The organism is Streptomyces malaysiense (assembly GCF_000980885.2).
Lineage (GTDB): Bacteria > Actinomycetota > Actinomycetes > Streptomycetales > Streptomycetaceae > Streptomyces > Streptomyces malaysiense.
Genome location: NZ_LBDA02000071.1, coordinates 1 through 113,287, shown reverse-complemented (window position 1 = coordinate 113,287; position 113,287 = coordinate 1). Strand labels below are relative to the sequence as shown.

Sequence of the window (113,287 nt, the reverse complement as noted above, 5' to 3'; positions counted from 1 at the left end):
CGGCTGCTGGGCGCCTACTGGGCGGACGTGGAGGCCCGGCTGGCCGGGCAGCGGACCCTCGCCGAGTACCTCCGTGGACGGCTGTCCGGGAGGAGTGAAGAGATGTACGGGAAGTTCGCGGTCGAGACGGTGGACGTGCCGGCGCGGGTGGTGATCACCGAGTCGCGGCACACGCTGGCGGACGAGCTGCCGGCCTGGATCGGCGCCTCGCTGGGCCGGCTCGAGGCCGCCGCCCGGGAGTGCGGGGGCGTGGCGGCGGCGCCGTTCGTCGTCTACCACGCCGAGGTGTCGACGGAGAGCGACGGGCCCGCGGAGGCCTGCGTGCCGGTGGCCGACGAGGCGGCGGCACGGGCCTGGGCCGCACGGCAGGGCCGGGGCCGGGAGACCGGGGTGCGGGTGGAGCCGGCGGCCCGGCTGGCGTACGTCCGGATCACCAAGGCGCAGGTGGCGCATCCGCAGATCCTCGCCGCGTTCGAGGCGGTGGAGGAGTGGCTGGGCCGGGAGGGGCTGGAGCCTGCCGGGCCCTGCCGGGAGATCTACTTCGCCGACTGGACGGCGGCGGGACCCGAGGACCCGGTGTGCGACGTGGCGTTCCCGGTGCGCGCCCGCTGAGTCCGGGCACGACCGAGCCCTCTCGGCAAGGACGGCGTCTGGTCGAGAGGGCTCTTGGGTGGTGCGTGTGCTGTTGTGTTCGTCGGAACGAGGGTCAGGGACGAGCTCTTTAGGCCTTGACCGAGTCCACGAAGGCGTTCCACGCGGCGGCGGGGAAGGCCAGGACCGGCCCCTCGACGACCTTGGAGTCACGGACGGCCAGTTCGGCGGTGACGGGCGACTTGACCTCCACGCAGGCGCCGTTGCCCGCGGAGTAGGAGGACTTCAGCCACGTCTCCGAAGCGCCCTGAATCAGTGCCATGTCCACTCCTGTGTGCGAGTTGCGGTAGTGCGGTTCACGCCAACGCGATGTCCGATTGGCGTGATCGACGCTACCGGGCAACTGCCGCAGCCGGAGGCGGCGTTCACTCGACCGGATGGCATATTCCAACGTGCCTTCCAGGGAAGCGCGTTCACCCTGTACGATGACGCGCCCTCCGCGGCCGGGACCTAGTCGGTGTACCTCCGGGCCGTCTCGTCGATCAACTGCCGGGACGCCTCCACGCTGAGGGACTGGGCCCGCAGATGCTCGTACATCACGGCGTACTTCTGCACGTCCTGGGCCTTCTCCAGGTACAGGTCGCTGGTGACGCCCTCCAGGTAGACCACGCTGGAGTCGGCCGCGTCCGCGAACTCCAGGATCGCGTACTGGCCGTTGAGCCCCGGATGCGCGCCCACCTCGAACGGCATGACCTGCACGGTGACATGGGGCAGCTCGGACAGCTTGAGGAGGTGCTCCAGCTGCTCGCGCATCACATGCTTGCCGCCGACGACCCGGTGCAGCGCGGCCTCGTCCAGGACGATCCAGAGCCGCAGCGGTTCGTTCTCGGTGGTGATCCGCTCCTGGCGGCGCATGCGCACGCCCACCCGCTTCTCGATCTCCGCGGCCGATGTCTCGGGCAGCGCACCGCGCACCAGCGCCTCGGCGTACGCCGGGGTCTGGAGCAGGCCGGTGACGATCTGGGGTTCGTAGACCCGCAGCGACTCGGCGTCGGTCTCCAGACCGATGTACACGCTGTAGGGGATGTCCCCGAAGGTGTGCCACCAACCCTGCTGTCTGGAGTCCCGGGCCATCTCCATCAGCGAGTCCACGACCCGCTGGTCCTCGACCTCGTAGACCCCGCACAGGTCGCGGACGTCGCGCTGGCTGATGCTGCGGCGGCCGTTCTCCAGACGGCTGATCTTCGACTGGGACACGAGCAGGCGCTCGGCGACCTCTTCGGCCGTCATGTTCTTCTGCTCGCGGAGTTTTCGAAGCTCCTGGCCCAGCCGGCGCCGCCTTACGGTGGGATTGACATTGGACGCCACGGGACGCGCACCTCCGGCTGCTGCCTGTACTGACACTTTCCGTATCTGCTGCTGAGCAGACTGCCACCAAGGCGCTCGCCAGCGCTGGGAAATGCTCGATATGCGGCACGCACAGGCGTCTGTTCGGACGCCGGTTCACCCGGGCCGCCCGGGATGCCCGGGACACGCGGGGCCACGGATACGGCCGAGCGGGGTGGCGGGACCCGGAGGTCCCGCCACCCCGCTCTGCCTGCGGCTCCCGAACCGGGCCTGTGGGGACGTTCGTCGCGGCGCGGTGCGGATCAGTGCGCCACGGCACGGGCCATGACCCCGTGGCGCGACTGCATCGGCACCCCGTGCGCGGGTTCGGCCGCGCTCCGGGCTCCCGGCGCGGTCGGCCGGCCCGTGGCGGCCGGACCGCGGCGCGGCTGTGCGGCCGCGCCGTTCTGCACGTCCATCACGGCGTGCGCGACGAGCCCGCCCATCGGATCGTGCCGGATCAGATCCCGCAGCCGGGAACGGGACGATCGGCCCTCGTTGCCCGGATACAGATGCTTGCCGAGCCCGACGGCGTGCGCCAGGGCGGCGAGCGCCGCGGTCCGCGGGTCCGGCGGTACGCCGGTGCGGATCGCGGAGTCCAGCCGGCCTCGGATCTCCCGGCTGATGGCCGTGTCCGTCGCCTGGTAGCGCGTCGTCGGCAGCACCCCGCACATCTGGCCGGGCACCGCGGCGACCATGCCGCACCGCTCCAGGTGCGAGAGGTACGTCTGGCGCAACCCCAGCCGGGGCCCGCCGATCCAGTGGACGGCTCGCACCGGAGCGCCGCGCCTTCGCAGCAACTCCAACGCGCAGTCCAGAGTTGGATCTCCTGTCGGCCGTGGCACCACCACGGCGATACGATCCCCGTCTGGGGCTATCCGTCCGGCCAGCGCCAGCTCCACTAGCTGTGCACCGGCCAGACCGAGGTCGAGCGACTGCGGCTGCGCAGTGGTACCCGTGGTCGGGTCCAGTGCCAGCAGCAGAAGCTCCTCCGGAAGTGTTCTGCGGCTCCTGCCCATCCATGCCTCCCCGCGTGGATGAATGACAGGGTGACCCCTCTCACATTGGTCTGTCGAGGGTGCGTGACCGGTTCGTGAGGGAACCAGTAGGTATGTCGTTCTCGTCTACCACAGGGGCCAAGCCCTCACACAGGACACTGGTACATGGTTCGGACAGGGCGCGCGCGTGGGCGTGCGGCGCATGAGGAGGCATCGGTGGCGGGCGAGTCCCCCGACAGGTCGAAGCAGCGTGAGTCGTCGGCAGGAGCGACGTCGGGGAACGCGGGTTCGGTTCCCGAGGCCCGCGATCCCCGCCTCGCGGTGGCCCGAGGCGGGTCCGGCGGGAGTACCGGCGCCGGGCAAAAGGATTCCTCGAACGGCGGCACGGACACCGCGACGAAGGTGTTCCGCACTCCCGCGGTCGAGGAGGACACCGCCCTGCGCCACGCGGTCTCGGCATGGGTCCGGGACGCGGACGGGCCAAAGACGTCAACGGACGCCTCCGCGAAGGACGCTGAGGGTTCCGCCGCCGGGGTGGCGGAGGACGCGCCCGACGCGGGCGACGAGGGCGACGCGAACACGAAGGCGGCGACGGGCGCGATAAGCACCGGAGCGGCTTCCGGGAGCGACGCGGAGGAGGCGGACGCGACCGACACCGGTTCCGGTGCGGACGCGAAGGCGGCCGCCGAGGGCAACGGCGCGGAGCCGGACGCCGGTTCCGGTGCTGAGGACGCGCCGGGAGCGCAGGACGACGGCGCGGACGGGGACGGGACTCCGGCCGGTGACGCGGACGCCGGTGCGGCGACCGACGCGGCCGGGGACCCGGAGCCGGGCGCCTCCGTGACGGACGGGTCCGACACGGAGGCCGGTGCCGAGGCGGAGGCGGAGGACCCGGCGGACGGCGCGGCCGGGAAGGCCGACGCCGGCGCGAAGGCCGGCGCCCGGCCGAAGACCCCGGCGGACGCCGGGACGAAGGACGGCGCCGAGGCGAAGGCCGGCACCGCCGCCGAGGCTGACGCCGGCGCGGCCGGGAAGGCCCCCGGCGAGCCCGCGGACACCGACGGCGGCGCGAAGGACCCGCAGGACCCGTCCGCGGCCGACGGCGAGAGCCGCACGGACGGTGCGGACGAGAAGACCGACGGCGAGTCCGAGGCCGGGGCCGGGACCGCCGGGGCCGGGACCGTCGACCGGCCGACCGCCGTCTTCAAGGCCGTACGCCCCAAGGACCAGGTCGACCAGCCCACGACCATGCTCAAGGTCGGCAAGGGGGCGAAGCAGGACGAGCCCGACGCCGAGCGCACCAGCACGTTCGTCGCGCTCAAGGACGACGTCCGGCACAAGCCCAAGTCCGCGCCCGCCGAGGAGACCACCGCCGTTCCCCAGGTCGGCCCCGAGCGCACCACCCAGCAGCCGCTGCCCCCCAGGCCCCCGCTCGACCTCCTGGCGGAGCTGACCAACACCCCGCCGCCCCCGGAGACCCCGACCCGCACGCTCCTGCGGCGGGTCAAGATCTGGACCCCGCTGGTCATCCTGCTGGTGATCGTCTTCGCGGTCGTACAGACGCTGCGCCCCCTCCCGTCCCCCACCCTCGCGCTCACCGCGAAGGACAGCTACACCTTCGACGGCGGCCAGGTGAACCTGCCGTGGCCGAGCGAGGGCCAGGGCTGGATGGACGGCGACGGCATCGGCACGATGGGGAACTTCGGCAAGCAGACCCCGGTCGCCATCGGCTCGGTCGCCAAGACGATGACCGCGTACATCATCCTGCGCGACCACCCGCTGAAGCCGGGTCAGGAGGGCCCGAAGATCAAGGTGGACGCCTTGGCGGAGAAGGAGGGCGGCTACAGCAAGAGCGGTGAGTCCACCCTCAACACCATCCACGCCGGTGACTCCCTCACGGAGAAGCAGGCCCTGTCGGCCGTCATGATCCCCTCCGCCAACAACATCGCCCGGCTGCTGGCCCGCTGGGACGCGGGTTCGGAGGCGGCGTTCGTGAAGAAGATGAACGCCACCGCCAAGGAACTGGGGATGACCGGTACGACGTACACCGACCCCTCGGGCCTGAAGGAGACCACCGTCTCCACCGCCGAGGACCAGGTGAAGATCGGCCGCGCGGTGGTGAAGATCCCCGCCCTGGTCGCCATCACCAGCGCGGCGAGCTGGACCGACCCGACCGGCCACAACTGGCCGAACTACAACTCGCTGCCCTACTGGATCGGCGCGATCGGCCTGAAGACCGGCACCACCACCGCGGCCGGCGGCAACCTGCTCTTCGCCGCCCGCAAGAAGGTCGGTGGCCAGACCGTCACCGTCGTCGGCGCGATCCTCGGCCAGCACAAGGGCCCGTCGATCCTCGACACGGCCAACAACGTCAGCAAGACCGCGCTGCTGGGCGCCGAGCAGGCGCTGACCTCGGCGAAGATCCTGAAGAAGGGCGACGTGGTCGGCTACGTGGACGACCAGCTCGGCGGGCGGACCCCGATCGTGGTCACCCAGGACGTCACCGCTGTCGGCTGGTCGGGCCTGAAGGTCAAGCTGTCCTTCACCTCCGACACCGTCCCGCACACCGCGAAGGCCGGCACCCGGGTCGGCACCCTCACGGTGGGCGACGGCACCACGGCCGCCATCAAGGTCCCGGTGGCACTCCAGCAGGATCTGGCCAAGCCCGGCTTCGGCGCGAAGCTCACCCGCGTCGGCTGAGCGCACGCCCCGCACACCCCCGCGCACCCCGTCACGGCGCCCCACCCGGGAGCCCCGTGGCGGGGTGCGTGCTAGCGTCACGAAACGGGCAGGTCGCCGGTTCCCGGGACACGGCCGCGAATTGCACGGGAAGCGGCCGGGAACACCGGAGAAAACGGCCGGGAACAGAAGACGGGACACGGGGAGTGCCTTCAGGTGGCCACTACGGAGCCGACACGCGCCGACGACGCCGGACCGGGCCCGGAAAACGGCCCACGAATACGCCTGTCCACGCCTGACGCGGACACCGGCGCGAAGGGTCGTACGCGTCACCCGAGCGGCCGTACGGACGCGCCGGGCGGGACGGACTCGCCGGGCGCCGGCAGACGCGCCCCCGCGGCCCCCGAGACGCCCGGCGGCCGCCTCGCGCGCCTCCTCGCCCCCCTCGAACCCCTCCGCGCCCGCATGCTGCGCCACCCCGTCCTGTGGGTCACCGCGCTCGCGGGCGTGCTGCACATCATCTGGTTCTTCACGTTCGCGAACAGTGGCGGCGACCTCGCGGCGCAGGACGCCTGGGCGGAGTTCGTCGGCCGGCACCCGGACTCGGCGTACAACCTCGCCTGGTACGGCGGCATGCACCCGGTGTCGTACAGCGTGGTGTCGCCGTATCTGATGGCCATCCTCGGCGTCCGTACGACGATGATGGCCGCCGGTACCGTCTCGGCGGGCCTGCTCACGCTGATCCTCATCCGCAGCCGGGCCGTACGGAACCCCCTGTGGGCCTCGATGGCCGGGGTGTTCGCGCTGCTGTGCAACGCGCTGTCGGGCCGGGTGACCTTCGGGCTCGGCACGATGATCGCGCTCGGCGCGGTGGCGGCGGTGTTCTGCTGGCCGTACCGCTGGCGGCACAAACGCTGGGCGAAGGCCGCGGTGGCGGCCCCGCTGGCCGGGCTCTCCACCATGGCCTCGCCGGTCTCCGGGCTCTTCGTCGGACTGGTCGCGGTCGCGCTGTTCCTGCAGAAGCGGCGGCCGGGCGCGTGGGCGCTCGGGCTGGCGCCCGCGGCGGTGGTGGCCGCGTCGTACTTCCTCTTCCCCTTCTCCGGTACCCAGCCGATGACGATCGGCTCAGTGGTCATGCCGCTGCTGTACGGCCTGCTCTGCCTGTTCCTGGTGCCGAAGGAGTGGATCACGGTCCGGCTGACGGCGGCCGTCTACAGCGTCATGGTCGTGGGGGTGTGGCTGGTCAGCTCGCAGATCGGTTCGAACATCTCGCGGCTGCCGATGCTGTTCGCGGGCGCGACGCTGATCGCGGCGCTGCCGTTCACCGTGCCGAGATCGCGGAAGTGGTACGCGACGGTGGTGGCGTTCCTGGGGTTCGTCGGGTGGATCGGCTACAAGTCGGTCGACGACATCGTGCACACGACCCCGACCGCGTCCTGGGCGCGCGAGCTGGCGCCGCTGATCAACCAGTTGCAGAAGGTCGGCGCCGAGCGGGAGCGCGTCGAGGTCGTGCCGGCGCGTTCGCACCGGGAGGCGTCGGCGCTCGCGCCGTACGTCAACCTGGCGCGCGGCTGGAACCGGCAGGCCGACATGGAGCGCAACCCGCTCTTCTACGACGACACGCTCAACTCGGCGAACTACCACGAGTGGCTCCAGCGGTGGGCCGTGCACTTCGTGGTGCTGCCCAAGGACAACCCGGACGGGGACGGCGGCCAGCGCGAGCGGCAGCTGCTGCGGCGCGGGATGCCGTACCTGACGCAGATCTGGGGCGACGCCAACTGGCAGTTGTTCCGGGTGACCGACCCGACGCCGCTTGCCGAGCCGCACGCGCGGGTGGACCGGGCCGAGCAGGGCGAGATGACCCTGGACGTGCGGCAGGCCGGCCGGATCCTGATCCGGATCCCCTACTCCCCCTGGCTCAGCGTGGTCGACGCCGACGGCAAGAGCCTGAAGGGACCGCAGCCGATCCCCTCGCCGCCGGGCACGGAGAAGAAGTACCGCAACCTCAACGGGTGCCTCATGGAGACCCCGGAAGACGCGAACGGCGACAAGTGGACGATGCTGATCGCGCCGCGGGCGGGCACGTACCGCCTGGCGGCCCCGTACCAGCTGCCGCGGGGCACGCCGTGTCCCGACGCCCTGAAGCAGCCCTGACGCAGGGGCCTACCTCGGGTACCGGGCCAGCCACCCCGGTGCCGACCCCGCCGGGCCGTGCAGGGCGGGTCCCTGGGTCATCTCCATGGCGAAGTCGTCGGCCAGTTCGAGGATGGTGGGGCGGCCCTCCAGTTCGGCGATCCAGGCCGGGGGGAGGGCGGTCTCGCCGTGGAGGGCGCCCAGGAGCGCGCCGGTGAGGGCGCCGGCGGCGGCGGAGGGGCCGCTCTGGTTGACGGCGAGACACAGGCCGTGCCGTACGTCCTCGCCGACCAGGGCGCAGTAGACGGCGGCCGCGAGCAGCCCGTCGGCCGTGCCGTCGCCGGTCAGTTCCGCCACCCGCGCGGGACTCGGCATGCCCTGCCGTACCGCGCCGAGCGCGCACTGGAGGGCGGCGGAGACCGGCTGGTGGCCGGGGCGGACGGCGAGCAGCGCGAGGGCCTGCTGCACGGCGCCGTCCAGGCTCTCCCCGCGGGCGAGTCCGTGCACGATCACGGCGTACGCGCCCGCCGACAGATAGCCGACCGGGTGGCCGTGGGTCTGCGCCGCGCACTCCACCGCGAGCTGGACGACGAGCTGGGGCTCCCAGCCGACCAGCAGTCCGAAGGGCGCGGAGCGGGCGACCGCCTCCGGCCCCCGTTCGGCCGGGTTCTTGGGCTTGTCCAGCGTGCCCATGTGCTCGTCGCCGAACCCGATGAGCAGCGGCCGGGTCGGCTCGCGGCGCGTGTACAGCCACTCCTCGCGGGCCAGCCAGCCGTCCTCCGCGCGCCGCTCGTCCGGCCCCCAGTCCCGCTGGGTGGCGGCCCAGCGCAGATACGCCCGGTGCAGATCGGTCGGCGGATGCCACGCACCGGTGTCGCGGCGCACCTGCGCGCGGATCAGCCCGTCCACGCTGAACAGGGTGAGCTGGGTGTGGTGGGTGATGGTGCCGCGCCGCCCGTGCCCGGTGGTGAGGTCGAGCAGTCCCTCGGGCCCGTGGGCCTCGCGGATCTCCTCCAGGGTGAGCGCGTCGGCGGGCCCGCCGAGCGCGTCGCCCACGGCGGCCCCCAGCAGGGTGCCGCGCACCCTGCTGCGAAAGTCCTGCTGCTCGGCACGGCCCCAGACGGCACCGGTCGTCGTAGCCACCCAGACCCTCCTCAGGCACCGTCCGCCCGCTCGACGGTCCGCACTCTAATCGACCGCGAAGACGGCCCCCGGTGCGCCGGGGCGACCCTCACGGGTCATTCACGTCCGCCTATGACCGCTTCGACACCATCCAGAATGCGATCCAGCCCGAATTCGAGCGGATCGACACCGTCCGCCCGGAACGCACCGTCCGCCATGGCCTTGGTGAGTGCGGGGAAGCGTTCGGCGTGCCGTGCGAGGAGGTCGGCGGCGAGCCGGTCCCACTCGGCCGACTGCTCCTCCTCGTGGTCGGCCTGCTGCTGGGCGACGTTGCGCACGAGCCCGATCAGCAGCAGGAAGACGCGGTGCCGCTGGGCGCCGTCGAGGCCGGTGGGTTCGAGGGCGGCGAGCGCCGCGTCCAGCCAGCGCAGCTGCCGGGGGCCGAGGACGCGGCGGCGCAGGGCGGTGGCGGTGAGCAGCCAGGGGTGGGCGGCGTACACGTCCGCGCACTGCCGGGTCCACGCGCGTACGGCCGCCCGCCAGTGCCCGTCCTCGCCGCTCTCCGGCATCTCGGGCCCCTCTCCCATCACCTCCTCCACCATCAGCTCGACCAGCTCGGTCTTGCCGGGGACGTACCGGTACAGGGCCATCGCCGACACCCCGAATCCGCCGGCGACCTTGCTCATGGAAACGGCGTCGAGCCCTTCCCGGTCGGCCAGTTCGGCGGCGGCCGCGGCGATGCGCCGGGGGGTCAGCTTCGGCTTGGGCCCCCGGGTGGGCTGCTCCTGCTCGCCCCAGAGCAGGGCGAGGAGGGTACGGGGATCGCGCGTCTCGTCCTGCTGCCCCTTGCTCCGTACGCTGTCCCGTTCGACCACGATCCGCTCCCGACTCCCCTAGGGCGCCCGCCCCTTGACTGGCGCCCCACCAACTGTATATACCGTAAACCGCCGCCTATTGCTGGCGGCATAAACAGTTTAGGGGGAACACCATGTTGCTGACCTACCGCGCCCTGAAACGCCGCGCCCTCGCCAAGTCCCTCCGGATCACCGCCCCGAACGGCATCGACGAATCGTCGTACGTACGTATCGGCGGCCTCGACCAGTGGATCTCCGTCCGGGGCGAGGACCGGTCGAACCCCGTGCTCCTGGAGCTCCACGGCGGCCCCGGCGCCTCGAACTCGATCTTCACGCCGCGCACCCGCGCCTGGGAGCGGCACTTCACGATCGTCCGCTGGGACATGCGTGGCGCGGGCCGGACCTTCGCGGCGCACGGCCCGGCCGGCCAGGGCGAGCTGACCCTCGACCGCCTCTACGCCGACGCGCTGGAGCTCACCGACCATGTCCGCGCCCGCCTCGGCGTGCCGAAGGTCGTCCTGCTCGCCAACAGCTTCGGCACCGTCACCGGCCTGCGCCTGGCCCGCGACCACCCCGAGCGCTACTCGGCGTACGTCGGCACGGACCAGAACATCATCGCGGGCGGCACGGACACCTCCGCCTACGACGACCTGCTCGACCGTCTGCGCGGTGCCGGAAAGCGGCGGCAGCTGTCCCGCCTGACCGCGATGGGCCCGGACCACGCGGCCTGGTCCCCCGAGGAGTGGTCCTGCTACGCCAAGACGGTGACCACGACCGACCCCCTGACCTACGACACCATGAAGACGGTCGTCATCCGCTCCCTCTGGTTCTCTCCCCTCCACACCCTGCGCGACCTGCGCGCCTACCTGAAGGGCATGACCTTCTCCGAACAACTGGGCCCGCAGGCCATGTCCTTGGACGAATACGCGGAGGGCACCACCTTCCACCTCCCCGTCTTCCTCTTCCAGGGCGCCGAGGACGTCCTGACCCCACCGGAACCGGCCCGCCGCTTCCACGACCAACTGACGGCTCCGCTCAAGGACTTCGCCCTCATCCCCGACGCCTCCCACTTCGCCGCCTTCCGGCGTCCGGATGTGTTCCTGGAACTGCTGGTGGGGAGGGTGAGGCCGGTGGTGGCGGGGGTGGGGGTGGATGGTTGAGCCCGGCGGAGTGGGACCGGATCAGCCGTACCAGGTGATGTTGCAGATGTAGACGCACTCGTGACGGGGCACGGCGAGAAAACTGATGAAGCCTCGTCCGCCGAGGATGTCGAACTCACGCAGCCCTCCCTCGCGGTCAATCGGCCGCCCTACCTTGACGGCATCGTGGCCGAGAGCCGCCAGCTCGACCGCGAGGCGCTCCACCTCCGCCACTACCCCGGGGGTAGTCCGCCGGTGATGTACTCCGCGCTCGGGTTGTAGTCCCAAGCCCAGTCCGTCACAGTCCGGCCTCCGCCTCAGCCGCCTCGCGGATCGCCCGGATCTCGGTGATGGCGCAGGCCGGGTCCTGCTCGCCCGCGTCCACGACGGCTTCCAACTCCCGTAGATGGGCAGCACGGTGAGGATGCCGCTCAATGGCGACGAACACGGCCCAGGAATGCACGAAGGCACGCAGCGGAGCCAGGCTCTGCGTCTGTTGAGCGTTGGTCGTGGCCTCGAAGAGGTGCTGGGTGAGCGCGGGGATCCGGCTCGGGGCGATACGTGCCACCGCCGCCCGCAGCGCGTCCGGGGTCAGTTCAGGCATGGGGATCAGCGGTCCGTACGGGCCGTCGGTCTGGGCGCTCACGGTGACCTCCGGTGCGGGTGGGTCGGTCCTCGTACGGTACCGGTGGAGCCGACGGTACGACGGTGGCGCGACGCTCGTCGCCGGTCCCGCCCCCGTCCTCATGCCACCGCCGCGGACGTACGGCAGTCGCGGCAGCGGCCGGGTTCGGGTGCGCGGAATGCCCGATCGCAGCCGTCGCAGGTTTGGAGGGGAGCCGGGCGATGGGCCGTGGCGGCGTGAGCGGGCGGGACTGGGATGTGTGGGGGGAGTTGGGTGGCAAGGCGGTGGGAGAGGAGGGCTGCCGGGTGTTTGATCGGGTCCTGGGGTAGGCCCGACGTCAGTGAGTGGGTGATCACCGTCGGCGGCACGCCTCGCTCCAGCCACTCGGTGACGGCCGGAGTCAGCCGGTGCACGTCTCGTTCCGCCAGCAGAAGCCGTGGGTCGTGGGCGCGCAGGCCCGCGAGGAGATCGGCCGCCGGTGTAGGCCGGTCCGGTGCCGGAGGCGGCTCAGGAGCGGACGCGGGCACCGCCACGGGCGCGGGCGGGGGCACGGGATCGGGCTCGGGCGTGGCAGCCAGCCCGTGCTCAGGCTCGGCAAGTGGCGCCGCTGCCGCTCGCACCGCGCTGCGGGGCTTGTTGTACGAGATCGCCCGGGTCCTCACTTGTCCCGATTGAAGACGCTCCCTGGGGCGCGCGAGGTATCCGTGTTCTTCCAGCTCCCGCAGCGCCGCCGCGATTCGGATCTCGCCCTCGCGGAACTTCGCCGCCAGCGCCTTGATGCCGATCGGGGTGCCCTCGGGCAACGACTGGATGTGCGTGGCCAAGCCGATCGCCGTCAGCGACAGTTCCGGATGCTGGGCCAGGTGATTGCCGACCACGGTGAAGTTGTCGTAGTGCGGCTCATTCACATGGGTGACGCCCGACGAATGGCGGGACTTGGGACGCGAGGGCGCGTTACGCTGCTTGTCAGTCACGGGGAAGGGTCGATTCCTTGGTGATCAGGCCCTCGCATCGGGATGCCAGTCCCGGCGAGGGCCGACGCATGTCGGCGGGTTGTCATCGCTGACGCTGCACCACAAATGCCCCGCCACGCCAGTTTCGTCTGGCATATTCACTCCGCCGAGTGAGTGACGGGGGCGGTGGGGGTGGGTTCGGTTCTTTCCCCGGTTCTTTGGGTTTTGGGGTCGCGCACCACCGGGTCATGGACCACCGCGTCCCGGTACGAGCCGTACCCCCAGGCGGCCCCGACCGCCGCCTCCCGGTCCACCGGGTCGCGGAGCCCGAGGCCCCGGTCAAGCGACCGGGGGACGACAGGCGATGAAGGTGCAGGCGGTCGGCTCCTCACACGGGTGGACCCCCGAAGGTGATTTCTTCCGATCCAGCCATCCGACGTGCGGACTCTCCCTAGCCTGGGCGTGACATGGAACGCGCGGAGGGTGAGCGTGGAGGACGAAGAGGCCGCGGCCGTGCTCAAGGCGGTCGGGCGGCAGATCAAGCTGTGGCGCGAGGCGGCCGGGCTGCGGCAAGGGGAGTTGGGCGCGCGCATCGGGTACAGCGAGGAGATGGTCTCGTCCGTGGAACGCGGACGGCGAGCTCCCAAGCCCGAGTTCCTGGACGCGGCCGACGAAGCGGTCGGTGCGGGCGGGAAGTTGTCCGCGATGAGGGAGGACGTGGAGAAGGCCCGGTACCCGAAGAGTGTCCGGGACTTGAAGAAGCTGGAGGACGGGTCGGTCGAGCTGAGCGCCTACGCCGACCGCTACGTTCATGGCCTGTTGCAGACCCCAGAGTATGCGAGGGCTCTGTACAACATCCGGCGCCCGTCGTACACAGAGGAGGAGATCGACAACCTCGTCGGTGCTCGCCTGGCACGACAGGTGGTCTTCGAGCGGGTGCCGAGGCCGTCGATCACCTTCGTACAGGAAGAGGTGACCCTGCGGCGTCCCATCGGCGGCCGGGCGGTGCTGCGGAGGCAACTGGAACACCTTCTGGAGATGTCCGAGTTGAGGCACGTCGAGATCCAGGTGATGCCGACCGCCCGAGAGGACCATGCGGGTATCGGCGGGTCCTTCCGCCTGCTGATGCTCCAGGACGGCACAACGGTGGCCCACGAGGAAGGACAGACCTACAGTCGGCTGATCAGCGATCCCCAAGGAAGTCCGGCTTCTTGAGATCCGCTATGGGATCATCCGAGCGCAAGCTCTCCCGCCCCGGGAGTCGTTGGCGTTCATCGAGAAGGTACTGGGAGAAGAGACGTGAGCACCCACACTCTGACGTGGTTCAAGAGCAGCTACAGCAGCAACGAGGGCCCCGACTGCGTCGAGGTGGCCGTCGCCCCAGCCGCCGTCCACGTCCGCGACTCCAAGGACAAGGACCGCGCCCGGCTCACCGTCGGCGAGGCCACGTGGACGGAGTTCGTGGCGTTCGCAGTTCACTCCGCGTAACGCGCCTGGACCGCGTCCCGGGCCGAACTCCACTGCCGCCGGGCGGGGTGCCGGGCGGAGGCGGTCGGCTCCGGGGGCGGTGCGGAGTCCGTTGCCGTGGATGCGATGGCGTTCATCCTCGGGCGGTAGGTCCAAGGTTCTCGCGGAACGCGGCCGGTTCGCCGCTGCGGACGAAGCTCCCTCCACTGCGGCGCCCTTCCCCCCTCCCCCGAGCCCCCTCTCCATGATGGCGCAATGGCCACGCGCCAACCCGCCTTCCGCCGGGGGAGAATCCAGCCATGACCACCACCGACCCCACGCGGCGATCCAGACTCTCCAGTCACGCACTGGCCGCCGGTGTACTCACCGGGATACTCGCGCTGTACATCGCCCTCGTCGCGTTCGGCAACATCACGGACTTCGGGACGAACCAGCAGTTCGTGCGGCATGTGCTGGCGATGGACAGCACCTTCAAGGACCACGACCTGATGTGGCGGGCGATCACCAGCACCGCGCTCCAGGACACCGCCTACGTCCTGATCATCGCGTGGGAGACGGTGGCCGCGCTGGTCCTGATCTGGGGCACGTACCTGTGGGCGGCGCGCCGCGACGACGCGTTCGCGCGGCGCGTTTCCACCTATGGGCTGTTGATGCTCCTGCTGCTGTTCGGCGCCGGGTTCATCGCGATCGGCGGTGAGTGGTTCGCGATGTGGCAGGCGAAGGCGTGGAACGGCGAGGATTCCGCCACCCGTGTCTTCCTGCTCAGCGGGGTGGCGTTGATCGTGAATCACCTGCCGGGCAACGGCGGGGAATCCCCCACTACTTGACCACGACCACGTTCGTGCCCTGATCGCCGAAGGCCCACAGGGCGGCGCCGTCCTGCTTGCGCATGCGGATGCCGCCCAGCTTCTTGCCCTCCGCCGGGGGCGGCGAGGCGCCGTCCAGGGCGTTGGAGAAGGCTATGTTCACGCCCTGCGTCTTCGTGAAGTACATGACGTGTTCGATCTCCACGCCGTCCGAGCCCTTGAGGGACTGGGTGCGCAGCGTGATCGAGTAGCGGCCGGGCGCGGGGGGCACCGTCCCCGGCCACACCTCGAACGTCCTGGTCTCCTTGCCGGTCGCGTCGACCAGCCACAGCCGCTTCGCCCCGAGCGAGTACACGATCCTCCGGCCGTCCCCCGAGTCCGCCGGCAGCGCGGGCGGACCCGCCGGCGGCTTCGGCTTCGCCGACCCATGGGTGCTCGCCGACGCCGATGTGCTCGGCTTCACGCTCGCGGCCGTGGGATGCGGCCCGTGGTCCGCCTGCACGGCGAGGGCGACGACGGCCACGGTCGCCCCCACCGTCAGACCGGAGACCCAGGCCCAGGAGGGCAGTCGGGCAGCCACGGGTACGCATCTCCTCCGCTATGGGTCCCCCACAGGGTCCGGGGGTCGGATCATCGTACTCAGTCGTCCCCGCACCCCGTACCCGGTGCTCAGTCGAGCACCGGCAGCAGATCGGGCAGGTGGCCGTCGGAGGCCGCTGCCGCGTGCTGCCGCTCCCGCGGCACCTCGCCGTACAGGGTGGTACGGGGCTTCGCCGGGCGGCCGGCCGCCTCCGCGACGGCCACCAGGTCGCGGACGGACTTGTACGAGCCGTACGACGAGCCCGCCATCCGGGAGATCGTCTCCTCCATCAAGGTGCCGCCCAGGTCGTTCGCGCCGGAGCGGAGCATCTCCGCCGCGCCCTCGGTGCCGAGTTTGACCCAGCTCGTCTGGATGTTGGGGATCCAGGGGTGCAGGAGGAGCCGGGCCATGGCCGTCACCGCTCGGTTGTCGCGGGTGGTCGGGCCGGGGCGGGCGATGCCGGCGAGGTAGACCGGTGCGTTGGTGTGGATGAAGGGGAGGGTGACGAACTCGGTGAAGCCGCCGGTCTCCCGCTGGATGCCGGCCAGGGTCCGCAGGTGGCCCAGCCAGTGGCGGGGCTGGTCGACATGGCCGTACATCATCGTGGAGGAGGAGCGGATGCCCAGTTCGTGGGCCGTCCTCACGACCTCGATCCAGGTGGCCGCGGGCAGCTTGCCCTTGGTGAGGACCCAGCGGACCTCGTCGTCCAGGATCTCCGCCGCCGTGCCGGGGATGGTGTCGAGGCCCGCCTCCTTCGCGGCCGTCAGCCATTCGCGGACGGACATGCCGGTGCGGGTGGCGCCGTTCACGACCTCCATCGGGGAGAAGGCGTGCACATGCATGCCGGGGACGCGCTCCTTGACCGCCTTCGCGATGTCGAAGTACGCGGTGCCCGGCAGGTCGGGGTGGATGCCGCCCTGCATGCACACCTCGACCGCGCCGACGTCCCACGCCTGCTGGGCGCGGTCGGCGACCTGGGAGAGGGAGAGGGTGTAGGCGTCGGCGTCGGTACGGCGCTGGGCGAAGGCGCAGAAGCGGCAGCCGGTGTAGCAGACATTGGTGAAGTTGATGTTGCGGGTGACGATGTACGTCACGTCGTCGCCCACCACCGACCTGCGCACGTCGTCGGCGATCCGGCACAGCGCGTCCAGCGCCGGGCCGTCCGTGTGGAAGAGGGCGAGGGCCTCGGCGTCGGTCAGCCGGGTGGGATCGTCGGCGGCCGTGCGCAGGGCCTCGCGTACGTCGGTGTCGATGCGCTGCGGCGCCATCCCGGGGGCGGCCGCCTCGCGCAGGGCGTCCCAGTCGCCGTACACCTCGTCGTAGTCGTCACGGCGGTCGGCCGTACGGCCCTCGGTGTCGATGGTGCGGTGCAGATCGGTGCGGCCGGTGGGCGTGAAGGTGTCCTCGGGCTCCTGCCAGGGCAGGCCGGCCGGGAGCGCGTCGGGGCGGGCGAGGCCGGTCTCCGGGTCGGCGAGGGCGGTGACGTGCGGGCGCAGGCGGGGGTCCAGCCAGGGCTCGCCGCGGCGGACGAACTCCGGGTAGACGCAGAGGCGTTCGCGCAGTTCGAAGCCGGCCGCGCGGGAGCGTCCCGCCAGTTCCTCGATCTGGGGCCAGGGGCGTTCGGGGTTCACGTGGTCGATGGTCAGGGGCGACACACCGCCCCAGTCGTCGATGCCGGCGCCGATCAGCCGCTCGTACTCGCCCTCGACCAGGTTCGGCGGGGCCTGGAGGCAGGCGGTCGGCCCCATGATGTGCCGGGCGACGGCGACGGTGGCGACCAGCTCGTCCAGTTCGGCGTCCGGCATGCCGCGCATCGCGGTGTCCGGCTTGGCCCGGAAGTTCTGGATGATCAGTTCCTGGATGCCGTGGTAGGCGCGGGAGACCTTGCGCAGCGCGAAGAGGGACTCGGCGCGCTCCTCGTACGTCTCGCCGATGCCGATCAGCAGCCCCGAGGTGAACGGCACCGAGGAGCGGCCCGCGTCCTCGAGGACCCGCAGCCGTACGGCCGGTTCCTTGTCCGGGGAGCCGTGGTGCGGGCCGCCGGGCTCGGACCACAGGCGGGTGGCCGTGGTCTCCAGCATCATGCCCATGCTCGGCGCGACCGGCTTCAGGCGCTGGAAGTCGGTCCAGCTCATGACGCCCGGGTTGAGGTGGGGCAGCAGGCCGGTCTCCTCCAGGATGCGGACGGAGATGGCGCGGACGTAGGCGATGGTGTCGTCGTAACCGTGCGCGTCGAGCCATTCGCGGGCCTCGGGCCAGCGGTCCTCGGGCTTGTCGCCCAGGGTGATCAGGGCTTCCTTGCAGCCGAGCGCGGCGCCCTTGCGGGCGATGTCGAGGACCTCGTCCGGGGACATGAACATGCCGTGGCCGGCCCGGCGGAGCTTGCCGGGCACGGTGACGAAGGTGCAGTAGTGGCACTTGTCCCGGCACAGCCGGGTCAGCGGGACGAAGACGCTCTTCGAGTAGGTGATGACGCCGGGACGGCCCGCCTGTTCGAGGCCCGCGTCACGCACCCGGGCGGCGGAGGCGGCGAGGCCGGTCAGGTCCTCGCCGCGGGCCTGGAGCAGCACCGCGGCCTCGGAGACGTCGAGGGCGACGCCGTCACGGGCACGCTTGAGGGCGCGACGCATGGAGTTCTCGGTGGGGCGGCCGGGTCCGGGGGTCGCGGGAGTCGTCATGCCTCCACGATACGTAGGGGTTGATCAGTACGGACGGGGGACGAGGGACGGCCGCGCGACGGCGGTGGCCCGGTCTCCTTTTCTTCTGGGGGAGTTCACGTCCGGCCCGCACAATGAGGCCCATGTGTGACGACACGCACGATCACGCCCGGGGAATCGCCAGGCGCGCGCTGTTCGTGACCGGCGCCGCCGCTGCCCTGACATCGGGAACCGTGAACCTCGCCGCGGCGGACGGCCGGAGCCAGGAGACCCGGAAGGTGCGCGGCACCCTGCCGCCCGGCGCCCCCGACTTCGTGTACGTGCCGGTCGACGTCCCCTCGGGGGTGCGGGAGTTCAGGGTCTCCTACACCTACGACAGGCCCTCGGTCCCGGCCGGCACCCAGGGCGACGCGCTCGACATCGGCCTCTTCGACCAGCACGGCACCGAGCTGGGCGGCAAGGGCTTCCGCGGCTGGTCGGGCGGCGCCCGCACGGAGTTCTTCGTACGGGCCGACGACGCGACCCCGGGCTACGTGCCGGGGCCGGTGCGCGCGGGCACCTGGCACATCGCGCTGGGCCCCTACACGGTGGCGCCGCGAGGACTGGCGTACGAGCTGACGATCACTCTGACCTACGGCGAACCCGGCGAGACCCCCCGCCCGGTGTATCCGCCGCCCCGGGCCAGGGGCCGGGGCCGGGCCTGGTACCGGGGCGACTGCCATCTGCACTCCTGGTACTCCGACGGCCGCCGCACTCCCGCCGAGATCGCGGCCCTGGCACGGGCGGCGGGCCTGGACTTCATCAACTCCTCCGACCACGACACCCATGCGTCCCGCCCCCATTGGGCGGACGAGGCCGGCGACGACCTGCTGATCATGCTCGGTGTGGAGATCACCACCCGCAACGGGCACGTGGTGGCGCTCGGCACCGATCCCGGCACCTTCGTGGACTGGCGCTACCGTGCCCGCGACAACCGCTGGGCCCGCTTCGCCCACGACATCCGCCGCGCCGGGGGCCTGGTCGTCCCGGCCCACCCGCACGCCACCTGCGTCGGCTGCGGCTGGAAGTTCGGCTTCGCCGAGGCGGACGCCGTGGAGGTGTGGAACGGCCCCTACACCCCCGACGACGAGGTGACGCTCGCCGAGTGGGACAACCTCCTGGTGGCATCGGTGCGGCAGGGCCGCCCCTGGCTCCCGGCGATGGGCAACAGCGACGCCCACCGCGACCCGGACGCGGTCGGCCTCCCGCAGACCGTCGTCCTCGCCGACGAGCTGAGCCGGGAGGCGGTCCAGGAGGGCATCCGCGCGGGCCGCTGCTACGTGGCCGAGTCCAAGGACGTCACGGTCTCCCTCACCGCCACGGGCGGGCGGGGTCAGCGGGCGGGCATCGGGGAGCGGCTCGCCCTGCCCGCCGACGCCCCGGTGACCATCCGCCTGCGGAACGCCTCGCTCATCCTCGTCACGGCGCGGCCCGTGGCGGCCACCGCGCTGGAGGCCAGCACGCTGGTGTCGCCGACCGGCGCGCAGGCGAGCAGGGCGCTGTCGATCTGGTCCAGCAGTTCGTTCCTGCTCCCGGCCTTGGGGATGCCCGTGGCCAGGCCGGCCAGCCAGGAGCGGCGGCCGCCGGGTGTGTCGAGCGCCCCGAAGGGGTCCGGGAGGATTCCCGGGAATCCGGTCATCGGCCCGCCCTCAGTAGGCCGTCAGGGCCGACGGGCCACCGATGGTCACGCTCGCGACGCGTGTCGCCGCCGTATGGTCACCGCCGTGGTACGCCTGCTCGGCCAGCCGTACCTTGTCGGCCAGCTCGTGCAGTCCCGACTCCAGCGTGGCGGCCTCGTCCAGCCAGGCCGCGGCGAAGGCGTTGAACGCCGCGCTCGACTCGGGCCCGCCGAGGGCGTCCTGCGTGTAGCACAGGGCCGGCTGGACGGCCCGGTGTATGTGCCCGGCGTGCTCGCCCGCGTCGTCCAGCGCGCCCGCCTGCCCGGACATGCCGGACCTGACCGTGTAGCCGTCCGAAGACGTGCCCATCCCGCTCCCCCTTGCACGGACCCTGATCGCGGGGGAGGCTAAAACGTGGTGGAAGGGGGCCGGTCCGGGCACCACAGGCCCCGCACGCAGCCGACACACCATCACCGCCGCAGCCCAGCGGGGAGACAGGGGACCGAGGAAGATGCCGAGCCGCGCGGACCGCAAGCATCGCATCGTGACCGGTTTTCAGCGCCGGCTGAACCCGGTGCTGCGGCGGCTGCCGCTGCAGACCGTACTGGAGACCACCGGCCGGGTCTCCGGGGTGCCGCGGCGGACGCCGGTGGGCGGGCGGCGGGTCGGCAGGGCGTTCTGGCTGGTGTCCGAGTTCGGTCACAGGTCGCAGTACGTGCGCAACATCGAGGCCGACCCCAGGGTGCGGGTGCGGATCGCCGGGCGGTGGCACCACGGCACCGCCCACCTGCTGCCGGACGACGATCCGCGGGCCCGGCTGCGGGAGCTGCCCCGGCTCAACAGCACGGCGGTGCGGGCCCTCGGGACGGATCTGCTGACCATCCGGGTGGACCTGGCGGACTGACCGCCGGCCGGCCGGGTGGACCCGGCGGACCGGCGGCGGGAAGACTGCCCCGGTGAAGCTCACCACCGCGCCGTCCGCCGTCGAACCCGCCCGTGACTTCCCGGAGTTGCTGCCGCACGGCCGCCCCACCGTCCGGCTGCACCCGCGCCGCGGCACCCCGGGGCCGCACGACAGCCACATCGGCGGGCCCCTGCTGTGGCCGGCCGCCGAGGCGTGGCCGGAGTGCGCCGAGCACCGGGACATCAACGGCCGGGCGTACACACTGCCCCTGGTCGCGGTGGCCCAGTTGACGGCCGCGGACTTCCCCGAACTCCGCTTCCCCGAGGGCACGGACCTCGTCCAGCTGCTGTGGTGCCCGGAGTGGCACGAGCAGCCGCACCCGGCGGGCTGGGGCCAGGCCTGCCGCCTCCACTGGCGCCGGGCCGGCACGGTCGCCGACCCGCTCACCGAGCAGCCGGACCCCGAGGAGCACTGGGACCACGGGCCGGACATGATCCCGCGCGCCTGCGTCCTGCACCCGGAGCGGATCACCGACTACCCCAGCGACGAGGAGCTGCCGCCCGCTCTCGCCGGGCGCTTCCGTGCCTGGCTGGCGGAACGGGACCTGCCGGACGACCTCACCACCGTCCCCGGTCACAAGCTCGGCGGCTTCATGAACTGGTGCACCACGGACCGGCCGGACGCCCTGGAGTGCGGCACGTGCCGGGCGCCGCTGGAGCTGTTCCTCCAGTTCGACACCGCCGAGTGGTGGCCGGGCTCGTGGGGACCCGACGGCGAGCCGCACCGGTTCCGCCCGCTGGAGGACCGCGAGCGGGAGCCGGCGGACGGGACCGACGACCCGTCCCGCGAGCCGGTCGGCATGACCGTAGGCCGGGGCGGCCACGGGGGCCTCTTCGTCTGCGCCGCGGACCCCCGGCACCCGGCGTCCTTCTTCACCCAGTGAACGCACCGGAGCCGCTCACCCCGGCCAGACGATCGCCTGCACCTCGCTGTAGGCGTGCAGGGCGTACACGCCCACGTCGCGGCCCACTCCGCTCTGTCCGAAGCCGCCGAAGGGGGCCTCCATGTTGCGGGCGACGGTGTTGATGCCGACCCCGCCGGCGCGCAGGCGGCGGGCGACGCGGAAGGCGCGGGGGACGTCGGCGGACCAGACGTAGTCGACGAGCCCGTAGTCGCAGTCGCCGGCCAGGGCGACGCCCTCGTCCTCGTCGTCGAAGGGGATCACACAGACCACCGGGCCGAAGATCTCCTCCCGGGCCACCCGCATGTCGCTCGTGCAGTCCGCGAGGAGGGTCGGAGAGACGTAGAACCCCTTCTCCAGGGCGGGTCGCGCGCCCCCGGCCGCGACCACCGCGCCCTCCTTCCGGCCCAGTTCGACGTACGACTCCACGCGGGCCCGGTGCTCGGCGGAGATGAGCGGGCCGACGACCGTGGCCGGGTCGCGGGGATCGCCGATCGTCAAGCGGTCGGCGTAGGCGGCCAGTTGTTCCACCAGACGGTCGTAGACCGGGCGCTGCGCCAGGACCCGGGTGGGGGCGGTGCAGATCTGGCCGCTGTAGAAGGAGAAGGTGGTGCCGATGCCCGCGACGGCGGAGGAGAGGTCGGCGTCGGCGAACACCAGCGCGGCGCCCTTGCCGCCCAGTTCCATCAGCTGCCGCTTCATGTGCCGGCCGCACACCTCGGCGATGCGCCGGCCTACGGCGGTGGAGCCGGTGAAGCTGACCATGTCGACGTCGGGCGAGGCCACCGCCGCCTCGCCGACCGCGGTGGCACGGCCGGAGACGACGTTCAGCACACCGCGCGGCACCCCGGCCTCCTCCAGCGCCTCGGCCATCCGGTAGACGCAGAGGGGGTCCTGCGGGGCGGGTTTGACCACGACCGTGTTGCCCATGGCGAGGGCGGGGGCGATCTTGCCCGCGGAGTTGGCCCAGGGGTTGTTGTAGGAGGTGACGCAGGTGACGACGCCCACCGGCTGCCGTACCGCCAGCGCGCTCACGACGGCCGCCCCGCCCATCGGCCCGGCCTCGTTGACCTGCGGCGGGACGGGCCACTCGGCGGGCTCCTCCCGGGCGTAGCGGCGGAAGCGGGCGGCGGCCACGCCGACCTGGAGGGCGCGGGCGGTGGCCGTGGTGGCCCCCGTCTCGGCGCGGGCCAGGTCGGCGTAGGGCACCAGGCGCGCCCGGATGATCTCCGCCGCGCGGCCGAGCAGCGCCGCCCGTTCCCCGGGGCGGGTCCGCGACCAGGACCCGAACGCCTCGCGGGCCGCCGCGCAGGCCGCCCGGACCTGCTCGGGCGAGGCCTCGGGGGCGAGGCCGACGGTCTCCTCGGTGGCGGGGTCGGTGACCGGGTAGTGGCCCAGGTCCGGCTCGGCCCACTCCCCTCCTATGAAGAGCCTCTCGTTCACCGGGTGCCCACCGTCCGCGTGTCCCGCCCCGAACGCAGCACCCTGCCCGGCACGGCCCCGCTCACCACGTCGTCCCGGATCGCCTCCACCCCGCCGACCCATACGGCCCGCACCCCGATCGCCCGCGAGTCCAGCCGGGGGCTGTCCCCCGGCAGGTCGTGCACCAGACGGGCCGGCCCCGCGTCGATCCGCTCCGGGTCCAGGAGGACGAGGTCGGCGTGCCAGCCCCGCTGGATCTGCCCGCGTTCGCGGAGCCCGAACAGCCGCGCCGGGTCGTCGGTCAGCATCTTCACGGCCTGCTCCAGCCCCACCAGCTTGCGCCCGCGCAGGCAGTCCCCGAGGAAGCGGGTGGTGTACGGCGCCCCGCACATCCGGTCCAGGTGGGCGCCCGCGTCGGAGCCGCCGAGCAGTACGTCCTCGTGCCGCCAGGTCTCGGCGCGCAGGGCCCAGGACGCGGGGTCGTTGTCGGTGGGCATCGGCCATAGAACCGTGCGCAGCCGGTCGTCGGCGCAGATCTCCACCAGGCACTGGAAGGGATCCTGCCCGCGCTCCCGCGCGATGTCCCGTACGACCCGGCCGCCGAGGCCCCGGTTGGCCTCGCTGTAGGTGTCGCCGATGACGTAGCGCCCGAAGTCCGCCAGCCGGCGGAAGACGCCCGCCTCCTCGGAGCGGGCCCGGCGCAGCAGTTCGGCCCGGACGCCGGGGTCCCGCAGCCGCTCGATGCGGGCGGGGACGGGCAGGCCGAGGACCTCGCCCCAGCCGGGGATGAGGTTGAGGGCGCAGAAGGTGCCGAGGGACATGTTCATCGGGGTGAGGATCGGCATGGTGAGGGCGACGATCCGGCCGCCCGCCTTCCGGGCCCGTTCGCTCGCGCCGAGCTGCCGGGGCACGCGTTCCGGCACGGCCGCGTCGATGGTGAGGACGTTCCAGTTCAGGGGGCGTCCGGCGGCCGCGCTCATCTCGGTCAGCAGGTCGATCTCGGCGTCGCTGAACCGGTCCAGGCAGCCGGCGACGATCGCCTCGATCTGTGTGCCCTCGTGCTCCCCGACGGCCCGGGACAGCGCGAGCAGCTCCGCGGGCCGCGCGTGCCGGGAGGCGACGGGCCGGCCGTCCCCGTCGGAGTGCGTACGGGACTGCGTGGTCGACAGCCCCCAGGCGCCGGCGTCCATGGCCTCGCGCAGCAGCCGCACCATCGCCGCCAGTTGCTCCTCGTCCGGCTGCCCGCCGACGGCCCCGGGTCCCATGACGTACCGGCGCAGCGCGCAATGCCCGACCATGAAGCCGACGTTGACCGCCGTCCGCCCCTCCAGGGCATCGAGGTACTCCCCGAAGGAGTGCCAGCTCCAGGGCGCCCCCCGCTCCAGCGCGACCAGGGACATGCCCTCCACCCTGGACATCATCCGCCGGGTGTAGTCGGCGTCCTCGGGGCGGCCGGGGTGCAGCGGCGCGAGCGTGAACCCGCAGTTCCCGGCGGCCACGGTCGTCACCCCGTGGTTGAGGGAGGGCGTGGCGTACGGGTCCCAGAACAGCTGGGCGTCGTAATGGGTGTGCGGATCGACGAAGCCGGGCGCGAGGACGAGCCCTCGGGCGTCCTCGGCGGTGCGGGCCTCGGCGTCGATCCGGCCGATGGCGGCGACACGGCCGTCGCGGACGCCGACATCGGCGACGTAGGCGGGGTGGCCGGTGCCGTCGACGACGGTGGCGCCCTTGATGACGTGGTCGAGCATGCCCCGCCCCCTCAGACCGCCTGCCGGAACCGCGAGGTCCGGTGCACCGGATCCGTGTCGATCTCCGGGATCACGTGCTCCCCGATCAGCCTGATCGTCTGGAGCGTCTCCTCCTTCGGCACCCCCACCGGCAGCCCGAAGCTGAGCTGGTCCGCGCCCGCCCGCTCCCACCGCTCGCACTGCCGCAGCACCTCCGCGGGGTCGCCGCAGATCAGCAGCTCCTCCTCGATCAGCAGCTCCACGAACTCCGGGGTGTACGGGGGCAGGGTCTGCGGCCACACGGGGAAGCCCTCGGGCCGCGGGAAGGTGTCGTGGTAGCGGAAGACCAGCGAGGGCAGGTAGTGCAGCCCCCCGTTCACCGCGATCTCGATCGCCTCCGCGTGGGTCGGCGCGCAGATCGCCGTCGTCGTCACCATCACGTTGTCGTTGACGAACTCCCCCACCGGCTCGGCGTCCACGACCGCCGTCTTGTACTGCTCCAGCACCCATTCCATGTCGGCGACCTTCTGGATGCTGAAGCCGAGCACGCCGAGCCCCTTCCTGGCGGCCATGGCGTACGAGGGCGGCGAACCGGCCGCGTACCACATCGCCGGGTGCGACTTCCCGTACGGCTTCGGCAGGACCTTGCGCGGCGGGAGCTGCCAGTGCTTGCCCTGGAAGCCCTCGTACTCGTCCTGGAGCCACATCTTCGGGAACTCGGCGATGGTCTCCTCCCAGATCTCCTTGGTGTGGTTCATGTCGGTGATGCCGGGCAGGAAGCCGAGGATCTCGTGACTGCCGGCGCCCCGCCCGCTGCCGAACTCGAAGCGGCCTTCGCTGAGGTGGTCGAGCATGGCGACCTTCTCGGCGACCTTCACCGGGTGGTTGACCGGTGCGAGCGGGTTGAAGATCCCGGAGCCGAGGTGGATGCGGTCGGTGGCGTGCGCCAGGTAGCCCAGGAACACGTCGTTGGCGGACAGGTGGGAGTACTCCTCCAGGAAGTGGTGCTCGGAGGCCCACGCGTACTTGAAGCCGGACCGGTCCGCCTGGATGACGTACTCGGTCTCCTCCATCAGCGCCTTGTGCTCGGCGAGCGGGTCGGTCTCGGCGCGCTTGCCCACGTATCCCTGTACAAAGAGCCCGAATTCCAAGGCGGTTCACCGTCCCAGAGAGGAAGGGAGTCTGAGCTGACACATCGTCAGATCGAGGCCGACTGTCGCACCGGGCGTCGTGACCGTCAATACCTGACGAGTCATCAGGCTCTCCTCATGCGATACCCACGCCCGAGAGCCAGCCCCCGTCGATCACGAAGGGCTGCCCGGTGATGTAGGAGGAGTCCGCACAGCTGAGGAAGAGCGCGAGGCGGGCCACCTCCTCGGGCCGGCCCACCCGGCCGAGCGGCACCAGCTTGCGGTACAGCTCGTCCAGCGCCCGGTTCAGCTCCTCCGGGTCGGCGCCCGGGTCCAGGCGGGCCGGGTTGGACATGGGGGTGTCGATGGCGCCCGGACAGATGGCGTTGACCCGTATCCGGCGGGGGGCCAGCTCCAGCGCGGCCACCCGGGTCAGGCCGAGGATGGCGTGCTTGGTCGCCGCGTACGTGCCCACGGCCGCCATGCCGGTCAGCGCCGTGTAGGAGGCGGTGTTGACGATCGTGCCGCCCTCCGTCAGCTCCGGCGCCACCGTCTTGACGCCCAGGAAGCAGCCGACCTGATTGACCCGCACGACCTGCATGAACTCTTCCAGCGGGGTGTCCACGAGGGCGTTGAAGCGCAGGATGCCCGCGTTGTTGACCAGAGCGTCGATCCGCCCGTACGCCTCCTTGGCCGCCGCGACGGCCGCCCGCCAGCCCTCCTCGGAGCCCACGTCCAGGTGGACGTAGCGCGCCCCGATCTCCTCGGCCAGCGCCTCCCCCTGGTCGTCCAGCACATCCGTGACGACCACCCGCGCGCCCTCCGCCCGGAAGAGCCGCGCCTCCTGCTCGCCCTGCCCGCGCGCCGCGCCGGTGACGACGACGACCCGCCCGTCCAGTTTGCCCATGACACTCCCTGTCAGTCGGTGAGCAGCGGCGCGACGCTCTCCCCGAACGCGCCGATCTGGTCGATCAGTTCGGCCCGGCTCCGGCTGCGGAACCGCACCTGTATCTGGTCCACGCCCATCGCCGGGTAGGCCCGCAGCGACCCGGCGATCTCCTCGGGCGCCCCGGTGAGGGTGCGCGGCCCGACGTCCCAGTCCGGCTCCCCCACGTACAGTGCCTCGGTGATCGCGCCGACGGTGAAGTCCCCGTCCAGGGCGGCCTCCTCGCGCAGTCGGCGGATGCGGGCGATCCGTCCGGGCAGTCGCCCGCGCGGGTCCCCCTGCGGCAGCCAGCCGTCCGCCTTCAGCGCGGCCCGGCGCACGGCGGCGGGGGACGAGCCGCCGACCCAGAGCGGGACGTGCCGCCGCGCCGGACGGGGACGCTGGCCGAGTCCGGCGAAGTCGTAGCGCTCACCGTGGTGTTCGGGGTACTCCTCGGGCCCGAGCGCGGCCCGCAGCGCGTCGATCGTCTCGTCCAGGAGCGCGCCGCGCCGCTCGAACTCGGCACCCACGGCCTCGAACTCCTCCCGGACGTGTCCGGCGCCCACCCCGAGGACCAGCCGGCCGCCGGAGAGGTGGTCGAGGGTGGCGTACTGCTTGGCGGTGACAAGGGGGTGGCGCAGACCCACCACGGCGACATGGCTGAGCAGTCGGACGCGTTCGGTGACGGCGGCGAGGTGGGCGAGGGTGGCGACCGGGTCGTACCAGACCGTGCCCATGGCCGGGGCCAGCCGGCGCGGGATCGCCACATGGTCGCAGCAGGCCAGATAGCCGAAGCCGGCGCGGTCGGCGGCGCGGGCGACCGCCACCAGGTCGGCGGGCCCGGCCCCGGCCTCCCACGCCTCGGCGAAGAGGCCGCTCTGCGACTGCACCGGCAGCTGGATGCCGTGGGTGAGGCTCACGCGGGCCCCGGCCACAGGCCGTCCGGGGTCAGCCCCAGCAGTTCGATCGCGTTGCCCCGCACGATCCGTTCCACCACGTCCGCCGGGAGGTGCCCCATCTGCGCCTCGCCGACCTCGCGGGACTTGGGCCAGGTGGAGTCGGAGTGCGGGTAGTCGGTCTCGTACAGGACGTTGCCGAGGCCGATGGAGCCGAGGTTGCGCAGGCCGAAGGCGTCGTCGAAGAAGCAGCCGTGGACGTGCTCGGCGAACAGCTCCGACGGCGGGCGGGTGACCTTGTCGGCGACCCCGCCCCAGCCGCGGTTCTCCTCCCACACCACGTCGGCGCGTTCCAGGATGTACGGGATCCAGCCGATCTGGCCCTCGGCGTACATGACCCGGAGGTTCGGGAAGCGTTCGAACTTGCCGCTCAGCAGCCAGTCGACCATGGAGAAGCAGCAGTTGGCGAAGGTGATGACGGAGCCGACGGCGGGCGGGGCGTCGGCGGAGGTGGACGGCATCCGGCTGCTGGAGCCGATGTGCATGGCCACGACCGTGCCGGTCTCGTCGCAGGCGGCGAGGAAGGGGTCCCAGGCGTCGGTGTGCACGGAGGGCAGGCCGAGGTGCGGGGGGATCTCGGAGAAGGCGACGGCCCGCACCCCGCGCGCCGCGTTGCGCCGTACCTCGGCGGCGGCCAGCTCCGGGTCCCACAAGGGGATGAGGGCCAGCGGTATCAGCCGGCCGCGCGCGTCGGGCCCGCACCACTCCTCCACCGTCCAGTCGTTGTAGGCGCGCACGCAGAGCAGGGCCAGCTCGCGGTCGCGGGCCTCGGTGAAGGTCTGGCCGCAGAAGCGGGGGAAGGTCGGGAAACACAGCGCGGACTGCACGTGGTTGAGGTCCATGTCGGCGAGCCGGGCGGGTACGTCGTACGAACCCGGACGCATCTGCTCGTAGGTGATGACCTCCAGCCTGACCTCGTCGCGGTCGACGCCCACGGCGGTGTCGAGGCGGGTGAGGGGCCGGCGCAGGTCCTCGTAGACCCACCAGTCGCCGAGCGGGCCCTCGTCGCCCGGCTCACCCATGACCGGCCGGAAGCGGCCACCGAGGAACGTCATCTCCTTGAGCGGGGCGCGCACGATACGGGGGGCCGTGTCCCGGTAGCGGGCCGGCAGCCGGTCCTGCCAGACGCCGGCCGGTTCCACGGTGTGGTCGTCCACGGAGATGATCAGCGGAAACGTGCTCGCGTGGGTGTCCATGGCGCCCACGGTAGCGCTGATCTGACGGAGCGTCAGCTACGTGGGGGCGCCCGATGTGTGCGCAGAGCGTGTGAGGGGTTTGTGGACTGCCGTCCGGCGGTCTGTGATCGGCGTCTCGCACGGCTGACGCAACCACCCGGAACAAGGCAAACTGACGGGGTTGTCTGTGATGCCTAGGGGGCGAACGCATGGACGGTCGGCCGCGAGTGCCTGAGCAGCGGCGTCCCGGCTCCGCGAGAAGCGCGGAACCGGGGGCGCTGCGGTTCGGCGTGCTCGGTCCGGTGCGGGCCTGGCGCGGCGAGGAGGCCCTGAACACGGGCTCCCCCCAGCAGCGGGCCCTGCTGGCCGCCCTGCTGCTGCGCGAGGGCCGTACGGCCACGGCGGCGGAGCTGATCGACGCGCTGTGGGGACCCGAGCCGCCGTCGCAGGCGCTCGCGGCCGTGCGCACGTACGCGTCCCGGCTGCGCAAGGTCCTGGACTCCGGTGTGCTGGTGAGCGAGTCCGGCGGGTACGCGGTGCGCGGGCTCGGCGAGGGCGCGCTGGACCTCGTACGGGCGCAGGACCTGGGCGCGGAGGCGGAGAAGGCGCGCGGCACCGGGGATCTGACCCGGGCCCGCGCGCTGCTCGGCGAGGCGCTGGACCTGTGGGACGGCGAACCGCTCGCCGGGGTACCCGGGCCCTACGCGGAGACGCAGCGGGTGCGCCTGGAGGAGTGGCGGCTCGGCCTGCTGGAGTCCCGGCTCGACATGGACCTGGAGCAGGGCTGCCACGCGGAGGCGGTGTCGGAGCTGACGGCGCTCACCGCGGCGCACCCCCTGCGGGAGCGGCTGCGCGAGCTTTTGATGCTGGCCCTCTACCGCAGCGGGCGGCAGGCGGAGGCGCTGGCCGTGTACGCCGACACGCGCCGCCTGCTCGCCGAGGAACTGGGCGTCGACCCGCGCCCCGGGCTGCGCGAGCTCCAGCAGCGCATCCTCCGGGCCGACCCGGCCCTCGCGGAGCCCTCCGCGCCGGTCGCGGAGCCGCCCGCGGCGCCGGTGCGGCCGGCCCAGCTGCCCGCGTCCGTACCGGACTTCACGGGTCGTTCCGCCTTCGTGGACGAGCTCAGCGCGGTGCTGGCGTCGGCCACGGAGACGGAGGGCAGCGTGATGGCGGTCTCCGCGATGGCGGGCATCGGGGGCGTCGGCAAGACGACGCTCGCGGTGCATGTCGCGCACCGGGCCCGGACCTCCTTCCCGGACGGCCAGCTCTACGTCGACCTGCAGGGCGCCGGCTCCCGCCCCGCCGAACCGGAGACGGTCCTCGGCTCCTTCCTGCGCGCCCTCGGCACGGCGGACTCGGCGATCCCGGACTCCCTGGAGGAACGTGCGGCGCTGTACCGCTCCGTCCTCGACGGCCGCCGGGTCCTCGTCCTGCTGGACAACGCGAAGGACGCGGCGCAGGTACGGCCGCTGCTGCCCGGCACGGAGGGGTGCGCGGCGCTGGTCACGTCCCGGATGCGGATGGTGGGGCTCGCCGGGGCACATCTGGTGGACCTGGACGTGATGTCCCCCGACGAGGCGCTGGCGCTGTTCACCCGGATCGTCGGGGCGGAGCGGGTGACCCCCGAGCGGGACGCCGCGCTCGACGTCGTCGCCGCGTGTGGCTTCCTGCCCCTCGCCATCCGCATCGCCGCCTCCCGCCTCGCGGCACGCCGCACCTGGACGGTCTCGGTGCTCGCCGCGAAGCTCGCGGACGAGCGGCGCCGGCTGGACGAGCTGCAGGCCGGCGACCTCGCGGTGAAGGCGACCTTCGAACTCGGCTACGGCCAGCTCGACCGCGACCAGGCCCGCGCCTTCCGCCTCCTCGGCCTCGCCGACGGCCCCGACATCTCCCTGGCCGCCGCGGCCGCGGTCCTCGACCTCCCCCCGGAGTCCACGGAGGACCTCCTCGAGTCCCTGGTCGACGCCTCCCTGCTGGAGTCCGCCGCCCCCGGCCGCTACCGCTTCCACGACCTGGTGCGCCTCTACGCCCGCGCCTGCGCGGAACGGGACGAACAGCCGCCGAGCGAGAGGGGGGCGGCGCTGTCGAGACTGCTGGACTTCTATCTGGCGACGGCGGCGGGGGTGTACGCGATCGAGCGGCCCGGGGACCGGTTGGTGGATCACCTGGAGCCGACCCGCGTCCCCGGGCTGGTCTTCCCCGACCGGCGCACCGCACAGGACTGGCTGTACTCCGAGGCGGTACCGCTCCTGGCCTGCGTGAGACAGTCGTCGAACGGCACCACGCTGCGCCGCGCGGTCGACCTGCTCTGGGCGGCGGTCGATCTCGCGGAGTCGGGCGCGAACTTCAAGGAGTACGAGGCCGCCGGTGCCGCCCTGCGCGACGCCGCCCATGCCGCCCGCGACGGCCGGGCCGAGGGCCGGGCCGTCCTCGTCCTGGCCAACGCACGCCACTGGTCGGGACAGTTCACCCTGGCCGACGAGGAGGCCAGGCAGGCGCTCGCCCTCTCGGAGGCGGCCGACGACCCGCTCCCCTGCTGCTGGGCGGCGAACATCCTCGGCGCGTTCTGCTTCTACCAGAGTCGTTACGCCGAGGGCGAGGAGTACCTGGAGCGGGCCATCAGGGAGTTCCGCGCCTGCGGTGACCTCTCCGGCGCCGCCGCGGCGCTGTGCAACCTCTCCCGGCTGCACCTGCAGACCGAACGGGCCGACAGCGCGGTGCATCTCGCCCGGCAGGGCACCGACACGTACGAGGAGCTCGGACATTCCCTCAAGGCCGCCAACGGCCACTACGCCCTCGGGCTGGCCCTGGGCAGGAGCGGCCGGCTGGAGGACGCCGCCGCGCATCTCGGTCAGGCCCTGCCGGTCTTCCGGGTCAGCCGGCAGCGGCTGTGGGAGGGGATGACCCTCTTCCGGCTCGCCGAGGTGGACCTGCTCGCCCAGCGCCCCGCCCAGGCCGCCGCCCACGCCGAGCTGGCCCTCAGCCAGCTCAGGGACATCGGTGGCGAATGGCGCCGCGGCAATGTGCTGACCGTGCTCGGCAAGGCCCTGACCGGGATCGGCCACACCGGCAGGGCCCAGGTCTGCTGGCGCGACGCACTGGAGATCTACGAGCGGCTGGACTCGCCGGAGGCGGCGGAAGTACACCTCCTGCTGGCGCCGGCCGCGGCGGCCTGACGCGCGGTCCGTTTCCGCGTTCATCGTTCGTTTATCGCCCTCGGGCATTCTCCTGGGTATCGGGCCGTCGCGTCGGGGGGCGGACGGACCGTCGGTGAGGCCGCCAGGCTCGCGATCTAGAGTGGCGGCTCCAGCGGCCCATCCGGTCGGACTCGGGGGAGTGACCGGATGGGCCCGCCCAGCTGCAACACGATTTCCAAGGGGAGCACCTGATGAGCGACACCACCAAGGGCGAGGCGACCGTCAAGCCGTTCAACACCCACATCACGGACGCCGAGGCGGGCACGGCGGTGCAGCCCCTCAACACCCACATCACGGACGCCGAGGCGGGCACGGCGGTGCAGCCCCTCAACACCCACATCACGGACGCCGAGGCCGGTGCGACGGTGGAGCCGCTCAACACCCACATCACGTCCGACCCCAGCTAGACCATCTCCCGAACGGGGATCGGCCGCGGCGGCGCGGAGGGGGAGCCGTCGCGGCCGAGGTGTGTCCGGGGGCGCCGGGGTGCGGCGCGCGGCGCCGGCCGCCGGATCACCGCCCGGACGGGTCGTCCGGGGCGCGCCCCCGCAGATCCTCCTTCAGCACCTTCCCGCCCGCGTTCCTCGGCAGCTCCGCGACGAACTCGACCTCCCTGGGCACCTTGTAGTTCGCCATCTCGTGGCGGGACCAGGTGATCAGGGCGGTGGCGGTGAGGCGGGAGCCGGGGCGGCGGACGACGTAGGCCTTGGGGACCTCGCCGAGGCGGGGGTGGGGGACGCCCACCACGGCGGCGTCGGCCACCTCCGGGTGGGTGGAGAGCAGCCGCTCTATCTCGGCGGGGTAGGCGTTGAAGCCGCCGACGGTGAACATGTCCTTCAGGCGGTCCGTCACCCGCAGGTTGCCCGCCGTGTCCAGCACCCCGATGTCGCCCGTGCGCAGCCAGCCCTCCGGTGTGATCGCCTCCGCCGTGGCCGGCCCGTCCGCGTCGTAGCCGCGCATGACGTTGAAGCCGCGCACCCATATCTCGCCCGGTGATCCGGCGGGGACCGGCGTGCCGGCCGCGGACACCACCCGCACCTCCACCCCGGGGATCGCCCGTCCCGACGTCGCCGCGACCACCGCCGGGTCGTCGCCGCGCCTGCACATCGTGACCATCCCGGTCGCCTCCGAGAGGCCGTAGGCGGTGAGGACCGTACCGACGCCCAGTTCCGTGCGCAGGCGTTCCACCAGGCGGGGCGGGATCACCGCCGCGCCGGTCACCACCAGCCGCAGGGCGGAGAGGTCGTGGGCGGCGCGGGCGGGGTGGTCCAGGAGGGACTGGTGGAGGGTCGGGGGTCCGGGGAGGACGGAGACGCGTTCCGCCGTCATGCGGGCCAGCGTCGTGTCCACGTCGGACACCGGCTGCGGGATCATCGTCGCCCCGCGCATCAGACACGCGAGCACCCCGGCCTTGTAACCGAAGGTGTGGGAGAAGGGGTTGATGATCAGGTAGCGGTCCGCGGCCCGCAGCCCCGCCAGATCCGCCCAGGTCTCGTACGCCCGCAGCGTCTGGCCGTGAGTGACCACCACGCCCTTGGGCCGGCCCGTCGTCCCCGAGGTGAAGACGACGTCCGACACCGAGTCGCCGCGCAGAGCGGATGAGCGGCGGGCGACTCCGGCCGCTCCGACCTCCCGTCCCGACGCCGAGAACTCCCGCCACGTGCGAAACTCCGGCGGCGCCTCCCCGGACAGCACCACCACCTCCCGCAACGACGGGACAGCCGGCAGCGGACCCGGTCCGGCGGGGGAAGCCGCCGCGCCGCGCAGCGCCGCCACGTACGACGTGCCGAGGAACGGCCCCGTCACGAACAGCAGCCGCGCCCCGCTCGCGCGCAGCACGTCCACCGCCTCGCCGCCCTTGAGACGGGTGTTCAGCGGCACCAGGACCCCGCCCGCCGACACCGCGCCCAGCGCCGCGACGATCCAGTCGAGGGAGTTGGGGGCCCACACGGCCACCCGGTCACCGGTCACCACCCCGCTCGCCAGGCAGGCGGCCGCCGCGCGTTCGACGCGCGCGCCCAACTCGGCGTAGGTGATCCGGGTACGGCCCTCCACCACGGCCTCGTGGTCCGCGTACCGTACGGCCGACCATCGCACCAGGGCAGGGATGGTGTGCCACTCGCCCATGACCGGCCTCCCCGACCGCGCGGATCCATAGCTGACTATCCGTCAGATTAGCGGTAACCTGACGGGCTGTCAGCCACGGGAAGGGGGCCGCAGCCATGGCAGGGACGGGGTTCAAGGACGCCACGGCCATCGTCGGGATCGGGCAGACCGCGTTCGCCAGGCGCCTTCCGGAGGACGAGAGGACGCTGGCCTGCCGGGCCGTGCTCGCCGCGCTGGACGACGCCGGCATCGCGCCCGGCGAGGTCGACGCCGTGGCCTCCTACACGATGGAGGAGACGGACGAGGTGGAGCTGGCGAAGGCGGTGGGGTTCGGAGATCTCACCTGCTTCGCGAAGGTGGGTTACGGGGGCGGCGGTTCGTGCGCCACCGTCGCGCTCCTCGCCGCCGCCATCGCCGCCGGGCAGGCCACCGTGGGCGTCGCCTGGCGCTCCCGAAAGCGCGGCAGCGGGCCCCGGCCGTGGTCCGGCGGCACCGGCCAACTGCCCACCCCCGCACAGTGGACCCGGCCCTTCGGGCTGCTGCGGCCCGTGGACGAGACGGCCATGCTGGCGCGGCGGTACATGCACGAGTACGGCGCCACCCGCGACCACCTCTTCAACGTCGCCCTCGCCTGCCGCAACCGGGCCAACCAGAACCCGGCCGCCGTGATGTACGACCGCCCGCTCACCCGCGAGATGTACATGACGTCCCGCTGGATCAGCGAACCCCTCTGCCTCTTCGACAACTGCCTGGAGACGGACGGGGCGCTGGCGTGTGTCGTCGTCGGGCGGGAGCGGGCCCGGGACTGCCGCCGCAAGCCCGTGTACGTCCACGCCGCGGCCCAGGGCCTCCCCGCCCAGCACCACGGCATGGTCAACTACTGGAGCGACGATCCGCTCACCGGCCCGGCCTGGACCGCCGCCCGGCATCTGTGGAAGCACGCCGACCTCACCCCGGACGACGTGGACGTGGCGCAGATCTACGACGGGTTCACCGTCCTCGTCCCGCTCTCCCTGGAGGGTTACGGCTTCTGCGGGCGAGGAGAGGGCGGCGCCTTCACCGAGCAGGGAGCCCTGGAGACCGGTGGACGGCTGCCCCTCAACACCGGGGGCGGCGGGCTCTCCGAGGGATATGTGCACGGCTTCAACCTCATCACCGAAGGGGTGAAGCAACTGCGCGGCACCAGCACCGCGCAGGTTCCCGGCGCCGCCACCTGCCTGGTCACCGCGGGGGAGAGCGTCCCCACCTCCGCGCTGCTGCTGAGGAGTTGATCCCCGATGCTGAAGCCGGTCACCGACGCCGACGGCGCGCCCTTCTGGGAGTACGCGGCCCGCGGGGAACTGCGCGTACAGACCTGCGGGGAGTGCGGCGAGCCCCGCTTCCCGCCCCGGCCCTGCTGCCCGCACTGCCGGTCCTTCGCGAGCGAGTGGCGGCCGCTGTCGGGGCGCGGACGGGTGTGGTCGTACGTCGTCGCGCACCCGCCGCTGCTGCCCGCCTACGCGGAACAGGCGCCGTACAACGTGGTCGTGGTGGAGCCGGCCGACGCCCCGCGCATCCGGCTGGTCGGCAATCTGGTCACCGGGGCGGGCGCGCCGCTCGGCTCCCTCGATCCCGCGCGCATCCGGATCGGCGCCCGGGTGCGGGCGGTCTTCCACGAGGGGCTGCCGCAGTGGGTGCTCGCGTGAGCACCGTGCGCCTGGCGGCCGACGAGGACACCGGGGTCGCCGTCGTCACCCTGGACCGCCCCGAGCGGCTCAACGCCGTCGACGCGGAGATGGTCCGGGAACTGCGCCGGACCTGGCGGCGGCTGAGGTTCGACGACTCCGTACGGGCCGTCGTGCTCACCGGGGCCGGGGAGCGGGCGTTCTGCACCGGGATCGACCGGGACACCGTGGTGCCGCAGCCGTCGTCGCCGTACGCGCAGGACGATCCGCTGCTGGGCGTCGGGCCGAAGGCGAACGGGCTGTGGAAGCCGGTCGTCGCGGCGGTGCGCGGGATGGCGTGCGGCGGGGCCTTCTATCTGCTGGGCGAGTGCGAGTTCGTGGTCGCGGACCGCACAGCGGAGTTCTTCGATCCGCACACGACGTACGGCATGGTCAGCGCCTACGAGTCGGTGCTCATGGCCGAGCGGATGCCCTACGGGGAGGCGGCCCGGATGATGCTCATGGGGACGGCCGAGCGGATCTCCGCCGAGCGGGCCCATGCGATCGGGCTGGTGTCCGAACTCACGGCGGACGGCGACCCGCTGGCGGCCGCCGTGCGCCGGGCCGAGGTGGTCGCCGGGTATCCGCCGGCGGGGGTGCAGGGGACCGTGCGGGCCCTGTGGGCGGCGCGCGAGGCCACCCGCGCGCAGGCGTTCGCCCAGGCCCCGCACCTCATCGCCCTCGGCAATCTCCCGCCCGCCCGGCAGGCGGAGCTGTTCGCGGCGCGGCGGCGGGAGTTCCGGGTGCGGTGAGCGGGGCCGTCAGTCCTCGGCGGCGGCCCGCGGCTCGGCCGCGCAGTGGTCCGGCAGGTCCGTGGAGTACCCGGCGTCGTACGCGACCCGGGCCCGCACCGTGCCGTTCGCCGGCACGGTGACGTCCCCCCGGCCGAGGTCGAGCTGCGTGCCGTCCCGGTCCTGGAAGGAGACCTCGACGCCGAAGGTGGTCCGGCGGTCGTTCGGGTTCGTCAACTCGACGGTCGCGTAGGGCTTTCCCGCGCTCGCGCAGCCGATCAGCCTCACCCGGCCGTCCTCGGGCGCGCTGCCGCCGCCGGAGGAGGACGCGGAGGGAGTGGCGCCGTGCGTGGGGCGGTGGCGGTACGTGCCGCGGGTGCCGCCCGTGGTGCCCGCCCCGCTCGTGCCGTCGCCGGTGCCGTCGTACGAACCGCCCCCCGAGGTGGAGGACGAGGAGGACGAGGCGTCGTGGTCCTGACGGGAACTGCTGCACCCGCCACCCCCGCCGCCGTGGCCGTGACCGTGGCCGTGACCGCCGTGTCCCCCTCGGGAGAAGCCCGTGAGACCGAGGACCACGAAGGCCAGTACGGCCGTGAACCTGAGCGCGCGCGTCCGTGTAGGCATGGGCATGACGACCACCCTATCCAGCACCGTTCACCACATGGCGGGGCACGGGCACGCCGGGTAGCGTCGGCCCTGGGACGGCCGCCGTCCGGAGCCCTTTCCGTGAACCGGTGCGACGGCCGTCACGCCTCGCGCGTCAGGCCGTACGAGCCGTGCCCGTGCCCTTCTCCGCGTCCAGCGCGTACACACAGCGGTCCTTGCTGCACGCGTACACCACTCCGTCCCTGACCACCGGGGAGCCGGTGATCTCACCGCCGGTGGCCAGCTTCCAGCGGAGCCGGCCGTCGTCGGCCTTGAGGGTGTAGAGCAGGTGGTCGGTGGAGCCGAAGTGGATCCGTCCCTCCGCGACCGCCGGTGCGCCCACCACGTCCCCGCCCGCCTGGAAGCGCCACTTGGGGGTGCCGGTGACCGCGTCCAGGGTGTACAGGCCCTTGCCGCTGCCGACATGGACGTGCCCGGCGGCCACCAGGACCGGCTCGACGGAGGAACGGGCCTCGGTGGCGATGCGCCAGCGGTCGCGGCCGTCGGCGGCGTCGAGGGCGTAGACCGTGCCGAGGTAGTCGACGAGGTAGACACCGCCGCCGGTGACGGCGGGGCCGGGGGCGAAGGCGGGCGGGCTGAGGAAGACCGCCGGGGCCTCGAAGTGCCAGCGCACCATGCCGCTGGCCGCCTCGACGGTGAGGACGCGGCTGCCTGCGGAGACGTACACGTAGCCGTCGGGGGCCGGGGTGAGCCGCACCGGGACGCCGCCGCAGGAGGCCGCGTCGCCGATCGGGTACGCCCAGCGCTCGTCCCCGGTGCGGGCGTCCAGCGCGCGCAGCCGGGCGTCCTGCCAGACGTACACCGTGCCCTCGTGGAGGAGCGGGCCCGCCTCTGGGGTCTCGAAGTCGGTCTGGCAGCCGCCGATCTCCCACAGGCGCTGTCCGTTCGCCGCCTCCCACGCCTGGACGCCGCCGCCCCGGGTGCCGGTGACGACGGTGCCGCGGTCGGCCTTGAGGGAGTACACCCAGGCGTCCGTGGACAGCCGCCACAGATCGTTGCCCTCGCGGGCGTCCAGGGCGAACAGGGTGGGACCGTCGGAGGCGTGCACCCGTCCGTCCGCGACGGCCATGGACCAGGCCACGTCCCGGGTCTTGAAACGGCGCCGGCCGGTGCCCACGTCGAGGGCGTGCACCTCGAAGGAGGTCACGTAGACGAGGTCGCCGTCGACCGAGGGGGTGCCCCAGACGTCGTTCGACATGCGGAAGCGCCAGGGACGCCAGCCGCTCGCCTGCTCCGGGGGGCCGGGCGGGGCGGCGGGTACGGCGGGGTCGGCGCCGGCCACTCCGGGGCGCGGGCGGGACCAGTTGGTGACGAGTCCGGCCTCCGGCGGGGGCGCCTTGACGGCGGCGGCGCGGGCGTCGGCGACGCGCGGGCCGGGGCCGATCGGGACCGGGGCGCCGGCGAGCCGGACGGGGCCGGTGTCGGGGGCGGCGGCCGGGGCCGCGAAGGAGGCCGACGGGCCCGGCGGGTCGTACGCCGGGGGCGGCGGGACCGCCGGACCGGCGGTGGGGCGCGGGTCGGGGCCGGTCGCCACCGGGACGGGCCTGGGGGCCGGCCGGCCGCCGCGGCGGGACTCGATCAGGGCGACGGCCTTCTCGGGCAGCCAGGCGGAGGCGGTGCCGCTGTCGTCGGACCCGGAACCGAAGAGATGCGGCGCGAGCTGGGCCTGGAGATCGGCGGGCGACGGACGGCCGGGGGCCTCCATCTGCATGCAGACCTCGATGAGGGGGCGCAGCTCGTCCGGCAGACCGCTGAGGTCGGGGCCCTCGCGCAGCAGCATGAACACGGTCTCGACCGGGTTGGCGCCGTGGAAGGGCGGGTGTCCGGTGGCCGCGAAGACGAGCATGGAGCCGAGCGAGAAGACATCACTGGCGCCGGTGACGCTGCGGGAGTCCTTGGCCTGCTCGGGGGACATGTAGGCGGGGGTGCCGACGGCGACGTTCGTCATGGTCAGACGGGTGTTCGAGACACCGGACGCGATACCGAAGTCGATCACCCGGGGACCGTCCTCGACCACGAGCACGTTGGACGGCTTGAGGTCGCGGTGGACCAGGCCCGCGCCGTGGATGGACTGCAGGGCCTCGGCGACACCCGCGGCGAGCCAGCGCACGGCCTGCGCCGGCAGCGGCCCGCACTCGTTCACTATCTCCTCGAGGGAGGGCGCGGGGACGTAGGCGGTGGCCAGCCACGGCACGGCGGCGCGCGGGTCGGCGTCGACCACGGCGGCCGTGTAGAAGCCGGAGACCGCGCGGGCCGCCTCCACCTCACGGGTGAAGCGGACGCGGAAGAGCTGGTCCTCGGCCAGTTCCGTGCGCACCGTCTTGATCGCCACACGCCGGCCGGACGCCGAGCGCGCGAGATAGACCAGCCCCATGCCGCCGGCACCCAGCCGGCCCAGCACCTCGAACGGCCCGATCCGCCGCGGATCGTGCTGCGTCAGCTGATCCACTTGCCTGCCACCTCCCCGTACTGGCCGCGCCAGCCCTTTTTACGCGACCAAAGTGCAGCGTCTCACCACCGCACCGCCATGGCGGCACGGACCCCGATTCTTCCTGGCCGGGCGGCCGGTTGCGAACCCGGGGACAAATCGGGATGTCCTACCGCTCCAGAAGTGCGAACGACGCCCCTTGATTGTCGGTGACGACGGCCACCCGTCCGTACGACGCCTCGAACGGGGGCGCCTGCACACGTCCGCCGAGCCGCTGGACGGCGTCGAGCGCCTCGTCGAGGCCGGCGACACGGAAGTGGGCGAGGATGTGCGGGGGCATCTCGGCGGGGAAGACGTCGGTGACCTCGGCCCGGCCGAAGTCGGGGTCGGCACCGGGGGCGAACAGGGCGTGGTGGAACAGGCCGCCGTAGAAGGTGTTCGCGCCGGTGGTGTCGCGGGCGTACAGCTCGGCCCAGACGAAGGTGCCGGGCTCGTGGCGGATCCCGAACCCCGGGTGCCGGCGTGCCTGCCACAGCCCGAACACCGCCCCCTCGGGGTCGGCGGCGAGTCCGGACCGGCCGAGTTCGGCGACCGGGTGCGGTGCCACGACCAGCTGACCGCCGGCCGCCGTGATCCGCCGGCCGAGCGCCTGGATGTCCGGCGTCGCGAAGTACACCGTCCAGACGGTGGGCAGCCGCCCGTCCGCCTTCCGCCCCAGCTGCGCCACCGGCCGCCCGTCCAGAACGGCCCACACGGACCCCGCCTCCCCCTCCTGGAAGCTCCACCCGAAGAGCTCCCCGTAGAACCGCTTGCCGCCTTCGAGGTCGGGCAGCTGCGCGTCGAGCCAGCAGGGGGTGCCTTCGGGGTAGGGGGGCGGGACGGCGCCGGGGGCGGGGGCCTCGGGGGACGGCTCCCCGGCGGAGGCTGGATGCGGGGCCGGGGCCGGTTTACCACCCCCGTGTGGCTCTTCGTTCGCGGATGCCCTGTTTTCGGCCATGTCGTCAAAGTAACCGGGTGTGGCGCAGCGCGCAGACCAGGCACACCAGGCTCGACAGGCCCGCGCACCCCATTTGCAGTCGGCCGAATCGCGCTCCCATCACCCCTCGGTAAGCTGACGGCATGACAGGACAAGTGCGTACCGTCGACGGCCGCGTGGCCGGTAGGCGTGGGCAGGCGACCCGGCAGAAGCTGCTCGACTGCCTCAGCGAGATGCTCAGCTCCTCCCCGTACCGGGACGTCAAGGTCATCGATGTCGCCCGGAAGGCGGGCACTTCGCCCGCGACCTTCTACCAGTACTTCCCGGACGTCGAGGGCGCCGTCCTGGAGATCGCCGACCAAATGGCGGCCGAGGGCGCCGGATTGACCGAGCTGCTCGAAGGGCGCTCCTGGGCCGGCAAGTCCGGCTGGCAGACCGCGCAGGAACTCGTGGACGGCTTCCTGGACTTCTGGAAGAAGCACGACGCGATCCTGCGCGTGGTCGACCTCGGCGCCGCCGAAGGGGACAAACGGTTCTACAAGATCCGCATGAAGATCCTCAACTCGGTGAACAACTCGCTCGCCGACTCGATCGCGGAACTCCAGTCCAAGGGCCGCGTCGACAAGGACGTGAACCCCTCCGCGGTGGCCGGCTCCCTCGTCGCGATGCTCGCCGCGGTCGCCGCCCACCAGAGGGGCTTCTCCTCCTGGGGCGTCAAGCAGGCCGAACTCAAGCCCAACCTGGCCCTGTTGATCCATCTGGGCGTCACGGGGCGCAAGCCGTCGAAATAGCACCTGCGGGAATCAGCGCGTCCCCTTAACAGCCAAGTCCTGTCTTCCAGGCGGTGGTTCACCGACGTGAGCCGCCGCCTGCCGTGCTGTGGCGGGCGGCACGGGGCTCACGCCGGGAGCGGCCGGTCCTGCACCACGTGCTTCATCACCAGGGTCGACGTCAGCCGCTGCACCCCCGGCAGCGTCGCGAGCCGCTCGTCGTACAGCCGCTGGAACGCCGCGAGGTCGGCCGTGGCCACCCGCAGGAGATAGTCCGGCTCCCCGAACAGCCGCTGCGCGTCCAGCACGTGGTCCAGCTCGCCGACCGCCCGCTCGAACTCGGCCACCGTGTCCCGGTCCTCCTGCCGCATGGACACGAAGACCAGCGCCTCGAAGTTCAGCCCGAGCGCCGTGGCGTCCACCACCGCCCGGTAGCCCTGGATCGCGCCGGAACGCTCCAGCTCACGCAGCCGACGGTGGCACGGCGAGACGCTGAGCCGCACCCGCGCGGCCAGCTCGGTCACGGTCAGCCGCCCGTCCTGCTGGAGCTCGGCAAGGATCTTCCGGTCCACGTCGTCCATGGAGTAGATATTTGCGCACAAGCGCGGATCATGGGCAAACTTCGGGAACACTTTCGGGAGGATCGCGCCTAATGTCCCCTCCATGGACTCGGGACTGCTCTTCTCCTTCCTCGTCGTGGACCTGCTGCTGGTGTGCGTGCCGGGCGCCGACTGGGCGTACGTCATCGCGACCGCCCTGCGCGGCGCCCGGGTCCCGCGCGCGGTGGCGGGCCTGGTCTGCGGATACGCCCTGCACACGGCCCTGGCGACGGCCGGCCTCGCGGTCCTGGTCGCGGGCTCGCCCCGGCTGCTGACGGCGCTGACCGTGGTGGGTGCCGGCTATCTGCTGTGGCTGGGCTGGGGCGTGCTGCGCCGTCCGGCCACCCCGCGGGCGGGCACGCCGGAGACCGCGGCGGGGCGTCCCTTCCTGCGCGGGGCCACGATCAGCGGACTGAACCCCAAGGGCCTGCTGCTCTACCTCTCCGTGCTCCCCCAGTTCCTGACCCTGCGCGGCGCCCATCTGCCCGTCCCCGCGCAGACCGCGGCCCTCGGCCTGCTCCACATGGCGTGCTGCGCGGCCGTCTACCTCACGGTCGGCGGCCTCGCCCGCGCCCTGCTCCACGCCCGCCCCGCCGCGGCTCGCGCGGTGACCCGCACCTCGGGCGCGGCCATGCTCGGCATCGGGGCGTTCCTGCTGGTGGAACGACTGGCGACGCTCTAGGTGTATTCGGTCAGCCGGAAGAGTCTGATCTCCCGGCTCGTCCGCTTCTGGTACGCGGCGTACGGCGGCCAGAACGCCAGGACCGCCGCCCACACCGCCGTCCGCTCCTCCCCCGCCAGCAGTACGGCGGTGACGGGCACGTCCGCGCCCCGCCAGCTGATCGACGCCCGCGGGTTCGCGAGCAGGTTGTGGGTCCAGGCGGGATGTCCGGGCCGCCCGAAGTTGGAACCGACGAGTATCCAGCTCCGCCCTCCGGCCTCGCCGCCCTCCGGCCGCGCCGCCGGTCCCGCGCCCCGCGTCCGCCCGCCGGCCGCCGCGCCCTCCGGCATGCAGGCCAGCGGCGTCCTGCGCGGCAGCCCGCTCCGGGCGCCCGTGGACGTGAGGATCACCCCGGGCAGCATCGTCGTGCTGAGCAGCCTGCGCCCCCGGGTGAGCCGGTGCACTCCCCGGTCGAGCGCCGGGATCACGTGCGGTGCGACCCGGGCGAACCCCCGGCCGGCGGACATCTTCCGCACCAGGCGCACCCCGACCCCGGCCCGCGCCCCGGCCTCCGCCGAACGCCCCGCCCGCCTCACGCCCCCGCCCTCCCCGCCGCCGCGAACAGTCCCGCCCGCTCGGCCGCCCGGCCCCGCAGCCGATGTCCCGGCCCGAACAGCAGCTCGTCCCCGGCCGCCCGCTTGAAGTACAGATGCGCGTCGTGCTCCCAGGTGAACCCGATCCCCCCGTGCAGCTGGATCCCCTCGGCCGCCGCCGACCGCAGCGCCTCCAGCGCCTGCGCCAGCGCCGGCCCCCCGAACCCCTCGCCGGCTCCCCCCGCCGCCACCCAGGCGGCGTAGTACGCGGCCGACCGTGCGGCCTGCACCCCCACGTACACCTCCGCCAGCCGGTGCTTGACCGCCTGGAAGGACCCCACCGGCCGCCCGAACTGCTCGCGCTGCCCGACGTACGCCACCGTCCGCTCCAGCACCCGGTCCGCCGCCCCCACGGCCTCGGCGGCGAGGACGGCGGCGACCGGGTCCCCGAGCGCCGCGAACGCCGCCCGCACGTCCGCGCCCTCCGTGAGCCGGCCGCCCTCCGGCCCCTCCGATCCCTCCGATCCCTCCGATCCCTCCGATCCCTCCGGCCCCAGTGGCTCTCCGCACACGTCGCGCAGTTGCACCAGCCCCTGCGGCCGTGTCGCGTCCAGTGCCGTCCGCCGGGTCCGCACGACCCCCGCGGCGTCCCCCTCGACCAGGAACAGCCGGGTCCGCGCACGGGCGTAGCCCCCGGTGTGCGCGGCGACCAGCAGCAGTCCGGCGCTGTGCCCGTCGAGGACCTGGTCCACCTGCCCGTACAGCCGCCACCCTCCTGGGCCGTGCCTGGCCTGGACCCCGCCCGCCCGGCCGCCGCCGGCGACGTACCCGCCGTTCCCGCCGGTCAGGGCCAGCGCGGTGGCGAGGTCGGGGCCCGGCACGGCGAGCGCCGCGGTGAGGGTGCCACCGGCGATCCGGGGCAGCAGCCGCGCGCGCTGGGCCTCGGTGCCGAGGGCGAGGACCAGCGGGGCGGTGAGGACGCAGGTGGCGAGCAGCGGGGAGGGGGCGAGGACACGCCCCGTCTCCTCGCAGGCGAGGGCCAGTTCGGTGACCGAGCAGCCGACCCCGCCGTACCGTTCGGGCAGCGCAAGCCCCGGCAGCCCGAGCCGCTCGGCGAGCGCGGCCCACAGCAGGGGGTCGTACCCGGCCGGGGTCCCGACGGCGGCCCTCGACTCGGCCGGCCCGCAGCGGGCGTGCAGCAGCTCGCGCAGGGACCGGCGGATCTCGCCCTGCTCGGCGGTGAGACGGGTGTCCATGGGCAACCCTTCCGGTTCCGGCTCTTCCCACGAGATCTGACGGACCGTCATATTAGGAGGGCCGACGCGATATGCCCAGGGGCAGGAGGTCTCCCATGACGCGCGTGAGCCGGAACGTCGCCGTGGCCGGCGTGGCGCTCTCCGAGTGCGGGCGGGTCGCCGACGCGACGCCGTACGCCCTGGGCGCCCAGGCGGCCCGCCGCGCGCTCGCGGACGCCGGTCTCGACCGGTCCGAGGTGGACGGCTTCGCCTCAGCGGGCCTCGGCACGCTGGCCCCGGTGGAGGTCGCCGAGTACCTGGGCCTGCGCCCCACCTGGGTGGACTCCACCTCCGTGGGCGGCTCCACCTGGGAGGTGATGGCGGCCCACGCGGCGGACGCGATCGCCGCGGGACACGCCGACGCGGTCCTGCTGGTCTACGGTTCGACCGCGCGGGCGGACGTCAAGGCGGGCCGCCGTACGGGCGAGTTGTCCTTCGGGACGCGCGGTCCGCTCCAGTTCGAGGCGCCGTACGGGCACACGCTCGTCGCCAAGTACGCGATGGCGGCGCGCCGGCACATGATCGAGCACGGCACGACGATCGAGCAGCTGGCCGAGGTCGCGGTGCAGGCGCGGGCGAACGCGGCCCTGAACCCGGAGGCGATGTTCCGGACGCCGATCACCGTGGACGAGGTGCTGGCGGGCCCGCTGATCGCCGATCCCTTCACCAAGCTGCACTGCTGCCTGCGTTCGGACGGCGGCGCCGCGGTACTGCTGACCGCCGAGGAGGTCGCGCGGGACTGCCGCACGGCCCCCGTCTGGGTGCTCGGCACCGGCGAGCACGTCTCGCACGCGGCGATGTCCGAGTGGCCCGACTTCACCGTGTCCCCGGCGGCGGTCAGCGGCCGGCTCGCCTTCGGACGGGCCGGGGTGCGCCCCGCCGAGATCGACCTCGCCGAGATCTACGACGCCTTCACCTACATGACCCTGGTGACGCTGGAGGACCTGGGCTTCTGTGCCAAGGGCGAGGGCGGGGCGTTCGTCGGGAAGAACCGGCTGCTGGTGCGCGGCGGCGATCTCCCGGTGAACACGGACGGCGGCGGCCTGTCCGCCCAGCACCCGGGGATGCGCGGCCTGTTCCTGCTGGTGGAGGCGGTACGACAGCTGCGCGGCGAGGCCGGTGAGCGCCAGGTGCGCCGCGCCGGCGGCCGGTTGCCCGCCCTCGCGGTCGCGTCCGGCACCGGGGGGTGGTTCTGCTCGTCCGGCACGGTGGTGCTCGGCCGTTGAGCCCGCCGGTCCCGCTCAGTCCTCGTCCCGCAGCCGCCGCCAGATACGGGTGCGGTGCAGGACGTAGAACGCGCCGCCGAGCACGCACACCTGAAGCCCGATCGCGAGCAGCCAGAAGACCGCGCGGCTCTCCAGCTCGTCCGTCAGGAAGGCGAAGTTCATGCCGAAGAAGCCGGTCAGGAAGGACAGCGGCAGGAAGATCACGGACACGATGGCCAGCCGGTTGATCACGTTGTTCTGTTCGCCCGCGACGAGGGAGGAGTAGCTGCCGTACGCCCGGCGGGTGGCCTCCTGGAGGCTCTCGATGTCGGTGAGGACCATGCGGGCCACGTGCTGGAACTCGCGGGAGAGCCGCTGCCGTTCCAGCGGGAAGTCGGGGCTCATCATCCGGCGGGTGATGACCTCGTCCACCACCTGGAGGTAGGGCAGCAGCGTGTGGTGCAGCAGGGCGGAGCGGCGGCGCAGCCGGGACAGCCGGAAGACCTGCTCGGGGCGCCGCTGCTGGAACATGGCGTCCTCCAGCTCCTCCACCTCCAGCAGCGCGGCCACCGCGGCCCGGCGGAAGGTGGCCAGGGCGGACTGGAGCAGCAGGAAGAGCAGGGCCACGGCGTCGCGGGGCCGCTCCCGCCGCACGTGCGCGGTGATCTCCGCGGCCAGGAACGCGGGGCCCCGGTGCGCGGTGACCAGGTAGCGGTCCCCGGCCAGGGCGTGGGCGTAGACGACCCGCTCGTCCTGGACCACGGGGACCACCAGGCCGACGGTGTCGCCGAGGAAGTCGGCGCGGGCGGGCTCGCCGGGGCGCCCGAACCAGTCCAGGTCCGCGTCGCCCAGACCGAGCCGCCGGGCCAGCCGCTCGTCCTCCTCCACCGGCCCCGCCTCCGGCAGCTCCACGTCCACCAGGAGATAGCGGGTGGCGGCGAGCCGGCGCCGGGCCTCCGCGAGGTCGACGCGCTCGACGGTGCCCTGCGGCATCGCCACCACCGTTACGATCATCGCCCTCACTCTCGGTCCCGTCGCTCCCGCTCCCAGCCTGGGCGGACCCCGGCGTCCGCGCACCCGGGTGCCCTCCTGCGCGCCGCCGGGCGGCCCGAACGGGTGAGCGCGAACGGCGGCCGGGAGCGGGCCCGCTCCGGCGTGCTTGGATACTCGGCCCCATGGCACAGAACGATCTCCACGCCCTGCTCCTGACCCAGCGTGTCTGGTCGCCCGAGGTGACGCGGCTGCCGCCGTTCGATCCGGGGACGGCCCCGCCGACCCCGCTGCCGCTGTTCACGAGCTGGTTCGCCGAGGCGGTGGACGCCGGGCAGACCGAGCCGCACACCATGACGCTCGCCACGGTGGACGAGGAGGGGCGGCCGGACGCCCGGATCGTGATGCTGCACGGCGCCGACCCCGACGGCTGGTCGTTCGCCACCCACGCCACGAGCCGCAAGGGCCGTGCCCTCGAAGCCCGCCCGTACGCCGCCCTGACCTTCTACTGGCCGGTGCTGGGCCGCCAGGTGCGGGTGCGCGGGCCGGTGGCGGCGGCGGCGCCCGAGGAGAGCCAGGCCGATCTGCGCGCCCGCTCCACGGGCGCCCTCGCGGCGGCGCTGACCGGGCACCAGAGCGAGGAGCTCGGCTCCGCGGACGAGCTGCGCCGGGCCTCGGCGGCCGCCTGGACCGAGGCCCGCGAGAACCCCGCCCTGCCCGCCCCCACCTGGACCCTCTACCGGCTGCGCCCGGACACGGTCGAGTTCTTCCAGGGCGCCGCCGACCGGGCCCATGTCCGGCTGGAGTACCGCAGCACGGGGTTCGGGTGGAGCAGGGGGCTGCTGTGGCCGTGAGCGGGCGCCGCGGTCAGGCCCCGAAGCCCCACACCGTGAAGTCCGCGACCCCCGCGTAGCCGAGCCGCTGGTACAGCCCGTTGCTCGTGGGGTTGGCCAGATCGGTGAAGAGGAGGACCTCGGCCGCTCCGGCGGCGCGCGCGGCCCGGCTCACCTCGGCGGTGACCGCGCCCGCGTATCCGCGGCCCCGCAGCGGGGCCGGGGTGTACACAGGGGCGACGCGCACCTGTCCCGCGATCTCCTTGGTCGCCCCGGCCATGGCGAGGGGTGTGCCGTCGGCGGCCTCCCACAGGGTGACGCCGCCGTAGGAGATACGGGCGTCCGCCCACGGCCCCGCGTCCCGCCCGGGGGCCTCGCCCACGGCTTCCCCGAACTCTCCGAACCAGCGCGTCAGCAATGCCCGGTCGGCCGGCCCCGCCACCCTCGGGCGGCCCTCAGGCGCGGGCTCCTGCGGCGTCAACTCGCCGAGTCGATACAGGCGTTGACGGCTGCGCACCGTAGCCTCCACGCCGGTCCGGCGCTGCCAGGCCGCCGCGAAGGCCGCCGCCGAGTCCCGCTCGGCGCTCACCTCCGAGAACCGGCGGCCGAGGCCGGCCAGCCGCTCGGCCAGCGCCTCGGCCGCCTCCGGGGTGACGGGCGTGAGGCAGAGGCCGTGGGGAGGCGTGTGGGTCAGCGCCGCGAGCACCGCGCCGTCCGCCGCCGCGAGGGTGCCGAAGAGGGGCGCGTCGGGGCCGTAGTAGTGGAGGCCGCGCCTGCGGAGCGTGTCGGTCACCGTCAGCGGCACGGTGTGCGGCGCGGGACGGGAACGCAGGAAGTCGCCCGCTCGCACGAGGAAGTCGTCGAGGTCGTCGGTCAGGTGCCAGGACTCGGGATGCATGGGTTCATGATCGGTTCAACCGCCGGGGCGGAAAACCGGTTTACCGTCCGTGAACGCCACCCGCAGCGGCATCCCCGCCGACAGCTCCGCCTCCTCGGCCGCCACGATCTCCGTCATCAGCCGCGGCCCCTCCGCGAGGTCGACCACGGCGGCGATGTACGGGGTGCGGGCGGAGAAGGGGGGCAGGTCGTTGCGGTGGACCGTGGACCAGGTGTAGAGGGTGGCGCGGCCGGTGGCCCGCTCCCAGGAGACGTCCTCGCTCCAGCAGTGGGGGCAGAACTCGCGCGGGTAGTGGTGCGCCCGGCCGCAGGCGGCGCAACGGCGGATCAGGAGGCGGCCGTCGGCGGCGGCCGCCCAGTAGGGACGGGTGAAGGCGTCGGCCTCGGGGAGGTCGCGGCGCGGACCATCGCTCATCGGATCCATATATCTGACGCTACGTCAGAAACTCGGTCCTGCCGACCCTTCCGCCCGCCATTCGCGCACACACCCCGCACATCCGTGATCAATCCGGAACCAATTCCCGTCTTGACCGAGACCCATCAAGCAGGGGGATGATTACGCTCCCGCTCATGGCCGTCTCACGCCCCACCCCCACGCACCTCCCGTCGACCCCCGCGGAGCACCCGGTGTACGTCATCGGCGCGGGTCCCGGCGGCCTCGCCGCCGCGTACGCGCTGCGGGCGCGCGGCATACGGGCGGTGGTGCTGGAGAAGTCCGACGCGGTCGGCGCGTCCTGGCGGCGCCACTACGACCGGCTCCATCTGCACACCACCCGCCGGCTGTCCGCGCTGCCCGGCCTGAAGATCCCGCGCCGGTTCGGCCGCTGGGTGTCCCGCGACGACATGGTGCGCTACCTGGAGAAGTACGCCGAGCACCACGAACTGGAGATCGTCACCGGTGTGCGGGTGCACCGCGTCGAACGGACCGAGGACGGCACCGGCTGGCTGCTGCACGCGTCCGGCGGCCGCGAGCTGACCGGCAGTGCGGTGGTCGTCGCCACCGGCTACAACCACACCCCGCGCATCCCCGACTGGCCGGGCCGGGAGGCGTACGCCGGCGAGCTGCTGCACGCCGGCACCTACCGCGACGCGGGACCGTACGCCGGGCGGGACGTGCTGGTGGTCGGGGCCGGCAACACCGGCGCCGAGATAGCCGTGGACCTGGTGGAGGGCGGGGCCGCGCGAGTCCGGCTCGCGGTGCGCACCGTCCCGCACATCGTGCGCCGCTCCACCCTCGGCTGGCCCGCCCAGTACACGGGCGTGCTGGTACGGCGGCTGCCGGTGCGCCTGGTGGACGGGCTGTCCCGGCAGCAGGCCAGGCTGTCCATGCCCGACCTGTCCGCGCGGGGGCTGCCCCGCCCGGACACCGGCCTGTACAGCAGGGTGAGGCAGGGCGCGATCCCGGTGCAGGACGTGGGCCTGCTGGACGCCGTGCGGAGCGGCCAGGTGGAGGTCGTCGCGGCCGTGGAGTCCTTCGAGGCCGGGAAGGTGGTCCTGGCGGACGGCTCCCGGATCGAGCCGGAGGCGGTGATCGCGGCGACGGGGTACGCGCGCGGCCTCGAAGGGCTGGTCGGGCACCTGGAGGTCCTCGACCCGCGCGGAAGGCCGGTGGTGCGGGGCGGCCGGACACCGAAGTCCGCCCCCGGCCTGTACTTCACCGGGTACACCAACCCGATCAGCGGGATGCTGCGGGAACTGGCGCGGGACGCGGGGCGGATCGCCAAGGGGGTGGCGGCCCACCTGGGCGGCCGCGGCAGGTGACCCGAGCCGGAGGCCCGTCGCGGCCGCGACACCGGACGCCGGACGCCGGACGCCGGACACCCACCGGTAACTTTCCCTCCCCGCCCCATTCCTGACAACCCGTCGGTTCGTTAATCTGACAGAGCGTCAGTTCACACGTGCTGTCTCATGCTGTCTCACAGGAGCGGGGCGGACCGATGCTTGGATCAACCCACGGGACACTCACCACCGACTCCCGCCGCGCCCGGATCATCGCCTGCGGTGAGCGGCGGTCCGGGCCCGCCGTGCACGGCCGGGTGGACGACCTCGACGTCGGCGGGCGCCCGCTGCACGCGGACGTACCGGACCTGAGCCGCTTCTTCCGCCCGGAGTCCGTCGCCGTGATCGGCGCCTCCGACACGGAGGGCCGCCCCAACACCGGCATGACCCGGCAGCTGCTGGCATGGGCCGGGCGCGTCGGCGCCCGGGTGCACCCCGTGCACCCGACCCGTCCGGCCGTCTTCGGCGTCCCCTGCGCCCCCTCCGTCGCCGAGCTGCCCGAACAGGTCGACCTGGCCGTCCTGCTGATCGCCGATCCGCTCCCCGTGATCGGCGAACTGGCCGAGGCCAAGGTGAGGTTCGCCGTCGCCTTCGCGTCCGGCTTCGCGGAGACCGGTGAGGCGGGCGCGGCGGCCCAGCGCCGGCTCACGGAGGCCGTACGCCGCTCCGGGCTGCGCCTGCTCGGCCCGAACACCAACCTGAACGCCTTCGAGCGCTTCCGGGACGACCTCGACGGACCGGCGATCGCGCTGATCACCCAGTCCGGCCACCAGGGCCGCCCCGTCTTCGCTCTCCAGGAGCTGGGCATCCGCCTCTCCCACTGGGCCCCGACCGGCAACGAGGCCGACCTGGAGAGCGCCGACTTCATCTCCTGGTTCGCCGAACAGCCCGAGGTGGGCGCGATCGCCGCGTACGTGGAGGGCCTCAAGGACGGCCGCGCCTTCCTGCTGGCCGCCGACCGCGCCGCCAGCCGGGGCGTGCCGGTGGTCGCGGTGAAGGTGGGCCGCACCGAGGCCGGCGCCCGTACGGCCGCCTCGCACACCGGCAAGCTCACCGGAGCCGACGACGTGGTGGACGCCGCGATGCGCCAGTACGGCGTGATCCGCGTCGACGGCCTGGACGAACTCCAGGACACCGCCGCCCTGTTGGCGCGGGCCAGGCCCCCGCTCGCCGAGGGCGTCGCCGTCTACTCCATCTCCGGCGGCACCGGGGCCCACGTGGCCGACCTCGCCGCGGCGGCCGGACTGTCGCTGCCGGCCCTCTCGGCGGCGAAGCAGGCCGAACTGCACCAGTGGATACCGGAGTACCTCGGCGTCGCCAACCCCGTGGACAACGGCGGCCACCCGGTCGGCGACGCACGCGGCCGGAAGATCATCGACGCGCTGCTCGCCGACCCCTCGGTCGGCGCCCTGATCTGCCCGGTCACCGGCCCCTTCCCGCCGCTCAGCGACAGGCTGGTGCGCGATCTGGTGGACGCGGCCGAGGAGACGGACAAGCTGGTCTGCGTGGTCTGGGGATCGCCGGTCGGCACCGAGCCGGCGTACCGGGACGTCCTCCTCGGCTCCTCCCGCGTCGCCACCTTCCGTACCGTCGGCAACTGCCTGCGGGCGGTGCGCGCCTGGCTCGACCACCACCGCTTCACCGCCCGCTACCGCTCGCCCTTCGACGAGGCCCCGCGCACCCCCTCCCCCTCCTTCCGCAAGGCGGCCGCCCTGATGAGCCCCGGGCGGCAGCTCAGCGAGCACGCGGCCAAGCAGCTGCTGCGCGCCTACGGCATCCGGGTGCCGCGCGAACAGCTGGTGACCAGCGCCGCGGCGGCGGTGCGCGCGGCGGCCCAGATCGGCTACCCGGTGGTGATGAAGGCCTCCGGCGACCGGCTCGCCCACAAGAGCGAACTCGGCCTGGTGCGCGTCGGCCTCACCTCGGCCAGCCAAGTACGCGACGCGTACCGCGACATGAACGACATCGCGCGCTACGAGGGCGTCCCGCTGGACGGCATCCTGGTGTGCCAGATGGTGGAGCCGGGTGTGGAGATGGTCGTCGGGGTCACCCACGACGAGCTGTTCGGGCCGACCGTGACCGCGGGGCTCGGCGGCGTCCTGGTCGAGGTGCTGCGCGACACCGCCGTACGCGTGCCCCCGTTCGGCGAGGACGAGGCCCGCGCCCTGCTCGGGGACCTGCGCGGCCGGGCCCTCCTGGACGGCGTGCGGGGGCGGCCGCCCGCCGATACGGACGCCCTGGTGGAGGTGATCCTGCGCGTCCAGCGCATGGCCCTCGAACTGGGCGATCACATCGCCGAGCTGGACATCAACCCGCTGCTGGTGCTGCCCCGGGGCCAGGGCGCGGTGGCGCTGGACGCGCTGGTGGTGTGCCGGTGACCGGAGTGGCCCACAAGGTGCGCGACCACGTCTGCCACCTCACCCTGAACCGTCCGGAGACCCTGAACGCCCTCACCCCCGCGCTGCGCGACCGCCTCGTCGACCTGCTGGCCGAGGCGTCCGCCGACCCGTCCGTGCGGGCGGTGGTGCTCACCGGCACCGGCCGGGGCTTCTGCGCGGGCGCCGACCTGCGCTCCGGGACGGGCTCCCCCGCCACCCGGATCCCCGGCGACGTCGCCCGCACCCTGCGCACCGGGGCCCAGCGCCTCGTCGCCGCCGTCCTCGACTGCGAGAAGCCGGTGATCGCGGCGGTGAACGGCACCGCGGCGGGCCTCGGCGCGCACCTCGCCCTCGCCTGCGATCTGGTCCTGGCCGCCGAGTCGGCCCGCTTCATCGAGGTCTTCGTGCGACGCGGACTCGTACCGGACGCGGGCGGGGCCTACCTCCTCCCCCGGCTGACCGGTCTCCAGCGGGCGAAGGAGCTGATGTTCTTCGGCGACGCCCTGTCCGCGCCGGAGGCGGAGCGGCTCGGCCTCGTCAACCGGGTGCTCCCGGACGGGGAGCTGACGGAGACGGCCCGCGAGTGGGCCACCCGGCTCGCCACCGGCCCGACCCGTGCCCTCGCCCTCACCAAGCACCTGCTCAACTCCTCCCTCGACAGCGACCGTCCGGCCGCCTTCGCGGCGGAGGCGTGGGCACAGGAGATCAACCTGACGACGGAGGACGCCGGGGAGGGGCTGCGGGCGTTCACGGAGCGAAGAGGCCCGGAGTTCCGGGGTCGCTGAGACCGTCCGCCCGGCCCGCGGACCGGCCCTTCGCACCCCTTCCGGTCTGACGCTCCGTCAGTTTCAATGGAGGGGTGATGGGACATGCAGGAGCCGCAGCCGCAGCCGTCCGCTACCTGGGCCTGAACCCGGTGGATCCGCTGCCGCGCCCGGAGTTGCGCTGCGTGCGGGAGGACGAGCGGGCACCGGTCGACCAGCGCGAGTTCCGCCGCGTCCTCGGCACCTTCGCGAGCGGGGTCACGGTGATCACGGCACCGGCCGGCGAGGGCGGGAGCGGCCCGGCCGGTTTCGCCTGCCAGTCCTTCGCCTCGCTCTCCCTGGATCCGCCCCTGGTCTGCTTCATGGTGGCCCGTACGTCCACCACCTGGCCCCGCATCGCCCGCGCCGGCGTCTTCTGCGTCAACGTCCTCGCCGCCGGCCAGGCCGGCCTGTGCCGGGCCTTCGCGGTGAGCGGCGCCGACAAGTTCGCGGGCGTCCCGCACACCCCCGCCCCGCGCACGGGCTCCCCCCGCCTGCTGGGCGCCGCCGCCTGGATCGACTGCACCCTCCAGGCGGTCCACCCCGGCGGCGACCACCTGATCGTGACCGGGCGCGTCGACGCCCTCGGCAGCGCCGACGACCCCCCGGCCCCGCTGCTCTTCCACCGGGGCCGGTTCGGCGGGCTCGCCGAATAGGTCAGCCCGCGGCGAGGACCGGCTCGGGCGGCCGGACCCCGCGGATCACCAGGGACATCAGCGCCGCCGCCGGTCTTCGAGGAGGGCCGGCTGACCGAGGAACTGGCCGCCACGCTCGCGCTGGTCCGGCCCGGCACCCGGCTCGCCTCCATCTGCACCGGTGTGTACGTGCTCGCCGCCGCCGGCTGCCTCGACGGCCGCCGGGCGACCACGCGCTGGGCCGAGGCGGACCACTTCCAGCGGCTGTTCCCGAGGATCGAGGTGGACGCGGACGTGCTGTTCATCGACGACGGGGACGTGCTGACCTCGGCCGGGGTCGCCGCCGGGATCGACCTGTGCCTGCACATGGTCCGCCGCGACTTCGGCACGGGCGTCGCCGACGACGTGGCCCGGCGGATGGTCGTCCCCCCGCACCGCGACGGCGGCCAGGCCCAGTACATCGAGCGTCCGGTGCCCGACCCCCAGCTCGCCGCCACCACCGGCGCCCGGCCTTGGGCGCCGGCCCGGCTGCACGAGCCGATCCAGCTGCGCGACCTGGCCGAGCGGGAGGCCATGCCGGTACGCACCTTCACCCGCCGCTTCCGCGAGGAGGTCGGCGCCAGCCCCGGGCAATAGCTCAGCCGGCAACGGGTCGAGCGCGCCCGGCACTTGCTGGAGACCACCGACCTCCCCATGGACCAGGTGGCCCGGACGTCGGGCTTCGGCACCGCGCAGTCGATGCGGCAGCACGTGCGGCAGGCGCTGGGAGTGACACCGACGGCCTACCGGCGGACCTTCAGAGCGCTCGCCGCGGACGCCTGACGACACGCGCCCGCACCGCCGGCGCCCCGCCGCACGACACCGGAAGCCGACCGGCCCCTCCGCACGCACGGCCCGCGCCCGTGAAGGGGGCCGGCGGGCGGCTGCCGGCTCAGAACGTGAGCACGGCCCGCGCCACCCGTCCCGCCTCCGCGTCCGCCCGCGCCTTCTCGAAGTCCTCCACCGGATACACCGCCGACACCAACTCGTCGAGCATCAGGCGGCCTTGGCGGTACAGGTCGGCGTACAGGGCGATGTCGCGCTGGGGGCGGGCGGAGCCGTAGCGGCAGCCCAGGATCGACTTGTCCAGATAGAGGGTGGAGACGCGGAAGGACGCCTCGGCGGCGGCCGGGGGCACGCCGAGGAGGATCGCCTGGCCGTGCCGGTCGAGCAGGTCGACGGCCTGCCGGATCAGCTCCACCCGGCCGACGCACTCGAAGACGTGCCCGGCCCCCGTCGGCAGCAGCTCCCGCACCGCGTCCGCCGAGGTCAGGAAGTCGGTCGCGCCGAACTCGCGGGCCATCGCCTCCTTCGCCGGGTTGGCGTCCACGGCCACGATCCGCAGGGCGCCCGCGAGCCGCGCGCCCTGGAGCACGTTCAGGCCGACGCCGCCGGTGCCGATGACGACGACGCTGTCCCCGCACCGCACCCGGGCCCGGTTCAGCACGGCGCCCACGCCGGTGAGCACCCCGCAGCCGATCAGCGCGGCGGACTCCAGGGGCATGTCGTCGGGGACGCGGACCGCCTGGACCGCCTGGACGACGGTGCGTTCCGCGAAGGCGGAGTTGGCGGCGAACTGGTGGACGGGCTCCGCCCCCGCCCTGGTGAACGGCCGTCCCGGCCGCCCGATCGCGTGCCGGCACATCGTCGGTCGGCCCCGGCCGCACTCCGGGCAGGTGCCGCAGCCGGCGAGCGTGGACAGCGCCACGTGGTCGCCGGGCGCGACATGGGTGACCCCCGCGCCGACGGCCTCCACCACACCGGCGCCCTCGTGCCCGAGCACCACGGGCACCGGGAACGGGATGGTGCCGTCCACCACCGACAGATCGCTGTGGCACAGTCCGGCCGCGGCGATCGCGACCAGCACCTCGCCCGGCCCCGGCTCCCGTACCGACAGATCGTCGACCACCCGTACCCGTCGGCCGTCGAACACCACGCCCCGCATCACCCGTCCCCCTTCGGCTCCCTGGGCAGGCCGAGCACGCGCTCGGCGATGATCGTGCGCTGGATCTGGTCCGAGCCGCCGTAGATGGTGTCGGCCCGGGAGAAGAGGAACAGGTGCTGGTCAGGATCGAGCCGGTACGGCTCCTCGGCCGACCACCGGGCCGGCCCCACGGCCGCCTCCGCGCCCCGCACCTGTACGGCCAACTCGCCCAGCCGCTGGTGCCAGTCGGCCCACAGCAGCTTGGCGACGCTGGGCGCCCCGGGCCCGCTCGCGCCCCCCAGGGTGCGCAGGGCGTGCCAGCGCATGGTGCGCAGACCGGCCCACTGACGGACGAGACGCTCCCGCAGGACCGGGTCGCGCACGGCACCGTTGCGTACCGCTGTCTCCACGACCCTCTTCAACTCCTCCTCGAAGCCGATCTGCTGGGCCAGTGTGGAGACCCCGCGCTCGAAGCCGAGCAGGCTCATCGCCACGTTCCATCCGTCGCCCTGCGCGCCAACGACGTGCTCCGCCCTGGCGCCGTCGAAGAAGACCTCGTTGAAGTCGCTGGTCCCGGTCAGCTGCCGGATCGGGCGTACCTCGACGCGGCCCGGCTGGTCCATCGGCACGAGCAGGAAACTCAGCCCGCGATGCCGCCGAGACCCCTCCTCGGTCCGCGCCAGCACGAAGCACCAGTCGGCCTCGTGGGCGAGGGAGGTCCAGATCTTCTGCCCGGTGACGCGGTGGTGGTTCCCCTCGCGTACGGCCCTCGTCCGCACCGCCGCGAGATCGGACCCGGCGCCGGGTTCGCTGTACCCCTGGCACCAGAGTTCCGCACCGGCGGCGACGGGCGGCAGGAAGCGCCGTTTCTGCTCCTCGGTGCCGTGCTGGATCAGGGTGGGCGCGAACAGGTTCTCGCCGATGTGCCCCGACCTCGGCGGCGCGCCGGAACGGGCGTATTCCTCCGCCCAGACGACCTGCTGGGTGAGCGACCCGGTCCGGTTCCCGAACCCGCCCTCCCGCCAGCCCAGTCCGACCCAGCCGTCCTTGCCGAGGGTCCGCTCCCAGTCCCGGCGGCCGACCGCCGCACCGACGTTGGCGGCAAGCCACTGCCGCGCCTCACCTCGAAAGGCTTCGTCCTCTTCACCGAATCCGAAATCCATGAGTCCCGCCTCCGCTGAGAACTCCATCAGGCGTTCGGCCGAGCCCCCGACCTCGCCGCCTCCTCCATCGCCGAAAGCCGGGACAGCATCGGCATCGGATCCACCCCCACCGCCCCCGGCAGGAACTCCGCTATCCGCTCCGGCGTCCAGGACCCGCCCTCGGCACAGGCGGAGCGCAGCTCGCGCGGCTGGGCCCACACCGCGATCCTCGCCCCCGCCACCGAGTACACCTGCCCGGTGATCCCCTCCTCCGCCGCCCGGTCCGAGAGCAGGTACACCACCAGCGGAGCGACGTCCCCCGCCGACCCCATCCCGGTCAGCTCCATGGGAACGTTCGCCGACATCCGCGTCCGCGCCACCGGCGCCACCGCGTTCGCCGTCACCCCGTACTTGTGCAGCCCCAGCGCCGCGCTGCGCACCAGCGAGATGATCCCGCCCTTCGCCGCGCTGTAGTTCGCCTGGGAAACGGAGCCCTGGTGGTTCCCGCTGGTGAAGCCGATCAGCGTCCCGGACCGCTGCCGCCGCATCACCGCGGCGGCCGCCCGGAAAACGGTGAACGTGCCCTTGAGGTGGGTGGCGACGACCGGGTCCCAGTCCTCCTCGGTCATGTTGAACAGCATCCGCTCGCGCAGGATGCCGGCGACGCACACCACTCCGTCGAGCCGCCCGTACGCCTCCAGCGCGGTGTCCACGACCCGCTGTCCGCCCGCCATCGTGGAGATGTCGTCGGCGACCGCCACCGCGTCCCCGCCCGCCGCCCCGATCTCCTTCGCGACCGCCGCGGCGACCTCGCCGGTCGGCGCCGTGCCGTCCGTCGCGACGCCGTAGTCGTTGACGACGACCCGCGCCCCCTCCCCCGCCGCCGCCAGCGCGACCGCCCGGCCGATCCCACGCCCCGCGCCCGTGACGGCGATGACCTTGCCTGCCAAGAAGTTCCCCACGCCCGGCCCCTTCCCGCGGTTTCTGACGGTCCGTTAGATTTTATGGCCCGGCTCACGCGCGGACACAAGCCCCGGGGAGGCACCGGATGACACTGCCGCAGGAGTTCCACGAGATCGCCGAGCGCGTGAACAACTGGGGGCGGTGGGGCGCCGAGGACGAGACCGGCACGCTCAACCTGGTCACCGACGAGGTCGTGCGCGGCGCCGTCGCCGAGGTGCGCACGGGCCGCCGGGTGCCGCTCGCGCTGCCCCTCACCCACGACGGCGTGCAGACGGGCGTGATCCCGGGCCGGGTCGATCCGCTGCACGCGATGACGCAGATCAACCAGGAGCTGTTCGGGCCCGGCACGGTGGCGTGCAGCGACGACATGGTGACCCTGGGCCTCCAGGCCGGCACGCACTGGGACGCGCTGCCCCATGTCTCGCACGGCGGACGGCTCTACAACGGCCGCCCCGCGTCCACCGTGACCGCGCACGGCGGCGCCGAGTTCTCCGGGATCCACAGGGTGCCGCCGGTCGTCTCGCGCGGGGTGCTGCTGGACGTGGCGGGGGCGCTGGGCGCGGAGCGGCTGCCCGGGGGCCACGCGGTCACACCGGAGGACCTGGAGCGTGCGGAGGAGTTCGGCGGGGTGCGGGTGCGCGCCGGCGACATCGTGCTGGTGCGCACCGGCCAGATGCGGGTGTACCTCGGCGGCGACCGGCACGGGTACGGCCATCCTTCCCCCGGACTGTCGATCCGCACACCGGAGTGGTTCCACGCCCGCGATGTGGCCGCCGTCGCCGGCGACACGCTCACGTTCGAGATATTCCCGCCCGAGATCGACGGTCTGTGGCTGCCGGTGCACGCGCTGCACCTGGTGGAGATGGGGATGCTCCAGGGCCAGAACTGGAACCTGGAAGAGTTGTCCACAGCCTGTGGAGAGTCCGGGCGCCACGCGTTCCTGCTGTCGGCGACGCCCGAGCCGTTCGCCGGCGCGACGGGATCGCCGGTGGCACCGGTGGCGGTCCTCTGACCGCCGCGCTTCACCGGCCGGCGGCGCGGTCGCCCCCCTGCGCCGCACGCCCGCGCCGCCGTCCGGTGCGACCCGCTCTCGGCGAGGACCCCTGGCCACCGCCCGGCCCTCGCCGTCCCCTCGCGGCGGATCGACGCACACCAGCGTGTTCAGTCGGGCATGGATCGTCAATGCCGGGGCGGCAGTTCAGGACACGCGGCCGGTTCACGACGCCCGCGCACGGAGGCATCCCCCCGGCGCACCGCGACGCCCCGGGCTACACCGCTTCGAAGGCGAAGTCCTCGTACGCGGACGGACCGCCCCCGTACGCCACCGCGGCGCTCCCCTCCCGGCGCGCGCCGCCGTCCACCTCGCACCAGATGCTCTTGCCGGCGCCCTCACGGCTCCAGCCCCAGCGGTCGGCGAGGCAGTCCACGAGGGCGAGGCCCCGGCCGCCGGTGGCGTCACTGCCGGCGCAGCGCGGCACAGGGGCGCGGGAGCAGGTGTCCGTGACCTCCACACGCACCGTGGGCGAGGGGGCGGCGGGGGCCTGGGCGGCCGGCAGGGAGAGTCTGAGGACCGCCGGGCGGCCGGTGTGCACCACGGCATTGGTCACCAGCTCGGAGACGAGCAGGACCAGCGTCTCGGCCACCGGCTCGTCGGCCGCTATGCCCAGCCCGTCGAGCCGCGAGCGGGCCCACTTCCTGGCGCGCCCCACTTCCGCGGGGTCGGGCCGGATCTCCAGCTGCACTTGAAGCACCTGCACCGCTCACACCATCCGAACCGGCGGGACCGCGCTCCCACGCCATCGAACCGCCCCGGCGCGAGCCGTGACGACGATCACGAGGGCCACGATCGTAGCCATTTCCTGCATGGCCTGGACAACAGCCAGAGCAAGGGTCACGGAACGTGATCTCCTTGCCTCACAGCATGGTTGACGTACAGTCACCCCAACAAGCGCTTCGGGCATATTCCCTCGCGAAGGAGTACGCGTGGGGGATACTGTGCGACGCTTGCGCCGGGGAGTCGAACAGACGGGGACCTCACTCCGGTCCGCCCGGCGAGCAGCGGCGCGCACCGCGTGTCCCGGCGCCGCCCCGGGGGCACCGCCGGCATCGCCCGCGTTCGCAGCCACTCGCATCCCACACAAGGTACCGGAGCGCCCGCCGACTCCGGGCCGTGACGAGCCCTCGTGAAGGACACAACCCGGTATCGACGCTGTGTGATTCCGAGACGCCACGATCCGCGACATCTTGGGCCATGGCTTTGCTCCCGGTGCAGAGCAGCGGCGCTCAGCGCACCAGCGCGGCGGCGAGCAGTTCCTCACTCTCCGTGACTCCGCCGGAGCGCCCCGCGCGCACCCACGCCCGTTTCAGATGCAGATGGACGTCCGCCTCCCAGGTGAAGCCCATGCCGCCGTGCACCTGGAGGCAGTCGCGGGCGCCGCGCACGGCGGCCTCGTCGGCGAGCAGCCGGGCGGCCGCGATGTCGCCCGGGTCCCCGGTGACGGCGGCCGCGTAGACGGCGGCCCGCGCGGTCTCGGCCCGCACCAGGAGGTCCGCGCACAGGTGCTGGACGGCCTGGAACGCCCCGATCGGCCGCCCGAACTGTTGCCGTGTCCGGGCGTGTTGCACCGCCAGTTCGCGCAGCCGTACGGCACTGCCCAGTTGTTCGGCGGCGGTCAGGAGGACCGCGAGGGGGTCGGCGGCGGCCGGGTGCGGGACCCGGTGCAGGGGGGTCAGCGGATCGACCGACCGCAGCGGCACGGCTCCGCGGACGTCCCCCCGGACGACGTCCGCCGCCTCCAGCCATTCCACCAGCTCCCCGTCGACGGCGGCCACGGCCACCTCCCCGCCCGCCGCGCCCGGTACGGCCCCCGCCGCGAGGTGCGTGGCCACCAGCGGCCCCGGCAGCAGCGCCCGCCCGGCCTCCTCGAAGGCGAGCACGGCCTCGGGGCGCCCGAGTCCCACCCCGCCCTCCGCCTCCGGCAGCCGCAGCGCGAAGAATCCCGCCTCCCCGAGCGCCCGCCACAGCTCCCGGTCGAGCCGGCCGGGGGCGTCCACCGCCGCGCGCAGGGCCTCCCGGGGAAACCGCCGCTCCAGCAGCCGCCGCACACCCGTCCGCAACGCCTTCTGATCATCGGTGAGTCCGAAGCGCACGCTCATCTCCCCTTCGGCAGCCCCAGCATCCGCTCGGCCACGATGTTGCGCTGGATCTGCGAGGTGCCGGCCGCGATCGTGTACGACAGCGACGACAGCCGGTCGAGCACCCACGGCCGGTCCAGGTCGAGGGCACCGGCGCCGAGGACGTCGGCGGCGGTGTCGTACAGGTCCTGGCGGGCCGTCGAATAGCGGAGCTTGAAGACGGAGCCGGCGACCCCCGGCACACCCCCGTTCGCCGTCGCCTCGCTGACGTTCCACTGGGTCAGCCGCCACAGCGCGCGGAACTCGGCGTCCAGGCGGCCGAGCGCACGGCGCAGCACGGGGTCGTCCCAGCGGCCGTTCTCCCGTGCCGCGCCCGCGAGTCGGCGCAGCACACGACGACAGGCGACGACCTCGCCGACGAAGGCGGTACCGCGTTCGAAGGAGAGGGTGACCATGGTGACGCGCCAGCCGTCGTTCTCCGCGCCGACCCGGTTGGCGGCAGGCACCCGCACCTCGTCCAGGAACACCTCGGCGAACTCGGTGGACCCGGCGAGCGTGCGCAGCGGCCGTACGGTGACCCCCGCGGCGTCCATCGGCAGCGCGAGCCAGGTGATCCCCCGGTGACGGGGCGCGTCCGGGTCGGTGCGGACGAGGAGCTCGCACCAGTCGGCGACCTCCGCGTGCGAGGTCCAGATCTTGCCGCCGGTGACCACGTAGTCGTCGCCGTCCCGGCGGGCCCGGGTGCGCAGCGCCGCGAGGTCGGAGCCGGCGTCCGGCTCGCTGAACCCCTGGCACCACACCTGCTCGCCGCGCAGGATCGGCGGCAGCCAGCGCGCCCGCTGGGCGTCGGTGCCCTCGGCCGCGATGGTCGGCCCCGCGTGCAGCAGTCCGACGAAGTTCGCCCCGACGTAGGGCGCGCCCGCCTTCTCGGACTCCTCCAGGAAGATCATCCGCAGCGCCGGGGAGGCGTCCCAGTGGACGTCGGCGTACCCGGCGTCGTACAGCGTCCGCTGCCAGCCGAGGTCATGGGCGCGGCGCCCCGGCCAGTCGGCCGGATCGGGCTCCGGCCCGGCGGCGGGCACCGCCTCGGCGAGCCATTCCCGCAGACGCGCCCGGAACGCGGCCTCCTCGGGGGTGTCGGAGAGGTCCATCACCGGTCCAGGTCGAGGCCGAGCATGCGGATGGCGTTGCCCCGCATCAGCTTGTACACGGTCTCCTCGTCCAGGCCCCGCACATGGTCGAGGGCGATCTCCTCGGTGTGCGGGAAGGTGGAGTCGACGTGCGGGTAGTCGGTCTCGAAGGTGGCGTTGTCACGGCCGACGACGTCGAGCGAGGCGACGCCGTGCCTGTCGCGGAAGAAGCAGCAGTAGATCTGGCGGTAGTAGTACGTCGACGGGGGCTCGGGCACCAGATCCCGCACCCCGCCCCAGGCCCGGTGCTCGGCCCACACGTCGTCGGCGCGCTCCAGGGCGTACGGCACCCACCCCATCTGCCCCTCGGAGTAGGCGAGTCTGAGGCCCGGGAACCGCACCAGGACCCCGCTGAAGAGGTAGTCCATCATCGAGGCCATCGCGTTGTTGAAGCTGAGGGAGGCCTGGACGGCGGGCGGGGCGTCCGGGGAGGCGGCGGGCATCTGGGAGCTGCTGCCGATGTGCATGTTGACGACCGTGCCGGTGTCCTGGCAGACCGCGAAGAACGGGTCCCAGTAGCCGGTGTGGACGGACGGCAGCCCGAGGTGCGCCGGGATCTCGGAGAAGGTGACGGCCCGCACCCCGCGCGCCGCGTTCCGCCGTATCTCCTCGACGGCCAGCTCCACGTCCCACAACGGGATCAGGCACAGCGGGATGAGCCGCCCCCCGCTGTCCCCGCACCACTCCTCCACCATCCAGTCGTTGTAGGCGCGCACACAGGCGAGGGCGACCTCCTTGTCGTGCGCCTCGGCGAAGGTCTGCCCGCAGAAGCGGGGGAAGGTGGGGAAGCACAGACTGCCCTCCACATGGTTGAGATCCATGTCCGCCAGCCGCGCCTTGGGGTCCCAGCACCCCCGCCGCATCTGCTCCCGGGTGATCCCCTCCAGGGTCATCTCGTCGCGGTCGAAGCCGACGGCGGCGATGTTGCGCTTGTACGGGAACTTCAGGTCCTCGTAGATCCACCAGTCCGTCGCCGGACCCTCGGGGTCCATGGTGATCTGGTACTTCCCGCCCACATAGGCGAGTTCACCGATCCCCGCGGTGAGCGGCCGCGGCCCCCGCTCCCGGTACTTCGCCGGCAGCCAGGTCTCGAAGAGGTGGGCGGGCTCGATCACGTGGTCGTCGACGCTGATGATGCGGGGCAGTTCGGTCGCCATGGTTCCCCTCCGCCGGACCGGTCTCATCTGATGGAGCGTCAGTTAGCATGACATCTGACGATCCGTCAGCCAAGGCAGGTGGCAAACATGGACCCGACCCCATGGCGATCATGAATGAGACCGCGCGCTCCCTCGGTTCCGCCCGCACCCTGTGGGAACTGGCCGCCCGCCGCGCCGCCCGCACCCCCGACCGCCCGGTCTTCCTCCAGTCGTCCCGCTCGCTTACCTTCGGCGAACTGTGCGTGCGGGCGGAGCGGGTGGCGGCGGGCCTGTACGGCATGGGGGTGCGCGCCGGCACGGTGGTGGCCTGGCAGCTGCCGACCCGCGTCGAAACCGCCGTACTGTCCCTGGCGCTGGCCCGCCTCGGCGCCGTCCAGTCCCCCCTGATCCCCTTCTACCGGGACCGGGAGGTGGGCTTCGCGCTACGGGAGTCGGGGGCGGAGTTCTTCGCGGTACCGGGGGTGTGGCGCGGCCACGACCACACTGCGATGGCCCACCGCCTGGGCGCCCCCGGCGTCTTCCATGCCTACGACACCCTCCCCACCGGCGACCCCGCCACGCTCCCCTCCCCACCCCCCTCCGGCACCCCGGTCCGCTGGATCTACTGGACCTCGGGCACCACCTCCGCCCCCAAGGGCGTCCTGCACTCCGACCGCTCCCTGATCGCGGCGGGCTCCTGCCTGGCCCACGCGCTGCGGCTGCGCCCGGACGACGTGGGCTCGATCGCCTTCCCCTACGCGCACGTGGGCGGCGCGGACTACCTGGTGATGCTGCTGCTGTACGGCGTCCCGGCCCTCCTCCTGGAACATTTCGCCCTCCCGGACTCCCTGCCGGAATACCGCCGCCACGGCGTGACGGTGGCCGGCGGCTCCACCGCCTTCTACTCCCTCTTCCTCACGGAACAGCGCAAGCGGCCCGCCACCAGGCTGATCCCCACCCTCCGCCTCCTCGCGGGCGGCGGCGCCCCCAAGCCGCCCGAGCTGTACCACCAGGTGGTCCGCGAACTGGGCGTGCAGCTCACCCACGGCTACGGCATGACCGAGGCCCCGATGATCACCATGGGCGATCCCACGGACACCCCCGCCGCCCTGGCCACGACGGAGGGCCGCCCACCCGCGGGCATGGACATCCGCATCGTGGACGGCGAGATCCACCTCCGCGGCGAGGCCGTCTGCCACGGCTACCTCGGCTCCTCCCCGTCGCCCTTCACCCCCGACGGCTTCCTCCCCACCGGCGACCTGGGCCACCTCACCCCCACCGGCCACCTCGTCCTCACCGGCCGCCGCAAGGACGTGATCATCCGCAAGGGCGAGAACATCTCCGCGAAGGAGATCGAGGACCTGCTGCACGGGCATCCGGCGGTGGGGGACGTCGCGGTGATAGGTCTGCCGGACGAGGCGCGGGGGGAGTTGGTGTGCGCGGTGGTGGAGCGAGGGCCCGGCGCGGTGGAGTTGACCTTGCCGGAGGCCGTCTCGTATCTCCGCACCCGGGGGCTGGCGACGCACAAACTCCCGGAACGGCTGGAGGTGGTGGCGGAGCTGCCGCGGAACGGGGCGTTGCGGAAGGTGCTGAAGTACAGGTTGCGGGAGCGGTTCTCGCCGTCGTGAATCCGGGCACCCAAGGGTGGCCTCACCTACGGGGCCGACGTGATCGACCTCGTAGAAGGTACGCCGCTCCAGGCCGCCTGCACGATTTTCAGGGGGCTGCGGGAAGCGTCTTCCGCGCTGCCGAGGTTGGCTTGGCTCCAGCCAGAGGAAGTAGTTGGTGTAGCCGCCTCGACAACGAGCACTCCCAGAAGCCGTCGGACGCCCCCCCTGTTCGATGTGGTCGTAGACCTGACCACCTACTGAAGCCCGCCCAGCGGCAATACTCCGCCGGTCACCACGGCGTTCAGAAGCAGCGATCTTCACCCTCAGCTCGGCCGGACGACGGGCGCTTCCTTGGCCTGGAGTACTCCACACGCGGCACGCGGCCTCGGTACCGTCAAAGGGAGAAGCCCCGACGGATGGAGCACCATGCCTCGCCGCCCACTGGACCGTCGGCGCCCCACCGATAGGGGGGGCGCGCTGATGTTGGAAGAAGCTGAAGAGATCGGCCGTCGTGCCCGCCGCGCCAGGCTCCGCCTCGGCATGACGCAAGCTGACCTCGCTGCCGCTCTGGGCAAGACGCAGGGCTGGGTGTCCAAGATGGAACGCGGGCTCATCGAGTTGGACCGTGTCGGCCTGCTCAACCGGCTGGCGTCGGAGCTGCACGTTCACCCGAACGACCTGATCGAGCGGCCGTACAACAGTTCCCCGACCGAGAACCAGTGGCAGGTAGCGGCCGCTGCGATCACGCGTGAACTGCGTCGCTACGATCTTGCTCCGGTCTTTGACGGAACCCCCCGGCCCGCCCACCGACTCTGGCAGGAGACCGCTCGTCTGCATCGCCTGCGTGACGCTGCCGCCAACGTGTCCATCATGGAAGTACTCCCCGACCTGTTCCGCGAGGCACGCGCCCTCGCCGAGGTCTCCACGGGGCACGAGCGGGAAGAGGCGTTCGCAATCTACGCCGTGTGCTGCAAGTTCGCCCACACCGCCGCGCACGCTCTCGGACACCCCGAGCTGGTCGCCATGGCAAGTGAGCGAGCCGCTTGGTCCGCCCGGCAGTCGGCCGACCCCGTCATGCCCGCCGTCGCCGACTGGATGCGCGTCTGGGACATGTGGGCCACAGCGGACTGGGACGATGCCATCGCGCTGTCGGACAAGGCCATTCACTCTGTGCAACAGGCGTACGACCAGGGCGAGCCTCTCGCCCTCCGCGCGTGGGGTTCCCTCCAGCTTCGCGCGGCTGTCTCCGCCGCACGAGCGGGCCACAGCGCGGAAGCCGAAGACCGCATCACTCACGCACGGACCGCAGCCGACCGGATGGCGGGGTACGAGGGACCTCCCGTGTACGACCGTCACAGCCTGACGTTCTCCCCCGGCAATGTGCAGATTCACGCGATCAGCGTGGCTCTGGAGATGCACGAGCAACACAAGGCCCTGACGATAAACCGCCGTACGAGCCCGACTCTGATCGGTTCGCTCCCCAACTCCCGCCGCGGTCACCATCACATGGACCTGGCGCGCGCCTGGCTGTGGGACGGGAATCGAAGCAAGGCACTGAGCGAACTGGAGACGGCCGAGCGCATCGCGCCCCAGCTCATCCGCAACCATCCCATCGCCCGGTCAACCCTGCGCAGCATCGTGTACGCCGAGCGAGCGACCACCCGGGAGAAGCTGCGCCGCATGTCGGACCGGTTCCACCTCGACGGATAGGGGTCGTATTCCTTCGATTCATATTGTCTCCTGGAGACCTTCCTAGCTTCGAGGCATGAGTGAACAGACCTCGAAGCAACGTCCTGTCCCGAGGGTCGAGTTAGCGGCCCGCGCATCGTTCCATCCCCGCCTCGGCGATCTCGCTCTCGACCTCGCGAAGGCGGGCAGGATCGGCGTGGTCGTCGCTCTGCCGAGCGACATTTCTGCGTCGTACCAGTTGCGCCCGCCCGGCGGCGGCGAAGACTGGCGAGCCCGGTCCGACGGACGCACCCTGCGCCCGGTGCCGGTCTCGGTCACGCATGTCACGCCCCTGAAGCAGGCTGCCGCCTACGACCATCGCGCACGACAGGCCGCCGTTCCGGTGACTGTGCACTACGAGGACGGTGACACCTGCGAGACGATGCTCGTACTCACTTCGACACAAGTCGAGCTGTACTACATGCAGTTCGACCAGCTGATCGAGGCGGAGGAAGCGGCTCGGGAGCATGAGCTGCGATCTGGGCCGTGCTGACGCTCACGCCGGTGGCTTCCGTGCGTACCTCGGTGCGGTCGCCCATCGCCTTCCGCTGCGAGGCGACCGCCCGCGACCTCGGCGGCTCCCGCGAGGTCCTGCTCGCCACCTATCGGGGTCGGTCTCCTCGTCTAGCGGCACGCTGGCTACGCACCGAAGCGCTCCACCTCTCCCGGCTGCTGTCTCCGGATCCCGGAGCCATGTTCCTCGGGGACGCGCCACTGACTGTGGCGGGACCGGAGGCGCCGCGTCCTGACGCCGAGCTGCGCGCCTGGGCCGGCGGTGACCAGGCGTACGAGTACGCACTACGTGCCCTCGCCGCCGGCCACGCCTTCATGTTCGCCGTGACCGACCACGACGCCCGCTACTCCCTCCAGGTGTATCCGCTCCTCGCGCGGCACCCGGCACCCCCGGGAGCCTGCGTCCCCGGCCGACATCCATCCCACTCACCGGCACCAGCGCAGGTCCACCACCTGCCATGGGTCTTACCGTCCGACCAAGGGAACTGAGCCAATGGAGCAGTTCGAGCGTGCCCGGCTCGACTCGTACTTCGCACGTATCGCCCACGCCTTCGCCCCTGCGGAGAAGCCGTCGGCCTTCCTGATCACGCACCTGCTGCCCGAGCGCCCCTCGTTCGTGCGGGCCGTGGGCATCGGCACCGGCCTGCGCGCCGTGCTGCCCAAGCCGAAGTCCGTCGACCTCGCCGCTCGCCGCGAGATCGAGAGGACGACGCAGTGCGACGTCCTCTCGCGGGAACTGTTCGAGAGTCCTGAGAGCGCGGTCGACTACATGGAGTCCCGGGCGAGTGGTGAGGCTGTCGTGCTGCTCGATGTCGGCGGGTACTTCGCGTCGACCCTCGGCGCGATGTGTGAAAGGTTCTCAGGCCGGATTCTGGGTGTGGTCGAGGACACGGAGAACGGGCACAAGCGGTACGCGGGCGTCGGAAAACTGCCTTGCCCGGTCGTCTCTGTCGCCCGCTCCCCGTTGAAGGATCCCGAGGACTTCCTCGTGGGTCAGTCGGTCGTGTTCTCGACCGAGGCACTGATGAGGGGCCGCGGTGACATCCTGCACGGCCGCCCGGCTCTGGTGATCGGCTTCGGCAAGCTCGGTTCGAGCATCGCCCGGCTGCTGCACGCCAAAGGCGTACAGGTCACTGTCCACGACGTCGACCCTGTCCGACGCACACAGGCACTCTCGCAGGGCTTCACCGTCGCCAGGGACCGTGACGCCGCATTGCACGGAGCCGGTCTCGTCCTGTGCGCGACCGGTGCCGTGTCACTGCGGGGCGAAGACTTCTCTGCCCTGCGGAACGGCGCCTACGTCGCCACGGTCACAAGCAGCGAGGACGAACTCGACCTGGCCGGTCTCCCTGCCGTGTACCAGCGAACCCCGAACGGGGAACACGTCACCCGGTACCAGACGATCGGCCACTACTTCTACCTTCTCAACAGCGGCAACGCCGTCAATTTCCTGCACGGCGCCAGCGTGGGCCCGTTCATCCGCCTCGTGCAGGCGGAAATTCTCGCGGGCATCCGAAATCTCACGCGCGGAGATCTCGGACCCGGTATGCACGAGGTCGACGCCACGGATCGCGCGACCATCGCCGGAACGTGGCTGAACTACTTCAACCGCTAGGAGGAACAGCCTCATGTCGATCACCGCACAGCACGTGCGCGACGCCCTCGGCGCCTACCTCACCGACCACCCGGACGAGAAGGACGCCCTTGCCACCCTGCGTGAGGGCATCGAGGAAGCCGGCGACTCGATCGCCTCGCGCAAAGAGTTTCGCGGACATGTCACCGCCGGTGCCGCCCTGGTCCGCCCGGACGGCCGCGTTCTCATCATCGAACACCGCGCCCTGCGCGAGTGGCTGCTGCCCGGCGGACATGTCGAGAGCAGCGACACGAGCCTGCGGGACGCCGCCCTACGCGAGTTGGCGGAGGAGACCGGCATCAGCCGCGATCAGGTGGAGCCGGACGGGGAGGCGCCCCTGCACATCGACGTTCACACAATCCCGGCGAACGAAGCGAAAGGCGAACCGGAACACCTGCACTTCGACTTCCGCTTCCTGTTCCGCACCACCGCGGACGCGGTCGAGCTGCAGGAGGAAGAGGTCACGAACTACTCCTGGCAGTTCACCGACATGCTGACGACCGAGCCTCTGCGGTCCCGTGTGATGGCCGCCGCGAGCGCGTAAGGCCGCCGCTCACGTCCGGGCTGCTCCTCCTTCTGAACGGCATCAGGGGCAGTCCGGCTGTCAGCACACAACCGGGCACGTAAGAAGTGGCGCAGGAACAGATGCGCCTGCATTGGCCATCGCTATGCGCCAATCTCTTCCGTCGAGAGACACGTCTACTCACTACTGCTGATATCTACCTGGAAGTTGATGCGGATACCGGCCCGCCTGCGTCGAGGTCGCCGACACGGCCCCCGTCGGCCGGGCCGTCCGCGACAGCAAGCAGGACGACGGTCCCCTCCTCACCGTCTCCCGCGAGACCTGGCAGGCCTTCCTCCGTCAGTTCTCGTAGGCGCCGCGCGGAACAGCGAAGGGCGCCCGGCGGCACGTACTACGCCGGGCGCCCTTTCATGTGTCACAGCCTGCTCAACGACGCCGTCGCGTACAGCACGTCCCTGATCGCCTCCCGGTCTCCGAGTTGGCCCGCCGCCGCTTCCTCCGGGAGGAGGTGGCCCGCGGCCAGGTGGCAGAACTCGACGGAGTCCAGGGCCACGTGGGCGACCTCCAGGTCGGTGGAGGGGGTGGCGGAGGGGGAGTCGAGGGGGATCAGCCAGTCGCCGCCGGCGGGGCCCTCGATCTCCAGGCGGAGGGTGCGGCCGGGGTGGCCGGCGGGGGTCAGGTGGCGGGTGGTGCGGGGCGGGGTGGACAGGCCGGAGCGGCGGCGGGCGGCCAGGGCGTCCGGCAGGAGGCGGACGGCGAGGTCGATCATCTTGTTCAGGTGGCGCGGGGCCGGCGGGCGGTAGGGGTAGTCGACCGCGTCCGCGATGTCCTCCGCGTGCACCCAGCAGCCGAACGCGCGGTCCAGCATCGCGTCGTGCAGCGGGAGGTCGAAACCGCCGTAGGGGACGGTGAGTCCGCCCGTGTCGCCGCCGGTGAAGGACACCGTCCGTACCAGGGCGTGGGTCTGCTCGCGCCAGGGCACGCGGACCGCGCGGGTCTGCGGGAAGGGGGTGGACCGCCAGAGGGCCTCGGTGCGGGCCGTCGGGCCCGGCGCCGGGTCGGTGTCCCCGAGCGGGTCGTCCAGGCCGAGCGCCGCCGCGATCACGCCGTCCACGGCCAGCAGATGCGCGATCACACCCGCGACGGTCGTACGACGGCTCGTCCGGACGTCGTCCTCGAACCACCGCAGCCGCACCGGCGCATGCCACTCCGCGTCCCCGAAGTCCTGGAGCAGCGCGTCCAGGCGGGCGGCCTCCGCGTCGTACGGCGCGGCCCACTCGGGCACCGGGATGCGCGGCGGCCGGCGGTCGAGGCATGTCTCCAGGACGCGGGTGCGCAGCGCCGGATCCAGGTCGAGGGTCTCGTGCTGGTGCAGCAGGCCGACCGCCTCGCGCAGCCGGCGGGCCTCGTCGGCGCAGCCGCCGCAGTCGCCCAGGTGGTGCTCCACCGCCTCCGTCTCCGCTGCCGAGCACGCGGCCAGCGCCCACGCGCCGAGCAGCGACTTCAGCACGTCGTGGGGCAGGTCGAGCGGCACGGACCCGCCCTCGTCCCGGTCGACGGGGCCGGGCAGCGGGCGGCCGCCGTCCTCCACGCAGGCGCGGGGCGTCGGCATGCGCCGCTCGCGGGGCTCCCCGAACTCCGCCCGGAACTCAGCCGCCCCGCTCATGCCGCACCGCCGCAGCCCGGGGGAGCCCCCACGTCGTGCGCGGTGGACAGCAGTTGCAGGCCGAGACGGAGCCGGCGGCGGGCCTCGTCCTCGGTGACTCCCAGGTCGGCGGCCGTCTGGCGGTAGTCGCGGCGCTGGAAGTACGCCAGTTCGAGGGCGTGGCGCAGCGGGACCGGCATGGAGTGCACGATGTAGTCGGCGCGGGCGGCCACGGAGGCGCGGCGCACCTTGCTCTCCAGGTCCTCGCCGCCGACCGGTTCCTCGGCCTCGTCCAGGTCCTCGCCCGGCCGTCCGCCGAGGCCCCGTTCTTCCCGGTCCCGCAGGCGCTGGACGGCGAGGCGGTGGGTGACGGCCGCGATCCAGGTGCGCAGCGGGCCCCGCTTCGGGTCGTACGTCTCGGGGTGTTCCCAGATGTGCGCGAAGACCTCGCGGGTCACGGCGTCGGCGGCCTTCTCGTCGCCGAGGACGCGGTGGGCCAGGCTGTGCACCAGGGAGGCGAACCGGTCGTACGCCTCGCCCAGGGCGGCCGCCTCACCACGGGCGAGCCGCTGCTGCATCTTGCGGTCCCAGCGCGGTGGCGCGTCCTTCTTGGCCATGGGGTCCCCTCCCCTCGCCCGTCGTCCGGCCCGCCGGTGTCCGTTGTCCGTGCGACCGTTGTCCCGAATGTAGTCGGCACCCCGGCGGAGCACGTCTCTTCGTGTCAAAGCGCGGCGCGGGAGCGCCGCAGGTGATAGTGCCCCCTTCACAGTTCCTCCACGCACGGGCCGCGCATATCCGATCGAATTGGATCGGTAGTGACTGAAATAAGACCTTGAACGATCGTGTGCTGTTTGCCGCATCGAGTTTCAGGGAAACGCGGCTGGGCAGCCGCGCGGAATGAAACGTAGGAACGGCTTCCGGTTCCGGGCGGTTCCGGGAGAACCCGCGAGCGGAGGAGCTGGGCCGTGGCATTCAATGTGACCGGCGTCGAAAGAGGCGACTGGGCCGTGCTCCAAGTGCGTGGCGAACTGGACCTCATGACCTCTCCGGTGCTGCGCCAACACGTGCACGACGTCGTGGCCGAGGGCCACCACAGCCTGGTCGTGGACCTCTCCGACGTCTTCTTCTGCGACTCCAGCGGCGTCGGCGTGCTCATCGCCGCCCGCCGGCTGATCCGGTCCTGCCAGGGGCGGCTGCGGCTGATCCTGCCGGACCGGGGCGCCGACGACGGCTCGCACGTCAACCGGGTGCTCGGGGCGCTCGGCGTGCGCCGCCTCTTCGACTGCCACCCGGACCTCGACACCGCCACGAGCGATGAGGCGGGACCCCTGTCGGCCTGAGCCGCCGTGCCCGCCGCACCCGGTCACCCCCTTGTCGTCCGTGTCGCGGAATTCCCCCGGTCTTGGCACAACCCCCTGTTTTCCGTCACTTTGCCGTCACCCACGCCGTACGCTCCGTGCGAGGAACGCGAGATCACCCCCCACGCACACGTAAGGCGGTCCGAACAGACATGGTCAGCACCGAGTACGAGCGCCGGATCGCCGCCCGGTTCGCCACCTTCGACCAGGACGGCAACGGATTCATCGCCCGCGAGGACTTCAACTCGGTGGCCAAGGCGCTGCTCGCCGAGTTCACCGTGACCGCCCGCTCCGACCGCGGGCAGGCGCTGTACGCCGGCGCCGAGGCGTTCTGGCAGGGCATGGCCGGGATCGCGGACCGCGACGGCGATCAGCGCATCACCCGCCAGGAGTTCGTCGGCGGCGCGGTCAAGCGGCTGCGCGACAACCCCGACCGGTTCGCCGAGATCGCCCGCCCCTTCCTGCACGCGGCGCTGGCCGTCGCGGACGCCGACGCGGACGGCCGGGTCACCGTCGAGGACGCCACGCGGCTGCTGCGGGTGTGCCAGGTGCCCCGGGAGATCGCGGGGTCCATCGCCGCGGCCCTGGACGCCGACGGCGACGGCGAGATCGACGAGCGGGACGTCGTACCGGCGTTCGCGCGCTACTTCACCATCGCCGAGCAGTGAGCCGACGGGCGGCGACCCGGTAAGGGGTCAGGCGAAGACCACCGTACGGCGCCCGTTCAGCAGGATCCGGCGCTCCGCGTGCCACTTCACCGCGCGCGCGAGCGCCTGGCACTCCACGTCCCGGCCGATCGCCACCAGCTGGTCCGGGGTCACGCCGTGCCCGACCCGCTCGACCTCCTGCTCGATGATCGGCCCCTCGTCGAGGTCGGCCGTCACATAGTGCGCCGTGGCGCCGATCAGCTTCACGCCGCGGGCGTGCGCCTGGTGGTACGGCTTGGCGCCCTTGAAGCTCGGCAGGAAGGAGTGGTGGATGTTGATGATCCGGCCGCTGAGCTGCTTGCACAGGTCGTCCGAGAGCACCTGCATGTAGCGCGCGAGCACGACCAGCTCGACCCGCTCCTCGCGGACGAGGTCGAGCAGCTTGCCCTCGCTCGCCGCCTTGGTGTCCTTGGTGACCGGAATGTGGTGGAACGGAATGTTGTAGGAGCCGACCAGCTCCTCGAACTCGGTGTGGTTGGAGACCACGCCGACGATCTCCACCGGCAGCGCGCCGGTCCGGGCCCGGAACAGCAGGTCGTTCAGGCAGTGGCCGAACTTGCTGACCATCAGCAGGATGCGCATCTTCTCGTCGGCCCGGTTGATCTGCCAGTCCATGCGGAAGGAGTCACCGATCGCGGCGAAGCTCGCGCGCAGTTTGTCCACGGTGACCGGCTCCTCGGCCGTGAAGTGGACGCGCATGAAGAACAGGCCCGTGTCGTGGTCGCCGAACTGCTGGCTGTCCTCGATGTTGCAGCCGGTCATGAACAGGTAGCTGGACACGGCGTGCACGATCCCCTTCTTGTCCGGGCAGGACAGGGTGAGGACGTACTGGTCGGCCGGGGCGGCGGCGGGCGCGGACTGCTCGTTCATGCACTACAGGTTCCCACACGCGACCCCGGCGACGAGCCGGCGTCCGCTAAGCGGACCGGGTCACGATCCGCAGCACTTCCAGGCTCTTCGGCGGCGTGTCCGGCTCCTCGCCGTCGCTCGCCGCCATCCGCACATGCGCGTCCCGCGCCGCGTGCACGGCCTCCGGCCAGCCCGGGTGGTCGACGTAGGCGGAGACCGGCGCGTCCGGGCCGACCTGGTGCATGATCCGCAGCACCCGCAGCACGGCGGTGTCGACGAGCGCCGCCTCCTGCGAGTCGCGGAAGATGGTGCCGACGTATTTCTCCGCCGACCAGTTGTCCAGCCAGGTGTCCTCCACCAGCCGGTACACGGCGTCGGTGACGTCGCCGTAGCCGTCGACGCCGGCCAGCCAGACGTCCCGCTGGAAGACGGGGTCGGAGAGCATGTGCAGAGCCGACCGCACATGTGTGCGCCAGCGCCACCACGGCATGTCGTTCAGGGGCATGCCGCCCATGGTGGAGGAGCGACGGCCGCGACGGGAAGAGTTCTCCGAACCTTGCACGGTCACCGATCGTACGTTCATCGGTCCGCGCGCCGCAGCGACCCCCGCAATTCACCCGGGAGTCACCTTCCGTCGACCGTGGATCACTCGCGGGTTAGCGGTGTGAGGGAATCGTGCGGGTTCATGACCGGCAGGCCCCGCACCACCAGCACGCCCCCGCTTCCCTCCGCCTCCCCGAGGGCTTCCTCCACGGCCCCTCCCACGGCTTCGCCCGGCCGCCCCGGCAGGGCGACCGCCCTGTCCCTGGGCGCGCTGGCCGTGTGCGCCGCGCTCACCGCCGGATGCGGGGTCCTCCCGTCCGTCACGGGCTCCGCGGACACCGTCAAGGTCATGACCTGGGCACCGCAGGGCACCGATGCCACCAACAAGCCGGGCATGCCGGCGATGGCCCTCGCCTACGCCAAGTGGATCAACTCCCAGGGCGGCATCGGCGGCCGCAAGCTCCAGGTCCTGACCTGCAACGACCACAACAACAGCGTGGACGCCGCCAAGTGCGCCCGGCGCGCGGCCGACGAGGACGTGGTCGCCGTCGTCGGCTCCTACAGCCAGTTCGGCGACTCCTTCCTCGCCCCGCTGGAGAGCGCCGGCATCCCCTACATCGGGGGCTACGGCGTCACCACCGACGAATTCACCGGGATGATGTCCTACCCGGTCAACGGCGGCCAGCCCGCGCTGCTCGCCGGTCTCGGCAGGGCGCTCTCGGGGAGCTGCGGCCCGGTCTCGCTGGTCCGCCCCGACAGCATCGCGGGCGACGAGCTGCCCGCCCTGCTCGACTCCGGCCTGAAGGCGGGCGGGCACCCCGAGGCGCGGGACCAGCTCGCCGCCGAGGATCTCACCGAGTACGGCGCCCCGTCCGGCAGGGCGCTTCGGTACGCGTCCGGTGACGCGCTGAAGGAGGGGTGCGTGGTGCCCGCGCTCGGCGACCGCACGGACACCTTCATGGACTCCCTCCGGCGCGAGCGCGCGGACTACCCGGCGGTGCGGCTCGGCACGGTGCTTGGCAGCGTCGACCAGACGATGATCAACGCGACCGGCGGCTCCTCGGGGCCGTACGAGGGGGCCTACGTCACCGGCTGGTACCCGCCCGCGAGCGACGCCCGCTGGAAGCCGATGAGGCAGGTGATCGACAAGGAGGCGTTCGGCGACAACCGCATCGACCCCGCGGACGCCGGGGTGCAGACCACCTGGATCGCCTACACCGTGCTGAAGGCCGTCCTGGAGAAGATCGGCGACGGCGAGGTCAGCGCCGACTCCGTGCGCAAGACGCTGGACGGCGGCCTGGCGGTCTCCACCGGGGGCCTCACCCCCACCCTGCGCTGGCCCTACGAGGGCAAGCTGGCCTCGGTCGGCTTCCCGCGGATGGTGAACGCCGACGTCACCCTCCAGGTGGTGCGGGACGGCGAGCTGGTCGCGGCCCGCGAGGGCCTCGGCGGGGCCGGCACCGGCACCGGCAGCGACATGACCGGCACGCTGGAGAACGCGGACGTGCGGTAGATCCACGCCCGCGTGCCCGAGCGGCCGCCGGCGGGCCGGGTCAGAGCTGGGTGGGCTGGCGCTGGGTCAGGCCGTACTTCCGGGCGATGACGTTCCACAGCGCCGCCGCCTTGACCTTCTGCTGGCTCGCGGTGCCGCTCTCGCGGTTGCCGGCCTGCGTCTCCCCGGTGGACTTGGCGTGACCCTTGTGGCAGGTCTTCTTGCCGCCGCCCTTGACCTGCTCGGCCCAGGCCGCGTAGTGGTTGTCGGCCGCGGCCGAGGCCTGCCACGCCTTGGTCAGGGCGGTCGTCAGGGCGGCGTTGTCCGGCAGTTTGTCCACGCCGAGCTTGCCGAGCCGGGTGACCAGCTGGCGGCGCTGGCCGGACGCGCCGCGCAGATCCGTGGCGGCCCCGTCGAGGTTCGCGCACTGCTTGACGTCGGCCACCGCCTTGATCACCGCGGCGCGGCTGCTGCCGCTGTCGGCGAGCAGCTTGTCCAGCTCGACCGCCTGGGCGCGCGCCGGGTCGGCGGCGGGCACGGAGCTCTGCGGGGCGGCGGAGGTGGCAGCCACCGTCTTGCTGCCGTCCGTGCCGCCCGAGGAGCCGCCGCCCATGCTGAGCAGCGCGCCCGCGCCCACACCGACCACGACGATGCCGACGCCGACGGCCGCGATCATGGGCGCCTTCGAGGGGCGGCGACGGGGGCGCTCGTCCTGCCCGTCGTCGTAGCGCGTGTACGTCGAGCGGGGCGGGTCGTACGGCGGCTGGTGGGCCTCCGGCTGCTCGACGCGCGGGAGCTGCTGGGTGGAGCCGGCCGGGGCGTCACCGGCCGGGCCCCGGAAGAGGTTGTCGAACTCGGCGGGCGGCCGGCGGTCCCCGCCCTGGCCCTGCCCGGGGTCCTGGCCCTGGGCCTGGTAGGGCGGGATGTACTGGGTGGCCTCGGCGTCGGGCGACGGCGGCGCCTGGTTGCCGGCCCCCAGGTAGCGGGTCTCCTCGCCGGCCGACTCGGGCGGCAGCGCCCCGGCGGTCACCGGGGGTATGTACTGCGTGGCGCCCTCGTCGCCGTGGCCGGCGGACACCGGCGGCAGGTAGTGGGTGGCGTTGTCCGCGGCCGGGGGCAGCGGGGCCGCCTGGCCCGGGGCCGGGTACTGGGTCTGGTGCTGCTGAGGCTGCTGGTCCTGCTGGTGCTGCTGGTGGTACGGGTCCTGAGCTCCGTAGCCCGGCTGCGCCCCGCCGTACGAAGGGGCCGGCGCGCCCTCCGGGGGCAGTGGGCCCGCACCGGACGGGGGCTGGGGCTGGGTCCCCCGGCCGCCGTGGTCGCCCCACTGCTGGGCGGCCGCCGGGGGCCAGCCCTGGCCCTGCGCCCCGGTCTGCGGCGCCTGCTGTCCGGGCCCCCAGGAGCCGTCCCACGCCTGTCCGCCGGCCGGCGTGGCGTTCATGCCCGGCAGCAGGGGCGCTCCTCCGTCGGAGGGCAGCACGATGCCTTCGTGCGCGGGCTGCGCCGAGAGCTCCTCGCCCTGTCCACTCTGCGTCACCGGGACTCCTACCAATGGGGGACCTTGTGAATCGTCGGGCCACGCTACCGGGTCCCCGGAGCCCCTTGCCACGCACCACTGCCCGCGGCCCGCCCGCCCGCGACGGCAGTAACGGAACGGCCCCGCGCGACGCTGTATATGGCACCCGGCGGGTGCCGGGGTGGTGTTCGCCACATGTTCACGTCTGCGCGGGGCCGGTGTTCACGCGGCCTGCTGCAGATCCAGCCGGGCCCCGAACTCCCTCACGACCGCCTCCTCCCGGAAGGGTTCGAGCCGCTGCTGGAGGTCGTCCAGATACTCCGCGCCCCGGTTGGAGCGCAGCGTCTCCAGCAGTTCCACCGCCTTCATGCCGGTGGCGCAGGCCTGTTCGACCTCGCGCTGCTGCACCTGGGCGGTGGCGAGCAGCACATAGCCGATCGCGCGCCGGCGGGCCCGGGAGGCGGGGTGTCCGGCGAGGGACTGCTCGGCGTAGCGCGCGGACTGCTCGGGCTGGCCGAGGTCGCGGTGGCAGTGCGCCAACTCGTCGGCCAGATAGGCCCCGTCGAAGTGCCGGATCCACACCGGGTCGTCCCCGGAGCCGTCGTCGCACCGCTCCATCGCGGAGACCGCCCGCGCGGTCGCGGCGCCCGCCGCGCGCGCGTCGCCGAGCAGCGCGTGCCCCCGCGCCTCGGCCGCGTGGAACATCGCCTCCGCGCGGGGGGTCGCATGCCCGCGTGCGCCCTCCTGCGCGGCGCGCGCCAACTGGGCGATCTCGCGCGGGTTTCCGAGCTGTGCGGCGAGATGGCTCATGGACGCGGCCAGGACGTACCCGCCGTAGCCGCGGTCCCCGGCGGCCTGGGCGAGGCGCAGCGACTGGATGTAGTACCGCTGGGCCAGGCCGGGCTGGCCGGTGTCCACGGCCATGTATCCGGCGAGTTCGGTCAAGCGGGCCACGGCGGCGAAGAGTTCGCGCCCGGTCGACTCGCGGTAGGAGCCCGCGAGCAGTCCGGAGACGACGCTGTTCAGATAGTGCACCAGGACCGGGCGCACATGCCCGCTGCCGAACTGGTGGTCCAGGTCGGTGAGCGCCTGGGTCATCGAGCGTACGGCGGCCACGTCGGACTGGCCCACGCGCGGGCCCGCCTGCCGGGCCACCTGGGCGTCGGGCGCGGAGATCAGCCAGTCGCGGCTGGGCTCGACCAGCGCGGACGCGGCGACCGAGGAGCCGGAGAGGAAGTCCCGGCGCCCCACGTCGCTGCGCCACAGCTCGCAGACCTGCTCGATGGCGCCCAGCACCGTCGGCGAGAACTGGAGACCGACGCCGGAGGCGAGGTTCTTGCCGTTGGCCATGCCGATCTCGTCGATCGTGACCGTGCGCCCCAGCTTGCGGCCGAGTGCCTCCGCGATGATCGCCGGGGCCCGGCCCCGGGGCTGCTGGCCGCGCAGCCAGCGGGCCACGGACGTCTTGTCGTAGCGCAGATCGAGGCCGTGCTCGGCGCCGCACATGTTGACCCGCCGGGCAAGTCCGGCGTTGGAGCACCCCGCTTCCTGGATGAGTGCCTGCAGCCTTTCGTTCGGCTGCCTCGCGACGAGAGGCCTTGCGGCCATGTGCTACCCCCTGCGAACCCCTGGAGCGTGATCTTTCGGAAAGATCACTGCCCAGCTGACATACCGTCAATGCGTGACATGTGCGGTTTGCCGGGTACCGGCTGATGCCAACCCCACTCCTGGCTACCCAACTCACGCCCCGCCTCCTCCCGCGCGCCCCCGCAGGTGCACCCGTGCGCCCCGGACGGGCAGGCGGTGCTCCTCCCCCCGCAGGGCAGGGGCCGTAACTCCGGGTGGGTGCGGGAGTTGAGTGGGGCGTGGAAGAGACGATCGCGGCCGCCGAAGACAGTCAGATTGCCGGGCAGATTCCGCAGCAGCGCGGGGATTCGCCGCAGGAGACAGCCGTGCGCTACGCCGAGGAGCGGCACTGGGACGTGTTCCCGGGAACCTGGCTGGAAGCCGTCGGCGGCATCCCGCGCTGCTCGTGCGGCGAGGCGTCCTGCCCCGCGCCGGGTGCGCACCCCACGCGCCCCGACTGGGCGAACCAGGCGACGGGGAGCGCGACGGTGGTACGGCGGCTGTGGCAGAAGCAGCCGATGGCGTCGGTGCTGCTGCCGACGGGGCGCACGTTCGACGCGCTGTGCGTCCCCGAGACCGCGGGGTTCCTGGCGCTGGCCCGGCTGGAGCGGATGTCGCTGACGCTCGGCCCGGTCGCGCTCTCCCCCGACCGGCGGATGCAGTTCTTCGTGCTGCCGGGCGGCGCGGTGAAGGTGCCGGAGCTGGTGCGGAAGTCGGGCTGGGTGCCGGCGTCGCTCGATCTGGTGGCGCTGGGCGCGGGGGCGTACGTGGCGGCGCCGCCCACGCGGTTCGGGGCGAGGGGGGCGGTGCAGTGGGCCCGGCGGCCGACGCCGGCGAACCGGTGGCTGCCGGACGTGGAGGAGCTGGTCTCGGCGTTGGCGTACGCCTGCGGCCGGGACCGCTGAGGTTCCCGGTTCCCCGTGCCCCCGCCCGGGACGCCCGCCGTAACCTTCATGGCATGACCAACACCGCAGTGTGCATACGGGGGCTCTGGAAGCGGTTCGGGCAGCAGGTGGCTGTCGGGGGGATCGATCTGGAGCTGCCCTCGGGGAAGTTCATCGGGCTGGTGGGGCCGAACGGGGCCGGGAAGACGACCACGTTGTCCATGGTGACCGGGCTGCTGCGGCCGGACGAGGGCACCGTGGAGGTCGTCGGGCACGACGTCTGGCGGGACCCGGTGGCCGTGAAGGCGCGGATCGGGGTGCTGCCCGAGGGCCTGCGGCTGTTCGAACGGCTGTCGGGACGAGAACTTCTCGGCTACACCGGCCGGTTGCGCGGCCTGCCCGGCGCCGAGGCGGACAAGCGGGCCACCCAGCTGCTGGACGTGCTCGACCTGGCCGGCTCCCAGCACAAGCTGGTCGTGGACTACTCGACCGGCATGCGCAAGAAGATCGGCCTCGCCGCGGCCCTGCTGCACAACCCGGAAGTGCTGTTCCTGGACGAGCCGTTCGAGGGTGTGGACCCGGTGTCCGCGCAGACCATCCGGGGCGTCCTGGAGCGGTACACGGCCTCCGGTGCCACGGTCGTCTTCTCCTCCCACGTCATGGAGCTGGTCGAGTCGCTGTGCGACTGGGTCGCGGTGCTGGCGGCCGGCCGCATCCGCGCCGCCGGACCGCTCGCCGAGGTGCGCGGTGAACACCGCACGCTCCAGGACGCGTTCCTGGAGCTGGTCGGGGCGAACGGCCGGCCCGCGGGGTCCGATCTGGACTGGCTGGGCGGCGGGGCGCCCCGATGACGAACCTCACCGGCACCGTCGTACGCCTCAAGCTGTCCCTGCTGCGGGGCGGGCTGCGGCAGTCGCGGGGGCGGCGGGACGCGTTCATCGTCTCCAGCGTCCTCGCGCTGCTGTTCGCGCTCGCGCAGCTGCCCGGCATGATCCTGCTCAGCCGGCAGCCGCACGGCGAGGTGGTCTCCGTGACCGCCACGGCCGTACTGGCCCTGGGCTGGGCCTTCCTTCCGCTGTTCTTCCCGACCGGCGACGAGACGCTGGACCCGACCCGCCTGGTGATGCTGCCGCTGCGGCCCCTCCCGCTGATGCGCGCCCTGTTGGTGTCCTCCCTGATCGGCGTCGGCCCGCTGGTCACCCTGCTGTTGCTGCTCGGCTGTGTGCTGGTGCCGGCGCGGGGCGCGCCGGGCTGGATCACCGCGGTCGTCGCCCTCGTGCTCGCGCTGCTGGTGTGCGTGGCGCTCGCACGGGCCGTGGCCGCCGCCAACGTACGGCTGCTCACCAGCCGGAAGGGCCGCGATCTCGCCGTGCTCAGCGGGCTGGTGATCGCCCTCGGCACCCAGCTCGTCAACTTCACCGCGCGACGGCTCGGTTCGGGCGGTCTCGGGCAGCTGCGGCCGGTCGCGGACGTGCTGTCCTGGGTCCCGCCCGCGTCGGCGGTGGCGGCGGTGCGCTCGGCGAGCGAGGGGGCGTACGGCGTCGCGCTCGCCCGGCTGGCGCTCACGGCCGCGGCGTTGGTGGCCCTGGTCGTCGTCTGGGCGCGGAGCATGACCAAGCTGATGACCACGCCGGACGGGTCCACGCTCCCGGCCGCCGACGCCGGGCGCGCGGAGCGCCGGCGCGCGGGCGGGCTCGCGCGGCTGCTGCCCGCCGGGCGCACCGGCGCGGTCATGGAGCGCACCCTGCGCTACGTGTGGCGGGACCCGAAGACCAAGGCAGCCTGGGTGACCTCGCTGGCGATCGGGCTGCTCGTCCCGGTGTTCTACGCGCTCCAGCACACCGGCTCGGTCTACTTCGCGTGCTTCGCCGCCGGGATGCTCGGCCTCCAGATGTACAACCAGTTCGGTCAGGACACCTCCGCCTTCTGGATGGTGGCCCTGACCGTCTCCGCGCCCCGGGACGCGTACGAGGAGCTGCGCGGCCGGGCCCTCGCGCTGCTGCTGATCACCCTCCCCTACGCCGCGCTCGTCACCGTGCTGAACGTCGCCCTGCTGGACGCCTGGCCCATGCTGCCGCGGGTCCTGGGGATGTCCCTGGCGCTGCTCGGGGCGATGCTGGCGGCCGGGGCGTGGGCGTCCGCGCGGTTCCCGTACTCCATCCCGCAGGAGGGCCTCAAGAGCGTCGTCCCCGGGCAGGCCGGGCTCGCCTGGATCAGCGTCTTCGGCGGGATGCTCACCGCCGCCGTCCTGTGCGCCCCCTTCATCGCCCTCACCGTGTGGCTGGCCCATGGCACGCACGGCGTCGGGCACACCTGGCTGCTGCTGCCCGCCGGTGCGGCGTACGGCGCCGGGATCGCGCTGCTGGGGCTGCGGCTGGCGGCCCCGCGGGCGGCGGGGCGGCTGCCGGAGATCCTGGCGGCGGTCAGCAAGGGGTGAGCGCCGCCGGCCGGGCCGGGCGCTTTCGCCTCGCCCGGCCCGGCCGGGGTGCGTAGGGTACGTGCGGCCCGGAGCCGTGCGGTCGGTGCGGCCGGGAACCGGGACGGGGGTGTCGGGGATGGCGGACGCGACGGTCACCAGACCTGCGGACGACGAGGGGGACATCGACGGCGGGCGGCCCGCGCCGCCGGACCGGCGGGTGTACGCCGTCGCGGGGGCGGTGTTCGCCCTGCTGATGGCGCTCTCCGCGCGCTACGGCTTCCACCGCGACGAGCTGTACTTCCTCGACTGCGCCCGTCACCTCCAGGCGGGATACGTGGACCAGCCGGCGCTGGCGCCCCTGCTCGCCAGGGTCTCGCTGGAGCTGTTCGGGGTCTCGGCGACGGGCCTGCGGCTGTTCCCCGCGCTGGCCGCGGCGGGCACGGTCGTCGTGGGCGCCCTGACCGCCCGGGAGTTCGGCGGCGGGCGGCGCCCGCAGCTGCTCGCGGCGATCGCGACGGGCACCATGCCGGTGCTGCTGGGCAGCGCGCACATCGCCAACACCACGTCGTACGAGACGCTGGCGTGGGCGGCGATCGCGCTGGTGGTCGCCCGGATCGGCCGCACCGGGGACACCCGGTGGTGGCTCGCCGCGGGGGCGCTGGTCGGTGTCGGCGCGGAGTTCAACCACCTCGCGGCGATCTTCGGGGCCGTACTGCTGGCGGCGGTGCTGCTCGGTCCGGCCCGGCGGACCGCGGCCGACCGCCGGCTGCTCGGGGGCGCGCTGATCGCCGTACTGCTGGTGCTGCCGGATCTGTGGTGGCAGTCGCGGCACGGCTGGGCCGTGTTCGAGATGACGCGGGCGCTGAACGCCGAGCACGGCGGCCCGGGGAACATCGTGACCTGGATCGTGGGCCAGCTCGGCATGACCTGCCTGGCGATGATCGTGGTGTGGGTGGCCGGGCTGCGGTTCCTGTGGCGGTCCGCACGACCGCTGTGGCGGAGCCTGGCGATCGCCTACGGCGTGCTGTTCGTGCTGTTCGCGGTGACGACCGGGGCGCAGGTCTACTACCTGGCCGGGCTCTACGTGTGCCTGCTCGCGGCCGGTGCCGTGGCGCTCGACGGGACGCTGTACGCCGGCCGGGAGCGGCTGCGCGGCCTGGTGCTCGGCACCGCCGTCTCCACCGCGGTGTCCGCCGTGATCGTGCTGCCGGTGCTGCCGCCGTCCGACGTCGCCTGGACGTACCGCGTCAGCCCGATCTCCGGGGAGACCCAGGGCTGGCCCCAGCTGGTGGGGACCGTACGGCAGGTGTGGACCGGGCTGCCGGCCGGGCGGCGCGCGCACGCGGTGATCTTCGCGGCGGACTACGGCGAGGCGGGCGCCGTCGACGAACTGGGGCGCGGCACCGGGCTGCCGGCGGCCGTGGGCTCGCAGAACACCGACTGGTGGTGGGGCCCCGGCGACGCGCACGCCACGACGGTGGTGGCGATCGCGCCGAACCCCCGGTACGTCCCCGGGTACGCCGCCGAGTTGCGCCGGTACTTCCGGGACGTGCGCCAGGTGGCGACGCTGTCCGGCCCCGGGGGCGCTCCGAACATCGAGCGGGGCGGGCATGTGTACGTGTGCGAGGGGCCGCGGCGGGCGTGGGGGGAGATCTGGCCGGAGCTGCGGGTGTACGCGTGAGAACCCGCCATTTCCGCGAACTGGCATTCGAAAATACTGCCCCTGCGGATAACACCGCTCATTCGAGTGACACCGCGTCAGGAATGATCGCCGTCCTGGAGGGGATCTTTCTGGCGGGAGGCGGACCGCTCGGGGAAAAACGGTCCGAGGGGGACTGACCCTGAGAGCTCGGGGCTCCGGGTCAGCGCGGGGGAGGACAGGCCCCGGCGCCGCAAGGCGCCGGGGCCCTCTGCCGTCCCGGGGCCGGTCGCGGCTCAGCGCTTGGCGACGAACACATGGGAGGCGATGTCGGCCTCCAGCTCGGCAGCCTCACCGCCACTGCCGACCAGCACCCCGCCGGCCGACTCGGTCACGCTCACCACGGAACCGGGCTGCACACCCGCCCGGCGCAGGGTGTACATCAGCTGCGCGTCCATCTGGATGGGCTCGCCGATACGGCGTACGACGACGGTCTTGCCGTCCGTGCCCGCGTCCAGGTCGGCGAGCGAGACCATGCCCTCGTCCAGGAACGGGTCGGCGCCGTCCTTCTCGCCCAGCTCCTCAAGGCCGGGGATCGGGTTGCCGTACGGCGACTCTGTCGGGTGGCGCAGCAGCTCCATGACGCGGCGCTCGACGGCCTCGCTCATCACGTGCTCCCAGCGGCAGGCCTCCGCGTGCACCTGCTCCCACTCCAGGCCGATCACGTCGACCAGCAGGCACTCGGCGAGACGGTGCTTGCGCATCACGCGGGTGGCGAGCCTGCGGCCCTCACCGGTCAGCTCCAGATGGCGGTCGCTGGCCACGGAGACCAGGCCGTCACGCTCCATGCGCGCCACCGTCTGGCTCACCGTCGGCCCGCTCTGGTCCAGCCGCTCCGCGATCCGGGCGCGCATGGGGACGACGCCTTCCTCCTCCAGTTCGAGGATGGTGCGGAGATACATCTCCGTGGTGTCGATCAGTCCGGACATACGTGCCCCTCGATTACCTCTGCCGGCACCTGGCGCGTGCGCTGGCCTCAACCCAATTCTGCCGGATCCCACCGACAACCGGGTGTCAGCGGTGGGAACGGGGCGGGTTCCCGGGGTCCGGGCAGGTCCGAGCACCGGAACCGGCGGCGGCCGTATTGACACCGCACTGGTCCAGACCGCACCGTGATCCGCGACACAGACGCTGCGAAGGGGCACCGCATGAGCGACGGCACGCCTGCCGACCTGTTCTTCGACGCCGCCATCAACCTGTTGCGACGGCTCAGGGAGGAAGAGGCGGAGGCGATCGAGTCCGCCGGCGCCCTGCTCGCGGACACCGTCGAAAGCGGCGGCCGGCTGTTCGCCTTCGGTGCCGGGCACTCCTCGCTCGCCGCCCAGGACGTCGTCTACCGCGCCGGTGGCCTCGCCCTGATGAACCTGCTCACCGTCCCCGGCGTCGTGGGCGTGGACGTCACGCCCGCCACCCTCGGCTCCGCGCTCGAACGCGTCGACGGGCTCGCGAGCGCGGTGCTCGACACCTCGCCGCTGCGCTCCGGCGACGCCCTCGTGATCATCTCCCTGTCGGGGCGCAACGCCCTGCCCGTCGAGATGGCCCAGCACGCCCGCGCCCTCGGCATCAAGGTGATCGGCGTGACGTCGGTGGCCTACGCGGCGCAGACGACGTCCCGGCACTCCTCCGGCACGTTCCTGAAGGACCACTGCGACCTCGTCCTCGACTCGAAGATCGCGGTCGGCGACGCGGAACTCACCCTCGACACCATCCCGGCCCCCTTCGCCCCCGCCTCCACCGTGGTCACCACGGCGCTGATGCAGGCCGTCCTCGCCACCACCGCCGCCGCCCTCGCCGACCGCGGCATCGAACCCCCGCTGCTGCGCTCGGGGAACGTGGACGGCGGCCACGACTGGAACAGCCGCGTGATGGACGAGTACGGCGACCGGATCTTCTACCGGCGCTGACCCCGCGGCGGAGAGGGCCTAGCGCTCCCGGGTCGCGCCCGCGAGGTCCAGCGCCGCCGCTATCCGCAGCGCCACGTCCTCGGCGTACGACGCGTCGGAGCGCTCGAAGGGGGTGCGCGCGGCGCCGCGCAGGAAGGTCACCACGCCGAGGGTGCGGCCCCGGCTGCGCAGCACCGCGCACAGGGCGTGCACCGCGTCGCCGGGCCACTGCCGGCGCAGCGCCCACTCCCGGGTCAGCTCGGGCGGCACCGACCCGGCCTCCGCGCGCACGCACCCGGAGCGCTCCACGCAGCTCAGCGCCGGATGCCCCGGCTCGTAGCGCACGGGCAGTCCGGCGGCCCCGGTGAGCACGCTCGGGCCCGGCGCCCCGGCGGGGGTGGCGGCGAGCCGGACGAGGCGTACCGCGCCCGCCCCGTCCGCGTCCGGTGTGCGCGGCGCGTCGGCGAGCCGGTCGATCAGGGCGTGGTCGGCGAACCCGGCGAGGGCGTAGTCGAGGTGGACGGTGGCCGCCTCCAGCGGGTCCTCGCACTCGGCGGCGGCGCGGGCCGCGCGGTGCAGCTGCTTGGTGCGGAAGCGCAGCAGCGCGGCCTCCTGCTCGCCCCGCTTGGCCTCGGTGACGTCCACGAAGAGCCAGCCGACGCCGAGCGGCACGGGCTCCTCGGCGAGCGGGGAGGCGAGCGGCAGGAAGGCGTTGCGCCAGCAGCGGCGCCGCTCGCCCTCGGCAGGACCGCGCAGGGTCACCCACACCTCGGCGGGCGCGGGCGGCGCGCCCTCGGCGAGGACATGGGTCAGCGCGGCCTCCAGCTCCTCCACCCCCTGTGCGAGCAGTTCGCCGAGCGGCCGCCCGAGCGCGGACGTGCGCCCTATGCCGAGGGCGCGCGAGGCGTGCGCGTTGACGACTGCGGGGCGCAGATCGGCGTCGACCAGCACGACACCCCACCCGGCGTCCTCGAACAGGGCCTCGCTCAGGGCGATGGACCGCTCCAGGTCGATCTGCGCGTGCACCTCGCTGAAGGCGCAGTACACGCCCGCGGGCTCGCCGCCGGCTCCCCGCACGGCGGCGGACTGGATGCGGACGAGGACCCGGCCGCCGTCCTTGGTCAGCAGCGCGAACTCGTGCACCTGCCGTCCCTGCGCGCGCATCGCGGAGAGCAGCCGGGCCTGGACCTCCTCGGCGTCGGCGCTGCGCACGGCCCATCCGGCGAACCCGTGCCGCCCGACCGCCTCCTCGGCGCTCCAGCCGAGGATCCGCTCGGCCTCGCGGTTCCAGTGGGTGACGACGCCGTCCGCGTCGAAGGCGCACAGTGCCGCGTCCATGCCGTCCAGCAGCGCGGCCAGCAGTTCGGAGCCGCCGGGCTCCCCCGACGCGCCGGGTTCGTCGGGGCCGATTTCATCGGTGGCCCCACTCCGCCGGGAAGCACTCACCTGGACCCCCTGCACGCTGCGTCGGCGCACGTAAGGCGCCCGTTCCGCTCACTGCCCCTCATTCAACTCGAACGTGACTCAGCCCACATCCTGTTCCCTCAAGACGGACCGAATCATTCCCCGGGTCCCGTCACCAGAAGTCGCAGGTCGACCCATTCGTCCCGCTCGCCGTCCAGCACGTAGCGCTCGACCTCCTCGAATCCCCGCCGTACGGCGAACCGCAGTCCGTCGCCGTTCGCCGCCAGCACGCATGTCTCCACGACGCCCGCGTCCAGCGCGCGGGCCCGTTCCAGCGCGTTCCCGAAGATCACCGTCCCGAACCCACGCCGCCGGAATTCCGGCAGCACCCGCGCGATCACGGTCGCCACCCGCTCCTCGCCCACCGGGGGCCGCACGGTCGAGCAGCCCACGAGGACGTCCCCCGCGTAGGCGTTGTCCAGCAGGTACCGCTCCCGGCGCACCCGGGCCTGCGCAGGTGACATGGCGGCGGGCGGCACCACCGCGTTGTGCACGAGCCGCCACTGCTCCAGCATGTGGTCGCCCTCGACCGGGGCCGTCCGAAGATCGGGAAGTTCAGTCACAGCGAGCAGTCCTACCACCGATGCCGCTCGTCCGTTCGGGCGGTCCGGGGGCCCCGGCGGGCGTCCCGGAAAAAACAGTTGAGCCCGCTCCGGCCGGTTCCTAGGCTGTAGGCACACAGAAGGGAGGTGGTTCGGCAGATGTATGCATACCGGACGCGTGAGGTGGCTGCGGGCTAGCGGCTCGTCACCACGCTCAGTGCGGTGCCGGACCGGCACGTGAGAGATACGTGCAGCCGGCCCAATCCCAAGCAGTCACCCGACCCGCGAGCTGCCGGTACGTCCGGCCGGCTCCTCCCCGGAGGAACCCAGCTCGCGGGTCGTCCGCGTTCCCGGGGGCCCTCAGGGGCTGAGGCGGTCGACCCCCCAGGCCCCGTCCGGGCGGGCGGTGTAGCGCAGACGGTCGTGGAGCCGGTTCTCGCGGCCCTGCCAGAACTCGACGGTCTCCGGTACGACGCGGAAGCCGCCCCAGTGCGGGGGCACCGGGACCCGTTCACCCTCGGGATAGCGGGCCTCCAACTCTGCGTACGCGGTGTCCAGTTCGCCGCGCGAACCGATCACCGTGGACTGCGCGCTGGCCCAGGCGCCCAGCTGGGAGCCGTGCGGCCGGGTGCGGAAGTAGGCCGCCGTCTCGTCCCGCCCGGTGCGCCGGACGCCGCCCGTGACGATGACCTGCCGGGCCAGCGGGTGCCAGGGGAAGAGCAGCGAGACGTACGGGTTCGCCGTGAGGTCCCGGCCCTTGCGGGAGTCGTAGTTCGTGTAGAAGACGTAGCCCTCGGTGTCGAACTGCTTCATCAGAACGGTGCGTGAGCTGGGCCGCCCCTCGGCGTCCGCCGTGGCCACGACCATGGCGTTCGGCTCGTAGAGCGTGCCGTGGAGGGCCGCCCGGACCGCATCCTCGAACCAGCGCGCGAACTGGTCCATGGGGTGCGTGGCGAGGTCCTGTTCGGCGAGTCCGTCGGCCCGGTACTGCTTGCGCATCGCGGCGGGGTCGAGGACGGGATCCAGGAGTGGTTCGCGGTCGGTCACGCGGTCATCCTGCCGTACCCGACGGGCCTGCCGGCACCCAGTGTCGTCAAGTCTCTCCAAGGGAGACATAGAGGGTTATCGTGCTGATTCCAGGCCCGTTCAGAGCCGCGCCGCCCGCCCAGCACGAGGAGCCGCCTGATGTCCGACTTCGTACCGGGGCTCGAAGGAGTCGTAGCGTTCGAGACGGAGATCGCCGAACCGGACAAGGAGGGCGGGGCCCTGCGCTACCGGGGCGTCGACATCGAGGACCTGGTCGGCCATGTCTCCTTCGGCAACGTGTGGGGCCTGCTGGTCGACGGCTCCTTCAACCCGGGACTGCCGCCCGCCGAGCCCTTCCCCATCCCGGTCCACTCCGGCGACATCCGCGTGGACGTCCAGTCCGCGCTCGCCATGCTGGCCCCCGTCTGGGGACTCAGGCCCCTCCTCGACATCGACGAGCGCCAGGCGCGCGAGGACCTGGCGCGGGCCGCCGTCATGGCCCTGTCGTACGTGGCCCAGTCCGCGCGCGGGCAGGGCCTGGCGATGGTGCCGCAGCGGGAGATCGACAAGGCCGGGTCGGTCGTGGAGCGGTTCATGATCCGCTGGCGCGGGGAGCCGGACCCCCGGCATGTCGCCGCGGTCGACGCGTACTGGACCTCGGCCGCGGAGCACGGCATGAACGCGTCCACGTTCACCGCGCGGGTCATCGCCTCCACCGGCGCGGACGTCTCCGCCGCGCTCTCGGGAGCCGTCGGCGCGATGTCCGGCCCGCTGCACGGCGGCGCGCCCTCCCGGGTGCTCGGGATGATCGAGGAGATCGAGCGCACCGGGGACGCCCAGGGCTATGTGAAACGGGCCCTGGACCGCGGGGAGCGGCTCATGGGGTTCGGGCACCGGGTGTACCGGGCCGAGGACCCGCGGGCGCGGGTCCTGCGGCGTACGGCGCGGGAGCTGGGGGCGCCGAGGTTCGAGGTCGCAAAGGCGCTGGAGAAGGCGGCGCTGGAGGAACTGCACAACCGCAGGCCGGACCGGGTGCTGGCCACGAACGTGGAGTTCTGGGCGGCGATCATGCTGGACTTCGCGGAGGTGCCGGCGCACATGTTCACGTCGATGTTCACCTGCGCCAGGACGGCGGGGTGGTCGGCGCACATTCTGGAGCAGAAGCGGACGGGGAGGCTGGTGCGGCCCACCGCGCGGTACGTGGGGCCCGGACCGCGGGGGCCGCGGGACATCGAGGGGTACGCGGATATCGCACGATAGCGGGGGTGGCCCCGGCGGAGAGGGTGGCCGGGGGCACGTGGGCGTCCGCGGACCGGCCCCGCCCCGCGGCCGTGGTGGCACCCACCCGGCCAGGGCCTTTCGTCTGGATCAGGCCGGACCCCGCGAGCCCGGCCTGATCCAGACGAGAGGCCTCAGGCCGCGGCCAACAGGCTCCCGTGGTGCCGCTCCGCCACCAGCGGGTGGGCCCGCAGCTTGCCCTTCAGCTCGTTGTAGCCGTACTCGGCGAACAGGGGGTTCGCCGGGTCGGTGGTGACGCCGGGGGCCCGTGTGGCGCCCGGGAAGGGGAGCGGGGCGACCTTTCCGTCCAGGCGCGGGTTGTAGAAGAACGGGACCGAGAAGCGTTCCGTCGCTCCCGCCGGGCTGACCACGCGGTGGTTGGTGGCGAGGAGGTAGCCGTCGGTGGCGACCTCCAGGAGTTCGCCGAGGTTGACGACGAAGGCGTTCTCCAGCGGTGGCACGTCGTGGAAGCGGCCGTCCTCGCGCTGGACCTGGAGGCCGCCGACGCCGTCCTGGAGCAGCAGCGTGAGGAAGCCGTAGTCCTTGTGGGCGCCGACGCCCTGCTCCGCGCCGTCGCCCGCGCTGCCCGGGTAGCGGACCAGCTTGAGGTGCGGGTGGGCCTGGTCGCCGAAGATCGGGTCGTAGAAGTCGGCGGGGGCGCCGATGGCGGTCAGCAGTTCGCGCAGCAGACGCCGGGCGACCGCGCTGAGCCGGTCGATCCAGGCGAGGGCGGCGGTGCGCAGTTCGGGCAGGGCGGCCGGCCACTGGTTGGGGCCCTGGAGCCACCAGTACGGCGGCTCACCGGGACCGGGGACCCGGGCGGGGCGCTCGGCGCCGATGTCCAGCTGGTCGCGCCAGTCCCGGGCGCCGCCGGTGCGTTCGTCGCCGGTGCGCGTATAGCCGCGGAAGTGGGGGGAGTTGACGTTGTCCAGCGCCAGCCGGTCGGCCTCCGGGAGCTCGAAGAAGGCACGCATGGCGGTGCTCAGCGCGTCGGTCTCGGCCTTGGTCACGCCGTGCCCGACCAACTGGAAGAAGCCGACGTCGTGCGCGGCGCTGTGCAGCCGGGCGTGCAGCAGGTCGCGGCTCCGGGGGCCGCGGTCGGCGGCGGAGAGGTCGATGACGGGCAGCTGGGCGTACGACGCGGTCGTCGCGATGTGCGAGGTCATGGTGTGTCCGCAGGGTGTACGGGGCACGGGTGGCCGCAGGGGTGCGCGGCCCCCGGGTGCCGGAAGATGAAGAGTGCAGAGCGCAGAGCGAGTTGGGGGCTGGATCAGGCGACGTGGCGCCGACAGCCCATGCTCGTGACGCGCACGTAGTCCACGTGGCGGCGTCGAACGAGCATCGGAAGCATGCGCCCAGAGTACTGCGCTCACCGCGAGAGGGATGTGGCCCGCCTCACTCCGCCGCCACCGGCCGGGACCCGGCGACGAACGCACGTGGTCGGTGCGGTCAGGCCGCACAAGGCCCTCGGTCACGAGCAGGCCGAGCACCCGCTCGGCCAGGTGCCGCGCGCCGGCCGCCGCTGACCACGGCCCGGCGGCTCAGCCGAGCGACGTCTCCACCAGGGCCGCCCACTGGGCGACCACGCGTTCGCGGCGGGCCGTGTCGTCGGTGAGGACGTTGGCGAGGCCGAGGCCGCGAGCCATGTCGAGGAGGCCCTGGACGGTCTCGCGGACGCCGGCCCGGGACTCGTCGGCGCGCAGCAGGTCGACGGCGATGCGATGGGTCTCGCGGCCGACGCGGGCCTCCAGTTCGGTGACCCGGCCGCGCAGCTGCTCCTCGTTGGAGGCGGCCACCCACAGTTGCAGGGCGGCCCGGAAGAGGGGACCGGTGTAGAGGTCGACCAGAGCGGTGACGACGGCCCGGCGATCGCCCTCCGCGCCGTTCGGGAACAGTTCGCGCAGCGCGCTGGAGCGCTCCTCGGCGACGTACTCGACGGCCGCCGTGAACAGGTCCTCGCGGGTCGGGAAGTGGTGCTGGGCAGCGCCCCGGGAGACCCCGGCGCGCTCGGCGACGACGGCGACCGTGGAACCCGCCCAGCCGTGTTCGGCGAGACAGGCGACCGCGGCCTCCAGGAGCCGCTGCCGGGTGGCCCGGCTGCGGTCCTGCTTGGGCCGCCGGTCGCGGTCCGCCCGTGGCCCGCGGGCGCGGTCCGCCGTCGTGCTCATCTGCTCACACCACCCATGCCGGATCCCGCTTCTCCAGGAAGGCCGTCATCCCCTCCCGGGCCTGGTCTGAGGCGAACAGGCGGGCCGAGAGCGCGGTCAGATCGGCCGCGTCCCGGTCGAACGTTTCCAGCACCCTAGTCGTGAGCAGCCGTTTCGTCTCCGCCAGGGCCTCGGGCGCGGAGCGGCGCAGCCCGTCCAGGACCGGCGCCAGGGCCTCGTCCACGTCCTCGGCGACGGCCGTGAGCAGCCCGGTGCGCACGGCCTCCTCGGGGCCGAAGTGCTCGCCGGTGAGGTAGTGGCGGGCCAGGGCGCGCGGATCGGCGCGCGGCAGCAGCGGCAGCGAGATCACCGCGGGGGCCACCCCGATGCGCACCTCGGTGAAGGCGAAGGTGGCCGCCGCGCCGGAGAAGGCGAGGTCGCAGGCGGCGAGCAGGCCGAGGCCGCCCGCGCGGACGTGCCCGGTGACCCGGGCGAGGACCGGCTTGGGCAGCTCGACGAGCTGCCGCAGCAGCGCGACCAGCGCGTCCGGGTGCGGCGGCTCGCGCAGGTCCGCGCCGGCCGAGAAGGTGTTGCCGGTGTGCGTGAGGACGACGGCCCGTACGTCCGGGTCCTCGCCGCACTCGGCCAGCGCGGCGGCGAGGCCGGCGACGAGGCTCGCGGACAGCGCGTTGCGCGTGCCGGTCGCGTCCAGGCTGAGGGTCTCGACGCCGCGCGTGCGCGAGCGTCCGATGATCGTGGTCATATGCGCTCCCTGAGCTCGCGCCGCAGGATCTTCCCGGAGGCGGCGCGCGGCACGCTGTCGGTGAAGGTGACCTTGCGGACGCGTTTGTACGGTGCGACGCGCTCGGCGACGTGGATCAGCACGTCGTTCTCGGTCGGTTCGCCGCCCCCGGACCGGCGGACGACGAAGGCGTGCGGCACCTCGTTGCCGTCCTCGTCGTAGTGGCCGACGACGGCCGCGTCGGCGATGCCGGGATGAGTGAGCAGCAGGGCCTCCAGTTCGGCGGGAGCCACCTGGAAGCCCTTGTACTTGATGAGTTCCTTCACCCGGTCCACCACGAACAGCCAGCCGTCGGCGTCCACCCGGCCCACGTCGCCGGTGTGCAGCCAGCCGTCCGCGTCGATCAGGGCGGCGGTGGCCTCGGCCCGGCCGAGGTAGCCCTTCATCACCTGGGGCCCCCGGATCAGGATCTCCCCGGTCTCGCCCGCGCCGAGGTCCCGGCCGGGGTCGTCCAGGGCGACGATCCGCATCTCGGTGCCCGCGATCAGCTTTCCGACGGTTCCGGCGGGCGCGTCGTGCAGCCGGTCGAGCGGCACGACATGACTGCCCGGGGACAGCTCGGTCATGCCGTAGGCCTGGCCGATCGGGGGCAGCCCGAGACGCTGCGCGCAGGCGCGGGCGAGGCCGGCGTCCAGCGGGGCGGCGGCGCACAGGACGTACTCCAGGCAGGAGAGGTCGTAGCGGGTGACCGCCGGGTGCTTGGCCAGGGCGAGCACGATCGGCGGGGCGACGTAGAGGCCGGTGATGCGGTGCTTCTCGATCGCGGCGAGGAAGGTCTCCAGGTCGAAGCGGGGCAGCACGACGACCGTGCTGCCCAGGCGCAGGGGCGCGTTCATGAGGGCGGTCAGGCCGTAGATGTGGAAGAACGGCAGTACGGCGAGGATGCGTTCACCGGGCCGGGTCGGCGCGACCGACTGCAACTGGGCCAGGTTGGTGCCGATCTGCCGGTGCGTGAGCATCACGCCCTTGGGCACGCCGGTGGTGCCGGAGGAGTACGGCAGCGCCGCGACGTCCTTAGCGGCGTCGAACGCCGGCTCCGGCTCGGGCGCCGTCGTGCCGAGCATGTCGATCAGCGAGCGGTACCCGGGTGCGCTGTCGCACACGAAGACCTCCCGCACGCAGCCGGCGAGTTCGGCGGCGCGGCGGGCGGTGGGCAGCAGCGGGGAGACGGTGACGAGCCAGCGGGCCCCGCTGTCCCGCAGCTGCTTCGCCAACTCCTCGGCGGTGGCGAGCGGATGGGCCGTGGTGACGGTGGCACCCGCCCGGGTGGCGGCGTAGAAGGCGGTCGGGAAGGCGATCGTGTTGGGGCTGTGCAGGGCGAGGACGTCGCCCTTGCGCACGCCCGCCTCGGCGAACGCGGCGGCGAGCCGCCGGTGGAACCGGTCCAGCTGCTCGTACGTGACCGTGGTCCCGTCCGTGCCGTCGACCAGCGCGGGCCGGTCGCCGAAACCGGCCGCGTGGCCCAGCACGGCATCGTGGATGGGGAGGTCGACGGGCAGGACACTTGCGTACTCGCTGCGGAACACGGTTCCTCCAAGCGGCTGCGTTTCAGTACGACTTGGGCAGGCCCAGACTCTGGTGGGAGACGTAGTTGAGAATCATCTCCCGGCTCACCGGCGCGATACGAGACACGCGCGCGGCCGTTATCAGCGAGGCGAGCCCGTACTCACGGGTGAGGCCGTTGCCGCCAAGGGTGTGCACCGCCTGGTCGACGGCCTTCACACACGCCTCGCCGGCCGCGTACTTGGCCATGTTGGCGGCCTCGCCCGCGCCGATGTCGTCGCCCGCGTCGTAGAGATGGGCGGCCTTCTGCATCATCAGCCGCGCCAGCTCCAGGTCGATGTGCGCCTGGGCCAGGGGGTGCGCGATCGCCTGGTGCGCGCCGATGGGCGTCTTCCAGACGGTGCGGTCGCGGGCGTACTCGACGGCCCGGCCGAGCGCGTAGCGGCCCATCCCGACGGCGAACGCGGCCGTCATGATGCGCTCCGGGTTGAGCCCCGCGAACAGCTGGAGGAGCCCGGCGTCCTCGTCGCCGACGAGCGCCTCCCCGGGCAGTCGCACGTCGTCCAGGACCAGCTCGAACTGCTTCTCGGCCGCCTTGAGTTCCATGTCGATGGGCCGCTTCTGGAAGCCGGGCGCGTCCGTCGGCACGATGAAGAGGCAGGGCTTGAGGCGGCCGGTGCGGGCGTCCTCGGTGCGGCCGACGATCAGTACCGCGTCGGCCATGTCCACCCCGGAGATGAAGACCTTGCGGCCGGTGAGCAGCCAGTCCGCGCCGTCGCGGCGGGCCGTGGTGGTGATGCGGTGGCTGTTGGAACCGGCGTCGGGTTCGGTGATGCCGAAGGCCATCAGCTTCGTGCCGTCGGCGAGACCGGGTAGCCAGTCGCGCTTCTGCGCCTCGGTGCCGAAGCGGGCGATCACGGTGCCGCAGATGGCGGGGGACACGACGAGCATCAGGAGGGGGGAGCCGGCGGCGCCCAGCTCCTCCAGCACGATCGAGAGTTCGGTGATCCCGCCGCCTCCGCCGCCGTGCTCCTCGGGCAGGTTGACACCGAGGTAGCCGAGTTTGCCGGCCTCGGACCAGAGTTCGGTGAGGGGTTTGCCTTCGGCGAGGGTACGGCTGAGGTAGTCGCGGCCGTAGCGGTTGCCCAGGGCGGACACCGCGGACCGGAGTGCTTTGTGCTCTTCGGATTCGATGAGGGTGGTCATGCGCTTCCTCCGCGTGCGGGTTGTGTGTGGTTGCTCGCGCAGTTCCCCGCGGCCCTCAGGCCGGCCGCACCACCGCCAGCAGCAGGCCGGGCTCCACCTGCTGTCCCGGCTCGGCGTGGAGGGAGGTCAGGGTGCCTGCGGTCGGGGCCGAGATCTGGTGCTGCATCTTCATCGCCTCCAGCCAGATCAGGGGCTGCCCGGCGGTGACCGTCGCGCCCTCCGTCAGGCCCTCGGCGACACGTACGACCGTGCCGGGCATCGGGGCCAGCAGGGAGCCCGGGGCGAGCTGGGCCGCGGGGTCGGGGAAGCGGGGCAGCTCGATCAGCCGCTCGGTGTTCACGTGCACCTCGTCGCCGTACCGAGCCACCGCGAACCCCCGGCGTACGCCGTCCACTTCGAGTACGACGGTGCCCGCGTCGGCGCGTACGACCCGCACCCCGTCGGCGTCGAGGCCCTGCCGTGTGTGCCGGTACCGCACCTCGACCTCCTCCCCCGCCACCTCGTACCGCTTGACCTGGTCCTGGGACGGCACGTTGCGCCAGCCGCCGAAGCGGGAGCGGCCGTGGGCACCGGCGAGGGCGGCGGCGAGCGGGGCGAGCGGGTCGGGGGCGGGCTCGGTGAGCGAGGCGAGATGGCGGTCGTAGAAGCCGGTGTCCATGCGGCCGGACGTGAACTCCTCGTGGCGCAGCGAGCGGACGAGCAGGTCGCGGTTGGTGACGGGGCCGTGGACCAGCGCCGATTCCAGGGCGCCCGCGAGCCGCCGGACCGCCTCCGCACGGGTCGGGGCATGGGCGACGAGCTTGGCGAGCATCGGGTCGTAGTGCACGCCGATGGGGTCGCCGTCGCCGTAGCCGGTGTCGAGGCGCACACCGGGCGGTACGACGAGCCGGTGCAGGGTGCCGGTCTGCGGGGCCCAGTCGCGCGCGGGGTCCTCGGCGTACAGGCGGACCTCGACCGCGTGGCCGCGCGGGTCCGGCGGGTCCTCCTCCAGGGCGTGGCCCTCGGCGACGCGGATCTGCTCGGCGACCAGGTCGAGCCCGAACACCGCCTCCGTCACCGGGTGTTCGACCTGGAGGCGGGTGTTCATCTCCAGGAAGTGCGCGCGGCCGCCGGCGACCAGGAACTCGACGGTGCCCGCGCCGACGTAGGAGACGGCACGCGCGGCCCGTACCGCCAGCGTCCGCAGCTCCTGTGCCGACCGCTCGGGCAGGCCGGGCGCCGGGGCCTCCTCGATCACCTTCTGGTGGCGGCGCTGCAGGGAGCAGTCGCGGGTGCCGAGCGGCCAGACGGTGCCATGGGTGTCGGCGAGGATCTGCACCTCGACGTGGCGGCCGTTCTCGATGTACGGCTCCACGAACACCTCGCCGTCGCCGAAGGCGCTCGCGGCCTCGGCGCGCGCCCCTTCCAGGGCGTCCCGGAGCTCGTCCAGGCGGCGCACGATCCGCATCCCGCGCCCGCCGCCGCCCGCCGCCGCCTTCACCAGCACCGGCAGGTCCCCCTGGGTGACCTCCGCCAGGGGTTCCAGGCCCATCAGCCGCTTGGCGCGCGTCTTGGAGGCCATGGCCTCGATGGCCTCGGGGGGCGGCCCGATCCAGGTCAGCCCGGCGTCCAGGACCTCGCGGGCGAAGTCCGGGTTCTCCGAGAGGAAACCGTATCCGGGGTGCACGGCGTCCGCGCCGGCGGCGAGGGCGGCCTTCACGATCAGGTCGCCGCGCAGATAGGTGTCGGCGGGCGCCGCCCCCGGCAGCCGTACCGCCGTGTCCGCCCGGCGCGTGTGGAGCGCGTGCTCATCGGCGTCCGAGTACACGGCGACCGTACGGATGCCCAGCTCGGAGCAGGTGCGGAAGATGCGGCAGGCGATCTCGCCGCGGTTGGCGACCAGCAGTGTCTGGATCATGGGCCTCACATCCGGAAGACGCCGAAGCCGCCGCGCGCGCCCTCGTAGGGGGCGGTGTGGATCGCGGACAGGCACAGGCCGAGGACGGTACGGGTGTCGCGCGGGTCGATGACGCCGTCGTCGTAGAGCCGCCCGGACAGGAACATCGGCAGCGACTCGGACTCGATCTGCCGCTCCACCATGGCGCGCAGGGCGGCGTCCGCGTCCTCGTCGTACGGCTGCCCCTTCGCCGCCGCCGACTGCCGCGCGACGATCGACAGCACGCCGGCGAGCTGCTGCGGGCCCATGACGGCGGACTTGGCGCTGGGCCAGGCGAACAGGAAGCGGGGGTCGTAGGCGCGGCCGCACATGCCGTAGTGGCCGGCCCCGTAGGAGGCGCCCATGAGGACGGAGAGGTGCGGGACCCGGGAGTTGGACACCGCGTTGATCATCATCGCGCCGTGCTTGATGATCCCGCCCTGCTCGTACTGGCTGCCGACCATGTAGCCGGTGGTGTTGTGCAGGAACAGCAGCGGGATGTCGCGCTGGTTGGCGAGCTGGATGAACTGGGCGGCCTTCTGCGACTCCTCGCTGAACAGCACCCCTTGGGCGTTGGCGAGGATGCCGACGGGGTAGCCGTGCAGGGCGGCCCAGCCGGTCACCAGGCTGGTGCCGTACAGCGGCTTGAACTCGTCGAAGTCGGAGCCGTCCACGATCCGCGCGACGACCTCGCGCGGATCGAAGGGGGTCCTGAGGTCGCCGGGGACGATGCCCAGCAGCTCCTCCGGGTCGTGCTTGGGCGGCTCGGCCGGGCCCGGATCGGCCGCCGCCTTGCGGTGGTTGAGCCGCGCGACCACCCGGCGGGCCTGCCGCAGGGCGTCCCGCTCGTCCACGGCGAAGTAGTCGGCGAGCCCGGAGACGCGGGCGTGCATCTCGGCGCCGCCCAGGGACTCGTCGTCGCTCTCCTCTCCGGTGGCCATCTTCACCAGCGGCGGTCCGCCGAGGAACACCTTGGCCCGTTCCTTGATCATGATCACGTGGTCGGACATGCCGGGTACGTAGGCGCCGCCCGCCGTGGAGTTGCCGAAGACGACGGCCACGGTCGGGATGCCGGCGGCGGAAAGCCGGGTCAGATCACGGAAGACGGCGCCGCCGGGGATGAAGATCTCCTTCTGCGAGGGCAGATCGGCGCCGCCCGACTCCACCAGGCTGATGCAGGGCAGCCGGTTGGCGAACGCGATGTCGTTGGCGCGCAGGGCCTTCTTCAGGCTCCATGGGTTGCTGGCACCGCCGCGCACGGTCGGGTCGTTGGCGGTGATCAGGCACTCCACGCCCTCGACCACGCCGATGCCGGTGACGAGTGAGGCGCCGACGGTGTACTCGCTGCCCCAGGCGGCGAGCGGGGACAGCTCCAGGAACGGCGTGTCCGGGTCGAGGAGCAGCTCGATGCGCTCTCGGACCGGCAACTTGCCGCGTCCACGGTGCCGTTCGACGTACTTCTCGCCACCGCCCGCGAGCGCCTTGGCGTGTTCGCCCGCCAGTTCGGCGAGTTTGCCGAGCATGGCCTCGCGGTGGGCCGTGTAGTCGGGGTGGTGGGTGTCCAGGGCCGTGTCGAGGACGGTCACAGGAGGGCCTCCGGGATGTCCAGGTGGCGGGAGCGCAGCCATTCGCCGAGGGCTTTGGCCTGCGGGTCGAAGCGGTGGCGGGAGGCGACGCCGGCGCCGAGGATGCCGGCGACGACGAAGTTCAGGGCGCGCAGCCCGGGAAGGAGGTGGCGGGTGACGGGCAGGTCGCGGCTCTCGGGGATCAGCTCCCGGAACCGGTCCACCGTCAGCTCGTGCGCGAGCCACCGCCAGGCCTCGTCGGTGCGGGCCCACACCCCCACGTTGGCGTTCCCGCCCTTGTCCCCGCTGCGGGCACCGGCGACGAGCCCGAGGGGGGCGCGGCGGGTGGCACCGGGCGGCGGCGGGCCGGGCGGCTCCGGGTGCGGTACCTCGTCCAGGGGACGCGTCATCGGGGGCGGGGGAACCCTCGTGGTCCGCCCGTCGGGGAGCACGGCCGTGTGGGCCACCTCCTCCTGGGGCACGTAGGCGTCCTCGAAGATCCCGTAGGGGTCGCCCCTGCCGGGCGGGGCCAGCACATGGAATCCGGGGTAGCTGGCCAGCGCCAGCTCGATAGCCGCCCCGCTGAGCGCCCGTCCGACGACCCGCTGGTCCGGATCCCGTACGACGAGACGCAGCAGGGCGCTCGCGGTCTCCTCGGTGTCGGCGTCGGGGCGATCGGTGCGGACGAGTTCCCAGCCGACCTCTTCGGGCCCCGACTTGTCGAAGGCGAGCTGGTCGCGTACGAGGGCGGCCTTGGCCTCGACGTCGAGCCCGGTGAGCACGAAGACGACCTCGTTGCGAAAGCCCCCGAGCCGGTTGAGCCCCACCTTGAGGGCCGGCGGGGGCGCCTCGCCGTTCACCCCTTCGATCCGCACCCGGTCCGGGCCGTCCTGGCTCAGCCGGACGCTGTCCAGGCGGGCGGTGACGTCGGGGCCGGCGTACCGGGCGCCCCCGGTCTCGTACAGCAGCTGCGCGGTGACCGTGCCGACATCCACGAACCCGCCGGTGCCGGGGTGCTTGGTGATGACGCTGCTGCCGTCGGCATGGATCTCGGCGAGCGGGAAGCCGGGCCGTCGTACGTCGCCCTCCTGGAAGAACGCGTAGTTCCCGCCGGTGGCCTGCGTCCCGCACTCCAGGACGTGCCCGGCGACGACGGCCCCGGCCAGCTTGTCGAACTCCCCCGGACCCCATCCGAAATGGGCCGCCGCGGGACCGGTGACGAGGGCCGCGTCGGTCACCCGCCCGGTGACGACGATGTCCGCGCCCGCCCGCAGGCACTCGGCGATGCCGAACCCGCCGAGGTAGGCGTGGGCGGCGAGGGCGCCGGGGTGGGCGGCGGTCAGGTCGTCGCCCTCGACGTGGGCGACACGCAGGGGGATGCCGAGCCGTCCACCCAACTCTTCTATTCTCGCGGCGAGTCCGGCGGGGTTGAGCCCGCCCGCGTTGGTGACGATCCGCACCCGGCGTTCCCGGACCAGGCCGAGGCAGTCCTCCAGCTGGCGCTCGAAGGTGCGGGCGTATCCGGCACCGGGGTCCTTCAGCCGGTCGCGGGCGAGGATCAGCATGGTGAGTTCGGCGAGGTAGTCGCCGGTGAGGACGTCGAGTTCACCGCCGGTGAGCATCTCGCGCAGGGCGTCGAAGCGGTCGCCGTAGAAGCCGGAGAAGTTGCCTATCCGCAGCGGGTTCACCGGCCGACTCCGGCCGCCGGTCCGTCTGGTCCCACCGGGTTCTCCGCCGTCCTCCCCCTCGCCTTCCGGCCGCTTCCCGGCGGGCCCGCGAACGCCTGCGCGATGTCCAGCCAGCGGTCCGCGTCCGGGCCCGCGGCGATCAGGGCGAGGTCGTCGCGGTGGGCGCGCTGGGTGACGAGGAGGCAGAAGTCGAGGGCCGGTCCGGTGACGCGCTGCGGGGCGCCTTCGGGGCCGTAGCCCCACACGGCGCCGCTCGGCGCCGTGAGCTCGACGCGGAACTCCCCGGCCGGCGGGATGAGTCCGTGCACCGTGTACGCGAAGTCCCTGGTGCGCACGCCGAGTCGGGCGATGTGGGCGAGGCGGTCGGTGGGGGCCCGGGGGACGCCGAGCGCCTCGGCGACGTCCAGGCCGTGGGCCCAGGTCTCCATGAGGCGGGCGGTGGCCATGGAGGCCACGGCCATCGGCGGCCCGAACCAGGGGAAGCGGGAACCGGGTTCGGCCGCGCGCAGGGCCCGGTCGAGGGCGTCGCGCCCGGACCGCCAGGCCGCGAGGAGCTCCGCGGGCGGCAGCCCGGCGCTCTCCTCCGCGCCCTCGTCCACGAAGGAGGCGTCGCGGGCGAGGGCCTTCTCGACCAGCGCGCGGAACGCGTCCGCGTCGGTGACGGCGGCCAGCGCCGCGCGGTCGGTCCAGGCGAGATGGGCGATCTGGTGGGCGACGGTCCAGCCGGGCGCGGGAGTGGCGCGCGCCCACTGCTCGGGCGTCGACCGGGCGACGATCCGGTCCAGTTCTTCGCTCTCGGCACGCAGGTCGTCGATGACGGGCGTCGGGTCGGCCATGAGGGGAGCATGGCAGCGGGTACGGAAACAATCAAGCGTGCTTGCATGATTTATTCGACCGGCCTTGGCAGGCACCGCACTGACCGGCGAAGGTCTTCCTCTCCGGGGACGGACCCGGGTTCACCCGAGGAGCGAGGCGAGAGTCCGTGTGAAGGAGTCGGCCGAGTGGTCGGCGTGCTCGCGGATCCGCTCGGCCACGGCGGCCGCTCCCCCGCCCTCCACCAGCCGGACGATCCGCTCGGCCCGCCGCTCGTGCCCCTCGGGGCTGTCGTCGGCGGTGGGGAGGTAGAAGTCGGCCGCGTCGTAGGCCATGTGCAGGACGTGCTTCTTCACGTCGCTGAGCGTCAGGTAGTCGCGGTCGGTCGTCGGCACCGGCGCGGGCGCGCCGACGCAGACCACCGGGGTGCCGGCGCCCCAGGCGTTGACGCACAGGTGGTAGGTGTCGGTGATGACGAGACGGTAGCGGGGCAGGACACCGAGCAGGTCGCCGACGGTGGGGGAGCCGGGCCGGACGGGCAGGTGCCCGACCTGGCACGGGGCCTCCCCGTCGAACCAGGGGATCCATTCCAGGGGCGCGCCCAGCCGCTCCGCGAGCCCCTGGCAGAAGCCGGGGAGCCAGGCGGGGATCCTCGTACGGGCGCCGAGGAACACCCCGATCGCGCCGCCGTCCGGGAGGTCCTGGGACCAGGGCGTGACCGGGAGGCAGTCCAGGTCGCCGGGGCGGTTCAGCAGGGCCGCGTCGGAGCCGAAGTGGTCGGTCGTACGGTCCCCGCGCAGATGCCCCAGCTTGGCCGCCGACAGCGGATCGCGCACCCAGACGCGGTGGCTGCGCGTCATCAGCCGCGTGAACGAGGGGCCGTACTCCTTGTCCTCGTAGTCCGACTGCGTGTTGTGCAGGATCGTGCCGCCGTAGCTGAGGGTGCGGTCGAGCAGTTCGTCCGGCTGGTCGGCGAGCAGCAGGGTCCGGCCGAGCAGGCTCCGGGCGGCGTCCCGGTCCTTGACGAGCCCGTAGTCGAGGAGCCGGTTGGAGGCGTCCTGGTCGAGGTAGTGCCGGGCGTGCAGGAAGTCGCCCCAGAAGACGACCGCGTCGTGCTCGCGCAGGGTGTCGACCTCGTCGATCAACGACCGGAACCTGAAGGGGAGTTCCGCGCCGCGCACGCCCTCCCGCAGCCCGCGCAGGGGCACGGTCTGCGGCAGGTGCAGCGTGTACCAGCTCGCCTCCACCCCGTCCCCCGTCCGCCGCCGCATCGCCTCGAAGGCCAGGTCGACGGTCAGCATCCCGGTGTTGCGGTAGCCGATGTTGGGCGCGGTGATGACGGCGACACGTGCCATGCGTTCCTGTTTCCCCTGCCTGTTGCCGACGCCCCGCGAGGACGCCACGGACCCCTCCCCGCCAACGTACACATCGCCACCGCCCCGGCCCGGTCCCACCCCTGCCCATTCGGCCACCCCGCCACCACCGGGCCACACCCCCCGCCGTTCCAGCCGTTCCAGCCGTTCCAGCCGTCGGCCGTGGAGTTCCTGGCGGGACTCGCCGGGGAGGGCGGCCGCGCGCCGGGCCGGGCCGGACGGCGGTACCGGTGACCATCGGGGGCGTGCCCGGGTGGCAGAAGACCGGCGCGTGGTGACCGCCGCCGGACCGCTCCCCCGTGCGGGTGATGAGGAGCCCTGCGGCCCCTACGCGTCCAGGACGGGCGTCCTGGACCGGCCCACCTGGGTGCGCACCGCGCCGATGCTCGCGGCGACGACCAGGGCGATGGCGGCGATCTGCGAGGCGGAGAGGGCCTGGCCGAGGATGAGGAAGCCGGCGGTGGCCGCGAGGGCCGGGTCCAGGCTCATCAGGACGGCGAAGGTGGCGGCGGGCAGGTTGCGCAGGGCCAGGAGTTCGAGGGTGTAGGGCAGGACCGAGGAGAGCACGGCCACCGCCGCGCCGAGGCCGAGCGTGACAGGGTCGAGGAGGCGGTCGCCGGCCGAGTCGATACCGAGCGGCAGGACGAGCAGCGCCGCGACCGTCATGGCCAGCGCCAGCCCGTCCGCCTGCGGGAAGCGCCGGCCGGTGCGCGCGCTGAAGACGATGTACGCCGCCCACATCACGCCCGCGCCCAGCGCGAAGCCCACCCCGACGGGGTCCAGTCCGCGAAAGCCCCCGCCGCCGAGCAGGAACACACCGCCCAGGGCGAGCGCCGCCCACACGACGTTGACCAGGCGGCGGGAGGACACCACCGAGAGCGCGAGCGGGCCGAGCACCTCCAGGGTGACGGCGGGGCCGAGCGGGATACGGGCCACGGCCTCGTAGAACAGGCTGTTCATGCCGCCCAGCGCGACACCGAAGGCGATCACCGTGCCCCAGTCCGCGCGCGAGTGACCGCGCAGCCGGGGCCGGCAGAACAGCAGCAGGACCACGGCCGCCGCGACGAGCCTGAGCGTCACCACGCCCAGCGCGCCCGCCCTCGGCATCAGCGTCACCGCGAGGGCGCCGCCGAACTGCACCGAGACCCCGCCGGCCAGCACCAGCCCCACCGGGCCGAGGCGGCCCGGGGCGCCCGGGGCGCCCGGCGTCCCCACGGACGACCCGGAAGTGGCGCTGGGGGTGTTGACGGTGGTCACGGCGGTCCCGGTGCTCGGCTCAGATCATGTACATCTCTCTGTACTACCGGGTCCAGGGTAGTAGACCCCGTCAGGAGTGTGAACCTCTCATGACACTGTCCTGGATGCTGAGATCCGCCCCTCTCGTATGACGGTCACCCAGCCCGGCGCCTCCCTCAGCGGCGCGCCATATACACGTCGAACGCCTTGTGCAGCAGACGGTTCAGCGGGAAGTCCCACTCGCCCACGTACTCCGCCGCCCCGCCGCCCGCGCCCACCTTGAAACGGAGCAGGCCGAGGAGGTGGTTGGACTCCTCCAGGGTGTCGGTGATGCCCCGGAAGTCATAGACATGGGCGCCCAGCTCATGGGCGTCGCACATCATCCGCCACTGCATGGCGTTGTTGGGCTGCACCTCCCGCCTGCGGCTGGTGGAGGCGCCGTAGGAGTACCAGACATGGCCGCCGACGATCAGCATCGTGGCCGCGGCCAGCACCTCGCCGTCGTGCTGCGCGAGGTACAGCCGCATCCGGTCGGGGTCCTCGGCGGTGAGCGCCGTCCACATCCGCTGGAAGTACGGCAGCGGGCGCGGGATGAAGCGGTCCCGCTCCGCCGTCTCCGCGTACAGCCCGTAGAAGGCCGGCAGGTCCTCGTAGTCCCCCCGTACGATCTTCACCCCAGCCTTCTCGGCCTTCTTGATGTTGCGCCGCCACTGCTGGTTGAGCCCGCGCTGGATGTCCTCCAGGGACCGCCCGGCGAACGGCACCTGGCAGACGTACCGGGGCTGCCCCGCGGCGAAACCGTCCTCCCCGCCGGGCTCGGTCTGCCGCCAGCCCGTCCGGCACAGCCGGTCGACGAGGGCGAGCGCCTCCGGCTCCTCGGAGGTCGGCGGCGCGTCCCGCAGCCGGTGCGCGTCCGGGTCGGCGATGGCGGCCTTGACCGCCTCCGGGCTCCACCGCCGCACCACCACGGGCGGGCCCATCTTCACCGAGAAGACGCCCAGCCCCTTGAGGTGGGCCAGCATCGGGTCCAGCCAGCGCTCCAGATCGGGCGCCGCCCAGTCGATGACCGGCCCCTCCGGCAGATAGGCCAGATACCGCTTCACCTTGGGCAGCGACCGCAGCAGCACCAGACCCACCCCGACGAGCCGCCCGTCCGCCTCGAACCACCCCAGGCTCCGCGCCCGCCAGTCCGGCTTCACGTCCCCCCAGGACGGCAGCTGGAGGTGGCTGGCCGAGGGACGGGCCGCCACGAAGGCGAGGTGTTCGGCCCGGGTGACCGGACGGACGGTGAGGCTCATACGCGTGGCTCCTTCACGGTTCGCTGATCACCCCCACCCTAAGGAGGCGGCCGTCCGACGGCGGGCCGTCATCGCCCCTCCCCCGCGCCCGTGTCCGGGGCCGGGGAGCCCGCGTCCCGGTCCAGCGCCTCGGCCAGCACCTCCGCCAGGTGCCGTCCGCGCACTCCGCCCAGTTGCTCCAGCTGGGTGCGGCAGGAGTAGCCGTCGGCCAGGACCACGGTGTCCGGGGCCGCCGTGCGTATCGAGGGCAGCAGCTGCTCCTCGGCGCAGGCCCGGGAGACCTCGAAGTGGCCCCTCTCGAAGCCGAAGTCGCCGGCCAGGCCGCAGCACCCGCCCGAGAGTTCCCCGGTGAGCCCGGCCGATTCGCGCAGCCGGCGGTCCGGGGCGTCGCCGAGGACCGCGTGCTGATGGCAGTGGGTCTGACCGGCGGCGGGCCGGTCCACGGCGGGCGGGGTCCACTGCGGGGCGTGCCGCTCCAGGGCCTCGGCGAAGGTCAGGACGACGGCGGCGAGCCGGGCCGCGCGCGGGTCGTCGTACAGGAGTTCCGGGAGGTCGGTGCGCAGGGCGGCCGCGCAGCTCGGCTCCAGTACGACGACGGGGGCGCCCGCGCGCAGCACCGGCTCCATCAGGTCGAGGGTGCGGCGCAGCACCGCACGGGCCCGGTCGAGCTGGCCGGTGGAGACGTAGGTCAGCCCGCAGCAGACACGGGCGCGGCGGGCCGGCAGGAGGGAGCGGGCCGGGCCGCCGGCGGTGGCACGCGCGGGCGCCGACGGGCCGCGGCGCGGCGGCCGGGCCGGGGGGAGGGCCACCCGCAGCCCCGCGGCCTCCAGGACGCGGACGGCCGCGCGGCCGACCGAGGGGGACAGATGCTCGGTGAAGGTGTCCGGCCAGAGGACGACCAGGTCCCCGGTGCCCTCGGTCCGCGCGGGCTCCCGGCGCCGCCACCAGCTGGTGAAGGTCGTCCGGGCGAGCCGGGGGAGCCGCCGCTCGGGCGCGATTCCGCCGAGGCGTCTCGCCACGGCCGCCAGGGGCGGGACGGCGGCGAGCGCGTTGAGCAGAGGCGCCGTACGGGTCCGGGCGATCAGGCGCAGCCACTCGGGCAGCCGGCCCATGCTGTGGTGGGCGGCGGGGCGGCGCCGGTCCGCGTAGTGGTGGTACAGGAACTCGGCCTTGTAGGTGGCCATGTCGACGCCGACCGGGCAGTCCGTGCGGCAGCCTTTGCAGGCGAGGCAGAGATCGAGGGCGTCGCGGACCTCGGTGGAGCGCCAGCCGTCGGTGATCACCTCCCCCGCCAGCATCTCGTGCAGCAGCCGGGCCCGGCCCCGGGTGGAGTGCTCCTCCTCGCCGGTCGCCCGGAACGACGGGCACATCACGGCGGGGCCTGCCGCGGTGGTCGTACGGCACTTGGCCACGCCGACGCAGCGGCGGACGGCCGCGCGGAAGTCGCCGCCGTCGGCCGGGTAGCCGAAGGCCACGTCCACGGGTCCGGCCGGCAGCACGGAGAAGCGGAGGTTGCCGTCGAGCGGGGCGGGGCGGACCAGCATGCCGGGGTTGAGCAGGTCGTCCGGGTCCCAGAGGGCCTTGGCGCGCTCGAACAGCCGCACCGTCTCGGCGCCGTACATCCGGGGCAGCAGTTCCGCGCGGGCCTGGCCGTCGCCGTGTTCCCCGGACAGCGAGCCGCCGTGGGCGACCACCAGGTCGGCCAGTTCCTCCGAGAAGCGCCGGAACCGGCCGATGCCGGGCTCGGTGAGCAGGTCGAAGTCGATGCGGACGTGGATGCATCCGTCGCCGAAGTGGCCGTACGGGGTGCCGCGCAGACCGTGGGAGGAGAGCAGAGCGCGGAAGTCGCGCAGGTAGGCGCCGAGCCGGGCGGGGGGCACCGCGCAGTCCTCCCAGCCGGGCCAGGCCTCGGAGCCGTCCGGCATCCGTGTCGCCGTGCCGCTCGCGTCCTCGCGGATGCGCCACAGGACCTGCTGGGCGGCGGGGTCGGTGACCACGAGGGCGTCCACGACATCGGCGGCCCGGACGATCTCCGCCGCGCGGGCACGGGCCGCCGCCCGCGACTCCCCGCCGGTCTCCACGAACAGCCAGGCGCCGCCCTCGGGCAGTCCGGCCCCCGGGGGCACCAGGTCGGCGGCCATGCCCTCCACCGTCAGCGGGCCGTGCGGCAGCAGACCGGCGGCGGCCTCGGCGGCGGCGCTCTCGTCGCCGTACCCCAGGACCGCCAGCGCGCGGGCCGGTGGGGCCTCGACCAGGCGCACGACCGCCTCGGTCAGGATGCCGAGGGTGCCCTCGGAGCCGCAGAAGGAGCGGGCCACGTCGGCGCCCCGCTCCGGCAGCAGCGCGTCCAGCGCGTATCCGGAGATGCGGCGGGGCAGGTCAGGGAAGCCGGTGCGCAACCGGGCCGACTCGCCCTCCGCCAGCTCCCGCAGCCCCTCGGGCGCGCCGGCCCATCCCGGCCCGAGCCGCAGCCGCCGGCCGCGCGCGGTGAGGACGTCCAGCTCCGCGACGTTGTCGGCGGTCGTCCCCCAGGCCACCGAGTGGGAGCCGCAGGAGTTGTTGCCGATCATTCCGCCGAGGGTGCAGCGGCTGTGCGTCGACGGGTCGGGGCCGAAGCGCACCCCGTGCGGGGCGGCGGCGCGCTGGAGGCTGTCGAGGACCAGGCCGGGCTGCACGACGGCCGTGCGCGTGCCCGGGTCCAGCTCGACCAGACGGTCCATGTGGCGCGTGAAATCCAGTACGACCCCCGTGCCCGTGGCCTGCCCGGCGATCGACGTACCCCCGCCGCGGGCGACCACCGGCACTCCGCGGGCCCGGCACACCTCCAGTGCCGCCGCCACGTCCCCGGCGTCCCGGGGGGCGACCACTCCCGCGGGGACGCGCCGGTAGTTGGAGGCGTCCATGGTCATGAGCGCGCGGGCGGCGGCGTCGAAGCGGACCTCGCCGCGGAGGTTCGCCCGCAGCTCCGCTTCGAGGGCCGAGCGGGCAGAGGGAGCCAAGGGGGCGTCGGAGGTCGAGGAGGCTTCCGGGGTCGAGGAGGCGTCGGGGGTCGAGGGGTTCATCCCGTCCGTGCGATCCGTCATGCGTTCAGGATGCATCCGATCACCGACCGTCATCGAAGGTTATCCACAGCCCCGCCTCGATCGTCGTACCAACGCACCCGAAATCGTCGTACGACACGACAATTCTCTGTCCTGGCGATCTCGTCTCATCCGACGGACACGGTTCCGTCCCGTTTCGCCCACCCGATACCCTCCGAGTCGTGGCCGACATCCAGATTCCCGCTGACATCAAGCCCGCCGACGGTCGTTTCGGCGCGGGCCCCTCCAAGGTGCGGACCGAGGCGCTCGACGCGCTCGCCGCCACCGGAAGCTCCCTGCTCGGCACCTCCCACCGCCAGGCGCCCGTCAAGAACCTGGTCGGTAAGGTCCGCGAGGGGATCTCCGAGCTGTTCTCCCTTCCCGAGGGCTACGAGGTCGTCCTCGGCAACGGCGGCTCCACCGCCTTCTGGGACATCGCCACCCACGGATTGATCGAGAACAAGTCCCAGCACCTCAACTTCGGCGAGTTCTCCTCCAAGTTCGCCAAGGCCGCCAAGCTCGCGCCGTGGCTGGCCGAGCCGACGGTGATCGCCACCGACCCGGGCACCCACCCGGACGCACGGGCCGAGGCGGGCGTCGACGTGTACGCCTTCACCCACAACGAGACGTCCACCGGTGTCGCCATGCCCATCCAGCGGGTGGCCGGCGCCGACGAGGGTTCCCTCGTCCTGGTGGACGCGACCTCCGGCGCGGGCGGCCTGCCGGTCGACATCGCCGAGACCGACGTCTACTACTTCGCCCCGCAGAAGTCCTTCGCCTCCGACGGCGGCCTGTGGATCGGTGTCTTCTCCCCCGCCGCGATCGAGCGCGCGGAGCGGATCCACGCGTCCGGCCGGCACATCCCGGAGTTCTTCTCGCTGCCCACGGCGATCGACAACTCCCGCAAGAACCAGACGTACAACACCCCGGCCCTCGCCACGCTCTTCCTGCTCGACCAGCAGCTGGAGTGGCTCAACGGCCAGGGCGGCCTGGACTTCGCGGTCCGCCGCACCGCCACCTCGGCGCGCACGCTCTACAACTGGGCCGAGGACGTCAAGTTCGCCAGCCCCTTCGTCACCGACCCGGCGAAGCGCTCCGCGGTCATCGGCACGATCGACTTCTCCGACGACATCGACGCCGCCGCCATCGCCAAGGTGCTGCGCGCCAACGGCATCGTCGACACCGAGCCCTACCGCAAGCTCGGCCGCAACCAGCTGCGTGTCGCCATGTTCCCGGCGATCGACCCGGCCGATGTCGAGGCACTGACCAAGTGCATCGACTACGTCATCGAGAAGCTCTGACCTCTCGGCTACGACGGTGAGGGCGCCCGGCGGCTCGTTCCGCCGGGCGCCCGCTCGTCGTCACAGGGTCCGGCTGCATTGTTCCCCGTCCCCGGCGAACAGTTCCTCGGCGCTCGTCACGGTCAGGGAGCGGTCGAGCCAGGTCTCCAGCATCTCCAGCTCGGCACAGGCCATGACGCGCTCCCGGACGGACTCAAAAACCTCGATACCCCCCGCGCCGAGAACCCGGAGGACGACCTTGGCCTCGCCCTTGGCCTCGCCGTCGGCGTGGACCTTGCACCACGCCTCCTCCATCACGGTGTCGTTGCCGGGGAAGACCGGGGTGTGCGTGGCCATCAGCTTCCTCCAGTAGTCACGGGCCGGGCCCTCGCCCAGACCGACCTCGATGATCTCCGCCCAGTCCTTGTGGGGCCCCACCGCCGGCCCGACCTCGTCCGGTATCGCAAGCAGACCCGGCTCCTTGGCATGAGCGAGCACCGAGAACGCGGTGGCGGGACCGTCCTTCGCCACCTCCTCCAGATCGTTGATCACGGGCAGGCTCTTCGGCCCCAGCACCAGCGGGAAGACCCGCATGCTGGTGTGGAAACCGCTGCCCACGCTGATGGGCTCCGCCGCCCAGGACGCCGTCGTCCTGTCCTGGCACACCACCAGCAGGACGGGCGGCAGGCGGTACTTGGCGTACATGTAGGCCAAGTAGTACGTCCAGTTGTTGCGCTTGTCCGGGTCCGGCCTGCCCTGCGAGTCGACCGCGGGCAGAAAGCCGCCCTCGTCGCCGACCGTGCGCACCCGGAAGAGGCTGTCCACCCGCCGTTCCGACAGTCTGATCTCGGTCAGGTCGGTGTCCAGAGCTTCGATCGAGTCGTACTCGCGAAACGCGATGCCCGCCCGCGGCAGGAGACGGGCTAACAGATCCGGCTCCTTGCGGAAGATCTGATGCATCGTGTCCTGCGGTGAACTGACCATATGCCGGAACGTAGTCATGTGAGAGCGGTCTGCACTGGCGTATGGCAGTGCGGTCAACCGGATGAGTAAATACGCCTTCGGGATATGCCAACGACAGCGAGAAGAGCGCCCGGCGATTATCCGCCGGACGCCCTTCGTCGTTGTATATGGCCTACGAGAACTGGCGGAGGAAGGCCTGCCAGGTCTCGCGGGAGACGGTGAGGAGGGGGCCGTTGTCCTGCTTGCTGTCGCGGACGGCTCGACCGGCGGGGGCCGTGTCGGCGACCTCGACGCAAGCGTTCTCCTGCCCCGAGTACGACGACTTCCAGAAGGGGCTTACGACCTCGGTCACGATGTGTCTTCCTTCAAGCTCCGCAGTACGCCCCGGATGAGCTTCGCGCTCGCGTCCGGCGTCAACGCCGCCGATCGTAGTAGGTCGTACGCATTGGCGTAAGCGGCGAGATCCTCTGCCCCTTCGAGGACCGAGGTGCCTCGAAGATTGTCCATGGCCACCGCTTCGACCGTCGGCTCCTCGCCGAAGCTGAAGGAGCAGAAGGCGGAGGAGTAACCGGCCAGAACGCCCGCGCTGAGCGGCAGAACCTGCACGGTGACATTCTTCCGCTTCCACCTGGCCCGCGATCATCTCGCCGTCTGGACGGCGGGCGAACTCACCGACGACGAGGCCGTGCTGGTCGTGGACGAGACGGGCGATGAGAAGTCCTCCACCGACTGCGTGGGTGCATCCCACCAGTACTCCGGTGCGCTGGGCGGGGTGGGTCTGTGCCAGGTCGCCGTCCATCTCGCCTACGACTCCGTGCACGGTCACGCACTCATCGACCGTCAGCTGTACCTGCCGGCGGCCTGGGCCGAAGACGAAGAATGTCGGCTGCTGCGGCACGTGCCCGACGAGATCACCTTCGCCACCAAGCCGCAGCTGGCCGCCGCGATGCTGCACCGTGCCCGTGAACTGGGCCTTGCCGCCCGATGGTTCACCGGTGACGAGGTCTACGGCAGCCAGGAGTTGCGCCGCACCGCCCGCACCGTGGGCTTCGACTACACCCTGGCAGTCAAGGCCGCCCATCGCGCCACCACCGCCGTCGGCCGCTTCACGGCCACACAGCGGGCTGCGAAGGTCCCGGCCAGGGCCGGACTCGACCAGGGCCAGGTGACCTGCTGGACCTCCTGGATGCGCTGGAGCCTGGTCAGCCTGTTCGCCGCCGCCGTCCTCGCCGTCACCCACGCCCGCACCCGCACCGCCGACGCAGCCAGACACAGTCTGGAACTCGCCCCGGCCAGCGTTCGCGAACTCCTGGCCATCCTGCGGATCATCGCGCTTCCGCAACCCCGACGCGACCGGGACCACATCCTGCACCGGTCCGCCTGGCGCCGCCATCACCAGCACCAGGCCACCGAGGCCCACCGCCGGTGGAACAACATCACCGCCGCGGCAGCCACGTGACCGAAGCCCGTGGATCAAGACTTACAGCTGCCGTGGCAGTGCGCGATGACCTCCGCCGGGTAGCGGTGGCCCCTGTACGACGGCGACACGCTCTCCACGAGAGACCCCTCCCACCCGCGACCAACCCGAAGACCATCTCACCCACCGGCCAACGTGACAGAGCCTTTCGGCGGGAGTTCAGCGGGCAGGGCCGTTGCGTGCTCGCGAGTTGGGCGGTTGATTCGCTGATGGGCCGTCATGTCGGTTGTAGGTAGGTCCGGATGCGGCTGCAGGCACGGTCTGCGTGATCATGTGAGTGTCGAAGTCCCATGATCACAAGTGAAGACCGTGCCTGCCCTCTTATCTTCTCCCATGCCGCCGGGGCTGGATCAACTGGCCCGCACCGATATGCCGCAACCGTTG

At 72.9% G+C, this 113,287-nt stretch carries 99 protein-coding genes and 3 pseudogenes (1 of these 102 cut by a window edge); 43 read left to right on the top strand and 59 right to left on the bottom strand.

All coding sequences use genetic code 11. From position 1 onward, the window contains the following. Nucleotides 1-612, top strand: the 3' portion of a protein-coding gene (locus VT52_RS28095) for a MerR family transcriptional regulator (RefSeq protein ID WP_046426346.1). It extends 252 nt beyond the left edge of the window; only the last 612 of its 864 coding nucleotides appear in the window; its start codon lies beyond the left edge, outside the window; its stop codon occupies nucleotides 610-612. A gap of 109 nt (nucleotides 613-721) precedes the next feature. Here VT52_RS28095 and VT52_RS28090 read toward each other — a convergent pair whose 3' ends face one another. From VT52_RS28090 to VT52_RS28080, 3 genes are all read right to left on the bottom strand, one after another. Next, on the bottom strand, nucleotides 722-913 hold the full coding sequence (locus tag VT52_RS28090) for a DUF397 domain-containing protein (RefSeq protein ID WP_046426347.1): 192 nt from the start codon (nucleotides 911-913) through the stop codon (nucleotides 722-724). A gap of 188 nt (nucleotides 914-1,101) precedes the next feature. Next, nucleotides 1,102-1,959, bottom strand: a complete 858-nt coding sequence (locus VT52_RS28085; protein ID WP_046426349.1) for a helix-turn-helix domain-containing protein — start codon at nucleotides 1,957-1,959, stop codon at nucleotides 1,102-1,104. Nucleotides 1,960-2,240: 281 nt separating this feature from the next. Continuing rightward, nucleotides 2,241-2,996, bottom strand: a complete 756-nt coding sequence (locus tag VT52_RS28080) for a GOLPH3/VPS74 family protein (RefSeq protein ID WP_046426352.1) — start codon at nucleotides 2,994-2,996, stop codon at nucleotides 2,241-2,243. 144 nt (nucleotides 2,997-3,140) lie between these two features. Between VT52_RS28080 and VT52_RS28075 the strand changes: the two genes are divergently transcribed. Beyond that, on the top strand, nucleotides 3,141-5,675 hold the full coding sequence (locus VT52_RS28075) for a D-alanyl-D-alanine carboxypeptidase (protein WP_079175322.1): 2,535 nt from the start codon (nucleotides 3,141-3,143) through the stop codon (nucleotides 5,673-5,675). A gap of 195 nt (nucleotides 5,676-5,870) precedes the next feature. Then, nucleotides 5,871-7,808 carry an MFS transporter gene (locus VT52_RS28070; RefSeq protein WP_206306619.1) on the top strand — a complete coding sequence of 646 codons (1,938 nt, stop codon included), beginning with the start codon at nucleotides 5,871-5,873 and terminating at the stop codon, nucleotides 7,806-7,808. 9 nt (nucleotides 7,809-7,817) lie between these two features. Here VT52_RS28070 and VT52_RS28065 read toward each other — a convergent pair whose 3' ends face one another. Continuing rightward, nucleotides 7,818-8,930 carry an ADP-ribosylglycohydrolase family protein gene (locus tag VT52_RS28065; protein WP_046426357.1) on the bottom strand — a complete coding sequence of 371 codons (1,113 nt, stop codon included), beginning with the start codon at nucleotides 8,928-8,930 and terminating at the stop codon, nucleotides 7,818-7,820. A gap of 95 nt (nucleotides 8,931-9,025) precedes the next feature. Next, nucleotides 9,026-9,784 (bottom strand): TetR/AcrR family transcriptional regulator, encoded by a 759-nt coding sequence (locus tag VT52_RS28060; RefSeq protein ID WP_046426360.1) that lies wholly within the window; start codon nucleotides 9,782-9,784, stop codon nucleotides 9,026-9,028. Nucleotides 9,785-9,897: 113 nt separating this feature from the next. Between VT52_RS28060 and VT52_RS28055 the strand changes: the two genes are divergently transcribed. Further along, nucleotides 9,898-10,923 carry an alpha/beta fold hydrolase gene (locus VT52_RS28055; RefSeq protein ID WP_046426361.1) on the top strand — a complete coding sequence of 342 codons (1,026 nt, stop codon included), beginning with the start codon at nucleotides 9,898-9,900 and terminating at the stop codon, nucleotides 10,921-10,923. A 21-nt stretch (nucleotides 10,924-10,944) separates the two neighbouring features. On the opposite strand, the gene VT52_RS28050 is transcribed toward VT52_RS28055, so the two are convergent. The 3 genes from VT52_RS28050 to VT52_RS28040 all read right to left on the bottom strand — a co-directional run bounded on the left by VT52_RS28050 (nucleotide 10,945) and on the right by VT52_RS28040 (nucleotide 12,501). Continuing rightward, nucleotides 10,945-11,136, bottom strand: a complete 192-nt coding sequence (locus VT52_RS28050) for a hypothetical protein (RefSeq protein ID WP_240509904.1) — start codon at nucleotides 11,134-11,136, stop codon at nucleotides 10,945-10,947. 64 nt (nucleotides 11,137-11,200) lie between these two features. Further along, the gene (locus VT52_RS28045; RefSeq protein WP_046426363.1) at nucleotides 11,201-11,548 is read right to left on the bottom strand and encodes a hypothetical protein; all 348 of its coding nucleotides are present in this window, start codon (nucleotides 11,546-11,548) and stop codon (nucleotides 11,201-11,203) included. Between the two features lie 98 nt (nucleotides 11,549-11,646). Continuing rightward, nucleotides 11,647-12,501, bottom strand: coding sequence for a DNA-binding protein (locus tag VT52_RS28040; RefSeq protein WP_046426364.1), 855 nt, complete (start codon nucleotides 12,499-12,501; stop codon nucleotides 11,647-11,649). Between the two features lie 468 nt (nucleotides 12,502-12,969). Here VT52_RS28040 and VT52_RS28035 point away from each other — a divergent pair. The 3 genes and pseudogenes from VT52_RS28035 (at nucleotide 12,970) to VT52_RS28025 (ending at nucleotide 14,774) form a co-directional block, all read left to right on the top strand. Next, nucleotides 12,970-13,783: pseudogene (locus VT52_RS28035) on the top strand (helix-turn-helix domain-containing protein). Beyond that, the gene (locus VT52_RS28030; RefSeq protein WP_046426366.1) at nucleotides 13,780-13,968 is read left to right on the top strand and encodes a DUF397 domain-containing protein; all 189 of its coding nucleotides are present in this window, start codon (nucleotides 13,780-13,782) and stop codon (nucleotides 13,966-13,968) included. Before VT52_RS28035 ends, VT52_RS28030 begins: the two are co-directional and overlap by 4 nt. A gap of 278 nt (nucleotides 13,969-14,246) precedes the next feature. Beyond that, nucleotides 14,247-14,774 carry a DUF2165 domain-containing protein gene (locus VT52_RS28025; protein WP_046426369.1) on the top strand — a complete coding sequence of 176 codons (528 nt, stop codon included), beginning with the start codon at nucleotides 14,247-14,249 and terminating at the stop codon, nucleotides 14,772-14,774. On the opposite strand, the gene VT52_RS28020 is transcribed toward VT52_RS28025, so the two are convergent. Next, entirely contained in the window at nucleotides 14,767-15,333 is a 567-nt protein-coding gene (locus VT52_RS28020; RefSeq protein ID WP_046426371.1) for a hypothetical protein, read from the bottom strand. The two genes, VT52_RS28025 and VT52_RS28020, sit on opposite strands and share 8 nt — an antisense overlap. 89 nt (nucleotides 15,334-15,422) lie before the next feature. Next, nucleotides 15,423-18,011: a bifunctional FO biosynthesis protein CofGH gene (locus VT52_RS28015; RefSeq protein WP_046426373.1), complete on the bottom strand. Its 2,589-nt coding sequence runs from the start codon at nucleotides 18,009-18,011 to the stop codon at nucleotides 15,423-15,425. Between the two features lie 122 nt (nucleotides 18,012-18,133). Here VT52_RS28015 and VT52_RS28010 point away from each other — a divergent pair, with 122 nt between their 5' ends. The 3 genes from VT52_RS28010 (at nucleotide 18,134) to VT52_RS28000 (ending at nucleotide 21,495) form a co-directional block, all read left to right on the top strand. Beyond that, entirely contained in the window at nucleotides 18,134-20,059 is a 1,926-nt protein-coding gene (locus VT52_RS28010; RefSeq protein ID WP_420856314.1) for a CehA/McbA family metallohydrolase, read from the top strand. A 100-nt stretch (nucleotides 20,060-20,159) separates the two neighbouring features. Then, on the top strand, nucleotides 20,160-20,552 hold the full coding sequence (locus tag VT52_RS28005; RefSeq protein WP_046426376.1) for a nitroreductase/quinone reductase family protein: 393 nt from the start codon (nucleotides 20,160-20,162) through the stop codon (nucleotides 20,550-20,552). Nucleotides 20,553-20,604: 52 nt separating this feature from the next. Beyond that, nucleotides 20,605-21,495, top strand: a complete 891-nt coding sequence (locus VT52_RS28000) for a YwqG family protein (RefSeq protein WP_053055676.1) — start codon at nucleotides 20,605-20,607, stop codon at nucleotides 21,493-21,495. A 15-nt stretch (nucleotides 21,496-21,510) separates the two neighbouring features. Here the strand turns inward: VT52_RS28000 and VT52_RS27995 are convergent, their stop codons facing one another. From VT52_RS27995 to VT52_RS27970, 6 genes are all read right to left on the bottom strand, one after another. After that, nucleotides 21,511-22,956, bottom strand: a complete 1,446-nt coding sequence (locus VT52_RS27995; protein ID WP_046426378.1) for an aldehyde dehydrogenase family protein — start codon at nucleotides 22,954-22,956, stop codon at nucleotides 21,511-21,513. Continuing rightward, nucleotides 22,953-24,683 carry an N-acyl-D-amino-acid deacylase family protein gene (locus tag VT52_RS27990; protein ID WP_046426379.1) on the bottom strand — a complete coding sequence of 577 codons (1,731 nt, stop codon included), beginning with the start codon at nucleotides 24,681-24,683 and terminating at the stop codon, nucleotides 22,953-22,955. The genes VT52_RS27995 and VT52_RS27990 overlap by 4 nt, the downstream gene beginning before the upstream one ends. Nucleotides 24,684-24,694: 11 nt before the next feature. After that, on the bottom strand, nucleotides 24,695-25,813 hold the full coding sequence (locus VT52_RS27985; protein ID WP_079175320.1) for an LLM class flavin-dependent oxidoreductase: 1,119 nt from the start codon (nucleotides 25,811-25,813) through the stop codon (nucleotides 24,695-24,697). Nucleotides 25,814-25,928: 115 nt separating this feature from the next. Then, the gene (locus VT52_RS27980) at nucleotides 25,929-26,699 is read right to left on the bottom strand and encodes an SDR family NAD(P)-dependent oxidoreductase (RefSeq protein WP_046426383.1); all 771 of its coding nucleotides are present in this window, start codon (nucleotides 26,697-26,699) and stop codon (nucleotides 25,929-25,931) included. 11 nt (nucleotides 26,700-26,710) lie between these two features. Beyond that, a complete protein-coding gene (locus VT52_RS27975) occupies nucleotides 26,711-27,652 on the bottom strand; it encodes a TIGR03619 family F420-dependent LLM class oxidoreductase (RefSeq protein WP_046426386.1) in 942 nt (313 codons plus the stop codon). Then, nucleotides 27,634-28,869 (bottom strand): amidohydrolase family protein, encoded by a 1,236-nt coding sequence (locus tag VT52_RS27970; RefSeq protein WP_046426388.1) that lies wholly within the window; start codon nucleotides 28,867-28,869, stop codon nucleotides 27,634-27,636. Before VT52_RS27970 ends, VT52_RS27975 begins: the two co-directional genes overlap by 19 nt. A gap of 188 nt (nucleotides 28,870-29,057) precedes the next feature. Between VT52_RS27970 and afsR the strand changes: the two genes are divergently transcribed. After that, on the top strand, nucleotides 29,058-32,024 hold the full coding sequence (gene afsR / locus VT52_RS27965; protein WP_046426390.1) for an SARP-family global regulator AfsR: 2,967 nt from the start codon (nucleotides 29,058-29,060) through the stop codon (nucleotides 32,022-32,024). A gap of 212 nt (nucleotides 32,025-32,236) precedes the next feature. Next, nucleotides 32,237-32,452: a hypothetical protein gene (locus tag VT52_RS27960; RefSeq protein WP_046426392.1), complete on the top strand. Its 216-nt coding sequence runs from the start codon at nucleotides 32,237-32,239 to the stop codon at nucleotides 32,450-32,452. A 106-nt stretch (nucleotides 32,453-32,558) separates the two neighbouring features. Here VT52_RS27960 and VT52_RS27955 read toward each other — a convergent pair whose 3' ends face one another. After that, nucleotides 32,559-34,172, bottom strand: coding sequence for a FadD3 family acyl-CoA ligase (locus tag VT52_RS27955; RefSeq protein ID WP_046426395.1), 1,614 nt, complete (start codon nucleotides 34,170-34,172; stop codon nucleotides 32,559-32,561). A gap of 95 nt (nucleotides 34,173-34,267) precedes the next feature. On the opposite strand from VT52_RS27955, the gene VT52_RS27950 reads away from it, so the two are divergent. Genes VT52_RS27950 through VT52_RS27940 form a run of 3 tightly spaced genes read left to right on the top strand, consistent with a single transcriptional unit; the run spans nucleotide 34,268 to nucleotide 36,606 of the window. Then, nucleotides 34,268-35,422 (top strand): lipid-transfer protein, encoded by a 1,155-nt coding sequence (locus tag VT52_RS27950; RefSeq protein WP_046426397.1) that lies wholly within the window; start codon nucleotides 34,268-34,270, stop codon nucleotides 35,420-35,422. Between the two features lie 6 nt (nucleotides 35,423-35,428). Beyond that, nucleotides 35,429-35,836: a Zn-ribbon domain-containing OB-fold protein gene (locus tag VT52_RS27945; protein WP_046426399.1), complete on the top strand. Its 408-nt coding sequence runs from the start codon at nucleotides 35,429-35,431 to the stop codon at nucleotides 35,834-35,836. Continuing rightward, entirely contained in the window at nucleotides 35,833-36,606 is a 774-nt protein-coding gene (locus VT52_RS27940) for an enoyl-CoA hydratase/isomerase family protein (protein ID WP_240509902.1), read from the top strand. Before VT52_RS27945 ends, VT52_RS27940 begins: the two co-directional genes overlap by 4 nt. Before the next feature lie 9 nt (nucleotides 36,607-36,615). On the opposite strand, the gene VT52_RS27935 is transcribed toward VT52_RS27940, so the two are convergent. The 3 genes from VT52_RS27935 to kbpA all read right to left on the bottom strand — a co-directional run bounded on the left by VT52_RS27935 (nucleotide 36,616) and on the right by kbpA (nucleotide 40,676). Next, nucleotides 36,616-37,215, bottom strand: coding sequence for a hypothetical protein (locus VT52_RS27935; RefSeq protein WP_240509901.1), 600 nt, complete (start codon nucleotides 37,213-37,215; stop codon nucleotides 36,616-36,618). A 130-nt stretch (nucleotides 37,216-37,345) separates the two neighbouring features. Next, complete coding sequence (gene afsK / locus VT52_RS27930; RefSeq protein WP_071387691.1) at nucleotides 37,346-39,700, bottom strand: protein serine/threonine kinase AfsK; 2,355 nt, start codon at nucleotides 39,698-39,700, stop codon at nucleotides 37,346-37,348. 148 nt (nucleotides 39,701-39,848) lie between these two features. Continuing rightward, nucleotides 39,849-40,676, bottom strand: a complete 828-nt coding sequence (kbpA, locus tag VT52_RS27925; protein WP_167377752.1) for an AfsK-binding protein KbpA — start codon at nucleotides 40,674-40,676, stop codon at nucleotides 39,849-39,851. A gap of 134 nt (nucleotides 40,677-40,810) precedes the next feature. Between kbpA and VT52_RS27920 the strand changes: the two genes are divergently transcribed. Then, nucleotides 40,811-41,446: a TetR family transcriptional regulator gene (locus VT52_RS27920; RefSeq protein ID WP_046420835.1), complete on the top strand. Its 636-nt coding sequence runs from the start codon at nucleotides 40,811-40,813 to the stop codon at nucleotides 41,444-41,446. A 107-nt stretch (nucleotides 41,447-41,553) separates the two neighbouring features. Here the strand turns inward: VT52_RS27920 and VT52_RS27915 are convergent, their stop codons facing one another. Further along, nucleotides 41,554-42,006, bottom strand: coding sequence for an Lrp/AsnC family transcriptional regulator (locus VT52_RS27915; RefSeq protein WP_046420833.1), 453 nt, complete (start codon nucleotides 42,004-42,006; stop codon nucleotides 41,554-41,556). 82 nt (nucleotides 42,007-42,088) lie between these two features. Here VT52_RS27915 and VT52_RS27910 point away from each other — a divergent pair, with 82 nt between their 5' ends. Beyond that, entirely contained in the window at nucleotides 42,089-42,706 is a 618-nt protein-coding gene (locus VT52_RS27910; protein ID WP_046420831.1) for a LysE family translocator, read from the top strand. Here VT52_RS27910 and VT52_RS27905 read toward each other — a convergent pair. Then, the gene (locus VT52_RS27905; RefSeq protein ID WP_046420858.1) at nucleotides 42,703-43,212 is read right to left on the bottom strand and encodes a nitroreductase/quinone reductase family protein; all 510 of its coding nucleotides are present in this window, start codon (nucleotides 43,210-43,212) and stop codon (nucleotides 42,703-42,705) included. The two genes, VT52_RS27910 and VT52_RS27905, sit on opposite strands and share 4 nt — an antisense overlap. Before the next feature lie 65 nt (nucleotides 43,213-43,277). After that, on the bottom strand, nucleotides 43,278-44,534 hold the full coding sequence (locus tag VT52_RS27900) for an acyl-CoA dehydrogenase family protein (protein WP_046420828.1): 1,257 nt from the start codon (nucleotides 44,532-44,534) through the stop codon (nucleotides 43,278-43,280). Between the two features lie 95 nt (nucleotides 44,535-44,629). Here VT52_RS27900 and VT52_RS27895 point away from each other — a divergent pair, with 95 nt between their 5' ends. Continuing rightward, on the top strand, nucleotides 44,630-45,799 hold the full coding sequence (locus tag VT52_RS27895; protein WP_046420826.1) for a thiolase C-terminal domain-containing protein: 1,170 nt from the start codon (nucleotides 44,630-44,632) through the stop codon (nucleotides 45,797-45,799). A 15-nt stretch (nucleotides 45,800-45,814) separates the two neighbouring features. Here VT52_RS27895 and VT52_RS27890 read toward each other — a convergent pair whose 3' ends face one another. Then, nucleotides 45,815-46,792 carry a CorA family divalent cation transporter gene (locus VT52_RS27890; protein WP_240509900.1) on the bottom strand — a complete coding sequence of 326 codons (978 nt, stop codon included), beginning with the start codon at nucleotides 46,790-46,792 and terminating at the stop codon, nucleotides 45,815-45,817. 161 nt (nucleotides 46,793-46,953) lie between these two features. On the opposite strand from VT52_RS27890, the gene VT52_RS27885 reads away from it, so the two are divergent. Then, a complete protein-coding gene (locus VT52_RS27885; RefSeq protein ID WP_046420823.1) occupies nucleotides 46,954-47,622 on the top strand; it encodes a pyridoxine/pyridoxamine 5'-phosphate oxidase in 669 nt (222 codons plus the stop codon). A 13-nt stretch (nucleotides 47,623-47,635) separates the two neighbouring features. Here VT52_RS27885 and VT52_RS27880 read toward each other — a convergent pair whose 3' ends face one another. Together VT52_RS27880 and VT52_RS27875 are read right to left on the bottom strand one after the other, a co-directional pair. Further along, nucleotides 47,636-48,499: a GNAT family N-acetyltransferase gene (locus VT52_RS27880; protein WP_046420820.1), complete on the bottom strand. Its 864-nt coding sequence runs from the start codon at nucleotides 48,497-48,499 to the stop codon at nucleotides 47,636-47,638. Nucleotides 48,500-48,514: 15 nt separating this feature from the next. Further along, nucleotides 48,515-48,913: a Zn-ribbon domain-containing OB-fold protein gene (locus VT52_RS27875; protein WP_046420854.1), complete on the bottom strand. Its 399-nt coding sequence runs from the start codon at nucleotides 48,911-48,913 to the stop codon at nucleotides 48,515-48,517. 155 nt (nucleotides 48,914-49,068) lie between these two features. On the opposite strand from VT52_RS27875, the gene VT52_RS27870 reads away from it, so the two are divergent. The 5 genes and pseudogenes from VT52_RS27870 to VT52_RS27850 form a co-directional block, all read left to right on the top strand. Further along, a complete protein-coding gene (locus VT52_RS27870; protein WP_046420818.1) occupies nucleotides 49,069-50,259 on the top strand; it encodes a flavin-containing monooxygenase in 1,191 nt (396 codons plus the stop codon). Between the two features lie 176 nt (nucleotides 50,260-50,435). Continuing rightward, nucleotides 50,436-52,655 (top strand): acetate--CoA ligase family protein, encoded by a 2,220-nt coding sequence (locus VT52_RS27865; protein ID WP_046420816.1) that lies wholly within the window; start codon nucleotides 50,436-50,438, stop codon nucleotides 52,653-52,655. Then, entirely contained in the window at nucleotides 52,646-53,440 is a 795-nt protein-coding gene (locus VT52_RS27860) for an enoyl-CoA hydratase/isomerase family protein (RefSeq protein WP_046420814.1), read from the top strand. The genes VT52_RS27865 and VT52_RS27860 overlap by 10 nt, the downstream gene beginning before the upstream one ends. Before the next feature lie 77 nt (nucleotides 53,441-53,517). Then, nucleotides 53,518-54,114, top strand: a complete 597-nt coding sequence (locus VT52_RS27855) for a flavin reductase family protein (RefSeq protein ID WP_046420812.1) — start codon at nucleotides 53,518-53,520, stop codon at nucleotides 54,112-54,114. Nucleotides 54,115-54,183: 69 nt separating this feature from the next. After that, a pseudogene (locus tag VT52_RS27850) lies at nucleotides 54,184-54,915 on the top strand (GlxA family transcriptional regulator); the annotation flags it as partial. A gap of 109 nt (nucleotides 54,916-55,024) precedes the next feature. Here VT52_RS27850 and VT52_RS27845 read toward each other — a convergent pair. From VT52_RS27845 to VT52_RS27835, 3 genes are read right to left on the bottom strand one after another with little or no spacing between them, the layout of a single operon-like run. Continuing rightward, nucleotides 55,025-56,077 (bottom strand): alcohol dehydrogenase catalytic domain-containing protein, encoded by a 1,053-nt coding sequence (locus VT52_RS27845; protein ID WP_046420809.1) that lies wholly within the window; start codon nucleotides 56,075-56,077, stop codon nucleotides 55,025-55,027. After that, entirely contained in the window at nucleotides 56,077-57,219 is a 1,143-nt protein-coding gene (locus VT52_RS27840) for an acyl-CoA dehydrogenase family protein (RefSeq protein ID WP_046420853.1), read from the bottom strand. Before VT52_RS27840 ends, VT52_RS27845 begins: the two co-directional genes overlap by 1 nt. A 26-nt stretch (nucleotides 57,220-57,245) precedes the next feature. Then, a complete protein-coding gene (locus VT52_RS27835) occupies nucleotides 57,246-58,160 on the bottom strand; it encodes an SDR family NAD(P)-dependent oxidoreductase (protein ID WP_046420807.1) in 915 nt (304 codons plus the stop codon). An 86-nt stretch (nucleotides 58,161-58,246) separates the two neighbouring features. On the opposite strand from VT52_RS27835, the gene VT52_RS27830 reads away from it, so the two are divergent. Continuing rightward, entirely contained in the window at nucleotides 58,247-59,173 is a 927-nt protein-coding gene (locus VT52_RS27830) for a cyclase family protein (protein ID WP_046420805.1), read from the top strand. Nucleotides 59,174-59,429: 256 nt separating this feature from the next. Here the strand turns inward: VT52_RS27830 and VT52_RS27825 are convergent, their stop codons facing one another. The 4 genes from VT52_RS27825 to VT52_RS27810 all read right to left on the bottom strand — a co-directional run bounded on the left by VT52_RS27825 (nucleotide 59,430) and on the right by VT52_RS27810 (nucleotide 63,643). Then, on the bottom strand, nucleotides 59,430-59,903 hold the full coding sequence (locus VT52_RS27825; protein ID WP_046420803.1) for an ATP-binding protein: 474 nt from the start codon (nucleotides 59,901-59,903) through the stop codon (nucleotides 59,430-59,432). A gap of 541 nt (nucleotides 59,904-60,444) precedes the next feature. Next, on the bottom strand, nucleotides 60,445-61,317 hold the full coding sequence (locus VT52_RS27820; protein ID WP_420856313.1) for an acyl-CoA dehydrogenase family protein: 873 nt from the start codon (nucleotides 61,315-61,317) through the stop codon (nucleotides 60,445-60,447). Next, nucleotides 61,314-62,447 carry an acyl-CoA dehydrogenase family protein gene (locus VT52_RS27815; protein WP_046420796.1) on the bottom strand — a complete coding sequence of 378 codons (1,134 nt, stop codon included), beginning with the start codon at nucleotides 62,445-62,447 and terminating at the stop codon, nucleotides 61,314-61,316. Before VT52_RS27815 ends, VT52_RS27820 begins: the two co-directional genes overlap by 4 nt. Next, nucleotides 62,447-63,643, bottom strand: a complete 1,197-nt coding sequence (locus tag VT52_RS27810; RefSeq protein ID WP_046420794.1) for an amidohydrolase family protein — start codon at nucleotides 63,641-63,643, stop codon at nucleotides 62,447-62,449. Before VT52_RS27810 ends, VT52_RS27815 begins: the two co-directional genes overlap by 1 nt. A gap of 110 nt (nucleotides 63,644-63,753) precedes the next feature. On the opposite strand from VT52_RS27810, the gene VT52_RS27805 reads away from it, so the two are divergent. From VT52_RS27805 to VT52_RS36135, 7 genes and pseudogenes are all read left to right on the top strand, one after another. Further along, nucleotides 63,754-65,250: a class I adenylate-forming enzyme family protein gene (locus VT52_RS27805; RefSeq protein ID WP_046420851.1), complete on the top strand. Its 1,497-nt coding sequence runs from the start codon at nucleotides 63,754-63,756 to the stop codon at nucleotides 65,248-65,250. 462 nt (nucleotides 65,251-65,712) lie between these two features. After that, nucleotides 65,713-66,942, top strand: a complete 1,230-nt coding sequence (locus VT52_RS27800) for a helix-turn-helix domain-containing protein (protein WP_046420793.1) — start codon at nucleotides 65,713-65,715, stop codon at nucleotides 66,940-66,942. Nucleotides 66,943-66,997: 55 nt separating this feature from the next. Further along, nucleotides 66,998-67,453 (top strand): hypothetical protein, encoded by a 456-nt coding sequence (locus VT52_RS27795; RefSeq protein ID WP_079175318.1) that lies wholly within the window; start codon nucleotides 66,998-67,000, stop codon nucleotides 67,451-67,453. A gap of 11 nt (nucleotides 67,454-67,464) precedes the next feature. Next, the gene (locus VT52_RS27790) at nucleotides 67,465-67,962 is read left to right on the top strand and encodes a hypothetical protein (RefSeq protein ID WP_240509899.1); all 498 of its coding nucleotides are present in this window, start codon (nucleotides 67,465-67,467) and stop codon (nucleotides 67,960-67,962) included. Between the two features lie 4 nt (nucleotides 67,963-67,966). Further along, entirely contained in the window at nucleotides 67,967-69,088 is a 1,122-nt protein-coding gene (locus VT52_RS27785; RefSeq protein ID WP_046420791.1) for an adenosylhomocysteinase, read from the top strand. Nucleotides 69,089-69,101: 13 nt separating this feature from the next. Next, nucleotides 69,102-69,650 (top strand): NUDIX hydrolase, encoded by a 549-nt coding sequence (locus VT52_RS27780; RefSeq protein ID WP_046420789.1) that lies wholly within the window; start codon nucleotides 69,102-69,104, stop codon nucleotides 69,648-69,650. A gap of 217 nt (nucleotides 69,651-69,867) precedes the next feature. After that, nucleotides 69,868-69,981: pseudogene (locus VT52_RS36135) on the top strand (DUF397 domain-containing protein); the annotation flags it as partial. Between the two features lie 63 nt (nucleotides 69,982-70,044). Here VT52_RS36135 and VT52_RS27775 read toward each other — a convergent pair. Next, nucleotides 70,045-71,295, bottom strand: coding sequence for a maleylpyruvate isomerase mycothiol-dependent enzyme family protein (locus tag VT52_RS27775; RefSeq protein WP_240509898.1), 1,251 nt, complete (start codon nucleotides 71,293-71,295; stop codon nucleotides 70,045-70,047). Further along, nucleotides 71,292-71,891: an RNA polymerase sigma factor gene (locus tag VT52_RS27770; protein WP_046420788.1), complete on the bottom strand. Its 600-nt coding sequence runs from the start codon at nucleotides 71,889-71,891 to the stop codon at nucleotides 71,292-71,294. The genes VT52_RS27775 and VT52_RS27770 overlap by 4 nt, the downstream gene beginning before the upstream one ends. Nucleotides 71,892-72,239: 348 nt before the next feature. Between VT52_RS27770 and VT52_RS27765 the strand changes: the two genes are divergently transcribed. Then, nucleotides 72,240-72,614: an STAS domain-containing protein gene (locus VT52_RS27765; protein WP_046420787.1), complete on the top strand. Its 375-nt coding sequence runs from the start codon at nucleotides 72,240-72,242 to the stop codon at nucleotides 72,612-72,614. A gap of 170 nt (nucleotides 72,615-72,784) precedes the next feature. Beyond that, a complete protein-coding gene (locus VT52_RS27760) occupies nucleotides 72,785-73,300 on the top strand; it encodes an EF-hand domain-containing protein (RefSeq protein ID WP_046420784.1) in 516 nt (171 codons plus the stop codon). Between the two features lie 27 nt (nucleotides 73,301-73,327). Here VT52_RS27760 and purU read toward each other — a convergent pair whose 3' ends face one another. Then, a complete protein-coding gene (gene purU / locus VT52_RS27755; RefSeq protein ID WP_046420782.1) occupies nucleotides 73,328-74,209 on the bottom strand; it encodes a formyltetrahydrofolate deformylase in 882 nt (293 codons plus the stop codon). 46 nt (nucleotides 74,210-74,255) lie between these two features. After that, nucleotides 74,256-74,756 carry an SCO4402 family protein gene (locus VT52_RS27750; protein WP_079175317.1) on the bottom strand — a complete coding sequence of 167 codons (501 nt, stop codon included), beginning with the start codon at nucleotides 74,754-74,756 and terminating at the stop codon, nucleotides 74,256-74,258. A gap of 117 nt (nucleotides 74,757-74,873) precedes the next feature. Between VT52_RS27750 and VT52_RS27745 the strand changes: the two genes are divergently transcribed. After that, on the top strand, nucleotides 74,874-76,244 hold the full coding sequence (locus VT52_RS27745; RefSeq protein WP_206306618.1) for an ABC transporter substrate-binding protein: 1,371 nt from the start codon (nucleotides 74,874-74,876) through the stop codon (nucleotides 76,242-76,244). Between the two features lie 40 nt (nucleotides 76,245-76,284). Here VT52_RS27745 and VT52_RS27740 read toward each other — a convergent pair whose 3' ends face one another. Beyond that, nucleotides 76,285-77,757 (bottom strand): hypothetical protein, encoded by a 1,473-nt coding sequence (locus VT52_RS27740; RefSeq protein ID WP_046420775.1) that lies wholly within the window; start codon nucleotides 77,755-77,757, stop codon nucleotides 76,285-76,287. A gap of 201 nt (nucleotides 77,758-77,958) precedes the next feature. Beyond that, nucleotides 77,959-79,344, bottom strand: coding sequence for an NsdA family TPR-like regulatory protein (locus VT52_RS27735; RefSeq protein ID WP_046420773.1), 1,386 nt, complete (start codon nucleotides 79,342-79,344; stop codon nucleotides 77,959-77,961). Between the two features lie 257 nt (nucleotides 79,345-79,601). Between VT52_RS27735 and VT52_RS27730 the strand changes: the two genes are divergently transcribed. The 4 genes from VT52_RS27730 (at nucleotide 79,602) to VT52_RS27715 (ending at nucleotide 84,346) form a co-directional block, all read left to right on the top strand. Then, nucleotides 79,602-80,267 (top strand): bifunctional DNA primase/polymerase, encoded by a 666-nt coding sequence (locus tag VT52_RS27730; protein ID WP_046420771.1) that lies wholly within the window; start codon nucleotides 79,602-79,604, stop codon nucleotides 80,265-80,267. A 53-nt stretch (nucleotides 80,268-80,320) separates the two neighbouring features. Further along, the gene (locus VT52_RS27725) at nucleotides 80,321-81,097 is read left to right on the top strand and encodes an ABC transporter ATP-binding protein (protein WP_046420769.1); all 777 of its coding nucleotides are present in this window, start codon (nucleotides 80,321-80,323) and stop codon (nucleotides 81,095-81,097) included. Continuing rightward, nucleotides 81,094-82,683 (top strand): hypothetical protein, encoded by a 1,590-nt coding sequence (locus VT52_RS27720; protein ID WP_046420767.1) that lies wholly within the window; start codon nucleotides 81,094-81,096, stop codon nucleotides 82,681-82,683. Before VT52_RS27725 ends, VT52_RS27720 begins: the two co-directional genes overlap by 4 nt. A gap of 118 nt (nucleotides 82,684-82,801) precedes the next feature. Further along, on the top strand, nucleotides 82,802-84,346 hold the full coding sequence (locus tag VT52_RS27715) for an ArnT family glycosyltransferase (RefSeq protein WP_046420764.1): 1,545 nt from the start codon (nucleotides 82,802-82,804) through the stop codon (nucleotides 84,344-84,346). A 254-nt stretch (nucleotides 84,347-84,600) separates the two neighbouring features. Here the strand turns inward: VT52_RS27715 and VT52_RS27710 are convergent, their stop codons facing one another. Continuing rightward, the gene (locus VT52_RS27710) at nucleotides 84,601-85,293 is read right to left on the bottom strand and encodes an iron-dependent transcriptional repressor DtxR (RefSeq protein WP_046420762.1); all 693 of its coding nucleotides are present in this window, start codon (nucleotides 85,291-85,293) and stop codon (nucleotides 84,601-84,603) included. Nucleotides 85,294-85,512: 219 nt separating this feature from the next. Between VT52_RS27710 and VT52_RS27705 the strand changes: the two genes are divergently transcribed. Further along, nucleotides 85,513-86,268 carry an SIS domain-containing protein gene (locus VT52_RS27705; protein WP_046420760.1) on the top strand — a complete coding sequence of 252 codons (756 nt, stop codon included), beginning with the start codon at nucleotides 85,513-85,515 and terminating at the stop codon, nucleotides 86,266-86,268. An 18-nt stretch (nucleotides 86,269-86,286) separates the two neighbouring features. On the opposite strand, the gene VT52_RS27700 is transcribed toward VT52_RS27705, so the two are convergent. The 3 genes from VT52_RS27700 to pdxH form a co-directional block, all read right to left on the bottom strand. Continuing rightward, complete coding sequence (locus VT52_RS27700; protein ID WP_046420844.1) at nucleotides 86,287-87,693, bottom strand: PAS domain-containing protein; 1,407 nt, start codon at nucleotides 87,691-87,693, stop codon at nucleotides 86,287-86,289. 113 nt (nucleotides 87,694-87,806) lie between these two features. Beyond that, entirely contained in the window at nucleotides 87,807-88,274 is a 468-nt protein-coding gene (locus VT52_RS27695) for a GNAT family N-acetyltransferase (RefSeq protein ID WP_338059207.1), read from the bottom strand. A gap of 339 nt (nucleotides 88,275-88,613) precedes the next feature. After that, a complete protein-coding gene (gene pdxH / locus VT52_RS27690) occupies nucleotides 88,614-89,300 on the bottom strand; it encodes a pyridoxamine 5'-phosphate oxidase (RefSeq protein WP_046420756.1) in 687 nt (228 codons plus the stop codon). 138 nt (nucleotides 89,301-89,438) lie between these two features. Between pdxH and VT52_RS27685 the strand changes: the two genes are divergently transcribed. Further along, nucleotides 89,439-90,539, top strand: coding sequence for a citrate synthase 2 (locus tag VT52_RS27685; RefSeq protein ID WP_046420754.1), 1,101 nt, complete (start codon nucleotides 89,439-89,441; stop codon nucleotides 90,537-90,539). Nucleotides 90,540-90,691: 152 nt separating this feature from the next. Here the strand turns inward: VT52_RS27685 and VT52_RS27680 are convergent, their stop codons facing one another. From VT52_RS27680 to VT52_RS27620, 13 genes are all read right to left on the bottom strand, one after another. Continuing rightward, nucleotides 90,692-91,723, bottom strand: a complete 1,032-nt coding sequence (locus VT52_RS27680; RefSeq protein ID WP_046420752.1) for an isopenicillin N synthase family dioxygenase — start codon at nucleotides 91,721-91,723, stop codon at nucleotides 90,692-90,694. A 375-nt stretch (nucleotides 91,724-92,098) separates the two neighbouring features. After that, nucleotides 92,099-92,725 (bottom strand): TetR/AcrR family transcriptional regulator, encoded by a 627-nt coding sequence (locus VT52_RS27675; protein WP_046420750.1) that lies wholly within the window; start codon nucleotides 92,723-92,725, stop codon nucleotides 92,099-92,101. Between the two features lie 4 nt (nucleotides 92,726-92,729). After that, nucleotides 92,730-93,467 carry an enoyl-CoA hydratase family protein gene (locus VT52_RS27670; protein WP_046420748.1) on the bottom strand — a complete coding sequence of 246 codons (738 nt, stop codon included), beginning with the start codon at nucleotides 93,465-93,467 and terminating at the stop codon, nucleotides 92,730-92,732. Further along, complete coding sequence (locus VT52_RS27665) at nucleotides 93,464-95,032, bottom strand: 4-coumarate--CoA ligase family protein (protein WP_046420746.1); 1,569 nt, start codon at nucleotides 95,030-95,032, stop codon at nucleotides 93,464-93,466. Before VT52_RS27665 ends, VT52_RS27670 begins: the two co-directional genes overlap by 4 nt. A 22-nt stretch (nucleotides 95,033-95,054) precedes the next feature. Further along, nucleotides 95,055-96,215, bottom strand: coding sequence for an acyl-CoA dehydrogenase family protein (locus VT52_RS27660; protein WP_046420744.1), 1,161 nt, complete (start codon nucleotides 96,213-96,215; stop codon nucleotides 95,055-95,057). 55 nt (nucleotides 96,216-96,270) lie between these two features. Next, a complete protein-coding gene (locus VT52_RS27655; protein ID WP_046420742.1) occupies nucleotides 96,271-98,112 on the bottom strand; it encodes an acetyl/propionyl/methylcrotonyl-CoA carboxylase subunit alpha in 1,842 nt (613 codons plus the stop codon). A gap of 5 nt (nucleotides 98,113-98,117) precedes the next feature. Then, nucleotides 98,118-99,716, bottom strand: coding sequence for an acyl-CoA carboxylase subunit beta (locus tag VT52_RS27650; RefSeq protein ID WP_046420740.1), 1,599 nt, complete (start codon nucleotides 99,714-99,716; stop codon nucleotides 98,118-98,120). Then, nucleotides 99,713-101,383 (bottom strand): acyclic terpene utilization AtuA family protein, encoded by a 1,671-nt coding sequence (locus tag VT52_RS27645; RefSeq protein ID WP_046420738.1) that lies wholly within the window; start codon nucleotides 101,381-101,383, stop codon nucleotides 99,713-99,715. The genes VT52_RS27650 and VT52_RS27645 overlap by 4 nt, the downstream gene beginning before the upstream one ends. Beyond that, nucleotides 101,380-102,219, bottom strand: a complete 840-nt coding sequence (locus VT52_RS27640) for a TIGR03084 family metal-binding protein (RefSeq protein WP_046420735.1) — start codon at nucleotides 102,217-102,219, stop codon at nucleotides 101,380-101,382. The genes VT52_RS27645 and VT52_RS27640 overlap by 4 nt, the downstream gene beginning before the upstream one ends. A 120-nt stretch (nucleotides 102,220-102,339) precedes the next feature. Then, nucleotides 102,340-103,551, bottom strand: a complete 1,212-nt coding sequence (locus VT52_RS27635; RefSeq protein ID WP_046420733.1) for a hypothetical protein — start codon at nucleotides 103,549-103,551, stop codon at nucleotides 102,340-102,342. Between the two features lie 345 nt (nucleotides 103,552-103,896). After that, nucleotides 103,897-104,826: an EamA family transporter gene (locus tag VT52_RS27630; RefSeq protein ID WP_046420730.1), complete on the bottom strand. Its 930-nt coding sequence runs from the start codon at nucleotides 104,824-104,826 to the stop codon at nucleotides 103,897-103,899. Nucleotides 104,827-104,981: 155 nt separating this feature from the next. Further along, nucleotides 104,982-106,103, bottom strand: a complete 1,122-nt coding sequence (locus VT52_RS27625; protein WP_046420729.1) for a lipid II:glycine glycyltransferase FemX — start codon at nucleotides 106,101-106,103, stop codon at nucleotides 104,982-104,984. Between the two features lie 68 nt (nucleotides 106,104-106,171). Then, the gene (locus VT52_RS27620; protein WP_240509897.1) at nucleotides 106,172-109,186 is read right to left on the bottom strand and encodes an FAD-binding and (Fe-S)-binding domain-containing protein; all 3,015 of its coding nucleotides are present in this window, start codon (nucleotides 109,184-109,186) and stop codon (nucleotides 106,172-106,174) included. A gap of 179 nt (nucleotides 109,187-109,365) precedes the next feature. Between VT52_RS27620 and serC the strand changes: the two genes are divergently transcribed. After that, the gene (gene serC, locus VT52_RS27615; RefSeq protein WP_046420727.1) at nucleotides 109,366-110,484 is read left to right on the top strand and encodes a phosphoserine transaminase; all 1,119 of its coding nucleotides are present in this window, start codon (nucleotides 109,366-109,368) and stop codon (nucleotides 110,482-110,484) included. 60 nt (nucleotides 110,485-110,544) lie between these two features. Here the strand turns inward: serC and VT52_RS27610 are convergent, their stop codons facing one another. The 3 genes from VT52_RS27610 to VT52_RS27600 all read right to left on the bottom strand — a co-directional run bounded on the left by VT52_RS27610 (nucleotide 110,545) and on the right by VT52_RS27600 (nucleotide 112,032). Further along, nucleotides 110,545-111,447, bottom strand: a complete 903-nt coding sequence (locus VT52_RS27610; protein ID WP_046420725.1) for an RpnC/YadD family protein — start codon at nucleotides 111,445-111,447, stop codon at nucleotides 110,545-110,547. Between the two features lie 151 nt (nucleotides 111,448-111,598). After that, entirely contained in the window at nucleotides 111,599-111,778 is a 180-nt protein-coding gene (locus tag VT52_RS27605) for a DUF397 domain-containing protein (RefSeq protein WP_046420722.1), read from the bottom strand. Next, nucleotides 111,775-112,032 carry a Scr1 family TA system antitoxin-like transcriptional regulator gene (locus VT52_RS27600; RefSeq protein WP_046420720.1) on the bottom strand — a complete coding sequence of 86 codons (258 nt, stop codon included), beginning with the start codon at nucleotides 112,030-112,032 and terminating at the stop codon, nucleotides 111,775-111,777. Before VT52_RS27600 ends, VT52_RS27605 begins: the two co-directional genes overlap by 4 nt. A 1-nt stretch (nucleotide 112,033) precedes the next feature. Between VT52_RS27600 and VT52_RS27595 the strand changes: the two genes are divergently transcribed. Continuing rightward, on the top strand, nucleotides 112,034-112,885 hold the full coding sequence (locus VT52_RS27595) for an IS701 family transposase (RefSeq protein WP_053055492.1): 852 nt from the start codon (nucleotides 112,034-112,036) through the stop codon (nucleotides 112,883-112,885). Nucleotides 112,886-113,287: the final 402 nt, after the last annotated feature.

Coding starts and splice junctions, on each gene's coding strand:
- VT52_RS28090 (WP_046426347.1), bottom strand. CDS start 913: ATGGCACTGATTCAGGGCGCTTCGGAGACGTGGCTGAAGTCCTCCTAC.
- VT52_RS28080 (WP_046426352.1), bottom strand. CDS start 2,996: ATGGGCAGGAGCCGCAGAACACTTCCGGAGGAGCTTCTGCTGCTGGCA.
- VT52_RS28075 (WP_079175322.1), top strand. CDS start 3,141: ATGGTTCGGACAGGGCGCGCGCGTGGGCGTGCGGCGCATGAGGAGGCA.
- VT52_RS28055 (WP_046426361.1), top strand. CDS start 9,898: ATGTTGCTGACCTACCGCGCCCTGAAACGCCGCGCCCTCGCCAAGTCC.
- VT52_RS28025 (WP_046426369.1), top strand. CDS start 14,247: ATGACCACCACCGACCCCACGCGGCGATCCAGACTCTCCAGTCACGCA.
- VT52_RS28015 (WP_046426373.1), bottom strand. CDS start 18,011: ATGACGACTCCCGCGACCCCCGGACCCGGCCGCCCCACCGAGAACTCC.
- VT52_RS28010 (WP_420856314.1), top strand. CDS start 18,134: ATGTGTGACGACACGCACGATCACGCCCGGGGAATCGCCAGGCGCGCG.
- VT52_RS28005 (WP_046426376.1), top strand. CDS start 20,160: ATGCCGAGCCGCGCGGACCGCAAGCATCGCATCGTGACCGGTTTTCAG.
- VT52_RS27990 (WP_046426379.1), bottom strand. CDS start 24,683: ATGCTCGACCACGTCATCAAGGGCGCCACCGTCGTCGACGGCACCGGC.
- VT52_RS27980 (WP_046426383.1), bottom strand. CDS start 26,699: ATGGGCAAACTGGACGGGCGGGTCGTCGTCGTCACCGGCGCGGCGCGC.
- VT52_RS27970 (WP_046426388.1), bottom strand. CDS start 28,869: ATGGACACCCACGCGAGCACGTTTCCGCTGATCATCTCCGTGGACGAC.
- afsR (WP_046426390.1), top strand. CDS start 29,058: ATGGACGGTCGGCCGCGAGTGCCTGAGCAGCGGCGTCCCGGCTCCGCG.
- VT52_RS27960 (WP_046426392.1), top strand. CDS start 32,237: ATGAGCGACACCACCAAGGGCGAGGCGACCGTCAAGCCGTTCAACACC.
- VT52_RS27955 (WP_046426395.1), bottom strand. CDS start 34,172: ATGGGCGAGTGGCACACCATCCCTGCCCTGGTGCGATGGTCGGCCGTA.
- VT52_RS27950 (WP_046426397.1), top strand. CDS start 34,268: ATGGCAGGGACGGGGTTCAAGGACGCCACGGCCATCGTCGGGATCGGG.
- VT52_RS27945 (WP_046426399.1), top strand. CDS start 35,429: ATGCTGAAGCCGGTCACCGACGCCGACGGCGCGCCCTTCTGGGAGTAC.
- VT52_RS27935 (WP_240509901.1), bottom strand. CDS start 37,215: ATGCCCATGCCTACACGGACGCGCGCGCTCAGGTTCACGGCCGTACTG.
- kbpA (WP_167377752.1), bottom strand. CDS start 40,676: ATGGCCGAAAACAGGGCATCCGCGAACGAAGAGCCACACGGGGGTGGT.
- VT52_RS27915 (WP_046420833.1), bottom strand. CDS start 42,006: ATGGACGACGTGGACCGGAAGATCCTTGCCGAGCTCCAGCAGGACGGG.
- VT52_RS27910 (WP_046420831.1), top strand. CDS start 42,089: ATGGACTCGGGACTGCTCTTCTCCTTCCTCGTCGTGGACCTGCTGCTG.
- VT52_RS27905 (WP_046420858.1), bottom strand. CDS start 43,212: ATGTCCGCCGGCCGGGGGTTCGCCCGGGTCGCACCGCACGTGATCCCG.
- VT52_RS27900 (WP_046420828.1), bottom strand. CDS start 44,534: ATGGACACCCGTCTCACCGCCGAGCAGGGCGAGATCCGCCGGTCCCTG.
- VT52_RS27895 (WP_046420826.1), top strand. CDS start 44,630: ATGACGCGCGTGAGCCGGAACGTCGCCGTGGCCGGCGTGGCGCTCTCC.
- VT52_RS27890 (WP_240509900.1), bottom strand. CDS start 46,792: ATGATCGTAACGGTGGTGGCGATGCCGCAGGGCACCGTCGAGCGCGTC.
- VT52_RS27885 (WP_046420823.1), top strand. CDS start 46,954: ATGGCACAGAACGATCTCCACGCCCTGCTCCTGACCCAGCGTGTCTGG.
- VT52_RS27880 (WP_046420820.1), bottom strand. CDS start 48,499: ATGCATCCCGAGTCCTGGCACCTGACCGACGACCTCGACGACTTCCTC.
- VT52_RS27875 (WP_046420854.1), bottom strand. CDS start 48,913: ATGAGCGATGGTCCGCGCCGCGACCTCCCCGAGGCCGACGCCTTCACC.
- VT52_RS27870 (WP_046420818.1), top strand. CDS start 49,069: ATGGCCGTCTCACGCCCCACCCCCACGCACCTCCCGTCGACCCCCGCG.
- VT52_RS27865 (WP_046420816.1), top strand. CDS start 50,436: ATGCTTGGATCAACCCACGGGACACTCACCACCGACTCCCGCCGCGCC.
- VT52_RS27855 (WP_046420812.1), top strand. CDS start 53,518: ATGGGACATGCAGGAGCCGCAGCCGCAGCCGTCCGCTACCTGGGCCTG.
- VT52_RS27845 (WP_046420809.1), bottom strand. CDS start 56,077: ATGCGGGGCGTGGTGTTCGACGGCCGACGGGTACGGGTGGTCGACGAT.
- VT52_RS27840 (WP_046420853.1), bottom strand. CDS start 57,219: ATGGATTTCGGATTCGGTGAAGAGGACGAAGCCTTTCGAGGTGAGGCG.
- VT52_RS27830 (WP_046420805.1), top strand. CDS start 58,247: ATGACACTGCCGCAGGAGTTCCACGAGATCGCCGAGCGCGTGAACAAC.
- VT52_RS27820 (WP_420856313.1), bottom strand. CDS start 61,317: ATGAGCGTGCGCTTCGGACTCACCGATGATCAGAAGGCGTTGCGGACG.
- VT52_RS27815 (WP_046420796.1), bottom strand. CDS start 62,447: ATGGACCTCTCCGACACCCCCGAGGAGGCCGCGTTCCGGGCGCGTCTG.
- VT52_RS27810 (WP_046420794.1), bottom strand. CDS start 63,643: ATGGCGACCGAACTGCCCCGCATCATCAGCGTCGACGACCACGTGATC.
- VT52_RS27805 (WP_046420851.1), top strand. CDS start 63,754: ATGAATGAGACCGCGCGCTCCCTCGGTTCCGCCCGCACCCTGTGGGAA.
- VT52_RS27800 (WP_046420793.1), top strand. CDS start 65,713: ATGTTGGAAGAAGCTGAAGAGATCGGCCGTCGTGCCCGCCGCGCCAGG.
- VT52_RS27795 (WP_079175318.1), top strand. CDS start 66,998: ATGAGTGAACAGACCTCGAAGCAACGTCCTGTCCCGAGGGTCGAGTTA.
- VT52_RS27785 (WP_046420791.1), top strand. CDS start 67,967: ATGGAGCAGTTCGAGCGTGCCCGGCTCGACTCGTACTTCGCACGTATC.
- VT52_RS27780 (WP_046420789.1), top strand. CDS start 69,102: ATGTCGATCACCGCACAGCACGTGCGCGACGCCCTCGGCGCCTACCTC.
- VT52_RS27775 (WP_240509898.1), bottom strand. CDS start 71,295: ATGAGCGGGGCGGCTGAGTTCCGGGCGGAGTTCGGGGAGCCCCGCGAG.
- VT52_RS27770 (WP_046420788.1), bottom strand. CDS start 71,891: ATGGCCAAGAAGGACGCGCCACCGCGCTGGGACCGCAAGATGCAGCAG.
- VT52_RS27760 (WP_046420784.1), top strand. CDS start 72,785: ATGGTCAGCACCGAGTACGAGCGCCGGATCGCCGCCCGGTTCGCCACC.
- purU (WP_046420782.1), bottom strand. CDS start 74,209: ATGAACGAGCAGTCCGCGCCCGCCGCCGCCCCGGCCGACCAGTACGTC.
- VT52_RS27745 (WP_206306618.1), top strand. CDS start 74,874: ATGACCGGCAGGCCCCGCACCACCAGCACGCCCCCGCTTCCCTCCGCC.
- VT52_RS27735 (WP_046420773.1), bottom strand. CDS start 79,344: ATGGCCGCAAGGCCTCTCGTCGCGAGGCAGCCGAACGAAAGGCTGCAG.
- VT52_RS27725 (WP_046420769.1), top strand. CDS start 80,321: ATGACCAACACCGCAGTGTGCATACGGGGGCTCTGGAAGCGGTTCGGG.
- VT52_RS27720 (WP_046420767.1), top strand. CDS start 81,094: ATGACGAACCTCACCGGCACCGTCGTACGCCTCAAGCTGTCCCTGCTG.
- VT52_RS27715 (WP_046420764.1), top strand. CDS start 82,802: ATGGCGGACGCGACGGTCACCAGACCTGCGGACGACGAGGGGGACATC.
- VT52_RS27710 (WP_046420762.1), bottom strand. CDS start 85,293: ATGTCCGGACTGATCGACACCACGGAGATGTATCTCCGCACCATCCTC.
- VT52_RS27705 (WP_046420760.1), top strand. CDS start 85,513: ATGAGCGACGGCACGCCTGCCGACCTGTTCTTCGACGCCGCCATCAAC.
- VT52_RS27685 (WP_046420754.1), top strand. CDS start 89,439: ATGTCCGACTTCGTACCGGGGCTCGAAGGAGTCGTAGCGTTCGAGACG.
- VT52_RS27680 (WP_046420752.1), bottom strand. CDS start 91,723: ATGACCTCGCACATCGCGACGACCGCGTCGTACGCCCAGCTGCCCGTC.
- VT52_RS27675 (WP_046420750.1), bottom strand. CDS start 92,725: ATGAGCACGACGGCGGACCGCGCCCGCGGGCCACGGGCGGACCGCGAC.
- VT52_RS27670 (WP_046420748.1), bottom strand. CDS start 93,467: ATGACCACGATCATCGGACGCTCGCGCACGCGCGGCGTCGAGACCCTC.
- VT52_RS27660 (WP_046420744.1), bottom strand. CDS start 96,215: ATGACCACCCTCATCGAATCCGAAGAGCACAAAGCACTCCGGTCCGCG.
- VT52_RS27655 (WP_046420742.1), bottom strand. CDS start 98,112: ATGATCCAGACACTGCTGGTCGCCAACCGCGGCGAGATCGCCTGCCGC.
- VT52_RS27640 (WP_046420735.1), bottom strand. CDS start 102,219: ATGGCCGACCCGACGCCCGTCATCGACGACCTGCGTGCCGAGAGCGAA.
- VT52_RS27635 (WP_046420733.1), bottom strand. CDS start 103,551: ATGGCACGTGTCGCCGTCATCACCGCGCCCAACATCGGCTACCGCAAC.
- VT52_RS27625 (WP_046420729.1), bottom strand. CDS start 106,103: ATGAGCCTCACCGTCCGTCCGGTCACCCGGGCCGAACACCTCGCCTTC.
- VT52_RS27620 (WP_240509897.1), bottom strand. CDS start 109,186: ATGACGGATCGCACGGACGGGATGAACCCCTCGACCCCCGACGCCTCC.
- VT52_RS27610 (WP_046420725.1), bottom strand. CDS start 111,447: ATGGTCAGTTCACCGCAGGACACGATGCATCAGATCTTCCGCAAGGAG.